Origin of the sequence: Citrobacter sp. Cpo015, assembly GCF_030333035.1 — a bacterium.
GTDB lineage: Bacteria > Pseudomonadota > Gammaproteobacteria > Enterobacterales > Enterobacteriaceae > Citrobacter > Citrobacter portucalensis.
In genome coordinates this window covers 576042-690987 of the sequence record NZ_JAOWGS010000019.1, presented here as the reverse complement: position 1 = coordinate 690987, position 114946 = coordinate 576042, and the positions used below count along the sequence as shown (strand labels likewise).

Annotated in this window: 121 protein-coding genes, 5 tRNA genes and 2 pseudogenes (1 of these 128 running past the window's edge); 49 read left to right on the top strand and 79 right to left on the bottom strand. The window is 52.3% G+C overall.

Going from position 1 to position 114946, the window contains the following annotated elements; genetic code table 11:
• Nucleotides 1-76 precede the first annotated feature (76 nt).
• Nucleotides 77-832, top strand: coding sequence for a zinc ABC transporter ATP-binding protein ZnuC (gene znuC, locus OGY67_RS03410; protein ID WP_286573467.1), 756 nt, complete (start codon nt 77-79; stop codon nt 830-832).
• Nucleotides 829-1614, top strand: a complete 786-nt coding sequence (znuB, locus tag OGY67_RS03405) for a zinc ABC transporter permease subunit ZnuB (protein ID WP_003034874.1) — start codon at nt 829-831, stop codon at nt 1612-1614. The genes znuC and znuB overlap by 4 nt, the downstream gene beginning before the upstream one ends.
• 78 nt (nt 1615-1692) lie before the next feature.
• Here znuB and ruvB read toward each other — a convergent pair whose 3' ends face one another.
• From ruvB to aspS, 6 genes are all read right to left on the bottom strand, one after another.
• Nucleotides 1693-2703, bottom strand: coding sequence for a Holliday junction branch migration DNA helicase RuvB (gene ruvB, locus OGY67_RS03400; protein WP_003034872.1), 1011 nt, complete (start codon nt 2701-2703; stop codon nt 1693-1695).
• 8 nt (nt 2704-2711) lie between these two features.
• Complete coding sequence (ruvA, locus tag OGY67_RS03395) at nt 2712-3323, bottom strand: Holliday junction branch migration protein RuvA (protein ID WP_079934735.1); 612 nt, start codon at nt 3321-3323, stop codon at nt 2712-2714.
• 80 nt (nt 3324-3403) lie between these two features.
• The gene (gene ruvC / locus OGY67_RS03390; protein ID WP_003034867.1) at nt 3404-3925 is read right to left on the bottom strand and encodes a crossover junction endodeoxyribonuclease RuvC; all 522 of its coding nucleotides are present in this window, start codon (nt 3923-3925) and stop codon (nt 3404-3406) included.
• Nucleotides 3926-3959: 34 nt separating this feature from the next.
• Nucleotides 3960-4703 carry a YebC/PmpR family DNA-binding transcriptional regulator gene (locus OGY67_RS03385; RefSeq protein WP_003833836.1) on the bottom strand — a complete coding sequence of 248 codons (744 nt, stop codon included), beginning with the start codon at nt 4701-4703 and terminating at the stop codon, nt 3960-3962.
• A 28-nt stretch (nt 4704-4731) separates the two neighbouring features.
• The gene (nudB, locus tag OGY67_RS03380; protein ID WP_003034863.1) at nt 4732-5175 is read right to left on the bottom strand and encodes a dihydroneopterin triphosphate diphosphatase; all 444 of its coding nucleotides are present in this window, start codon (nt 5173-5175) and stop codon (nt 4732-4734) included.
• Between the two features lies 1 nt (nt 5176).
• On the bottom strand, nt 5177-6949 hold the full coding sequence (gene aspS, locus OGY67_RS03375) for an aspartate--tRNA ligase (protein ID WP_286573465.1): 1773 nt from the start codon (nt 6947-6949) through the stop codon (nt 5177-5179).
• A 287-nt stretch (nt 6950-7236) separates the two neighbouring features.
• On the opposite strand from aspS, the gene OGY67_RS03370 reads away from it, so the two are divergent.
• From OGY67_RS03370 to cmoB, 5 genes are read left to right on the top strand one after another with little or no spacing between them, the layout of a single operon-like run.
• The gene (locus OGY67_RS03370) at nt 7237-7803 is read left to right on the top strand and encodes a hydrolase (protein WP_286573464.1); all 567 of its coding nucleotides are present in this window, start codon (nt 7237-7239) and stop codon (nt 7801-7803) included.
• Nucleotides 7800-8618 (top strand): DUF72 domain-containing protein, encoded by an 819-nt coding sequence (locus OGY67_RS03365; protein WP_286573462.1) that lies wholly within the window; start codon nt 7800-7802, stop codon nt 8616-8618. Before OGY67_RS03370 ends, OGY67_RS03365 begins: the two co-directional genes overlap by 4 nt.
• A gap of 52 nt (nt 8619-8670) precedes the next feature.
• Nucleotides 8671-9066 (top strand): MAPEG family protein, encoded by a 396-nt coding sequence (locus OGY67_RS03360; protein ID WP_003833847.1) that lies wholly within the window; start codon nt 8671-8673, stop codon nt 9064-9066.
• A 40-nt stretch (nt 9067-9106) separates the two neighbouring features.
• Nucleotides 9107-9850 (top strand): carboxy-S-adenosyl-L-methionine synthase CmoA, encoded by a 744-nt coding sequence (gene cmoA / locus OGY67_RS03355; RefSeq protein WP_008785057.1) that lies wholly within the window; start codon nt 9107-9109, stop codon nt 9848-9850.
• Nucleotides 9847-10815, top strand: a complete 969-nt coding sequence (gene cmoB / locus OGY67_RS03350; RefSeq protein WP_003833851.1) for a tRNA 5-methoxyuridine(34)/uridine 5-oxyacetic acid(34) synthase CmoB — start codon at nt 9847-9849, stop codon at nt 10813-10815. Before cmoA ends, cmoB begins: the two co-directional genes overlap by 4 nt.
• A gap of 250 nt (nt 10816-11065) precedes the next feature.
• Here cmoB and cutC read toward each other — a convergent pair whose 3' ends face one another.
• Together cutC and OGY67_RS03340 are read right to left on the bottom strand one after the other, a co-directional pair.
• Entirely contained in the window at nt 11066-11812 is a 747-nt protein-coding gene (cutC, locus tag OGY67_RS03345) for a copper homeostasis protein CutC (RefSeq protein WP_286573459.1), read from the bottom strand.
• A 2-nt stretch (nt 11813-11814) separates the two neighbouring features.
• On the bottom strand, nt 11815-12381 hold the full coding sequence (locus tag OGY67_RS03340; RefSeq protein ID WP_003833855.1) for a VOC family protein: 567 nt from the start codon (nt 12379-12381) through the stop codon (nt 11815-11817).
• A gap of 238 nt (nt 12382-12619) precedes the next feature.
• On the opposite strand from OGY67_RS03340, the gene argS reads away from it, so the two are divergent.
• The 4 genes and pseudogenes from argS to mrdA2 all read left to right on the top strand — a co-directional run bounded on the left by argS (nt 12620) and on the right by mrdA2 (nt 21435).
• Complete coding sequence (argS, locus tag OGY67_RS03335; protein WP_286573457.1) at nt 12620-14353, top strand: arginine--tRNA ligase; 1734 nt, start codon at nt 12620-12622, stop codon at nt 14351-14353.
• A gap of 163 nt (nt 14354-14516) precedes the next feature.
• Nucleotides 14517-18569, top strand: coding sequence for an RHS repeat-associated core domain-containing protein (locus tag OGY67_RS03330; RefSeq protein ID WP_286573455.1), 4053 nt, complete (start codon nt 14517-14519; stop codon nt 18567-18569).
• A gap of 415 nt (nt 18570-18984) precedes the next feature.
• Nucleotides 18985-19263, top strand: a pseudogene (locus OGY67_RS03325) (RHS repeat-associated core domain-containing protein); the annotation flags it as partial.
• Nucleotides 19264-19497: 234 nt separating this feature from the next.
• Nucleotides 19498-21435: a peptidoglycan DD-transpeptidase MrdA2 gene (gene mrdA2 / locus OGY67_RS03320; protein WP_286573453.1), complete on the top strand. Its 1938-nt coding sequence runs from the start codon at nt 19498-19500 to the stop codon at nt 21433-21435.
• On the opposite strand, the gene bglB is transcribed toward mrdA2, so the two are convergent.
• The 10 genes from bglB to tar all read right to left on the bottom strand — a co-directional run bounded on the left by bglB (nt 21407) and on the right by tar (nt 32926).
• Nucleotides 21407-22546, bottom strand: a complete 1140-nt coding sequence (gene bglB / locus OGY67_RS03315; RefSeq protein ID WP_286573451.1) for a beta-galactosidase BglB — start codon at nt 22544-22546, stop codon at nt 21407-21409. The two genes, mrdA2 and bglB, sit on opposite strands and share 29 nt — an antisense overlap.
• 306 nt (nt 22547-22852) lie before the next feature.
• Nucleotides 22853-23245: a flagellar protein FlhE gene (flhE, locus tag OGY67_RS03310; protein ID WP_003833862.1), complete on the bottom strand. Its 393-nt coding sequence runs from the start codon at nt 23243-23245 to the stop codon at nt 22853-22855.
• A complete protein-coding gene (gene flhA / locus OGY67_RS03305; protein WP_003833865.1) occupies nt 23245-25323 on the bottom strand; it encodes a flagellar biosynthesis protein FlhA in 2079 nt (692 codons plus the stop codon). Before flhA ends, flhE begins: the two co-directional genes overlap by 1 nt.
• Complete coding sequence (gene flhB / locus OGY67_RS03300; protein WP_286573449.1) at nt 25316-26467, bottom strand: flagellar biosynthesis protein FlhB; 1152 nt, start codon at nt 26465-26467, stop codon at nt 25316-25318. The genes flhA and flhB overlap by 8 nt, the downstream gene beginning before the upstream one ends.
• 158 nt (nt 26468-26625) lie before the next feature.
• Nucleotides 26626-27270 (bottom strand): protein phosphatase CheZ, encoded by a 645-nt coding sequence (gene cheZ, locus OGY67_RS03295; RefSeq protein ID WP_003034659.1) that lies wholly within the window; start codon nt 27268-27270, stop codon nt 26626-26628.
• A 10-nt stretch (nt 27271-27280) separates the two neighbouring features.
• A complete protein-coding gene (cheY, locus tag OGY67_RS03290) occupies nt 27281-27670 on the bottom strand; it encodes a chemotaxis response regulator CheY (RefSeq protein WP_003034656.1) in 390 nt (129 codons plus the stop codon).
• Nucleotides 27671-27687: 17 nt separating this feature from the next.
• Entirely contained in the window at nt 27688-28737 is a 1050-nt protein-coding gene (locus OGY67_RS03285; protein ID WP_003833872.1) for a protein-glutamate methylesterase/protein-glutamine glutaminase, read from the bottom strand.
• Nucleotides 28734-29606 (bottom strand): protein-glutamate O-methyltransferase CheR, encoded by an 873-nt coding sequence (gene cheR / locus OGY67_RS03280; RefSeq protein ID WP_032943796.1) that lies wholly within the window; start codon nt 29604-29606, stop codon nt 28734-28736. Before cheR ends, OGY67_RS03285 begins: the two co-directional genes overlap by 4 nt.
• A 19-nt stretch (nt 29607-29625) precedes the next feature.
• Entirely contained in the window at nt 29626-31227 is a 1602-nt protein-coding gene (gene tap / locus OGY67_RS03275; protein WP_071446161.1) for a methyl-accepting chemotaxis protein IV, read from the bottom strand.
• A 43-nt stretch (nt 31228-31270) separates the two neighbouring features.
• Nucleotides 31271-32926, bottom strand: a complete 1656-nt coding sequence (tar, locus tag OGY67_RS03270) for a methyl-accepting chemotaxis protein II (RefSeq protein WP_003833879.1) — start codon at nt 32924-32926, stop codon at nt 31271-31273.
• Nucleotides 32927-33332: 406 nt separating this feature from the next.
• On the opposite strand from tar, the gene OGY67_RS03265 reads away from it, so the two are divergent.
• The gene (locus OGY67_RS03265) at nt 33333-34592 is read left to right on the top strand and encodes a dicarboxylate/amino acid:cation symporter (RefSeq protein WP_003833882.1); all 1260 of its coding nucleotides are present in this window, start codon (nt 33333-33335) and stop codon (nt 34590-34592) included.
• A 76-nt stretch (nt 34593-34668) separates the two neighbouring features.
• Here OGY67_RS03265 and cheW read toward each other — a convergent pair whose 3' ends face one another.
• The 6 genes from cheW to flhD all read right to left on the bottom strand — a co-directional run bounded on the left by cheW (nt 34669) and on the right by flhD (nt 40094).
• Complete coding sequence (gene cheW, locus OGY67_RS03260; protein WP_003034638.1) at nt 34669-35172, bottom strand: chemotaxis protein CheW; 504 nt, start codon at nt 35170-35172, stop codon at nt 34669-34671.
• 20 nt (nt 35173-35192) lie between these two features.
• Nucleotides 35193-37229, bottom strand: coding sequence for a chemotaxis protein CheA (gene cheA, locus OGY67_RS03255; RefSeq protein WP_020996632.1), 2037 nt, complete (start codon nt 37227-37229; stop codon nt 35193-35195).
• 4 nt (nt 37230-37233) lie between these two features.
• Nucleotides 37234-38163 (bottom strand): flagellar motor protein MotB, encoded by a 930-nt coding sequence (gene motB, locus OGY67_RS03250; RefSeq protein ID WP_003034631.1) that lies wholly within the window; start codon nt 38161-38163, stop codon nt 37234-37236.
• Nucleotides 38160-39047, bottom strand: a complete 888-nt coding sequence (gene motA / locus OGY67_RS03245) for a flagellar motor stator protein MotA (protein ID WP_003034628.1) — start codon at nt 39045-39047, stop codon at nt 38160-38162. The genes motB and motA overlap by 4 nt, the downstream gene beginning before the upstream one ends.
• Nucleotides 39048-39171: 124 nt before the next feature.
• Nucleotides 39172-39756 carry a flagellar transcriptional regulator FlhC gene (flhC, locus tag OGY67_RS03240; protein WP_206120863.1) on the bottom strand — a complete coding sequence of 195 codons (585 nt, stop codon included), beginning with the start codon at nt 39754-39756 and terminating at the stop codon, nt 39172-39174.
• Complete coding sequence (gene flhD, locus OGY67_RS03235) at nt 39753-40094, bottom strand: flagellar transcriptional regulator FlhD (protein WP_003034622.1); 342 nt, start codon at nt 40092-40094, stop codon at nt 39753-39755. The genes flhC and flhD overlap by 4 nt, the downstream gene beginning before the upstream one ends.
• Before the next feature lie 793 nt (nt 40095-40887).
• Between flhD and uspC the strand changes: the two genes are divergently transcribed.
• Nucleotides 40888-41316, top strand: a complete 429-nt coding sequence (gene uspC / locus OGY67_RS03230; RefSeq protein WP_008785072.1) for a universal stress protein UspC — start codon at nt 40888-40890, stop codon at nt 41314-41316.
• Between the two features lie 17 nt (nt 41317-41333).
• Here uspC and otsA read toward each other — a convergent pair whose 3' ends face one another.
• The 6 genes from otsA to OGY67_RS03200 form a co-directional block, all read right to left on the bottom strand.
• Nucleotides 41334-42755 carry an alpha,alpha-trehalose-phosphate synthase gene (gene otsA / locus OGY67_RS03225; protein ID WP_032943805.1) on the bottom strand — a complete coding sequence of 474 codons (1422 nt, stop codon included), beginning with the start codon at nt 42753-42755 and terminating at the stop codon, nt 41334-41336.
• Entirely contained in the window at nt 42730-43533 is an 804-nt protein-coding gene (gene otsB / locus OGY67_RS03220; protein ID WP_008785074.1) for a trehalose-phosphatase, read from the bottom strand. The genes otsA and otsB overlap by 26 nt, the downstream gene beginning before the upstream one ends.
• Before the next feature lie 175 nt (nt 43534-43708).
• Nucleotides 43709-44695, bottom strand: coding sequence for an L-arabinose ABC transporter permease AraH (gene araH / locus OGY67_RS03215; RefSeq protein ID WP_008785075.1), 987 nt, complete (start codon nt 44693-44695; stop codon nt 43709-43711).
• Nucleotides 44696-44709: 14 nt separating this feature from the next.
• On the bottom strand, nt 44710-46224 hold the full coding sequence (gene araG, locus OGY67_RS03210; protein ID WP_003839135.1) for an arabinose ABC transporter ATP-binding protein AraG: 1515 nt from the start codon (nt 46222-46224) through the stop codon (nt 44710-44712).
• Between the two features lie 132 nt (nt 46225-46356).
• Complete coding sequence (locus OGY67_RS03205) at nt 46357-47346, bottom strand: arabinose ABC transporter substrate-binding protein (protein ID WP_060683681.1); 990 nt, start codon at nt 47344-47346, stop codon at nt 46357-46359.
• 318 nt (nt 47347-47664) lie between these two features.
• Entirely contained in the window at nt 47665-48222 is a 558-nt protein-coding gene (locus OGY67_RS03200; RefSeq protein WP_048235190.1) for a DJ-1/PfpI family protein, read from the bottom strand.
• A gap of 555 nt (nt 48223-48777) precedes the next feature.
• On the opposite strand from OGY67_RS03200, the gene OGY67_RS03195 reads away from it, so the two are divergent.
• Nucleotides 48778-49281, top strand: coding sequence for a non-heme ferritin-like protein (locus tag OGY67_RS03195; protein WP_003034597.1), 504 nt, complete (start codon nt 48778-48780; stop codon nt 49279-49281).
• Nucleotides 49282-49420: 139 nt separating this feature from the next.
• Here OGY67_RS03195 and OGY67_RS03190 read toward each other — a convergent pair whose 3' ends face one another.
• On the bottom strand, nt 49421-49672 hold the full coding sequence (locus tag OGY67_RS03190; protein WP_003034595.1) for a DUF2766 family protein: 252 nt from the start codon (nt 49670-49672) through the stop codon (nt 49421-49423).
• A 129-nt stretch (nt 49673-49801) separates the two neighbouring features.
• Between OGY67_RS03190 and OGY67_RS03185 the strand changes: the two genes are divergently transcribed.
• A complete protein-coding gene (locus tag OGY67_RS03185) occupies nt 49802-51223 on the top strand; it encodes an MFS transporter (protein ID WP_286573443.1) in 1422 nt (473 codons plus the stop codon).
• Between the two features lie 33 nt (nt 51224-51256).
• Here the strand turns inward: OGY67_RS03185 and OGY67_RS03180 are convergent, their stop codons facing one another.
• The gene (locus OGY67_RS03180; RefSeq protein ID WP_003034591.1) at nt 51257-51895 is read right to left on the bottom strand and encodes an RpiB/LacA/LacB family sugar-phosphate isomerase; all 639 of its coding nucleotides are present in this window, start codon (nt 51893-51895) and stop codon (nt 51257-51259) included.
• A gap of 267 nt (nt 51896-52162) precedes the next feature.
• Here OGY67_RS03180 and yecR point away from each other — a divergent pair, with 267 nt between their 5' ends.
• Together yecR and ftnA are read left to right on the top strand one after the other, a co-directional pair.
• Entirely contained in the window at nt 52163-52498 is a 336-nt protein-coding gene (gene yecR / locus OGY67_RS03175) for a YecR family lipoprotein (protein ID WP_008785081.1), read from the top strand.
• A gap of 194 nt (nt 52499-52692) precedes the next feature.
• The gene (ftnA, locus tag OGY67_RS03170) at nt 52693-53190 is read left to right on the top strand and encodes a non-heme ferritin (RefSeq protein WP_003034588.1); all 498 of its coding nucleotides are present in this window, start codon (nt 52693-52695) and stop codon (nt 53188-53190) included.
• 45 nt (nt 53191-53235) lie between these two features.
• On the opposite strand, the gene OGY67_RS03165 is transcribed toward ftnA, so the two are convergent.
• On the bottom strand, nt 53236-53475 hold the full coding sequence (locus tag OGY67_RS03165; RefSeq protein ID WP_167820046.1) for a YecH family metal-binding protein: 240 nt from the start codon (nt 53473-53475) through the stop codon (nt 53236-53238).
• A gap of 225 nt (nt 53476-53700) precedes the next feature.
• On the opposite strand from OGY67_RS03165, the gene tyrP reads away from it, so the two are divergent.
• Nucleotides 53701-54912 carry a tyrosine transporter TyrP gene (gene tyrP, locus OGY67_RS03160; protein ID WP_003833907.1) on the top strand — a complete coding sequence of 404 codons (1212 nt, stop codon included), beginning with the start codon at nt 53701-53703 and terminating at the stop codon, nt 54910-54912.
• 26 nt (nt 54913-54938) lie between these two features.
• On the opposite strand, the gene OGY67_RS03155 is transcribed toward tyrP, so the two are convergent.
• The 6 genes from OGY67_RS03155 to OGY67_RS03130 all read right to left on the bottom strand — a co-directional run bounded on the left by OGY67_RS03155 (nt 54939) and on the right by OGY67_RS03130 (nt 58950).
• On the bottom strand, nt 54939-55604 hold the full coding sequence (locus OGY67_RS03155) for a YecA/YgfB family protein (RefSeq protein ID WP_003034581.1): 666 nt from the start codon (nt 55602-55604) through the stop codon (nt 54939-54941).
• 209 nt (nt 55605-55813) lie between these two features.
• On the bottom strand, nt 55814-56095 hold the full coding sequence (locus tag OGY67_RS03150) for a heavy-metal-associated domain-containing protein (protein WP_003833910.1): 282 nt from the start codon (nt 56093-56095) through the stop codon (nt 55814-55816).
• Nucleotides 56092-56448: a mercuric transporter MerT family protein gene (locus tag OGY67_RS03145; protein WP_167820047.1), complete on the bottom strand. Its 357-nt coding sequence runs from the start codon at nt 56446-56448 to the stop codon at nt 56092-56094. Before OGY67_RS03145 ends, OGY67_RS03150 begins: the two co-directional genes overlap by 4 nt.
• A complete protein-coding gene (locus OGY67_RS03140) occupies nt 56426-57568 on the bottom strand; it encodes a transglutaminase-like domain-containing protein (protein WP_167820048.1) in 1143 nt (380 codons plus the stop codon). The genes OGY67_RS03145 and OGY67_RS03140 overlap by 23 nt, the downstream gene beginning before the upstream one ends.
• A gap of 208 nt (nt 57569-57776) precedes the next feature.
• Nucleotides 57777-58247, bottom strand: coding sequence for an SRPBCC family protein (locus OGY67_RS03135; RefSeq protein ID WP_286573439.1), 471 nt, complete (start codon nt 58245-58247; stop codon nt 57777-57779).
• Between the two features lie 13 nt (nt 58248-58260).
• Complete coding sequence (locus OGY67_RS03130; RefSeq protein ID WP_286573437.1) at nt 58261-58950, bottom strand: LolA family protein; 690 nt, start codon at nt 58948-58950, stop codon at nt 58261-58263.
• 204 nt (nt 58951-59154) lie between these two features.
• Here OGY67_RS03130 and OGY67_RS23690 point away from each other — a divergent pair, with 204 nt between their 5' ends.
• Nucleotides 59155-59499: a hypothetical protein gene (locus OGY67_RS23690; RefSeq protein ID WP_048235186.1), complete on the top strand. Its 345-nt coding sequence runs from the start codon at nt 59155-59157 to the stop codon at nt 59497-59499.
• Between the two features lie 156 nt (nt 59500-59655).
• Here the strand turns inward: OGY67_RS23690 and OGY67_RS03120 are convergent.
• The 6 genes from OGY67_RS03120 to uvrY form a co-directional block, all read right to left on the bottom strand.
• Nucleotides 59656-59742 (bottom strand) — tRNA-Leu (locus OGY67_RS03120).
• Between the two features lie 12 nt (nt 59743-59754).
• Nucleotides 59755-59828, bottom strand: a tRNA-Cys gene (locus OGY67_RS03115).
• A 51-nt stretch (nt 59829-59879) separates the two neighbouring features.
• A tRNA-Gly gene (locus tag OGY67_RS03110) sits at nt 59880-59955 on the bottom strand.
• Between the two features lie 151 nt (nt 59956-60106).
• A complete protein-coding gene (gene pgsA / locus OGY67_RS03105; protein WP_003030490.1) occupies nt 60107-60655 on the bottom strand; it encodes a CDP-diacylglycerol--glycerol-3-phosphate 3-phosphatidyltransferase in 549 nt (182 codons plus the stop codon).
• Between the two features lie 55 nt (nt 60656-60710).
• Nucleotides 60711-62540: an excinuclease ABC subunit UvrC gene (gene uvrC / locus OGY67_RS03100; protein WP_079934683.1), complete on the bottom strand. Its 1830-nt coding sequence runs from the start codon at nt 62538-62540 to the stop codon at nt 60711-60713.
• Complete coding sequence (uvrY, locus tag OGY67_RS03095; protein WP_167820052.1) at nt 62537-63193, bottom strand: UvrY/SirA/GacA family response regulator transcription factor; 657 nt, start codon at nt 63191-63193, stop codon at nt 62537-62539. Before uvrY ends, uvrC begins: the two co-directional genes overlap by 4 nt.
• 296 nt (nt 63194-63489) lie before the next feature.
• On the opposite strand from uvrY, the gene OGY67_RS23755 reads away from it, so the two are divergent.
• Both OGY67_RS23755 and OGY67_RS03090 read left to right on the top strand, forming a co-directional pair.
• A complete protein-coding gene (locus OGY67_RS23755; protein ID WP_418219448.1) occupies nt 63490-63633 on the top strand; it encodes a hypothetical protein in 144 nt (47 codons plus the stop codon).
• Nucleotides 63634-63652: 19 nt separating this feature from the next.
• Nucleotides 63653-63877 carry a DUF2594 family protein gene (locus OGY67_RS03090; RefSeq protein WP_003030482.1) on the top strand — a complete coding sequence of 75 codons (225 nt, stop codon included), beginning with the start codon at nt 63653-63655 and terminating at the stop codon, nt 63875-63877.
• 66 nt (nt 63878-63943) lie between these two features.
• Here OGY67_RS03090 and sdiA read toward each other — a convergent pair whose 3' ends face one another.
• From sdiA to OGY67_RS03050, 8 genes are all read right to left on the bottom strand, one after another.
• A complete protein-coding gene (gene sdiA / locus OGY67_RS03085) occupies nt 63944-64666 on the bottom strand; it encodes a quorum-sensing transcriptional regulator SdiA (protein ID WP_008785095.1) in 723 nt (240 codons plus the stop codon).
• 230 nt (nt 64667-64896) lie between these two features.
• Nucleotides 64897-65649 carry an L-cystine ABC transporter ATP-binding protein TcyN gene (gene tcyN / locus OGY67_RS03080; protein ID WP_003030477.1) on the bottom strand — a complete coding sequence of 251 codons (753 nt, stop codon included), beginning with the start codon at nt 65647-65649 and terminating at the stop codon, nt 64897-64899.
• Nucleotides 65646-66314 carry a cystine ABC transporter permease gene (gene tcyL, locus OGY67_RS03075; RefSeq protein ID WP_003030474.1) on the bottom strand — a complete coding sequence of 223 codons (669 nt, stop codon included), beginning with the start codon at nt 66312-66314 and terminating at the stop codon, nt 65646-65648. The genes tcyN and tcyL overlap by 4 nt, the downstream gene beginning before the upstream one ends.
• Nucleotides 66315-66335: 21 nt before the next feature.
• Nucleotides 66336-67322: a D-cysteine desulfhydrase gene (gene dcyD, locus OGY67_RS03070; RefSeq protein ID WP_118262559.1), complete on the bottom strand. Its 987-nt coding sequence runs from the start codon at nt 67320-67322 to the stop codon at nt 66336-66338.
• 107 nt (nt 67323-67429) lie between these two features.
• A complete protein-coding gene (gene tcyJ / locus OGY67_RS03065) occupies nt 67430-68230 on the bottom strand; it encodes a cystine ABC transporter substrate-binding protein (RefSeq protein ID WP_003030469.1) in 801 nt (266 codons plus the stop codon).
• A gap of 100 nt (nt 68231-68330) precedes the next feature.
• On the bottom strand, nt 68331-68882 hold the full coding sequence (gene fliZ, locus OGY67_RS03060) for a flagella biosynthesis regulatory protein FliZ (RefSeq protein WP_003030467.1): 552 nt from the start codon (nt 68880-68882) through the stop codon (nt 68331-68333).
• 57 nt (nt 68883-68939) lie between these two features.
• Nucleotides 68940-69659 carry an RNA polymerase sigma factor FliA gene (fliA, locus tag OGY67_RS03055; protein ID WP_016153479.1) on the bottom strand — a complete coding sequence of 240 codons (720 nt, stop codon included), beginning with the start codon at nt 69657-69659 and terminating at the stop codon, nt 68940-68942.
• A 162-nt stretch (nt 69660-69821) separates the two neighbouring features.
• Entirely contained in the window at nt 69822-71111 is a 1290-nt protein-coding gene (locus OGY67_RS03050) for a FliC/FljB family flagellin (RefSeq protein ID WP_167820053.1), read from the bottom strand.
• 255 nt (nt 71112-71366) lie between these two features.
• Between OGY67_RS03050 and fliD the strand changes: the two genes are divergently transcribed.
• The 4 genes from fliD (at nt 71367) to amyA (ending at nt 75117) form a co-directional block, all read left to right on the top strand.
• On the top strand, nt 71367-72767 hold the full coding sequence (gene fliD / locus OGY67_RS03045; protein WP_167820054.1) for a flagellar filament capping protein FliD: 1401 nt from the start codon (nt 71367-71369) through the stop codon (nt 72765-72767).
• Nucleotides 72768-72782: 15 nt separating this feature from the next.
• On the top strand, nt 72783-73190 hold the full coding sequence (gene fliS, locus OGY67_RS03040; RefSeq protein WP_032943829.1) for a flagellar export chaperone FliS: 408 nt from the start codon (nt 72783-72785) through the stop codon (nt 73188-73190).
• Nucleotides 73190-73561 carry a flagella biosynthesis regulatory protein FliT gene (gene fliT, locus OGY67_RS03035; protein ID WP_008785101.1) on the top strand — a complete coding sequence of 124 codons (372 nt, stop codon included), beginning with the start codon at nt 73190-73192 and terminating at the stop codon, nt 73559-73561. Before fliS ends, fliT begins: the two co-directional genes overlap by 1 nt.
• Nucleotides 73562-73629: 68 nt before the next feature.
• Nucleotides 73630-75117 carry an alpha-amylase gene (amyA, locus tag OGY67_RS03030; protein WP_167820055.1) on the top strand — a complete coding sequence of 496 codons (1488 nt, stop codon included), beginning with the start codon at nt 73630-73632 and terminating at the stop codon, nt 75115-75117.
• A 40-nt stretch (nt 75118-75157) separates the two neighbouring features.
• Here the strand turns inward: amyA and yedD are convergent, their stop codons facing one another.
• Nucleotides 75158-75571, bottom strand: a complete 414-nt coding sequence (yedD, locus tag OGY67_RS03025) for a lipoprotein YedD (protein ID WP_167820204.1) — start codon at nt 75569-75571, stop codon at nt 75158-75160.
• A gap of 185 nt (nt 75572-75756) precedes the next feature.
• Between yedD and yedE the strand changes: the two genes are divergently transcribed.
• The gene (yedE, locus tag OGY67_RS03020; RefSeq protein ID WP_048235181.1) at nt 75757-76962 is read left to right on the top strand and encodes a selenium metabolism membrane protein YedE/FdhT; all 1206 of its coding nucleotides are present in this window, start codon (nt 75757-75759) and stop codon (nt 76960-76962) included.
• Nucleotides 76959-77192 (top strand): sulfurtransferase-like selenium metabolism protein YedF, encoded by a 234-nt coding sequence (gene yedF / locus OGY67_RS03015; RefSeq protein ID WP_000790504.1) that lies wholly within the window; start codon nt 76959-76961, stop codon nt 77190-77192. The genes yedE and yedF overlap by 4 nt, the downstream gene beginning before the upstream one ends.
• A 54-nt stretch (nt 77193-77246) precedes the next feature.
• Here the strand turns inward: yedF and fliE are convergent, their stop codons facing one another.
• Nucleotides 77247-77561 (bottom strand): flagellar hook-basal body complex protein FliE, encoded by a 315-nt coding sequence (gene fliE, locus OGY67_RS03010; RefSeq protein WP_167820056.1) that lies wholly within the window; start codon nt 77559-77561, stop codon nt 77247-77249.
• 216 nt (nt 77562-77777) lie between these two features.
• Here fliE and fliF point away from each other — a divergent pair, with 216 nt between their 5' ends.
• The 14 genes and pseudogenes from fliF (at nt 77778) to rcsA (ending at nt 89278) form a co-directional block, all read left to right on the top strand.
• Complete coding sequence (gene fliF / locus OGY67_RS03005; protein WP_286573426.1) at nt 77778-79451, top strand: flagellar basal-body MS-ring/collar protein FliF; 1674 nt, start codon at nt 77778-77780, stop codon at nt 79449-79451.
• Entirely contained in the window at nt 79444-80442 is a 999-nt protein-coding gene (gene fliG, locus OGY67_RS03000; RefSeq protein ID WP_003030443.1) for a flagellar motor switch protein FliG, read from the top strand. The genes fliF and fliG overlap by 8 nt, the downstream gene beginning before the upstream one ends.
• Nucleotides 80435-81142, top strand: coding sequence for a flagellar assembly protein FliH (gene fliH / locus OGY67_RS02995; protein WP_003834049.1), 708 nt, complete (start codon nt 80435-80437; stop codon nt 81140-81142). The genes fliG and fliH overlap by 8 nt, the downstream gene beginning before the upstream one ends.
• On the top strand, nt 81142-82512 hold the full coding sequence (gene fliI, locus OGY67_RS02990) for a flagellar protein export ATPase FliI (protein WP_003030440.1): 1371 nt from the start codon (nt 81142-81144) through the stop codon (nt 82510-82512). Before fliH ends, fliI begins: the two co-directional genes overlap by 1 nt.
• A 21-nt stretch (nt 82513-82533) precedes the next feature.
• Nucleotides 82534-82977 (top strand): flagellar export protein FliJ, encoded by a 444-nt coding sequence (gene fliJ / locus OGY67_RS02985; protein WP_003834052.1) that lies wholly within the window; start codon nt 82534-82536, stop codon nt 82975-82977.
• Nucleotides 82974-84188 (top strand): flagellar hook length control protein FliK, encoded by a 1215-nt coding sequence (gene fliK / locus OGY67_RS02980; RefSeq protein ID WP_286573423.1) that lies wholly within the window; start codon nt 82974-82976, stop codon nt 84186-84188. Before fliJ ends, fliK begins: the two co-directional genes overlap by 4 nt.
• A 104-nt stretch (nt 84189-84292) precedes the next feature.
• Entirely contained in the window at nt 84293-84760 is a 468-nt protein-coding gene (gene fliL / locus OGY67_RS02975) for a flagellar basal body-associated protein FliL (protein ID WP_003834054.1), read from the top strand.
• A gap of 4 nt (nt 84761-84764) precedes the next feature.
• Nucleotides 84765-85769 (top strand): flagellar motor switch protein FliM, encoded by a 1005-nt coding sequence (gene fliM / locus OGY67_RS02970; RefSeq protein ID WP_003030434.1) that lies wholly within the window; start codon nt 84765-84767, stop codon nt 85767-85769.
• Nucleotides 85766-86179, top strand: coding sequence for a flagellar motor switch protein FliN (fliN, locus tag OGY67_RS02965; RefSeq protein ID WP_003030433.1), 414 nt, complete (start codon nt 85766-85768; stop codon nt 86177-86179). The genes fliM and fliN overlap by 4 nt, the downstream gene beginning before the upstream one ends.
• Nucleotides 86179-86556 carry a flagellar biosynthetic protein FliO gene (gene fliO / locus OGY67_RS02960; protein ID WP_103014243.1) on the top strand — a complete coding sequence of 126 codons (378 nt, stop codon included), beginning with the start codon at nt 86179-86181 and terminating at the stop codon, nt 86554-86556. Before fliN ends, fliO begins: the two co-directional genes overlap by 1 nt.
• On the top strand, nt 86556-87293 hold the full coding sequence (gene fliP, locus OGY67_RS02955; RefSeq protein WP_003834056.1) for a flagellar type III secretion system pore protein FliP: 738 nt from the start codon (nt 86556-86558) through the stop codon (nt 87291-87293). The genes fliO and fliP overlap by 1 nt, the downstream gene beginning before the upstream one ends.
• 9 nt (nt 87294-87302) lie before the next feature.
• Nucleotides 87303-87572, top strand: coding sequence for a flagellar biosynthesis protein FliQ (gene fliQ, locus OGY67_RS02950; RefSeq protein WP_008785117.1), 270 nt, complete (start codon nt 87303-87305; stop codon nt 87570-87572).
• Between the two features lie 8 nt (nt 87573-87580).
• Nucleotides 87581-88421 (top strand): annotated as a pseudogene (fliR, locus tag OGY67_RS02945) (flagellar biosynthetic protein FliR).
• 233 nt (nt 88422-88654) lie between these two features.
• Nucleotides 88655-89278 carry a transcriptional regulator RcsA gene (gene rcsA / locus OGY67_RS02940; protein WP_003030421.1) on the top strand — a complete coding sequence of 208 codons (624 nt, stop codon included), beginning with the start codon at nt 88655-88657 and terminating at the stop codon, nt 89276-89278.
• A 54-nt stretch (nt 89279-89332) separates the two neighbouring features.
• On the opposite strand, the gene dsrB is transcribed toward rcsA, so the two are convergent.
• On the bottom strand, nt 89333-89521 hold the full coding sequence (dsrB, locus tag OGY67_RS02935) for a protein DsrB (protein WP_003030419.1): 189 nt from the start codon (nt 89519-89521) through the stop codon (nt 89333-89335).
• Nucleotides 89522-89684: 163 nt separating this feature from the next.
• On the opposite strand from dsrB, the gene yodD reads away from it, so the two are divergent.
• On the top strand, nt 89685-89912 hold the full coding sequence (yodD, locus tag OGY67_RS02930) for a YodD family peroxide/acid resistance protein (RefSeq protein WP_003030417.1): 228 nt from the start codon (nt 89685-89687) through the stop codon (nt 89910-89912).
• A gap of 206 nt (nt 89913-90118) precedes the next feature.
• On the opposite strand, the gene OGY67_RS02925 is transcribed toward yodD, so the two are convergent.
• Both OGY67_RS02925 and OGY67_RS02920 read right to left on the bottom strand, forming a co-directional pair.
• The gene (locus OGY67_RS02925; RefSeq protein ID WP_003834060.1) at nt 90119-90304 is read right to left on the bottom strand and encodes a YodC family protein; all 186 of its coding nucleotides are present in this window, start codon (nt 90302-90304) and stop codon (nt 90119-90121) included.
• 77 nt (nt 90305-90381) lie between these two features.
• Nucleotides 90382-91293: a DUF808 domain-containing protein gene (locus tag OGY67_RS02920; protein WP_286573418.1), complete on the bottom strand. Its 912-nt coding sequence runs from the start codon at nt 91291-91293 to the stop codon at nt 90382-90384.
• A gap of 178 nt (nt 91294-91471) precedes the next feature.
• Here OGY67_RS02920 and yedA point away from each other — a divergent pair, with 178 nt between their 5' ends.
• A complete protein-coding gene (gene yedA / locus OGY67_RS02915; RefSeq protein ID WP_286573416.1) occupies nt 91472-92392 on the top strand; it encodes a drug/metabolite exporter YedA in 921 nt (306 codons plus the stop codon).
• On the opposite strand, the gene OGY67_RS02910 is transcribed toward yedA, so the two are convergent.
• From OGY67_RS02910 to OGY67_RS02900, 3 genes are all read right to left on the bottom strand, one after another.
• Entirely contained in the window at nt 92384-92851 is a 468-nt protein-coding gene (locus OGY67_RS02910; protein ID WP_003839067.1) for a very short patch repair endonuclease, read from the bottom strand. The two genes, yedA and OGY67_RS02910, sit on opposite strands and share 9 nt — an antisense overlap.
• Nucleotides 92832-94262: a DNA cytosine methyltransferase gene (locus OGY67_RS02905; RefSeq protein WP_462561812.1), complete on the bottom strand. Its 1431-nt coding sequence runs from the start codon at nt 94260-94262 to the stop codon at nt 92832-92834. Before OGY67_RS02905 ends, OGY67_RS02910 begins: the two co-directional genes overlap by 20 nt.
• Nucleotides 94263-94338: 76 nt before the next feature.
• Nucleotides 94339-95031, bottom strand: coding sequence for a phosphohydrolase (locus OGY67_RS02900; protein ID WP_286573415.1), 693 nt, complete (start codon nt 95029-95031; stop codon nt 94339-94341).
• A gap of 441 nt (nt 95032-95472) precedes the next feature.
• On the opposite strand from OGY67_RS02900, the gene ompC reads away from it, so the two are divergent.
• Entirely contained in the window at nt 95473-96672 is a 1200-nt protein-coding gene (gene ompC / locus OGY67_RS02895; RefSeq protein WP_286573413.1) for a porin OmpC, read from the top strand.
• A 169-nt stretch (nt 96673-96841) separates the two neighbouring features.
• On the opposite strand, the gene OGY67_RS02890 is transcribed toward ompC, so the two are convergent.
• Nucleotides 96842-96931, bottom strand: a tRNA-Ser gene (locus OGY67_RS02890).
• 93 nt (nt 96932-97024) lie between these two features.
• Here OGY67_RS02890 and mtfA point away from each other — a divergent pair.
• The 5 genes from mtfA to OGY67_RS02865 all read left to right on the top strand — a co-directional run bounded on the left by mtfA (nt 97025) and on the right by OGY67_RS02865 (nt 101661).
• A complete protein-coding gene (gene mtfA, locus OGY67_RS02885) occupies nt 97025-97789 on the top strand; it encodes a DgsA anti-repressor MtfA (RefSeq protein WP_032943883.1) in 765 nt (254 codons plus the stop codon).
• 132 nt (nt 97790-97921) lie between these two features.
• Nucleotides 97922-97997 (top strand) — tRNA-Asn (locus tag OGY67_RS02880).
• Nucleotides 97998-98257: 260 nt separating this feature from the next.
• The gene (locus OGY67_RS02875; RefSeq protein WP_003834073.1) at nt 98258-99295 is read left to right on the top strand and encodes an extracellular solute-binding protein; all 1038 of its coding nucleotides are present in this window, start codon (nt 98258-98260) and stop codon (nt 99293-99295) included.
• Nucleotides 99279-100967 (top strand): ABC transporter permease, encoded by a 1689-nt coding sequence (locus OGY67_RS02870; protein WP_286573412.1) that lies wholly within the window; start codon nt 99279-99281, stop codon nt 100965-100967. The genes OGY67_RS02875 and OGY67_RS02870 overlap by 17 nt, the downstream gene beginning before the upstream one ends.
• Nucleotides 100968-100977: 10 nt before the next feature.
• On the top strand, nt 100978-101661 hold the full coding sequence (locus OGY67_RS02865; protein WP_032669186.1) for an ABC transporter ATP-binding protein: 684 nt from the start codon (nt 100978-100980) through the stop codon (nt 101659-101661).
• Nucleotides 101662-101685: 24 nt separating this feature from the next.
• Here OGY67_RS02865 and ldtA read toward each other — a convergent pair whose 3' ends face one another.
• The 17 genes from ldtA to OGY67_RS02780 form a co-directional block, all read right to left on the bottom strand.
• Nucleotides 101686-102615: a L,D-transpeptidase gene (gene ldtA / locus OGY67_RS02860; protein WP_032943886.1), complete on the bottom strand. Its 930-nt coding sequence runs from the start codon at nt 102613-102615 to the stop codon at nt 101686-101688.
• Nucleotides 102616-102742: 127 nt separating this feature from the next.
• A complete protein-coding gene (gene cobT / locus OGY67_RS02855) occupies nt 102743-103807 on the bottom strand; it encodes a nicotinate-nucleotide--dimethylbenzimidazole phosphoribosyltransferase (RefSeq protein WP_048216014.1) in 1065 nt (354 codons plus the stop codon).
• Between the two features lie 24 nt (nt 103808-103831).
• Nucleotides 103832-104575 (bottom strand): adenosylcobinamide-GDP ribazoletransferase, encoded by a 744-nt coding sequence (gene cobS, locus OGY67_RS02850; RefSeq protein ID WP_003834082.1) that lies wholly within the window; start codon nt 104573-104575, stop codon nt 103832-103834.
• On the bottom strand, nt 104572-105117 hold the full coding sequence (gene cobU / locus OGY67_RS02845) for a bifunctional adenosylcobinamide kinase/adenosylcobinamide-phosphate guanylyltransferase (RefSeq protein ID WP_048216012.1): 546 nt from the start codon (nt 105115-105117) through the stop codon (nt 104572-104574). The genes cobS and cobU overlap by 4 nt, the downstream gene beginning before the upstream one ends.
• Nucleotides 105114-106634 (bottom strand): cobyric acid synthase, encoded by a 1521-nt coding sequence (locus OGY67_RS02840; protein WP_286573408.1) that lies wholly within the window; start codon nt 106632-106634, stop codon nt 105114-105116. Before OGY67_RS02840 ends, cobU begins: the two co-directional genes overlap by 4 nt.
• A complete protein-coding gene (locus OGY67_RS02835; RefSeq protein WP_003839037.1) occupies nt 106631-107446 on the bottom strand; it encodes an energy-coupling factor ABC transporter ATP-binding protein in 816 nt (271 codons plus the stop codon). The genes OGY67_RS02840 and OGY67_RS02835 overlap by 4 nt, the downstream gene beginning before the upstream one ends.
• Before the next feature lie 8 nt (nt 107447-107454).
• Nucleotides 107455-108132 (bottom strand): energy-coupling factor ABC transporter transmembrane protein, encoded by a 678-nt coding sequence (locus OGY67_RS02830; protein WP_008785133.1) that lies wholly within the window; start codon nt 108130-108132, stop codon nt 107455-107457.
• Nucleotides 108119-108400, bottom strand: coding sequence for an energy-coupling factor ABC transporter substrate-binding protein (locus tag OGY67_RS02825; protein ID WP_003030289.1), 282 nt, complete (start codon nt 108398-108400; stop codon nt 108119-108121). Before OGY67_RS02825 ends, OGY67_RS02830 begins: the two co-directional genes overlap by 14 nt.
• A gap of 2 nt (nt 108401-108402) precedes the next feature.
• Complete coding sequence (gene cbiM / locus OGY67_RS02820; protein ID WP_003834098.1) at nt 108403-109140, bottom strand: cobalt ECF transporter S component CbiM; 738 nt, start codon at nt 109138-109140, stop codon at nt 108403-108405.
• Nucleotides 109137-109850 (bottom strand): cobalt-factor II C(20)-methyltransferase, encoded by a 714-nt coding sequence (locus OGY67_RS02815; protein WP_003834099.1) that lies wholly within the window; start codon nt 109848-109850, stop codon nt 109137-109139. Before OGY67_RS02815 ends, cbiM begins: the two co-directional genes overlap by 4 nt.
• Complete coding sequence (cbiK, locus tag OGY67_RS02810; protein ID WP_008785135.1) at nt 109847-110641, bottom strand: sirohydrochlorin cobaltochelatase; 795 nt, start codon at nt 110639-110641, stop codon at nt 109847-109849. The genes OGY67_RS02815 and cbiK overlap by 4 nt, the downstream gene beginning before the upstream one ends.
• 10 nt (nt 110642-110651) lie before the next feature.
• On the bottom strand, nt 110652-111437 hold the full coding sequence (locus tag OGY67_RS02805) for a cobalt-precorrin-6A reductase (RefSeq protein ID WP_048216008.1): 786 nt from the start codon (nt 111435-111437) through the stop codon (nt 110652-110654).
• Nucleotides 111434-112159 (bottom strand): precorrin-3B C(17)-methyltransferase, encoded by a 726-nt coding sequence (locus OGY67_RS02800; RefSeq protein WP_003030278.1) that lies wholly within the window; start codon nt 112157-112159, stop codon nt 111434-111436. Before OGY67_RS02800 ends, OGY67_RS02805 begins: the two co-directional genes overlap by 4 nt.
• Nucleotides 112159-113214, bottom strand: a complete 1056-nt coding sequence (cbiG, locus tag OGY67_RS02795) for a cobalt-precorrin 5A hydrolase (protein WP_003834107.1) — start codon at nt 113212-113214, stop codon at nt 112159-112161. The genes OGY67_RS02800 and cbiG overlap by 1 nt, the downstream gene beginning before the upstream one ends.
• Nucleotides 113195-113968: a cobalt-precorrin-4 methyltransferase gene (locus OGY67_RS02790; RefSeq protein WP_003030275.1), complete on the bottom strand. Its 774-nt coding sequence runs from the start codon at nt 113966-113968 to the stop codon at nt 113195-113197. The genes cbiG and OGY67_RS02790 overlap by 20 nt, the downstream gene beginning before the upstream one ends.
• Complete coding sequence (locus OGY67_RS02785) at nt 113961-114530, bottom strand: decarboxylating cobalt-precorrin-6B (C(15))-methyltransferase (RefSeq protein WP_008785138.1); 570 nt, start codon at nt 114528-114530, stop codon at nt 113961-113963. Before OGY67_RS02785 ends, OGY67_RS02790 begins: the two co-directional genes overlap by 8 nt.
• A protein-coding gene (locus OGY67_RS02780; RefSeq protein ID WP_008785139.1) for a cobalt-precorrin-7 (C(5))-methyltransferase crosses the window boundary here: on the bottom strand, nt 114520-114946 show its 3' portion. The gene runs 179 nt beyond the window's last position; the window shows 427 of its 606 coding nt (coding positions 180-606); its start codon lies beyond the right edge, outside the window; the stop codon is at nt 114520-114522. Before OGY67_RS02780 ends, OGY67_RS02785 begins: the two co-directional genes overlap by 11 nt.

Genomic DNA, 114946 nt, shown 5'->3' with positions numbered 1-114946 from the left:
TGCGACCAATCATCGTAATGAATGTAAGAAATGTGATATTATAACATTCTATAACTTCTGCAAGACTAAAATTGATATGACGACTTTGGTTTCACTGGAAAATGTCTCGGTCTCTTATGGTCAACGCCGCGTCCTGTCTGACGTATCGCTTGAACTTCGACCCGGTAAAATTTTAACGCTTCTCGGCCCAAATGGTGCCGGGAAGTCTACGCTGGTGCGCGTTGTATTAGGGCTGGTAGCGGCTGATGAGGGAGTAATCAAGCGTAATGGTCAATTGCGGATTGGCTATGTACCGCAAAAACTGTACCTCGATACTACGCTGCCACTGACGGTAAGTCGGTTTATGCGCTTACGTCCCGGCACCAAAAAAGAGGATATCCTTCCGGCACTGAAGCGCGTTCAGGCCGGGCATCTGATGGATGCGCCGATGCAAAAGCTCTCTGGCGGGGAAACGCAACGCGTCCTGTTGGCCTGTGCTTTATTGAATAAACCTCAGCTACTGGTGCTCGATGAACCAACCCAGGGCGTGGATGTCAATGGGCAGGTCGCACTGTACGACCTTATAGACCAGTTGCGACGTGAACTGGATTGCGCCGTACTGATGGTTTCCCATGACCTGCATCTGGTGATGGCCAAAACCGATGAGGTACTGTGCCTGAACCATCATATTTGCTGTTCCGGTGCGCCGGAAGTGGTTTCTATGCACCCGGAATTCATCTCAATGTTCGGGCAACGCGGCGCCGAACAACTCGGAATTTACCGTCATAATCACAATCACCGCCACGATTTACAGGGTCGTATCGTCTTACGCCGGGGAAATGGTCACTCATGATTGAATTGTTATTACCCGGTTGGTTAGCCGGGATCATGCTGGCCTGTGCCGCTGGCCCACTCGGCTCGTTTGTAGTCTGGCGTCGAATGTCTTATTTCGGTGATACGCTGGCCCACGCTTCGCTGCTGGGAGTCGCCTTTGGCCTGCTGCTGGATGTAAACCCTTTCTATGCGGTTATCGCCGTCACCCTGTTGCTGGCTGGCGGTCTGGTATGGCTGGAGAAGCGCCCTCACCTTGCGATCGATACCTTGCTGGGTATTATGGCGCACAGCGCGTTGTCATTGGGGCTGGTTGTTGTCAGCCTGATGTCCAACATCCGTGTGGATCTGATGGCTTACCTGTTTGGTGATTTGCTCGCCGTGACGCCAGAAGATCTTATCTCCATCGCCATCGGCGTGGTTATTGTTCTGGCGATTCTGTTCTGGCAGTGGCGTAACCTGCTGTCGATGACCATCAGTCCGGATCTGGCATTTGTCGATGGCGTGAAGCTGCAACGCGTGAAGCTGCTGCTGATGCTGGTTACGGCGTTAACGATTGGCGTGGCGATGAAGTTTGTCGGGGCGCTGATTATCACCTCACTGCTTATCATCCCTGCGGCGACCGCCCGTCGCTTTGCCCGTACGCCGGAGCAGATGGCTGGGGTTGCCGTTGGAGTGGGAATGATAGCGGTTACAGGCGGGCTGACCTTCTCGGCCTTCTATGACACCCCGGCAGGTCCTTCCGTGGTGCTGTGCGCCGCGCTGCTGTTTATTTTCAGCATGATGAAAAAGCAAGCGAGCTAAGCATGCGTTGCCCGGTGGCGCTGCGCTTACCGGGCCTACAAAATCGCCCAGGCCTGATGAGCGTCGCGACATCAGGCATTAAGGCATCTGTGGCGGTGTAATGCCAAAATGGTTCCAGGCGCGCACGGTTGCCATACGTCCACGCGGCGTACGTTGTAGAAAACCTTGCTGAATCAGATACGGCTCCAGCACGTCCTCAATGGTTTCACGCTCTTCCCCAATCGCCGCTGCCAGGTTATCCAGTCCTACCGGTCCGCCAAAGAATTTATCGATAACCGCCAGCAGCAGCTTACGGTCCATATAATCGAATCCTTCCGCATCCACATTGAGCATATCCAGCGCCTGGGCGGCAATATCAGCCGAAATCGTGCCGTCATGCTTCACTTCAGCGAAATCGCGTACCCGGCGTAATAAACGGTTGGCGATACGCGGCGTACCGCGGGCGCGGCGTGCCACTTCCAGCGCGCCTTCATCGCTCATTTCCAGGCCCATAAAACGCGCACTGCGCCCAACAATGTGCTGCAGGTCTGCCACCTGATAGAACTCCAGGCGCTGCACAATACCAAAACGGTCACGCAGCGGAGACGTTAACGACCCGGCGCGCGTCGTCGCCCCGATTAGCGTGAACGGCGGCAGATCGATCTTAATCGAACGGGCAGCCGGCCCTTCACCAATCATGATATCCAGCTGATAATCTTCCATCGCCGGATACAGCACCTCTTCCACCACCGGTGACAGACGATGAATTTCATCGATAAACAGCACATCGTGAGGTTCAAGGTTGGTAAGCATCGCCGCCAGGTCACCCGCTTTTTCCAGTACCGGACCGGACGTGGTACGCAGATTAACGCCCATTTCATTGGCGACAATATTGGCAAGCGTAGTTTTACCAAGACCAGGAGGACCGAAAATCAGCAGGTGATCGAGAGCATCACCGCGCAGCTTCGCCGCCTGGATAAAAATCTCCATTTGCGAACGAACCTGAGGCTGGCCAATATACTCTTCCAGCAATTTTGGGCGAATCGCACGATCCACCAGATCTTCAGGGGTAGTGCTGACAGCCGAAATCAGGCGATCTGCTTCAATCATCCGTTACCTCACAATGCCGCGCGAAGCGCTTCACGAATCAGGGTTTCACTGCTGGCATCAGGGCGGGCAATTTTGCTCACCATGCGGCTGGCTTCCTGTGGTTTATAGCCCAACGCCACCAGCGCAGCAACCGCTTCCTGCTCGGCGTCGTCCGTTGTCGGGCTTGCCGGAGACGTCAGGACCAGATCCGCTGCAGGTGTAAAGAGATCACCATGCAAACCTTTAAAGCGGTCTTTCATTTCTACAATCAGGCGTTCTGCGGTTTTCTTACCAATACCCGGTAATTTCACCAGCGCGCCCAGCTCTTCGCGCTCAACGGCATTAACGAACTGCTGAGCAGACATACCGGAGAGGATCGCCAGCGCCAGCTTCGGCCCCACGCCATTGGTTTTGATTAACTCTTTAAACAGCGTGCGCTCTTGCTTGTTGTTAAAGCCATACAATAGCTGAGCATCTTCTCGCACCACAAAATGGGTGAACATAATCGCTTCTTGCCCGGCTTCCGGCAACTCGTAGAAACAGGTCATCGGCATATGCACTTCATAGCCTACCCCGCCCGTTTCCAGAAGGACCAGCGGGGGTTGTTTTTCAAGAATGATGCCTCTGAGTCTGCCTATCACGTGACGCTCCTGCGTTAAGGGCTAAAAGGTAATGCGCTATCATAAAAAAAGGCTGGATAGATATCCAGCCTCATTTGTCACTAACGTAACCGACCTCGCGCCAAATTCAGCCTCGACTCGCTCATTTGCATGGCGTTCTGACTGACATGGCAGTGGGTAATGGCAATCGCCAGCGCATCCGCGGCATCCGCTTGCGGATTCGCCGGGAGTTTTAGCAGCGTGCGTACCATATGCTGGACCTGGCTTTTTTCCGCGCTACCGATCCCCACCACGGTCTGTTTTACCTGGCGGGCCGCGTATTCAAAGACCGGTAGATCCTGATTGGTCGCCGCAACGATTGCCACGCCGCGAGCCTGTCCCAGCTTTAGCGCCGAGTCGGCGTTCTTCGCCATAAAAACCTGCTCAATGGCAAAATAGTCCGGCTGAAACTGGGTGATGATTTCCGTCACGCCCGCGTAAATCAACTTCAGACGTGACGGGAGATCGTCGACTTTGGTGCGAATGCAGCCGCTGCCGAGGTAGGTCAGTTGCCTGCCGACCTGACGAATAACGCCATAACCGGTGATGCGAGACCCCGGGTCAATGCCGAGAATAATAGACATCACGCATCTCCTGTTATTTTATGGCTTAACCACATCATTCTAAGGTGGCAGCAACCTCATCGGAGATTTCACCGTTGTGGTAAACTTCCTGCACGTCGTCGCAGTCTTCCAGCATATCGATCAGACGCATCAGCTTCGGCGCTGTTTCTGCATCCATATCCGCTTTGGTGGATGGGATCATAGACACTTCAGCTGCGTCCGCTTTCAGACCAGCCGCTTCCAGCGCGTCACGCACTTTGCCCATCTCTTCCCACGCGGTGTAAACGTCAATTGCGCCGTCGTCGAAGGTCACAACGTCTTCAGCACCTGCTTCCAGCGCCGCTTCCATGATGGCGTCTTCGTCGCCCTGTTCAAAGGAGATCACGCCTTTTTTGCTGAACAGGTAAGCCACGGAACCGTCGGTACCGAGGTTACCACCCGTTTTCGTGAACGCGTGACGCACTTCCGCAACGGTACGGTTACGGTTGTCAGACAGACATTCAATCATAACGGCTGTACCGCCAGGACCGTAACCTTCATAGATGATGGTTTCCATGTTGGAATCTTCATCACCACCCACACCGCGCGCGATTGCACGGTTCAGGGTGTCACGGGTCATGTTGTTAGCCAGCGCTTTATCAACCGCTGCACGCAGACGCGGGTTAGCATCCGGATCGCCGCCGCCCAGTTTAGCCGCCGTCACCAGCTCACGTATTATTTTGGTGAAAATTTTACCGCGTTTAGCATCCTGCGCTGCTTTACGGTGTCTGGTGTTGGCCCATTTACTATGACCTGCCATAAATAATATCTCCAAAAAGCGCGCCTTTTCAGGCGACGTTAATTACAAACTCTTCAATCGCCTGCCGGTTACTCCACGACTTGGTTAATTGGGCGGCTTCAACCGCATTAACCCAACGATAGGTCAGATGTTCGGTGAACACGATCTCTCGTTCTGAGGGAAGTGCCAGGCAAAACCAGGATTCAGTATTACGTTCAATTCCCGGTGCATAGCGATGACGTAAATGGCTAAAAATCTCAAACTCCACCGTGCGCTGACAGTCAATTAAGGTCAGTTGCTCAGATGCAACATCAATGGCGACCTCTTCCTTTACTTCGCGCATAGCGGCTTGCGACGCGGTTTCACCTTCTTCAAGGCTGCCGGTGACCGACTGCCAGAAATCAGGATCGTCGCGTCGCTGTAACATCAGCACTCTCCCGGTGTCCTTTGCATAAATCACGACTAACACCGAGACAGGCTGTTTATATGTCATATCAGTTATTCTCGGCCTTCTTAACAACCTGAATGCTCAGTTCCGCCAGCGCAGCTGCGTTGGCAAAGCTTGGCGCTTCAGTCATCAGACACGCTGCAGCCGTAGTTTTCGGGAAAGCAATAACGTCACGAATGTTGTCAGTACCGGTCAACAGCATAGTCAGACGGTCCAGACCAAACGCCAGGCCCGCATGCGGCGGTGTACCATATTTTAGCGCATCCAGCAGGAAGCCGAATTTCTCACGCTGTTCTTGCTCATTAATGCCCAGAATACCGAATACGGTTTGCTGCATGTCGCCGTTGTGAATACGCACGGAACCGCCGCCTACTTCGTAGCCGTTGATGACCATATCGTACGCGTTAGCAACCGCGTCTTCCGGTGCTGCTTTCAGCTCAGCGGCCGTCATATCTTTCGGCGCGGTGAACGGGTGGTGCATTGCGGTCAGGCCACCTTCACCATCGTCTTCAAACATTGGGAAGTCGATAACCCACAGCGGCGCCCATTTGGCTTCGTCGGTGATGTTCAGGTCTTTACCCAGTTTCAGACGCAGCGCGCCCATCGCGTCGGCAACCACTTTCTTGTTGTCGGCACCGAAGAAAATCATGTCGCCGTCTTGTGCACCGGTACGTGCCAGAATCGCTTCCACAATTTCTGCGTTCAGGAACTTAGCAACTGGGCTGGTAATACCTTCCAGACCTTTCGCACGTTCGGTGACTTTGATGTAAGCCAGGCCTTTCGCGCCGTAAATCTTGATAAAGTTACCGTAATCGTCGATCTGCTTACGGCTCAGCGCAGCACCGCCCGGTACACGCAGAGCAGCTACGCGGCCTTTCGCATCGTTTGCCGGACCAGAGAACACTGCGAACTCAACGTCTTTCACCAGATCGGCAACGTCAACCAGCTCCATCGGGTTACGCAGGTCTGGTTTATCGGAACCGTAACGACGCTCAGCTTCGGCAAAGGTCATGATCGGGAAATCACCCAGATCGACACCTTTCACTTCCAGCCACAGATTACGCACCAGCGCTTCCATCACTTCACGCACCTGCGCTGCGGTCATGAAGGAAGTCTCAACGTCGATCTGGGTAAATTCAGGCTGACGGTCAGCACGTAAGTCTTCATCACGGAAGCATTTAACGATCTGATAGTAGCGGTCAAAGCCAGACATCATCAGCAGCTGTTTAAACAACTGAGGTGATTGCGGCAGCGCGTAGAATTTACCTTTATGTACGCGAGAAGGTACCAGGTAATCGCGCGCGCCTTCCGGCGTCGCTTTGGTCAGCATCGGTGTTTCGATGTCGAGGAAGCCGTGGTCGTCCATAAAACGACGCACCAGACTGGTGATTTTGGCACGCGTTTTCAGGCGCTGCGCCATTTCAGGGCGACGCAGATCTAAATAGCGATACTTCAGTCGCGCTTCTTCGGTGTTGACGTGGTTAGAGTCCAACGGCAGCGAGTCTGAACGGTTGATGATGGTCAGATCGGAGGCCAGCACTTCAATTTCGCCCGTCGCCATATCGGCGTTGACGTTTTTCGCGTCACGCGCACGCACGGTGCCCGTAACCTGGATGCAGAACTCATTACGCAGTTCGGAGGCCAGCTTTAACGCGTCCGCACGGTCCGGATCGAAAAATACCTGCACGATACCTTCGCGGTCGCGCATATCGATAAAGATCAGGCTACCAAGATCACGACGACGGTTGACCCAACCACACAGAGTCACCTGCTGCCCCTCGTGGGACAGACGTAGCTGTCCGCAATATTCTGTACGCATGAGATATCCCTTAACTTTGCCGCAGGCGGATTGTCACCTGTCTCGCAGATGACGAAGTCGCAGCTTTAGCTGAATGTCACAACTGAATGAAAAAAGGCGGCTATTATACTGGAAATTCTGCCGCACGATAAGAGCCTACTGGGATAGACTCTCAGTCCGGTACTGACTGTACGCCTGTTTCCTGGACGGGCATTGCGTAATCTCACAAAAAATAACAAAAATTGTCGCCCCTTTCACACTGATTCGCGATTAAGGTGTAACGGAATTCTTTTATTACTGGAGTGACCATGCTGGAATTGAACGCTAAAACAACCGCCCTTGTCGTGATTGATTTACAGGAAGGGATCCTGCCTTTCGCTGGCGGCCCTCATACGGCACATGATGTGGTTACCCGCGCCGCGCAGTTGGCGGAAAAATTCCGTGCCCACGGTTCCCCGGTGGTAATGGTGCGAGTCGGCTGGTCTGACGATTACGCCGAAGCGCTGAAACAACCCGTAGATGCTCAGACTCCGGCAAAAGCGTTACCTGAAAACTGGTGGCATTACCCGGCTGCTTTGGGGAAATGCGCCAGCGATATCGAAGTGACTAAACGCCAGTGGGGAGCCTTCTATGGCACCGATCTGGAATTGCACCTGCGTCGCCGGGGCATCGATACCATCGTCCTGTGCGGCATTTCCACAAACATTGGCGTGGAGTCAACGGCGCGAAATGCGTGGGAGCTGGGTTTCAGTCTTATCATTGCAGAGGATGCCTGTAGCGCCGCCAGTACTGAGCAACACCAGGGCAGCATGACCCACATTTTCCCGCGCATTGCGCGCGTTCGCAGCGTGGAGGAGATTCTGCAAGCGCTATGATTTATATCGGTTTACCCCAGTGGTCGCATCCAAAATGGGTGCGTCTGGGGATCACCAGCCTTGAAGAGTATGCCCGCCACTTTAACTGCGTGGAGGGCAATACCACGCTGTATGCGCTGCCTAAATCCGATATTGTTGCCCGCTGGCAGGCACAGACCACCGATGCGTTTCGATTTTGTTTTAAATTTCCGGCGACCATTTCGCATCAGGCTGCGCTGCGTAATTGTGATGACCTGGTACAGGAATTTTTTACGCGCATGTCGCCGCTGGAATCGCGCATTGGACAATACTGGCTGCAATTACCTGCGACTTTTGGCCCACGCGATCTGCCTGCCCTGTGGCAGTTTCTCGATACGCTCCCGAAATCCTTTACCTACGGTGTGGAAGTTCGCCATCCAGACTTTTTTGCCAAAAGCGAAGCCGAGCAGCTATTTAATCGCGGTTTACACGAGCGTGGAGTAAACCGGGTGATTCTGGACAGCCGCCCGGTGCATGCCGCAATCCCGCATACTGAAGCAATACGTGACGCCCAACGCAAGAAACCGAAGGTTCCGGTGCATGCGGTAGTGACGGCAAACCATCCGATGGTACGCTTTATCGGTAGCGATAATATGGCACAAAACAGCGATCTTTTTGCCGTCTGGCTGACCAAGCTGTCGCTATGGCAACGCACCACGACGCCGTATCTGTTTTTGCATACGCCGGACATCGCGCAGGCCCCGGAGCTTGTTGATACGCTATGGGCAGATTTACGCAGCGCCCTGCCAGAGATCGGATCAGCACCCTCTATTCCACAGCAATCTTCTCTTTTCTGAAAATGCCACCTATCATAGTCAGTGCCAGCAGCCATTTTAAAAGGGAGTTTGTATGGTAAGCGCGCTTTATGCCGTATTGGGTGCGTTATTGTTAATAAAGTTCTCCTTTGACGTCGTTCGCCTGCGCATGCAATATCGCGTTGCCTATGGCGATGGAGGTTTTAGTGAACTGCAAAGCGCTATCCGCATTCACGGTAATGCGGTGGAATATATTCCCGTCGCGTTAGTGCTGCTGTTATTTATGGAAATGAACGGCGCAGAGACGTGGATGGTGCATATTTGCGGGCTGATGTTGATTGCCGGACGACTGATGCATTATTACGGATTCCACCACCGGCTCTTCCGCTGGCGCCGTTCAGGCATGAGCGCAACCTGGTGTTCGCTGTTGCTAATGGTGCTGGCGAATCTTTGGTATATGCCCTGGGAGTTGGTTTTCTCCCTGCATTAGCGCACAATACGCCACTTTATTTTTCCCGGATTTTTACGTTATGTCTCACCGCGACACGCTTTTTTCTGCGCCTATCGCCAGTCTGGGTGACTGGACCTTTGATGAACGGGTAGCTGAAGTCTTCCCGGATATGATCCAGCGTTCCGTTCCTGGCTATTCCAATATCATATCTATGATTGGCATGTTGGCCGAACGTTTCGTACAACCCAACACGCAGGTCTACGATCTGGGCTGTTCTCTGGGCGCGGCGACGCTCTCGGTGCGTCGCAATATTCATCACGAGAATTGCAAAATTATTGCCGTCGATAACTCCCCGGCGATGGTTGAGCGCTGCCGTCGTCATATTGATGCCTATAAGGCACCGACCCCGGTTGAGGTTGTCGAAGGCGATATTCGCAACATTACTATCGAAAACGCCTCGATGGTGGTGCTGAATTTTACCCTGCAATTCCTTGAGCCACCTGAGCGCCAGGCATTGTTGGATAAGATTTATCAAGGGTTGAATCCCGGCGGCGCGCTGGTGCTGTCTGAAAAATTCAGTTTCGAAGACGCTAACGTTGGCGAGCTGCTGTTCAACATGCACCACGACTTCAAACGGGCCAATGGCTACAGCGAACTGGAAATTAGTCAGAAACGCAGCATGCTGGAAAACGTGATGCTGACCGACTCGGTAGAAACGCACAAAGCGCGACTGCATCAGGCTGGCTTTGAGCACAGCGAATTGTGGTTCCAGTGCTTCAATTTTGGCTCTCTGGTGGCGTTGAAAGCTGAGGTTGGCGCATGATCGATTTTGGTAACTTTTATCAGTTGATTGCCAAAAATCATCTGTCCCATTGGCTGGAAACGCTTCCGGCGCAAATCGCTGCCTGGCAGCGCGATCAGCATGGTTTATTTAAACAATGGTCAAACGCCGTCGAGTTTCTGCCCGAGCTGACGCCGCATCGTCTGGATTTACTACACAGCGTTACCGCAGAAAGTAAAGAACCGCTCAGCGAAGGCCAGCTTAAACGTATCGACACCCTGATGCGTAACCTGATGCCATGGCGTAAAGGACCGTACTCGCTGTACGGCGTCAACATCGATACCGAATGGCGTTCCGACTGGAAGTGGGATCGCGTTCTGCCGCACTTGTCTGATCTCACCGGTCGTACCATTCTTGATGTCGGCTGTGGCAGTGGTTATCACATGTGGCGCATGATTGGCGCTGGAGCGCATCTGGCGGTTGGGATCGATCCTACGCAACTGTTTCTGTGCCAGTTTGAGGCGGTACGTAAACTGCTGGGCAATGACCAGCGTGCTCACCTACTGCCGCTGGGTATTGAGCAACTTCCAGCGCTAAACGCCTTTGACACTGTGTTCTCCATGGGCGTGCTTTATCACCGCCGATCGCCGCTGGAACATCTGTGGCAGTTGAAGGATCAGTTGGTTAAAGATGGCGAGCTGGTGCTGGAAACGCTGGTCGTCGAAGGTGATGAAAATACCGTACTGGTGCCGGGCGATCGCTACGCGCAAATGCGTAACGTCTACTTTATTCCATCTGCGTTGGCTTTAAAAAACTGGCTGGAAAAATGCGGTTTTGTTGATGTGCGCATCGCCGATGTCTGCGTCACCACCACCGAAGAGCAACGCCGCACCGAGTGGATGGTAACCGAGTCGCTGGCCGACTTCCTCGATCCGAACGACCACAGCAAAACGGTGGAAGGCTACCCCGCCCCATTACGTGCAGTATTGATTGCGCGTAAGCCGTAATAGATTGCCGAATGACCGTTACGTATAGCACCGTTTCTCCAAAATAGTTCAAGTTGCAGCAAGGCGGCAACGCAGCAAGGCGGCAACGCAGCAAATCCCCGGGAGCGTAGATAACTACGTGACCGGGGTGCGCGAGGCGGCCAACGCTGCCGCGGCTTGAAATATGAAGGAGAAAAAAAGGCCCCTGTTGAAATTGCAGGGGCCTGGTACGAGCAAGCATCATATTGGGCGACATGATGCAACGGTAAAATCAGCTGGCCTGATGGTGTGCAATGATTGCTTTCATTTCAGCAACCGCCGTCCCGTCTACCGCATAGCGCGAATACTCATCCGCCTGCGCATCCGAAGACATCGACAACCCCGAATTGCGATAACGCATTGGTGAAGCCAGCCATACTCCGGCAGAACTGTGGACTTCCTGCACTCCAGCATCAAGGAACAGGGACAAATTCGAGGCGCGAACCCCCGCTCCGGCCATAATGATTGGAGCACCGGGCTGCGCAATAAGTTCCATTATTTTTGTTAAACCTTGCGCCGCATCTGATTTTTGCCCTGAAGTGAGTACTCTGGCAATGCCCAAATCAGCTAATTTTTTAAGCGCATTGAGTGGGTTAGCACACATATCAAAGGCCCGATGAAAAGTGACTTGCAGCGAACCGGCGGCAATCATTATTTTCTCCATGCGCGGCATATCGACATTGCCATCCACATCTAAAATGCCGGTCACCAGCCCTGAGAATCCCAGTTCCCTGACCATCGCAATATCATCCAGCATTGCAGCAAATTCACCTTCGGTGTAGCAAAAGTCGCCTCCACGTGGGCGAATAATGGGATTGACGGAAATCGAAATGTGCTGGCGAACGGAACGCAAGACGCCCAGTGACGGCGTTAAGCCCCCTTCTTTGGGTGCCGAGCATAGTTCAATACGATCCGCGCCGTTTTGCTGCGCCGTGCGCGCGCACTCCATGCTGTAACAGCAGATTTCCAGTATAGCCATGCTCACTCCTGACGTTCGCTTGCCACAATGGTTTCAATCGACCACGGATGGAATTTTATCGTCACGCTACCATCGCTAACCGCCAGCGTCGGATTCGGTAAACGCTCACGCTCACCTTTTGGCGAGCTGGTTTTCACAAAAATGCCCGGTTGACTCAGACCGTGATCGGAAAGCAGCGCCAGCGCTCGCGCATTCAGCGTTTCCGCCTCTCCCGGCAGAACAATTTCAATATGTTCCCAGCCTTCATGTGGGTAGCGTTTTTCGCCCGGCCACGGCAGTTCGACGATGGAAAATTGCCAATGTTGCACACAAACCGGCTCATGCAGTTTAAAAAGACAAATAGGTCTGCCGTTAATGATGTTTTCTGACAACAATTCACCGCACTGTTCAAACCCACGACGCCAGCGCTCTGCGGTGGTATTTTGATGGCAACGCAAGGAAATGTGATCGGCTTCCAGGCCTGTGATATCCAGCCCAAGACGGGTAGAAAGTTCCGTTAATGCCTGCGTGAAATGCGGTAAATCTGCAGAAATATCCTGTAGTTCTGCAACGGTTTGCCAGTTCGCCATATTAAAAGCTCATATCCATGTTCAAAGTCGCTAATTTACTCTGTTGCGCTGCGCCATCCAACCGCTGTTTTCTCCGAACACATCATGAATAAATTTACGCCATTGCATTGTTTATATTTCAGGCTACTGGCGGTACACACAATGCTGACGGCAACGGGCATTTGCAGTATACTCCCGCCCTTAATTCTTAAACTGGTGCGGTGAATTTTAGGCCGCTTCATAAATGTAAGGTATTCCGGTGAATATTCAGGCTCTTCTCTCAGAAAAAGTCAGTCAGGCCATGATTGCTGCAGGCGCGCCTGCAGATTGCGAACCGCAGGTTCGTCAGTCAGCAAAAGTACAGTTCGGCGACTATCAAGCTAACGGCATGATGGCTGTCGCTAAAAAACTGGATATGGCGCCGCGACAACTGGCTGAGCAGGTGCTGACTCATCTGGATCTCAACGGGATTGCCAGCAAAGTTGAAATTGCAGGCCCGGGCTTTATCAATATTTTTCTCGATCCGGCATTTCTGGCGCAGCACGTTCAGCAGGCGCTGGCTTCCGATCGTCTGGGAGTAACTCAACCGACCAAACAAACCGTCGTGGTTGACTACTCCGCGCCTAACGTAGCGAAAGAGATGCACGTTGGTCACCTGCGTTCCACCATCATCGGTGACGCGGCGGTGCGTACGCTGGAGTTCCTCGGTCACAACGTTATTCGCGCTAACCACGTCGGCGACTGGGGTACTCAGTTCGGTATGCTCATCGCATGGCTGGAAAAACAGCAGCAGGAAAATGCCGGAGAGATGGCGCTGGCTGACCTGGAAGGTTTCTACCGTGATGCGAAAAAACATTACGACGAAGATGAAGCCTTCGCGGAACGCGCCCGTAGTTATGTCGTGAAACTGCAAGGCGGTGACGAATACTTCCGTGAGATGTGGCGCAAACTGGTCGACATTACCATGTCGCAGAACCAGTTAACCTACGATCGCCTCAACGTTACCCTGACCCGTGACGACGTCATGGGCGAAAGCCTGTACAACCCGATGCTACCTGGCATCGTCGCCGATCTGAAGGCGAAAGGCCTGGCTGTTGAAAGCGAAGGCGCTACCGTCGTATTCCTTGATGAGTATAAGAACAAGGAAGGCGAACCGATGGGCGTTATCATTCAGAAGAAAGATGGCGGCTATCTCTACACCACAACAGACATCGCCTGCGCCAAGTATCGTTACGAAACCCTGCATGCCGATCGCGTACTTTATTACATCGACTCCCGCCAGCATCAGCACTTAATGCAGGCCTGGACCATCGTACGTAAAGCCGGTTATGTGCCGGATTCAGTGCCGCTGGAACACCACATGTTCGGTATGATGCTGGGCAAAGACGGTAAACCGTTCAAAACCCGCGCGGGCGGCACAGTTAAACTGGCCGATCTGCTGGATGAAGCGCTGGAGCGCGCACGTCGTCTGGTCGCGGAGAAGAACCCGGACATGCCTGCCGACGAACTGGAAAAACTGGCAAATGCGGTCGGTATCGGCGCAGTGAAATATGCGGATCTGTCCAAAAACCGTACCACCGACTACATCTTCGACTGGGACAACATGCTGGCGTTCGAAGGTAACACCGCGCCATATATGCAGTACGCTTATACCCGCGTACTGTCCGTGTTCCGTAAAGCAGATATCGACGAAAGCGCGCTGGCAAATGCGCAGGTCGTTATCAGCGAAGATCGCGAGGCTCAACTGGCGGCGCGTCTGTTGCAGTTCGAAGAAACGTTGACCGTCGTTGCGCGTGAAGGTACACCACACGTGATGTGTGCTTACTTGTACGACGTTGCTGGTCTGTTCTCCGGCTTCTACGAGCACTGCCCTATTCTCAGCGCTGAAAACGAAGAGATTCGTAACAGCCGACTGAAGCTGGCACAGCTGACGGCGAAAACCCTGAAGCTGGGTCTGGATACACTGGGTATCGAAACCGTAGAACGTATGTAAGTTAGCTAACAATAAGACCTGAGTCTGTAATCAGGACTCAGGTCTTTTTAATTTCTGATCTAAACGATTTCTGAATATTCTCCCTATTCCCCAGATACCACTGAAACACATTCTCAAACAGGTGTAAGGTACAAATCCTGATGTTTTACAAAAGGATTTGGCGATGAGCGGTGGTAAACCGGCAGCCCGGATGGGCGACATGACGAAGTTCGGCGGCCCGATTGTCCAGGGTGCCATGGGCGTGATGATTGGCACCCCCACCGGCATCGCCTGCTCTGTCTGTCCCGGCGGCATCACCTCCGGTAACCCGGTCAACCCGCTACTCGGCGCCAAGGTCCTGCCCGGTGAAACTGATTTCACCCTGCCCGGCCCGCTGCCGTTTGTTCTCACCCGCGCCTACAGCAGTTACCGGACCCAAACCCCGGCACCGGCCGGCATCTTCGGCCCCGGCTGGAAAGCACCATTCGATATCCGCTTACAGATACGTGATGAGGAACTGATTCTCAACGACAACGGCGGGCGCAGCGTTCAATTTGAGCACCTGTTCCCCGGGGAAGTGGCCTTCAGCCGCAGCGAACGCTTCTGGCTCGCCCGTGGTGGCGTGGCGAAACTGCACGAGAGTCATCCCCTGCACCTGCTCTGGCAGGCGCTGCCGGAAGACACCCGCCTGAGCCCGCATCAGTACCTGACCACAAACAGTCCGCAGGGACCATGGTGGATTATCGGCTGGTCTGAACGGGTACCGGAGCCGGATGAGGTACTCCCCGCCCCGCTGCCGCCGTACCGGGTGCTGACCGGGCTGGTGGACAGTTTCGGGCGCAGACTCTCATATCACCGTGATGTCACCGGGCCGTTCAGCGGCCATATCACCGGTGTGACGGACGGCGCAGGCCGTCGCTTCCGGCTGGTGCTGAAGCAGATGAACACACTGCCCGTCACCCGCTACGGCCAGGATGACGGGGTCCGCCTCGGTGCCGTCTGGCTGACGCACGACCCGCTGTATCCGGACAACCTGCCGGCGTCCCCGCTGGTGCGCTATGACTATTCCCCGCGCGGGGAGCTGGCGACGGTGTATGACCGGGGCGGAGTGCAGGTTCGCCGCTTTGACTATGCCGCGGACACCCCCGGCAGGATGGTGGCACACCAGCACGCCGGACGCCCGCAGACCACCTACCGCTATGATGCAGCGGGCCGTGTGGTGGAGCAGCATAATCCGGCAGGCTTAAGCTACCGCTATGAATACGGGAAAAACGCCGTCACCATCACCGACAGCCTGCACCGCCGGGAAGTGCTGCACACCGCCGGTGAAGGTGGCCTGAAGCGGGTGGTGAAAAAGGAATACGCCGACGGCAGCGTGACCTGCAGTGAATACAACCCCGTGGGCTGGCTCACCGCACAGACAGATGCGGCAGGCCGGAAAACCGAATACCGGTACAGTATCGCGTCCGGTAACGTCACTGGAATTATCTCCCCTGACGGCCGGAAGACGGTGTTTTATTACAATGGCGAGCGTCAGCTGACCTCCGTCATCCACCCGGACGGCTTACGGGAGAAGCGCGAATATGATGAGCATGGCCGCCTGACGGCGCAGACTTCCCGCCAGGGAAACACCACCCGCTATGTTTATGCTGACCCGCACAGTGAATCCCCCTGCACCAGTGAAGATGCCACCGGCAGCAAAAAGCAGATGACATGGAGTCGCCACGGGCAGTTGCTGAGCGTCTCCGACTGCTCCGGGTATGAGACCCGCTATGACTATGACCGTTTCGGGCAGGTCACGGCCATTCATCAGGAAGACGGTCTCAGCCAGTATCGCGCTTACGATACCCGGGGCCGGCTTGTCAGCCAGAGAGATGCGGCAGGCCGCGAGACCCGCTATGAATACAGTGACGCCGGAGACCTGACGACAGTGATTGTCCCGGACAGCAGCCGCACGGAAACACAGTACGATGCGGGCGGCAGACCGGTCAGTATCACCGCAGGCGGCCTGACGCGGCAGATAACATACGATGCCGCCGGACGCGTGACACAGCTGACCAATGAGAACGGCAGCCACACCAGCTTCACGTATGACCTTCTCGACCGTCTGACGCAGCAGACCGGCTTTGACGGCCGTACGCAGCGCTATGGCTACAACACCGGCGGGCAGCTTGTCCGCAGCGAGGACGAAAGCCTGGTCACGCGGTGGCATTACGATGAATCTGACCGCCTGACGCATCGCACGGTGAACGGCGAACCGGCGGAACAGTGGCAGTACAACGAACGCGGCTGGCTGGCGGAAATCAGCCACCTCAGTGAAGGCCACCGCGTCGCCGTGCACTACGGCTATGATGAGAAAGGCCGGATGAGCCGCGAGCGGCAGGTGGTGCATCACCCGGAAACGGACGAACCGCTCTGGCAGCATGAGACCCGGCACGACTACAGAGACGCAGGCCTAGCGCACCGCATGACATCAGACAAACTGCCTGCCGTGGAGTGGCTGACTTACGGCTCCGGTTATCTGGCTGGAATGAAACTCGGCGACACCCCGCTTATCGACCTCACCCGCGACCGCCTGCACCGGGAGACACAGCGCCGTTTCGGCGAATATACGCTCACCACCGGCTACAGCGCGGCCGGACAGCTGCTGAGCCAGCACCTGAACAGTCCGCTTCTGAACCGCGACTACGGGTATGACGGGACCGGGCATCTGACCCGCATCAGCACCCCGCGCCAGACCCGGGAATACGACTACAGCCAGACCGGCAGGCTCACCGGCGTGCGCATGACTGCGGACGGTCTGGATATCCGCCTCCCTTACACCACCGACCCGGCGGGCAATCGTCTGCCGGACCCGGAATTTTATCCGGACAGCAGCAGAAAAGTATGGGCGGATAACCACATCACGGAGGATGCACAGTACCTGTACCGCTATGACCGTTACGGCAGGCTGACGGAGAAGACGGACCGTATCCCGGACGGGGCCATCCGCATGTACGATGAACGCACGCACCGCTACAGCTACGATAACCAGCACCGGCTGGTGCGCTACCTCCGCACGCAGTACGGCAAAAAGCAGGCGGAAGGACGGTACCTCTACGACCCGCTGGGCAGGCGTATCGGAAAGCAGATGTGGAAACGGGAGCGTGAACATCCGGACCATGACCAGATGGCGCTGTCGCACAGGCCGTACACCACCTGGTACGGCTGGGACGGCGACCGGCTGACCACCACGCAGACGGCGCAGACCCGCGTCCAGACGATTTACGAACCCGGCAGCTTCACGCCGCTCATCCGGGTGGAGACCGCCACGGAGGCGCTGGATGCCCTGCGCCGTCACCGGACGCTGGCGGAGAAACTCCGGCAGGAAGGCAGCGAGGATGGCGCTGGCGTGGTGTTCCCGCCGGCGCTGGTACAGATGCTGGACCGCCTGGAAGGAGAGCTGCGCGCCGGGGTTATCAGCGATGAAAACCGGCAGTGGCTGGCCGGGTGCGGCCTGACGCCGGAACAGATGGCGGCGCAGATGGAGCCGCTGCCGGTCCCGGAAAGGACGCTTCATCTGTACCACTGCGACCACCGGGGCCTGCCGCTGGCGCTGATACGCCAGGACGGTGCCATCAGCTGGCGCGCGGAGTATGACGAATGGGGCAACGTGCTGCGGGAGGATAATCCACATAATCTGCAACAGCTTATCCGCCTGCCGGGCCAGCAGTATGACGACGAATCCGGACTGCACTACAACCGCCACCGGTACTACAATCCGGGACTGGGGCGGTATATCACCCAGGACCCGATAGGGCTGATGGGGGGGTGGCATTTATATCAGTATTCTTTTAATCCAATTCAATTTATAGATCCACTAGGCTTGGCTCAAATTTGTACAAGACCCCTTAAAGGTTCGCGAGGTTTCAGGACAAATGGCATGACAGGTCTCGACCTTGGTATTTTCCATGCACACATATTCTTTGATGATGGTACTAATATCGGCTATGGTGGTGATAGTGGGGTATTTAGTGAACCTAAAACTAATGATTATACCTGTAACAAAGAAAAATATAACGATGAAATAATGAAAAAAGCAGTCGATATAGTCAAAAATGAACCAGATAACTTATTATTTCCGAAAGGAAGTAAACAATATGAAAATGATAACTATGGTTTTATAGTAAATAACTGTCAAGACTTTGTAAGTGATGTTCTGGATGAATACAACAACATAGAAAGTGCGAAACAATGAGCCGTTTTCTGGTAAGAATTTTTATCGTTGATATTTTTATATTATCAATTCAGGCTGCATTGCTACTTTACCATCCATTTCGCTCGCAAAAAAATGATGTAATATCTGATTTAATTATTCACTTAACGTTTACTATAAAAAATGATACTGTCTTATTTCTAAATCCGCCCTTATTAATTTTTTTATATTACGCACTATTTTTTTTAACAAATAAAACTGGTGGATTGATACTGAGATTATTCGTACCAGGGATTTTAAATTTCATTACTCTGTATTGTTTTTCTTGGATTGAAATGCTTCTGTTAATAACCAATGACGTTAGGGTATAGCAGTACGAATACAGTCACCTCCGTGAGGATGATTTTAGTTAAATGGACATGCCCCGTATTAGCACCTAGCGGGACAACTGGAGGAGTACCTACAGGATAGGAAAGTTCATCTATACCACTGCGACCACCGGGGCCTATCGCTGGCGTTGGTCAACGCGAAGGGGAAAGTGGACTGGTCGGCAGAATATGATGCTTGGAGTAATGTGCTGCGTGAGAATAATCCACACAATCTGACGCAGCTCATCCGTCTGCCGGGACTGCAGTATGACGACGAATCCGGACTACACTACAACCGTCACCGGTACTACAATCCGGGACAGGGACGGTATATCACCCAAGATCCGATTGGACTGGAGGGCGGATAGAACCTATGTTCATACCCGCTAAATCCTATTAAGAATTAAGGAAAATATGGTTTAGACGAAAAAATCATCTCCAACTACAATCCTTCGTAATGGGCTTTACAGATGATTACTTATCTACAATTGTAACAACCCACAAGGAATGACACATTTCCCTAGAGATATGGAACATCTTTTGCCTGTCATCCCGTCTAAGCCTCCGTATCATTAGGCGGCGAATTAATCGGGTACGGGTCAATGACATTCAGAGATTTTGAGGCGGAAGAAAAGCTCTTCCAGCGGCGTGTATTGGTGGCCTTTGGCCTGGTAGTCATCTGTTTTGGCATCCTGATTTACAATCTGTATAACTTACAAATCTGTCAGCACCAGTATTACACCACCCGGTCGAATGCAAACGACATCAAAATGCTGCCCGTCGCCCCAACGCGTGGCATGATTTACGATCGCAACGGCATCCCGCTGGTGCGCAACGTTACCTGGTACGATATTTCCGTTACGCCGTATAAAATCAGCGATATGAATGCGTTACTCCAGCAGCTCACGCCGATCGTTGACCTCACACCTGATGACATAGACCAGTTTCGCCATGAGCTGAAAGCCAGCAGCCGCTATCGTCCTGTGGTGCTAAAAAATGCGCTAACCGATGTCGAAATCGCCCGTTTTTCGGTAAACCAGTTTCATTTTAGCGGCGTCAACATCAATAGTTACGAAGACCGCCAGTATCCCTATGGCGCGGCGCTGGCGCATGTCCTGGGTTATGTTTCAAAAATCAATGACAACGACCTGAAAGCACTGGATCAAAAGGGTCTGGCGGAGAACTACGCCGCCGATCACAACATCGGTAAGCAAGGTATTGAGCGCTATTACGAAAACGAACTGCATGGAAAAACCGGTTATCAGGAGGTGGAAGTAGATAACCACGGACGCATCGTACGCCTGATCAAAGATGTGCCGCCCGTTGCCGGAAAAGATATCCATCTGACGCTGGATTTACATTTACAGCAATACATTGAGAGCCTGTTGGCTGGCCAGCGTGCCGCCGTTTTGGTTGAAGATCCACACGACGGTTCCGTACTGGCGATGGTCTCAAACCCCAGCTATGACCCTAATCCGTTTGTCAAAGGCATCAGCTATCAGGACTATAACAAACTACTCCAGGATAAAGATCTGCCATTAATCAACCGCGTCACGCAGGGATTGTATCCTCCCGCTTCAACGGTCAAACCGTATATGGCGATGTCGGCATTACTGAACGGGGTAATCACGCCGCAGACCAGTTTCTTCGGTGCCCCTACCTGGACGCTACCCGGCACCGAGCGACATTACCGTGACTGGAAAAAAACGGGCCACGGTATGCTGGATGTCACCAAAGCGATAGAAGAGTCTGCCGATACGTTCTTCTATCAGGTGGCGTATATGATGGGGATCGACCGGATTAACAGCATGCTCAGCCAGTTTGGTTACGGTAAACCGACCGGCATCGATCTTGATGAGGAGTATAATGGCCTGCTCCCGAGCCGCGAATGGAAGCAAAAAGTGCACAAAAAAGCCTGGTATCAGGGGGACACTATTTCAGTTGGCATCGGTCAGGGCTACTGGATTGCCACACCTATCCAGATGGTAAAAGCCATGGTCGCACTGATTAACAACGGCAAGGTTATCGTCCCTCACCTGCTGCTCGATGAAGAGAGCGGCAAAACCATCACGCCGTATCAGGCTCCAGAAGCACCGTCACAAATCGCCTCAGCCTCATCGCCCTACTGGGGACTGGTGCGTCAGGCGATGTTCGGCATGGCGAATGAACCAAATGGTACAGGTTATAAGTTCTTTCACACCGCGCCTTACGGCATTGCGGCAAAAAGCGGCACCTCGCAGGTCTTTAGCCTGAAAGAAAATCAGACCTACAATGCGAAGATGATCCCTGTCCGCTTGCGCGACCACGTGTTCTATACCGCATTTGCACCCTATAAGAACCCGAAGGTCGCGGTGGCGTTAATTCTGGAAAACGGCGGCAGCGATGGTGTCACCGCCGCGCCGGTTATGCGTCAAATCATGGATCATCTGTTTGCCCCGCAGGACAATACGGTACAAACAGTGACGACTGAACAATCAGGACAGATAGCGGTATCGCCATCGAATACCGATATCAAAAATACTTTCGCAAGTATTCGGTAAGGCACAGCATCGCCATCGCCTGTCCGTAAGGCATGGAGGTCCGAGGGATGTTGCGGTAGAAATCAAGATTGTGTCCCATCCCGGTACCAAACGAGGTGTGCAGCAGTTCACCTTCCGGTGAAATATGCTGCACAATGCCGCGAATGGCTTTTTCGGCTACCGGCGCATACTCTTGCCCAACATAGCGTTTACGTACTGCTTTGAGGATCCCATAGGCAAATCCGGCAGTTGCCGATGCTTCCAGATACGACTGCGGGTCGTCCAGCAAGGTATGCCACAACCCACTTTCATCCTGGCATTTCGCCAGCGCCGCGATTTGCGCGTTCAGGACCTGTACCAGATAGCGGTGAACAGCATTGTTTTCCGGTAAATCAAGTAATTCGAGGAAGTCCGGGATCACGATAGTTAACCAACTGTTGCCACGCGCCCAGCGGGCATTAGCAAAGTTATGATTTCCTTCATAGCTCCAGCCGTGGAACCACAGCCCCGTTTCTTTATCCATCAGGTTTTGCACGTGCAGCAGGAACTGATACGTTGCCTCTTCGATGTAGTCCGGGCGATTGAGTAGCTTGCCAATCATCGCCAGCGGTAAAACCGTCATCATCAGCGTGTCATCCCACATCTGTTGGTGGTTTTCTTCCGCCAGCGTGATGTGTTGCATACCACCAAATTCGGTACGCGGCATCTCATGCATTGCCCACTCAGCCCAGCTGTCGAGCCACGGCAGATACGCTGGATTACGCGTCTCTTCATAGCGATACGCCAACGTTAAAAATGGCGCCATGGTGTTCACGTTTTTGGTGGTTGCACCTTCAGCAAAACGATCGGCAAACCAGCTATCGATGATATCGCGCATCGTTTCATCGCCGGTTTGCAGATAGTACTGATACATCCCGTACAGGCCGACGCCGTGTGTCCACTCCCATCCCGCCCAGCCTTTAGTATCAATTACGCGTCCATCGTCCAGACGCAGCAAGAACTCGCCGGTTTCGTCATGAATATTGACCAGGTTATGCGTCACCTTTTTGATCAGCGTTTTTAATTCATCCCTGGCAATAAAATGTTCTGGCTGGCGCAATAACGGGCTATGTTTAACCGGGTAAACAATCATTTACTAAACCTCTGTCAATGTCGGATTCAATGCTGTGACCTGCCCCTGTTACGGCGCAGCAGCTTTTTTGGAGGCCCCGCAATCCTCGCTTTGACAATGGGCATCCTTATAGGGTCACAGTAAAAGCTAACAGGAAGTGAAACCTTTCTATTTCTGCCAGAAGGATTCGTGAAATGGCAACAATACAAAGAGTCCGGCAACGTACGTCACTTATTTTATAAAACGGCGTTTCTATTTAATTGAATGAGAGGCTGGAGTGTTGAAACAACCAGCAGTTTCAACTGCTGGTCTGAATGACGGAGGGTGTTAACGGTAGTTCACAATCACCTGATTGCTCTGAATGCGTAACGCGGGGATCAGGCGACCACCGCCGGGGACCTCCCAGACAAAATGCATCGGTTCAATGGCCGGAACGTTATTGAACCCGTTGGTGGTCCCACTTTGCCCGTCCAGCTCGACACAACGGGACTGAGAACATAAACGCACCCGCAAACCTGCGGGCGTGGGGCCATTCAGCTCATAGCGCCAGGCCACCAGCGTCATCAAGCCTGAGACCGGCTGGCTGGGAACCAAAGGATCAGACGAGGCTGACTGGCCACGGTGATTTAAGGTGATCCCCATGCCACTTGCCTGCCATGCCCCTTCTCCGGCGGCCTGCGCCACCAGAGGAAAAAACAACAACCACAGTAACTTACGCATTATTTACCTCCAATGGTCGCCGTCATGCGGATATGGCGGTTATCGGAAAGCTCCATATTCGATAACACCACCAACTGCGGGATGCTGCGGCGTAAAAACCGCGCCAGTAACGGACGTAACGCGTGATTAACCAGCAAGACCGGCGGCGCGCCCAACATTTCCTGCCGGGACAGCGCTTCCTGAGTCTGGGCCAGCAGTCGGTCTGCAAGCCCAGGCTCCAGACCGCCGCCCCCCTGCAGCGCTTGCAGCAGCAAACGCTCAAGCGGAGTATCAAGACCGATAACCTGAACCTCTTCATTACCCGGGAACCACTGCTGAGTGATGGCACGTCCTAACGCAACACGGACGACCGCGGTAAGCTCATGCGGATCGTTTTGCAACGGCGCATGTTCCGCCAGCGTTTCAAGAATGGTGCGCATATCGCGAATCGGTACTTTCTCATCCAGCAAGTTCTGCAGCACTTTATGCAGAGTGGTGAGCGTCACAACGCCCGGCACCAGATCTTCCGTCAGCTTTGGCATCTCCTGCGACACTCGATCCAGTAACTGCTGCGCTTCCTGACGGCCAAACAGCTCAGCGGCGAACTGTCCAATCAGATGGTTTAGATGTGTAGCAACAACAGTACTGGCTTCAACCACCGTAAAGCCCTGAATCTGCGCCTGTTCCTTCAATGCGCTTTCAATCCAGATAGCGTCCAGTCCGAACGCCGGATCGACCGTTTTCTCACCCGGCAGCGACCCGGCGGCAGTACCCGGGTTAATGGCCAGCCAGCGTCCCGGATAGGCGTCACCGCTGCCAATTTCTACCCCTTTCATCAAAATTCTATAGCGGGCCGGCTGCAGATCCATATTGTCTCGAATGTGTACCACCGGCGGCAGGAAGCCCATATCCTGGGCAAATTTCTTACGAATACTGCGAATTCGCCCCAGTAACTCGCCATCCTGCTGAAAATCCACCATTGGGATCAGGCGGTAACCAACCTCCATGCCCAGCGAATCTTCCAGCTGCACGTCGTTCCATGTGGCTTCCACCACGGAGTTGTTTTCCGGCATTTTCACCGGCTGCGGTTCATCTGGCGCTTTTTGCTCACGACCGCGCATCCACCATGCCAGAGCCAACAATGCGGCAGTAAACATCAGAAACACCAGGTTAGGCATGCCCGGAACCAGACCCAAAAGTCCAAGTACCGCCGCACTGAGCAACATGACGCTGGGGTTACTGAACAGTTGGGTCACCATCTGTTCGCCTACGTCCTGGTCGGTACTCACGCGGGTCACGATAACACCCGCCGCGGTAGAGATAACCAGCGCAGGAATTTGTGCCACCAGCCCGTCACCGATGGTCAGCAGGGTATAACTTTCCGCAGCGCTGCCCATGCTCATACCATGCTGCAACACCCCAACTAACAGACCGCCGACCACGTTGATTACCATGATCAAAATACCAGCGATGGCATCTCCACGGACGAATTTACTCGCACCGTCCATTGAGCCGTAAAAATCCGCTTCCTGGGTCACTTCCGAGCGTCGTTTTTTAGCTTCATCTTCGCCAATCAGACCGGCATTTAAATCTGCATCAATCGCCATCTGCTTGCCGGGCATACCATCCAGAACGAAGCGCGCGCCAACCTCGGCGATACGCCCTGCACCTTTGGTGATTACCATAAAGTTAATGATGACGAGAATCACGAAGACCACGATGCCGATCGCGAAGTTACCGCCCACCAGGAAGTGGCCGAAGGCTTCAACCACCTTCCCCGCCGCCGCCGCGCCAGTGTGTCCTTCCATCAAAATGATACGGGTAGACGCGACGTTCAGCGCCAGACGTAATAATGTGGTAAACAGCAAAATCGTCGGGAATGCGGCAAACTCCAGTGTACGCTGGGTGAACATCGCCACCAGCAGCACCATGATCGACAGCGCAATGTTAAATGTGAACAGCAAATCGAGGACGAAAGCCGGCAGCGGCAGCACCATCATCGACAGAATCAGCAGGATGAGGATCGGTCCGGCAAGTATTTGCCATTGCGTGGATTTCAGGTTGCTGGGCAGACGCAGCATCGCGACCAGATTAGCCATCAGTATTCTTCTCGTTCATAAAATCCAGTGCTTCTGGCACCGGAAGGTTTTCAGGTTGTGGTGGACGCTTGCCGCCAGCCAGACGCCAGCGTTTTAGCTGCCATACCCATGCCAGTACTTCGGCAACGGCGGCGTATAATTGCCCCGGTATTTGCTGACCAATCTCAGCATGGCGATAGAGCGCACGCGCCAGTGGCGGCGCTTCTAATGTCGGGACACGGTGCTCTGCGCCAATTTCACGAATGCGCAGCGCAACCAGCCCGGCCCCTTTCGCAACAACTTTCGGCGCACTCATTTTGTTCTCGTCATACTTCAACGCCACTGAGTAGTGCGTAGGGTTAGTGACAATAACGTCTGCTTTCGGCACATCTGCCATCATGCGACGCTGAGCGGCCGCGCGCTGCATTTGACGAATTTTGCCCTTAACGTGCGGGTCACCTTCGCTTTGCTTAAATTCATCGCGGATATCCTGACGCGACATACGTAGCTTTTTCACATGGCTATAGATCTGGAAAAAGACGTCGAACCCCACCATCGGAATAACGCCAAGTACCACCAGTAGTGCACACATACCGACTAAATCCAGGGCGTTGCCCATCGCCGTAATCGGTGACTCCGCCATCAGACGCATCATCGCTGGCCAGTTATGCCAGAGATAAAATCCGGCCACGCTTCCCACTAACGTGGACTTCAGTATCGCTTTGAGCAGTTCTGCGCCGGTTTGCGCGGAAAACATGCGCTTAATGCCCGGCAGCGGATTCAGCTTAGAGAATTTGGGTTGCAGGGATTTACCGCTGAAAATCAAGCCGCCAAGCATCACCGGGGAAATTAAAGCCACCAGAACGACGCCGGTAATCAACGGCAACAGCGCAATCATCGCGTCTTTAATCAGCAGGATGATTTGGCTGAGGATCAGATTCGGGTCGTTGACCATACTGTGGTCAAAACGTAATCCGGCCGACAGCATGCCAGCCAGCCTACGGGCAAGCGACTCCCCACCAATCCAGGTAATGCACACACCCACCAGCAAAATAAGCAGTGAGGTTAGCTCTTTGGATCGGGGGATCTGCCCTTCTTCCCGCGCTTTTTCAAGTCGGTGGGGTGTGGGGGCTTCTGTTTTGTCGTCGTCGCTTTCTTCTGCCACGCATCAGACCCTGGATAGAGATATAGGCGAGAATGATGCCAGAACAGCTATCCAGCAATGGGAAGAGTAAGCGGTAAAAATGACGGGATTTATGGCTTTAAGCAGAATTGCGCGTAAGCCGGATGAGAGGCCCACGCCTCACATCCGGCAAATACGCATCAGAACCCGAGGCTATCCAGCAGGTCGTCAACCTGATCCTGACTTGCCACTACGCCGGCTTTCGAGGCGTCAACCTGCGGGCCGTTAAGCAAGCTTTCGTTTTCACGTTTTGGACGTGCGCCCTGTTCCGGAATGTTTTCCAACAGAACCATCAGCAGCTGACGTTCAATCTCCTGGATAACATCCATCATGCGCTTGATGACCTGACCGGTGAGATCCTGGAAATCCTGCGCCATCATGATGTCCAGCAACTGGGCATTGGTAAAGCTGGTATGTCCAGGCACATCACCAAGGAACTGACGGGTATCGGTGACCAGTTCACGAGCATCGGACAGTTCGATCGGATTTTCGAACCATTCATCCCAGCGTTTAGTCAGGTCTTTGGCCCCTTTTTCCATCGCGTCCTGATGCGGCTGCGAGGCTTCTACGCTGTTTAGCGCACGCTCCGCCGCCTGCGCGGTCATCTGTACAACGTAATCGAGACGATCGCGGGCATCAGGAATCGCTTCTGCCGCTTCGGCAATGGCCTGATCCAGCCCCAGTTCACGCAGGCTGTCGCGCAGCATTCGGGTCAAACTGCCGATGCGCGCGATGATGTCCCCTGCAGAGTGTTCGTCAGCAGGTTTAATTTGTGGTTGCATCATCATCACACCCTCACATGCCCAGTTTCTCAAAGATTTTATTCAGTTTTTCTTCCAGCGTCGCCGCCGTGAACGGTTTCACGACATAGCCACTGGCACCTGCCTGTGCTGCCGCAATGATGTTCTCTTTTTTCGCTTCTGCCGTGACCATCAGCACCGGCAGAGAAGCCATCCCGCCATCGGCACGGATGGTTTTCAGCAGTTCCAGTCCATCCATGTTCGGCATGTTCCAGTCAGAAATAACAAAACCGAATCCCCCAGCCTGCAGCTTGTTCAGCGCATCCACGCCGTCTTCAGCCTCTTCAACATTGTTGAATCCCAGCTCTTTAAGCAGGTTACGCACGATGCGACGCATGGTGGAAAAGTCATCCACAACCAAAAACTTAAGCTCTTTATCCGCCATAAAAATAAACTCCTGATTCAAATACGTATTGCCTGTCCGGCACTAATTTTCACCAGCATTTGCTGGCTCACCTGGCTAAGATCGACCACTTCGCTTACGCCACCCATATTGATGGCCTCGCGCGGCATGCCGAACACCACACAACTTGCTTCGTTTTGCGCAATGGTCCAGGCTCCCGCCTGATTCATCGCTAACATTCCGGCTGCGCCATCGTTGCCCATACCGGTCAGGATCACCCCGACGGCATTGCGCCCCGCATGTTTCGCCACCGAATGGAACAGCACATCCACTGAGGGCCGATGCCGATTAACCGGCGGACCGTCATGAATTTTGATTTGATAGTTCGCGCCGCTGCGTGCCAGTTCCATATGCTTGTCGCCCGGCGCGATATACGCATGCCCCGGGAGTACGCGCTCTCCGTCTTCTGCCTCTTTCACGGTTATCTGGCACAGTTTGTTCAGACGTTCGGCGAACGAACGGGTAAACCCTGGTGGCATATGCTGGGTAATAAGAATACCGGGGCTTGAAAGCGGCAATGGCTGGAGTACATGGCGAATTGCCTCTGTTCCTCCGGTTGACGCCCCAATCACCAGCAGCTTTTCCGAACTGAGTAACGGCCCTGCTTTCAAGGTCGTCGGTGCCGCCATGGGCTTATGGGCCGCCAGTTTTGCGCGCGATGCGGTGCGGATCTTTTCAGCAATCATCTCGCTATACGCCAGCATCCCTTCGCGGATCCCCAGTTGCGGTTTGGTGACAAAATCAATCGCCCCCAGTTCCAAGGCCCGCAGCGTGACCTCTGAACCTTTGCCGGTCAGTGAAGAAACCATCACCACAGGCATTGGACGCAGGCGCATCAACTTCTCCAGGAAGTCGAGGCCGTCCATGCGCGGCATTTCCACGTCCAGCGTCAGGACGTCGGGATTGTATTTTTTGATTAAATCCCGGGCGACCAACGGATCCGGCGCCGTCGCCACCATTTCCATATCACTGTGGCTGTTAATAATTTCGGTCATGATTTGACGCATCAATGCAGAATCATCTACCGACAACACCCTGATTTTACTCATGCTTTATCCTTACCTGGCGCATGCGCATACACGGTCTGTCCACGCAGGCTAAACTCGCGCACAAGGTTGCTAAAGTTTTCTGAATGACCTGCAAACAGCAGCCCGTCAGGTTTAAGAAGTGGAACAAAACGGTGCAAAATGTCCTGTTGTGTCGTTTTATCGAAATAGATCATCACGTTACGACAAAATATGGCATCAAAAGGGCCAGGCACGTTGTACTGCTTATCCAGTAAGTTCACGCTGGAAAATTCAACATGACCTGCCAGTTCCTGCCTAACGCGTACCAGTCCTTCATGCGGCCCGGTGCCGCGCATGAAATAACGCTGCAACTGCTGGGGTGACAGCGTCTTTAGCTCATCGAGGCGGTAAATGCCGTTTCTGGCCTTTTCCAGTACTTCGGTATCAATGTCGCTGGCAAAAACGCGCCAGCGGCCCGGTGCCATACCTAAGGTATCGGCAAGCGTAATCGCAATGCTGTAGGGTTCTTCTCCGGTTGACGCCGCCGCGCTCCAGACGCGGTATTCACCGCTGCGCCGACGAGCGTGATCTGACAGCACCGGAAAATGATGCCCTTCGCGAAAAAACGCGGTCAGGTTGGTAGTCAGGGAGTTAATAAAAGCCTGCCACTCAGCACTGTTCTGGTTAGCTTCCAGCATGCTGAGATAGCGACCAAAGTCATCCAGCCCCAGGGTACGCAGTCGACGAACCAGGCGGTTATAAACCATGTCCCGCTTATGGTCGGCCAGTACGATCCCCGCACGCTGGTAGATTAATTGACATATCCGACGAAAATGCGCGTCAGACAGCGCGAGGCGCTGTGTCATCTGTAACAATAATGACGTTTGCCCGGAGGGCAGAGATGATGTCATAGCGCCTTCTCAATCACATTCAGGATACAACGGGCGCAACCTGAGGCTGCGCCAACTCTTGTTTTGCTACGGTTTGCTCTTCAAGTTTAAAAAATGCGACACAAGCAGAAAGATGATCGGCCTGCGTGGCAAGTTGTCCGGCGGCGGATGCGGCTTCTTCCACCAGACCGGCGTTTTGCTGCGTCACGGAGTCCATCTGGCTGACGGCCTGCGCCACCTGCTCAATGCCTCTGCGCTGTTCATCGGATGCCGAGGCAATCTCGCCCATGATGTCGTTAACCCGGGTCACCGAACTGACTATTTCCGTCATAGTGCGCGACGCCATATCCACCAGCTGCGAGCCCTGATGCACCCGGGTGACAGATTCTTCAATCAGTCCCTTAATTTCTTTCGCCGCCTGTGCGCTACGGCTTGCCAGATTGCGCACCTCACCAGCGACGACGGCAAAACCACGCCCTTGCTCCCCCGCCCTGGCGGCCTCTACCGCTGCATTCAACGCCAGGATATTGGTCTGGAAGGCAATGCTGTCAATCACGCCGATGATGTCGCCGATTTTCTGCGAGCTGGCAGAAATCTCATGCATGGTGCTGGCGACCCGGGACGTCTGCTCGCCACCTTTATGCGCTGTGTCTGCCGCACTTTTGGCGATTCCTGACGCCTGGCGCGCATTATCAGCGTTCTGGCCGACGGTGGCGGTCAGTTGCTCCATGCTGGCCGCCGTTTGCGCCAGAGCGGCCGCTTGCTGTTCGGTTCGCGAAGATAAATCGTTATTGCCCATCGCAATTTCTGAAATACCGCTATGCATGGCTGAGCTGCCCTGACGAACGTCACTGACCGTTTCGCGTAACGCCTTTTGCATCTTCTGCAGGCTGGCAAAAATGGCCGAGATCTCATTGCGCCCATAAACCGCTACCGGTCGTGCCAGGTTCCCCGCGGCAATACTGTCGAAATGGCTGCCAATAATCGCCAGCGGCTGAACGATCATCTTGCGCGACCAGAACAGCGCACCGCTGGTGAGCAGTGCCGCCAGTACCACCATGGTGGCGAAAATCACCCCCGACATATGGTAATTACGCTGACTCTGCTCCCCCGCCGTTTGTAACACGCTGTCGATGTTGCTCTGCCACGCATTCACATTCGCATCAAAAGCATCCTGAGCCGCCTGCACCGGCGCGGTCAGAAAATCTGACAACTGATTATTTTCAAGCCAGGTGGCCTGATGCGCGAGAGCGCTGTGCCACTGGCTGAAACTATTCTCCGTTGCGCCAAACAGCGCCTTCCCTTGCTCCGTCGAATCCGACGTCGCCATAAAGCGTTTAAACATCAACTCAGACTGCGCCAGGCTATCGCGCGCGAGGGTCATCAGCGTTTTGATGTCCTCTGGCGGATAGCTCAGGGCGGTCAGCGTCCCTGCCTTATTAAGGGCCGTACTGGCCTGTAATAACACAGCGCGGGTTTGGGCCAGCGCAGCGCGTTGCTGATTACTCCGTTCGACCTGATTCAGGTTCTGAAAACCGTCCCGAAATGCCCAGAAGGACAAGCCATTACTGCCAATCTGCAAAACACCGCAGAGGATTAAAATCAAAAACAGCGTGGTCGAAATTCGAATACGATTAAACATCAACGCTCCCATCGGGCGGCACTGGCCGCGGTTTAACTATCAGTCAAAATGTTTCCCAATTCGTATCTTGTTCAATGCTCTGGCGCGGATAGGATGCGCTCGGGGCTGCTGGTAATCGTGTATCGCGTGGTTTTGTCGAGGCCGGACGTGACGCAAGACGGAAAGTCGATACCGACTGCGTTAAGCGACTGGCCTGTTCTTCAAGAGCGGCCGCTGCGGCAGCTGACTCCTGTACCAAAGAGGCGTTCTGCTGCGTAACGCGATCCATTTCAGAGACCGCGAGCGCAACCTGATCAATCCCCCGGCTTTGCTCGTCAGATGCCGAGGCAATCTCGCCCATAATGTCTGTCACCCGCGTCACGGCATTGACGATATCGTTCATTGTTTCGCCGGCGCTTTCTACCAGTACGGAACCGGTATCAACCCGGGAAACGGAATCTTCAATCAATGCCTTAATCTCTTTCGCCGCCTGCGCACTGCGACTTGCCAGATTACGCACTTCACCCGCTACCACGGCAAAGCCGCGGCCTTGCTCACCGGCACGTGCTGCTTCAACTGCCGCGTTCAGTGCGAGAATATTGGTCTGAAAGGCAATGCCATCGATGACGCTGATGATGTCGGCGATTTTCTTCGAGCTATCGGCGATTTCGTGCATGGTGTTCACCACGCTATCAACCACTTTGCCGCCATGCTGCGCGGTATCGGACGCGCTTTTCGCCAGTTGCGAGGCCTGACGCGCGTTGTCCGCGTTTTGCTTCACGGTTGCGGTCAGCTGTTCCATGCTGGCTGCGGTCTCTTCCAGTGCAGACGCCTGCTGTTCCGTACGAGATGAAAGGTCAGTGTTTCCGCTGGCAATTTCGCTGGTACCGGAATAAATCGCATCAGAGCCTTCACGCACCAGAGTGACGGTTTCCGTCAGCGAGCGCTGCATATGATCAACCGTACTGGCCAGCTCGCCGATTTCGTTACGGCCACTTACGGCGAGAGTTGCGGTCAGGTTACCGCTGGCGATTTCCCGGATATGGGCAATGACACGGGACAGAGGATTAAGCAAGGTATGACGGATGCCATACCAGACCACCACCAGAATCAGCACCAGCACCACGGCCAGCACGCCAAGCTGCCATTGGGCGAAATGGTAATCCCGCGCGCTTTGATCAAATGCCTGGACGTAAAGCTTTTCGCTAACGCTGGCGTACTTGCCCAGCGCCTCGCCGAGCGCGTTTTGCATTCCCTGCGTAGGCTGCGCGAAGTAGGCGTCCATATTGCCGCTTTCCAGAAACTGAACCAGTTCTGCCAGGGCCGCATGGTACTGCTGATATTTTTCCTCAACGTTGCCGCTGGCTTCTGCCATTTCCGGCAACGGTGTGATGTTTTTAAATTTTGCGTAATGCGTTTCAGCCTGCGCCAGCGATGCTTTCGCATTCTTCAGCAGATCGTTTTTGGCGCTGCTTTGCTGGTTAGATGCATCCATCATCATGCGCGCAGAAGAACGGCTTAAATTGATTCGTGTCTGCAGCATCAGATCCCATGTTGAGGTGAGTTCACTTTGCTGCTGTCGAAGATCGTTAGAAATAACAAAACTTTGCTGATTCTGCTGCAATGAAGAAAACAACAGACCACCGGAAACAAGCTGTAGCAGTGCGAAAACCCCCAGCACCATCATCAGCATTGTGACAACGCGGATACGGTTAAACATAAGGCACCTTCCTGAAAACGAGTTATCAACGTTATCGGCACTCGCTGAGATAACTTTACGTTTGCGAAAAGGAAATCCTGAAGGGATGTGAAGCCTGGCGAGGGGAAGATAAAACGGGTGTGCAGCAACCACAAATCATTCACATAAAAACACCATAATTATCATGTAAATAACATTTATTTTCATCGGTGAGCACGGTCAGAATGGCCGAAATACGCATTTTTATGTGATTGAGATCACACATACGCATCGTAAATACCACAACAAAATGGATAAAAAATTAAAAAAAGTTGTATCCGTTTACGCTTTAATCCAATTTATATGATGAATATCTCGTTACCACTTAATAAGTATAAAAAATGAGTAACCGATCAATAAATGTTAAATCCTTACTGAGGGCTTTTTAGTGGCAAATGCAAACAAACTCACGTTGTTTATCGTGATCTTCATGCTGGCGGGGATCCTGTCGGGTGCGGTGATCCACTCTTATGCCTCCCCCGGCGTTGTGACCGCCTGGGCCGATAACATTACGCTTCTTACCGACATCTTTTTACGCCTGATTAAAATGGTGATCGCGCCTTTAGTATTCAGCACCCTGACCGTTGGTATTATGCGCCTGGGAGAAACGTCCACCATCGGTCGCGTGGGCGGCAAAGCGATGATCTGGTTTATCAGCTCTTCTATATTGTCTATCCTAGTCGGTCTGTTTGTGGTTTCCCTTGAGCAACCCGGCAGCGGGCTGAACCTGGCGATCCCGCTGGAAGCCACCGACACCGGCCTGGCCGTAGGCGGCATGAGCCTGAAAGGTTTTCTGACGCATACCATTCCAACCAGCATCGCTGAAGCGATGGCTAACAATGAGATCCTGCAAATTGTGGTGTTCTCAATGTTCTTCGGTATTGGTGGCGCATCCCTTGGTGAGAAATTCAACGCCCCACTGGTTGCGGCGCTGGATGTGGTTTCCCATATTATGCTCAAAGTGACCGGCTACGTGATGTACGTTGCACCGCTGGCTATTTTTGCCGCCATCTCTTCCGTCATCTCCACCCAGGGGCTGGGGATCCTGCTTAACTATGCGTCGTTTATCGGCGGCTACTATGTGGCGATTTTGCTGACCTGCCTGGTTCTGCTGGCTGTGGGTTATGTCATGCTGAAAAAAGAGGTATTTCGCCTGGTGAGCATGCTGAAAGACCCGGTTTTGGTCGCATTCACCACCAGCAGCTCTGAGGCCGCTTATCCGAAAACGCTGGAGCAATTAACTAAATTTGGCTGCTCACCCAACATCGTGTCATTCGTGCTGCCTATCGGTTATTCGTTTAACCTGGTCGGTTCCATGGTCTATTGTTCATTTGCCTCCATGTTTATCGCGCAGGCCTATAACATCCACCTCTCCTTCGCAGAAATCACCGTCCTGATGCTGACGCTGATGCTGGCGTCCAAAGGGATTGCCGGTGTGCCGCGTTCAGCACTGGTAGTGCTGGCTGCAACCATCCCGAGCTTTAACATTCCGGTCGCCGGGATCCTGTTACTGATGGGAATTGACCACTTCCTAGATATGGGACGTTCAGCAATCAACGTATTAGGTAACGGGATTGCAACGGCGATGCTGGCGCAGGATGAAGGTTTACTGGAAGAAGAACCGGAGCTGGTTGAGCGGGAAGCGTAAGAGGGAAATCTGCCGGATGCGCTACGCTAATCCGGCCTGCAACAGCAATCATTGTAGGCCGGATGAGTTATGGCGATTATGCGACGTGGGAAGCGGCAATATCCAGCAGCGCCATTTCTTCGCTGTTCAGCAGTTTCTCAATGTTGACCAGAATCAGCATCCGGTCACCCAGCGCACCCAATCCCGTCAAATATTCCGTCGACAGCGTGACCGCAAACTCCGGTGCCGGACGGATTTGATCCGTTGTCAGCGACAGCACATCCGAGACGCCATCTACCACAATTCCAACCACCCGCTGACCCAGATTAAGCACAATCACCACGGTGTTTTCGTTGTAATCCACATCGCTCTGGCTAAATTTCACGCGCAGGTCGACGATAGGCACAATCACACCACGTAGGTTTGTGACGCCTTTGATAAACGCAGGCGTGTTAGCGATGCGCGTCACCTGATCATAACCACGGATTTCCTGCACTTTCAGGATATCGATACCGTACTCTTCATCCCCCAGCGTAAACACGAGGAATTCCTGACCTGACGGTTCGCCGGCCAGTTTAGTTACATTACTCATACCGGTCATATTATTCCCTTCTCACTCAATCAGGCGGCTGTGATCGCCACACGTTGTTCGCGGTTTAACCCCTGCAATGCAGAGACATCGACAATCAGCGCGACGCTGCCGTCGCCGAGGATCGTTGCAGCAGAAATACCTGGCACTTTGCGGTAGTTGCTTTCCAGGTTTTTGACCACTACCTGGTGTTGGCCAATTAACTGATCGACCAGCAGCGCATAGCGACGCCCTGCACTTTGTAAAATGACCACAATGCCCTGAGTCGCTTCAGTTTTAGCGCCTTCAACCTCAAAGACTTTCCACAACTCAACCAGTGGTAAATATTCGCCACGCACTTCCAGAACGCGCTCTCCTCCGGCCAGCGGATGGAGATCTTCTTCGCGCGGTTGCAGCGATTCCATAACGGCATTCAGTGGCAGAATGAAGACCTCATCGGCCACACGCACGGACATCCCGTCGAGGATCGCCAGCGTCAGCGGCAGCAGAATGCGAATAGTGGTCCCCTGTCCCTGTTTAGACTGGATCTCAACATGGCCGCCCATCTCCTGGATATTTCGCTTCACCACATCCATACCCACGCCGCGTCCGGAAACATCCGTCACCTGTTCGGCGGTCGAAAAGCCTGGAGCGAAGATCAACATACCCACTTCGTCATCACTCATGTTTTCGTGGATCGGCATGCCCTGAGAGACAGCTTTAGCCAGGATACGTTCGCGGTTCAGGCCAGCGCCATCATCGGTCACTTCAATACAAATATTCCCGCCCTGATGCTCTGCGGAAAGCGTCAGATTGCCGATTGGGCTTTTGCCGGATTCAAGGCGTTTTTCCGGCAATTCGATACCATGGTCGAGGCTGTTACGCACCAGGTGCGTCAACGGATCGATGATGCGTTCAATCAGGCTCTTATCGAGTTCGGTTGAACTACCTACCTGCGTCAGCTCAACCTGTTTACCCAGCTTACCGGCCAGATCGCGCACCAGACGAGGGAAACGGCTGAACACGTACTCCATTGGCATCATACGAATCGACATCACCGACTCTTGCAAATCTCGGGCGTTACGTTGTAACTGACCCATACTGGTGATGAGATCGCCATGATTGACAGGATCCAGTTCGTTAGAGCGCTGGGCCAGCATCGACTGGGTGATCACCAACTCGCCAACCAGGTTAATAAGCTGATCAACCTTTTCTACCGCTACGCGGATACTGGTCGACTCGCTGGCGCGGGCGGGTTTTTCACGTTCCGCGCGGCTATGTGGTGCTTCACTGGCGGTAGCTTTCACCGCAGGTGCCACAGCAACCGGCTGCGGCTTAGTGACAACAGCCACCTCTTCAGCTTCAGCTGCCACAGGCGCTGCGCTGACGGTTTCGAATTCAATTTGGTCCGCTTCAATGACAAAGCAAAGCACCGCGATGATGTCATCTTCTGCGAGGTTGCCATCAAGCGTTGCTGATAACGTGTCGCTTCCTTTTACCACATCGGTTAAGGTCGCCAGATTCCCCAGTTCCTCTTCCAGTAAATCCACTTCGCTGGCTTTCAGGCGCGAGAGAGTAATGCGTTTTTTGCTCTCTTCACTGGCGGGTTCAGGCTTTGCAACCGCCTCTTCCTGCATCGCGGCGCTGTCAACAACGCTAAGTTTTGCTGAGTTGACAACTGCCGGTGCGGTTTCACCTTTCGCTTCGAGCGCTAACTGCCGTAACGCCTGGCAGATGTACTCAAAACTGTCGGCATCAGGCTCCACTGAGCTTTTATAGGCGTCGAGCTGTTCCTGCATAATATCTTTCGTTTCCAAAAACAGGTTGATAATGTCGGCATTGAGCTGCATCTCGCCACGCCGCGCTTCATCCAGCAGGTTTTCCATCAGATGGGTCGTTTCCTGCAAAATGGTAAAGCCGAAGGTGCCCGCCCCGCCTTTAATCGAGTGCGCTGCACGAAAAATGGCATTCAGCTGTTCGGAATCCGGGGCTTCAGGAACCAAATCAAGCAGGTGTTGCTCCATATCAGCCAACAGTTCGTCAGCTTCATCAAAAAATGTCTGATAAAAATCGCTAATATCCATGCTCACGCTATCACCTCGGATTGGCTGGTGGCGATGTGGGAACGCTTACCGGCGGGAGTTCCGCTGGCCGTTGTAAGACACTTACCGGCTCATTCTGGCTTTCAGCGTTTTCATGCAAAATGGCCTCTTCTGCCTGCTTATTGAGAACCAGCAGGCTAATACGGCGGTTGATAGCGTCTTCAGGACCGCGATCGCTCAGACGCATCGTGGCGGCCATACCTACCACACGTAATACTTTTCCATCATCCAGACCGCCGCTAACCAGCTCGCGACGCGATGCATTTGCGCGATCGGCAGACAATTCCCAGTTGCTGTACCCTTTCTCACCATTCGCGTAAGGGTAATCATCCGTGTGACCGGAAAGGCTGATCCGGTTAGGGATCCCGTTGAGCACTGGAGCAATCGCGCGCAGGATATCGCGCATGTAGGGCTCAACTTCAGCGCTACCGGTCTTAAACATCGGTCGATTCTGACTGTCGATAATCTGTATCCGCAGCCCTTCCTGAACCAAATCAATCTTTAAATGCGGACGCAGCGCTCGCAGTTTGGGATCGGATTCAATCAGTTGATCGAGATCGCCGCGAAGTTTGCTCAAGCGGCTCTGTTCCATACGTTTTCTCAGGTCATCAATATTCGGCTGCTTGTTCACCTCGCCCTGCTGCTGGGTGTAATCATCCCCGCCGCCTGGAATCGGGCTTTGGCTATTCGAAATACGATTTCCCCCGGTCACTGCGGTGGCCAACGGTGTACGGAAATATTCGGCAATCTGGATCAATTCTTTAGGGCTGGAAATAGAAATGAGCCACATCACCAGAAAGAAGGCCATCATTGCGGTCATAAAATCGGCGTAGGCGATTTTCCACGAGCCGTGCGCCCCACCACCGTGATTCTTATGTTTGCGTCGCTTTACAACGATAATGGGATGGGCCTGATTTTTCATGCGTCCTCGGTCGTCTGTTGCGCAGTTGGATTTCTCACCGCACGAACATGTTCTTCCAGTTCGATAAACGAAGGACGTTCGCTGGAGTACAGTGTCTTACGACCAAATTCAACGGCAATCGGCGGCGCGTAACCATTCAGATTGGAGAGCAGCGTTATCTTCACGCACTGCATCATTTTGGTTGTTTCAGCGCTTTTCTGTCGCAGAACGCTGGCAAGCGGAGAAATAAATCCATAGGCCAGCAAAATACCGAGGAATGTTCCCACCATCGCATGCGCAATCAACGCACCCAGCTCTGCTGCCGGGCGATCGGCAGAAGCCAGCGCATGCACAACACCCATAACGGCCGCGACGATCCCGAATGCCGGTAGCGAGTCGCCAACCATCGCCAGGCTATTCGCCGGAACTTCGGCTTCGCTCTCATGAGTCTCAATTTCTTCGTCCATCAGCGCTTCAATCTCAAACGTATTCATGTTGCCGCTGATGATCAGTCGCAGATAATCGACAATAAAATCAAGCATTACCGCATCCGCAAGAATGCGCGGATAGCTGGCGAAGATTTCACTTTCTTTTGGGTTTTCGATGTCGCGCTCAAGCGAGAACATGCCCTGTTGACGTGACTTGGCCATCAGGCGATACAAGAGCGCCAGCAGATCCATATACATCGCTTTGGTGTATTTCGAACGACGGAAAAGCAACGGGATCGCTTTCATCGTCCCTTTGATGGCTTTCCCGTTATTGCCGACGATGAATGCCCCAATACCCGCACCACCGATAATCACCAGCTCAGCCGGTTGATAGAGTGCCCCAAGGTGTCCGCCGGTCATCATGTAACCGCCGAAAACTGTACCAATAACAACCAGGTAACCTAATAAGATAAGCACGACATCATCCTTTCGCAATTGACTATGACAGGATGCGCAGTCGGGCAATTAACGTAAGGTCAGGACAAAAAAAAGCAGCGGTAATCGCTTACCGCTGCTGGAGTGTTCATCCACACCGTATCAGTTAAACAGCCTGTTCGATCTGTTCATCCAGCAGTTGTGGAATAATATCGGCAGCATTCTGGGAAAGTTTACGTCTTTTTACGGCCCGTGATGGCGGTTGGCATAAACTACAGGCAAAGCTGCCTGCGGGTTGGTGTGCGTGGGTGATAAAATTCCCACCGCAGCAATTGCATTGGGACAACTCCAGCAATCCGCTGTCGACAAATCGCACCAGCGTCCACGCGCGGGTTAACGCCAACAATGGCCCTTCTTCAGACTGCGGACACTGCTCAAGATATAACCGATACGCCTTGATCACGGCATCCACGCCGCTACAGAGACCCGTTTTGAGCAGGAATTGCCATGCATTGCAAAACATCGACGCATGAATATTTTGTTCCCACGTCATAAACCAGTCGGTGGAAAACGGGAGCATCCCTTTTGGCGGAGGACTACCGCGTAATTCTTTGTACAGCTTGATTAATCGACCACGGCTTAATTGCGTTTCGCTTTCCAGCATTTGCAAACGGGCGCCCAATGTGATTAATTCCATTGCTAACTGGATATCACGCGCTTCCTGAACAATGCTTTTTTCGCTCATCATCAAGCCCTTTTCTTACGTGCTGCATCATCGATGTCGCTTAACAGGCGTGTTGAAAGCATGATACCAGTATGAATTTGCTGAAGATCGTCAACGCGGGAGTCTTGCGTCAGGCGAGTAACAGTCTGGTGATCGTCGAAACGGAAATGACATACCAGTTGGTTTGTTTCGGCCAGTTTGACCATTTGAGGAAGTGTTAATGTTGCCAACGTGTCCGCCATTTCCTCGCTGATACCAAGGCGAAACATCGCAGATGCTTTGTCCTGAACGATCAAACGCTGTGCAAGCAATAAATATGACAAATTGATGTCATAGATGTGTTTCAGCAACTCGGATGTATGCATTATTTGCATCCATAATAACCAACATTGTTTTCATGCGGTAAAACCGCACCCCGTGATGTCGCCGGGAAGGCCCGGTAAAAAAAAGCAAAAGGTCAAATACATAGCAGCGTGACGACACTTACGCGTTGTCTAAACATTCCCTTTTAAGAAGGCAGCGTCCCTTACAAGCTCACATCAATTCTTACAAATGTCTAAGATTTTTCCTAATTCGACGCAACTCTACCCGCCGTCAGTTACACATACAACGGAGGTATGCTGCGAATTTAAAGAATATGTGATCAAGATCACATAAACCAGCCAAACACTTAACATAAATCCATCAGCGCAGCTTTTACTTTGCTTATTTTTTAATCCGCAATCATCTATTTCAATTCCTGATGTACGAATATTCTTGCAATAAAACCGAATAGTATTTTGTTCACATCCGTTAATATCACGCCGTGAAATAGCGAGCTGGATCACATATTTAACTCAAAAAACTTTTTTAATTAAATTCTTTAGAAACAATAAGTTAAATATTTAGAGTGATTAATTAATACCGCGATGTGACGACCTTGCAAATGTTAATATATGTTTAATTTTTATTAACACATTGTTTTCATTAGCAGTGGGTTTCACTTAAGTAACCTGAACATATCTGCAACTAATATGAATAGATTATTCTATTTATAAGAATAATTAATGAATAATCATGATGACATTCACACTATCGAGGCGGGAAACGTTGCAGTATGGGGTAAGCTGAGTAAAGCTGAAAAGCCCTCTCATAATTCTTGAAAAAAAGGAGCGAGTTATGAGCTATTCGCACATTCTTGTTGCTGTTGCCGCCACCCCTGAAAGTCAGCAGTTGTTAGACAAGGCGGTTTCTATCGCTCGCCCTGTCAACGCCCGAATTAGCCTGATTACACTGGTCTCAGACCCCGAACTGTATAACCAGTTTGCTGCCCCCATGCTGGAAGACCTGCGTGAAGTGATGCAAGAAGAGACTCAGGATTTTATCGACAAACTTAGCAAAGAAGCAGAATACCCCATTGAACATACCTTTATTACCTATGGGGCTCTGAATGAACATATCCTGGATGTATGCCGCAAACACGCCGTTGATCTGGTCATTTACGGCAACCATAACCACAGTTTTTTTTCGCGCGCATCCTGTTCAGCGAAAAGCGTGATTCATACCAGCCAGGTGGACGTTCTTCTGGTTCCGCTAGCTGGAGATTAATCCACAGTGCCACGACTTCATGCGAGTTTAGAACAGGAAGAGATATTGTCTGGCAGTTGGCATTGACTCCGACGCGGCGTGACCGTTTTAAGATCGCAAATGAACGTCGCCTGCCAGTTGTCGATATCGTTTTTAACGATAGTCTCAAGCATTTCAGCGTGGCGCGAGATACGTTCGGTAAGTGGCATCGTCAGCGCCTGGTTTAATGCGCCTGCCACTTCATCCCGGTCATAAGGATTAACAATAAGGGCGGAGGTTAGCTCGTTCGCCGCCCCGGCAAATTGCGATAAAACCAGCACGCCAGGGTTAGCAGGATCCTGTGCGGCCACAAACTCTTTCGCCACCAGGTTCATACCATCGCGCAACGGGGTCACCAACCCTACATCAGAGTAGCGGAAGATCTTCATCAGCAATTTACGATCAAAATACTGGTTCAGATAGTAAAGCGGCGTCCAGCCCAGTTGCCCATATTTGCCGTTGATTCGCCCTGCCTCTGTTTCCAGTTGGTGGCGAATATCCTGATAGGCCTGCACCTCTTCACGCGAGGTCGGTGCTATCTGCGTATAGCGAATTTTACCGTGGTGCTGCGGATAATGTTCCAGTAAGGCCTCATAGGCCTGAAAGCGCTCCGGCAAGCCTTTGGAGTAATCCAGACGCTCCACGGAGAAAATATTCTGCACATTTTTAAGCTCCGCTTTTAGCTGTGCCAGTTTTGGCGGCAGCGGACCGGACGCCTGTCGTGCAATCTCATCCGGTTCAATACCGATGGGATAAACCTGAGTACGAAACGCTTTTCCCCATGCCAGGTGCTGCTTATCTTTATGCGTGGTCACCCGAGTCTGGGCTGCGAGACAGTCCAGAAAAGCCTGGCGATCGTTTTCGGTCTGGAAACCAAGCAAATCAAAATCACACATTTGCTCAAGTAGCGCCAGATGCGGCGGGAGCGCATTAAAAATTTCCGGCGTCGGAAAAGGAATATGCAGGAAAAAACCGATGCGATTACGCACGCCACGCTTACGTAACTCGCAGGCAAACGGCAACAGATGGTAATCATGAACCCAAATAATGTCGTCATCGCCAAGCAACGGCAGAAGTTTATCTACCAGTAAGGCATTAACCCGTTGGTAGCCTTCCCAGGCAGAGCGCTGAAACTGAACTAAATCCAGTCGATAGTGAAACGCGGGCCATAAAACCGCATTTGAAAACTGGCAGTAATACTCTTCGTAATCTTGCTCACTCAAATTAAACGAGGCCCAGGTGATATTGCCACGGGTGACCTTTTTTAACGGTTTATCCTCATTACCTGTATCACCACTCCAGCCAAACCATAAACCACCAGCAGCTTTTAACGCGCCCAGTACACCGACCGCGAGCCCACCCGCGCTCCCTTTGTCATCTGGTGAGGCGATACGATTAGATACTACGACTAAACGACTCATAGCCACCTCTTCTGTTATTCGTTGCTTTCGGTTCTTGCTGCGAAGAGTTATTTTTCTCCAGCCAGTGCCAGACATCCCTGACACCATCCAGACGCCATGTTGCCTGCGTCGGCCCGCTCCCTACCTTTACAGAAATACCGCCAGCGCGGTTAACTACAGCAAACCCTGTTTCATCTGTCAGATCATCACCGAAAAACACAGGGATCCGGCCAGCAAAAGGCGCTTCCTGCATAAATGCAGCTATCGCGTCGCCTTTATTACTGCCCTTAGGCTTTATTTCCACGACACATTTTCCGTGCTGCAGAGCAAGCTGCGGCCATTTGCGCGTGATGCGTTCAGCCAGGGTAACCAGCGCCGCTTCGTGTTCGGGTGCCTGGCGATAATGCAACGCGAAGGCCATGCCTTTGGTTTCAAGTGTTGCCCCCGGTAACATCACCAACGCTGCGTGTAATAACGCCCCGGCTTCACGTTCGATACCTTCAGGCAGGTTTACTATGTGCGTTTGACCATTGATGTCACGGCGTTCTGCCCCATGTACTCCGGCAAGCGGAAAACGAAACGGAGTAGTGAGTGCGTCAAGCTCAACCATTGAGCGCCCTGAAATCAATGCCAGCGCATCCGCATTCTGCGTCGCTAACTGATGTAGACATTGCAGGATTGTCTTAGGGACAACGACCTGGTCGGGAAAAGGTTTAATCTCAGCAAGTGTCCCATCGAGATCAAAAAAGTAAGCACAGTTTGCAGATTGTTCAGGGGGTAAAGTCAGTGATGCTGTCACCCGGTTATCCTCCTCATCATGGTCAGAACGCCACGCGGATCGCGGCGTATAGATGATGTATGACGGATATAAGTATAGACAGTGTGACCATGCTCGCCATTTGAAAAAACAATCGCCAGCCGGGTAGCGGCTGGCGACGGGCAGAAGCTAGACTAAAAAGTTGGGGTTTAAATCATCAAACGGTACGCTTCGCTTTTTGCTTATAACGGTCGAAGATCACCGCCGCCAGCAGGATGAGGCCACGAACCACATACTGCGCGAACGGAGAGATATTCAGCAGGTTCATCGCATTCTCAACCGTCCCCAGGATCAAGACCCCGGCCACCACATATGAGATTTTTCCGATGCCGCCTTTAAGCGAAACGCCCCCTAACACGCAGGCTGAAATCACGATCAACTCATAACCGATTGAGGTCATTGGCTGGCCGCTGGTCATACGCGATGCTAGGATAATCCCGGCAATGGCGGATACCAGACCGGAAAGAATAAAGATAATAATCTTGGTACGAACAACCGGAACCCCAGCCAGGCGCGCCGCCTCTTCATTGCCCCCAATGGCCAGCGTATTACGCCCAAACGTGGTTTTGTTCAGCAGTAAGCCAAAGACAATGAAACAAACGACCGTGATCCAAATAGGCGCCGGCAGACCAAACCAGTTAGCATAGCCGAGTGTGAAGAAACGCTCGTCTTCAATCCCGACTGCCTTACCGTCGGAGATAATATAGGCCAGACCACGTACAATCTGCATTGTCGCAAGAGTAGTGATCAGGGCGTTAATTTTTAACCGCGCAATCACGAACCCATTCACCAGACCACACAGAATACCGAGCAACAGCCCGGCAGCCACACCAATCCACAGACTTTCGGTCATGTTAATGACTACGGCAGTGGTAACACCAGCACAGGCAATTACAGACGCGACAGACAGGTCGAAATCACCGGATGCCAGGCAAAACAGCATCCCGCAGGCAACCATACCCGACATTGATACCGCCAGCCCTAACCCCTTCATGTTGATGAAAGTCGCAAAGTTTGGCACAAAGAGGGAACAAACTAGGAACAGCACGGCGAACACCACCAGCATGCCGTATTGGTCCCAAATGCGGCCCAGATTTAGCGCCGACTTCGTTGCGCCAGAACCCGATGTAGAAACGGAAGACATCATACTCTCCTTATTCAGGCTACAGCCTGGCTGACTTTAGGCATAGCAAGGCTCAACGCCTGGCGCTCATCCGCCTGTTCATGAAGTAACTCACCGGCAATTTCGCCTTCTCTCATCACCACTATACGGTCGGCGACACCGAGCACTTCTGGCAGGTCACTGGAAGCAAACAACACGGCCACACCGCGCGCTGCGAGGGCATAAATCACGTTGTAAATTTCATGTTTGGCGCCCACATCAATGCCGCGTGTAGGCTCATCCAACAAAATCACTTTCATCTCTTCCGATAACCAACGACCGAGAATAGCCTTCTGTTGATTACCGCCGGAGAGGTTCATGATCAGTTGCTCTGCACCCGGCGTTTTGATGTTGAGTGAACGAATATGGTGATCGGCATTGGTCTCTTCCCAGCCGTTGTTGATCACGCATCCCCCCAGAACATGCTTACGCCGTGCACTAATGTTGATGTTGTTGCGCACTGAATGGACCGGAATGATCCCTTCAGCTTTGCGATCCTCCGGGCACAGCATCATCCCCGCTTCAATGGCATGGCTTGGTTTACGGATATCGATAGGCTGTTCATCAATAAAAACCTGGCCCGCCGTGATACGCGTACCGCCGAACAGCCCTTTCATTAATTCGCTACGTCCGGCCCCCACCAGGCCAAACAGCCCGACAATTTCACCGCTTCGCACGGATAAGCTGATTGGCGTACGCACGCCTGGAGCTTTGACTTCATGCAGCCGCAGACGCTCTGTGCCATACGGTCTGGATTTCCAGCCATAGATATCCCCGAGGTCGCGCCCGACCATCGCCTGCACCAGCGCATCGTGATCGACCTGCTGCATGTCCGTGAACGTTTTGACGTAATGACCATCTTTAAACACGGTGATGGCATCGCTGAGAGCAAAAATCTCCTCCATACGGTGCGAAACGTACAGAATGATGCGTCCTTCGTTGCGCAGCTCACGGATGACGCGAAACAGATTCTCAATCTCGCGAGCCGACAGGGAGCTGGTTGGTTCATCAAAGGCGATAATTTTGGCGTTTCGCGCCAGCGCTTTTGCAATCTCCACCATCTGCCACTGGCCAATGGAGAGGTATTTCAGTGGGGTATCGGGATCGATATCCATCCCCAGATGCTTCAACTGGATTCCTGCTTCATAGTTCAGCAGCGAGCGGTTCACAATCCCGCCTTTGTGCGGTAACTGCCCTAAGTAAATATTCTCGGCAACGGTCATTTCCGGGACGAGATGCAGTTCCTGATAAATAATGGCGACACCGGCGTTGAGTGCGGCAGTGGTATCCGCGAACGAAACTTCCTGTCCGCGGATCGTCAGAGATCCCGTTGTTGGCGCATAGTTACCGCTGAGAATTTTTAAGAGTGTTGATTTCCCGGCGCCATTTTCGCCCATCAGCGCATGCACCTGTCCGGCATAGCAGTCGAAACTGATATCCGTCAGCGCCTTAACGCCCGGGAACGTTTTGCCAATGCCGCGAAATGAGAGATACGGGGTAGACTGTTGCATAACGTCTCCGTGAGTCAGGATTTTACCGGCCAGGAAAACCGCCGGACGTAGGCCCGGTAAGCACAGCGCCACCGGGCATTGCGCCGGAAGGCGGCTTCGCCTAATCCGGCCTACAACATCGCAGCACTTCTGTTACTTACCGCCTAAGCCTTTCTTCGCCAGCTCTTCTTTGAAGTTATCGCGGGTAATCAGCACCACATCTGTCACTTCAGTGAATGCCGGTGGCTCTGCACCTTTCGTTACCCAGTTGTAGAGCATTTCACTGGATTTGTAGCCGTGCACGTCCGGGCTTGGCAGCAGTGAACCGTAGAACCCGGTCGCTTCGCCTTTGGAAAGTTCGCTCACCGCGTCAACGCCGTTGATCCCGATACCAATCACGTTTGGTGCTTTGAAGCCCTGCCCCTCGGTCGCACGTACGCCACCCAGCACGGTGTTGTCGTTCATGCCGACAATCAGCCAGTTTTTGACTTCAGGATGCTGAACCAGCATGGAGTTGGCGGCGTCAAATGCGCCGGGGATGTCATTCGATTTTGTTGGGACCTGGTAAATCTGTTTTTCCGGGAAGCCTGCGGCTTTAAGCGCTTCCATTGAACCAGAAGTACGACGACGTGCGGTATCCAGTTCGTTGGCGGTAATGGCCATTACGGCGGTGGATTTCACATCCCAACCGCGTTTTTGCATCTCCTTGTACAGCTCCTGGCCCTGGCGCTCACCAATTTTGGTTGCCGCCATCATCACCAGTGGCACGGTATCCATTGGCTTACCTTTGGCGTTGGCAAACTGGTCGTCGACGGCAATGACTTTCATATCGTAGCCACGCGCCTTAGCCATAATGGCTGGCCCCAGTTTTGGGTCTGGCGTACAAATCACAAACCCTTTTGCTCCACTTGCAGCCAGGCTGTCGATGGCGTTAAGGGTTTTCTCACCATCCGGAACGGCAATTTTAATCACCTCAAAACCAAGGTCTTTACCGGCTTTATCGGCAAATTTCCATTCAGTCTGGAACCACGGTTCTTCCGGCTGTTTGACCAGGAAACCGAGCTTCATAGATTCAGCGATAGCGGATTGTGACATAACGGCAGCCAGACCGATGGCAGCCAGCGCTTTAGTGAATTTGTGCATGGTTAACTCCAGCTTTAACGTTCTTTTATGTAGGGTAAAATCAGACGATTTTTTGTAATTCGGACGTAAAACAAGGCATTACCTTTTATTGATAAGATCAATGCCAGTGCTGAGAGTATTTTTAGCGGGAAATTGATTCTCCATAAGAGAGCGGCATCACACCACAGAATTACAGTAATTGCGTACATAAATTCAGCGGGAAATGACATAAAAAAACGCGGTTTTGTCGACGGGAAAAAAGAGGGGTAGCAGATTAGTCCATAACATCAGCCAACGAATCCTTGTTCCCGAATACCGATGCATTCGGGAGCACAATGATTACCATCTGTAATAAATGTGGTCAGCGTGATCGCGAACCGGAATGTCATCTTCCAGCAGACGCGCTGAAAGCGTGAAAGCAAAATCGAAAATATGCCCTAACCCTTTGCCGCTAATAAGGTTGCCATCTTCAACAACCGGCGCATCAATATATTCTCCATCCGCGACGTTTTGCCACAGATCTCCCGAACACACGTAGCGACGCCCCTTCAGCAGGCCGTTGCCGCCCAGCACGCGCGCCGCCGCAGAACACACCGGGCAAATGAGTTTTCCCGCCTCGTCATGGCGAGCGATAAACTGGATGACAGCCTCACTGGCGGCAAGGTTAACGCTGCCCTGCGGCCCGCCGGGTAACACAACGGCATCATAAAGATCCGTCTGACGCGCAGCCAGCGTGCTGTCCGTCACCATCGGCACGTCATGGTAGCTCACCACCGCACGGGACTCGGCGCAGGCCAGTGTTTCAACTTCGATCTGCAGGCGGCGCAGAATATCAATGGTAACAATGGCTTCCGCCTCTTCAAAACCAGGTGCCAGTAGCACGGCAACCTTTTTCATACACACTCCTCGATTTTCCCAAATACACCAAACAATAAATGTCGAATCATTCAGGCGCTTAACTTTATTAATTTCCACAAAACTGATCTGGCGCAAAAAAAATTAGCCAGCAGATAGCGTTCACCGACGCGGGTCAATGGTGAAATTTCTTCATCCGAAGACCAGATAATCATCTGGCGACAGACAATACCTGATTGTGAAATTCAATTTCGTGATATGAAACATCATTTCATTATCAATATTTCACTTTAATGCTATAAATATCAATCTGTTATATTCACAGCATTTATATGCACAAGCGGAAAAATCACTAATATTGCTATGACAATATGTAAAAAATCATAAATACGCAGATTTAAGGATTTTCTTATGTCGGGACTGGAGTTATGCTGAATCTCGATCGGGAGCGAATATAATTCGTGATCACTAAAGGACCGGCGGAACGGATTTATTCTGCTAACAGTTTTAATTGTACGTAGAGGTGACGTGTAGCGGCAGCCCGTTGCACTGACGTTAGTAACGTACATCCCCCTTTCTGGAAATAAGGATATTGATATGGCTGCAGTTGGAATTGTTCATAAACTCAACACACAAATGAACCTCGAGTTCTACGCATCGAATCTTTACCTGCATCTCAGTGAATGGTGCTACGAACACAGCCTGACTGGCACCGCAACCTTTCTACGCACCCAGGCGCAAGGTAACGTGACTCAAATGATGCGTATGTTTAATTTTATGAAAAGTGCCGGGGCTAACCCTATCGTCAAGGCTATCGATGTTCCGGGTGATGAACTAACTTCCCTTGAAGAACTGTTTCAGAAAACGCTGGATGAATACCAACAGCGTTACAGCAAGCTATCACGCTTAACCAATGAAGCAGAAGCCTTGAATGATGCAACAACCATTGATTTTCTTCACGATCTGGAAAAAGAGCAGCAGCAGGATGGCGTGCTGTTACAGACGATTCTTGATGAAGTCCGCAGCGCTAAACGTGCGGGACTGTGCATGGCGCAAACCGATAAGCACCTGCTGAACGTCGTGAACTATCAACATCACTAATCTTCAATTTTCATCGTGTTAATGCCGGATAACGATGCGACGCACCTTATCCGGCCGGTGCTTAATTTTCTCTACGCTCACGCCTCTCATTCTGCGAGGCGCAAAAAAACCTTTCTAAAACCTGAAACAACGGTTTATTTTAGTGAGATTCATTCTGCGGCGTGAATTTCAACTCGATCAAGGCAACCGCTTTTTGTATTGCGCGCATAGTGACCGGATCGGCACCTGCAGGATGGCTGGAAAAGTCGATGCTTTTCAGCTGGCTGGACATTTTCTCCCGAACTTCAACTGGGGCAATAACATCAAGAACATCCAGAATCTGCTTGATAACCAGCTGACAGGCAACAACGTCCGAGAGCAGTTCCTGATCGGCATTCAGTGTTTGGGACATAGTGAGCTCCTTATAGAAAGGTCGTCATAGTACCCATTCAACGAACGAAACGATAGCCGCGCATGCCTTCCGAATGCGCTGAAAATAAAAATAGTTCCAGTCAGTTTCTTTTGAGATGGCAAGCACAACATGAGTGAACATTTAGCGGTTGAGAACAAACGCGGTCTATCCCCGGCTGCATTACTTGTTGCCGGGGCTTTCTTTATGGAGTTTATTGACGGCACGGTGATTGCCACCGCACTGCCCGACATGGCGAAAAGTTTTGGCGTGCAGGCAGTTGACCTGAACATAGGTATCAGCGCCTATCTGATCACCCTCGCGGTACTGATCCCCGCCAGCGGGTGGATTGCGGATCGCTTCGGCGCCCGAAAGGTGTTTACCCTTGCACTGGCGATATATACTCTCGCCTCGGTTTTATGCGGTTTGTCCGAAAGCCTTGAGAGCTTTGTCGCCATGCGAATCTTACAGGGCGTAGGTGGCGCGCTAATGGTTCCGGTTGGTCGACTCGCGGTATTACGAACCACGCCTAAACATCAGTTGATCACCGCTATTGCGACCCTGACCTGGCCCGCGTTAGTCGCGCCCATCATTGGCCCTCCCCTTGGCGGATTCATTACCAGCTATGCCAACTGGCGCTGGATCTTCTTCATTAATGTACCGCTCGGAATACTGGCGATTGCGCTGGCGCTACGTTTTATCCCGGATATTCATGACGACGAGCGCCGCCCATTTGATATAACAGGATTTATCGCAACCTCTGTTGCGATGGTGAGCCTGGTGTATGCCATGGAGTTACTGGGAACCCAACAGCCTCAGGGCTGGCTGACCGCCGGACTTTTGGCGCTAGGAACATTGACCTTTCTGTTTGCCCTGCATCATTTTCGTCGCACCGCCTGGCCAATGATTCGCCTTGATGCCATGAACGTCCCTACTTTTCGCGTCACCATGTATGGCGGATCGCTGTTTCGTGCCTCTATCAGCGCCGTGCCGTTTCTGCTGCCGTTAATGTTTCAGGTAGGTTTTGGCATGAACGCTTTTCACGCGGGTTCGCTGGTGCTGGCGGTATTTGTCGGCAATCTGACGATTAAACCTGCCACCACACCGTTGATACGCTGGCTGGGCTTTAAGAAACTGCTGTTGATTAACGGTGCGCTTAACGTTCTGGCGTTGCTGGCCTGTGCATTAATTACGCCGCAGACCCCCGTGTGGGTTAGTTTGCTGGTGTTGTATCTGGGCGGAGTGTTCCGCTCAATTCAGTTTACCGGCGTCAGCACGCTTGCCTTCGCGGACGTCCCCGCTGCACAAATGAGCTACGCTAATACGCTGTTCAGTACGGCGACACAATTAGCAGTGGGATTGGGCATTTCTTTAGCCGCTATTGGCATCCGCATTGGTGATGTGGTCAGCGAAAGGCTGGCATTGGGCAATATTCCGGGGATCAGTTTCCGGCTGGCCTTTGTCGCTATTGCCATTATTTGTCTGGTAGGTATGGTGGATACGCTGCGGCTCACCCGTGATGCAGGAAGCGCAGTATCGAACAGGAACAGGTAGCCCGGAGGGTGAACACCGCCGGGCCAACAGGATTTAGCCAATCACCTCGCGTACAAACGCTTCGATTGCTTTGTCCTGGCAGTTTTCAAAGAAGCACTGCTGGAAGCGCGGGCCTGATACAGCGGTTTTCACCAGTTCAGGATCGATCGCGCGCAGCGTGTCCAGATAATTTTCTTTTACCACAGCCGCTTTCACCTGATTCAGAATACCGGCGTTACGCACCTGCGGCTCTTTACGCTCCGGTGGGTAGCCTTCACCGTTACGCCCGGTGAACGCTTTTTCAAACATATAGCGCACATTCAGCTCAGCACCCCAGCCAAAACCTTTGGCGAATGCCAGAGAAAGCGCGTTGCCGTTGTTGATCTGAGAGAACAAGAACGCATCTGCAGGATCAAGGCAATAGCCACACACCACACCCGGATGGATATTCAGTGACATCATTGCCCCCTGGCCCGTACCGCAACCTGTAACAACAAAGTCTACAGCTTTGGAATTAAGCAGGATGCTGGCCATAATGCCTAAATGGATGTAGGTCAGATGATGATCATTTTCGTCGCTCATCCCAACGTTATAGACCGGAAAACCTTTCTCATCCGCAACGGCCTTAAGCTCGTTATGGATGATGGCGTTTTTGCTTGCCTGGCTGTTTTCCATCATCAATGCAATTTTCATTCTGTACTCTCCTGAATGCGCTGCGGTAGCCCGCTGAAAGTCATAACATTCAGCCACATTACTATTTTGCAATCGCACTTTCAAATTTAATGAAATTTAGTTTTAAAAAACAAAGTTGCGCTCACATTCCTGTCTGAACAGTTCAGAATTACCTCAAACAAATGACCTCGTTGTGATTAATCGCAGGTGATCTTCGGGCTATTCAAGCCATTGATGAGGGTCTCTGTATGCCATGATAGTGTATCTTCGAACTTTCAGAGCGATCTCATGAAGACTTTTATCCTGGCGCTTTTGCCGCTCATGCTGACAGGATGCACAATTACAAAACAGGCACAGGTCAGCGAAGCCAGCGCCATCACTGGTGTGGTTCGCCTGACTTATAATCAGGCCATGTTACAAACAGCACGTACCGATGACTACGTTACCCAAGGGACAGCCACCAAAGAGTGTCAGCGCCTGGGCTATGCCAGCGCAGAAGCGTTTGGTCAGCCGGTGTCAACCTGTAGCGTGTATGCAGGCTCTCTGTGCTTAAATACCAAAATTACACTCGCCTGGCAGTGTCATGGTGTCGCGGTGCCCCAATCGCCTTCTTTCAATTATTAATATTTCCGACCAGCTCATTTTTGCTGGTCTTTTACCACTTTATTATTTATATCCTCCGTTTAATATCGTTAATGCGTTTTATTCCCATTCGCATTTTTAATAAATAAATTTATTATTTTACCTTTTGCAAATAATTAAATAACAAATTATAGTGGCGCCACGTCAATATATAATAACGTTTGTGGAGCAGAACCATGCTGAAAACAGAAATGATCGACCAACTGAATGAGCAAATGAATCTTGAATTATATTCATCTCTGCTCTACCAACAGATGAGCGCGTGGTGCAGCTATCACAGCTTCGAAGGTGCTGCCGCGTTTTTGCGCCGTCACGCCCAGGAAGAGATGACGCACATGCAGCGTCTGTTCGACTACCTGACCGATACCGGCAGCTTGCCGCGTATTAATACCGTTTCTTCACCCTTTGCTGAATATGCTTCTCTGGATGAACTGTTCCGTGTTACTTACGAACACGAGCAGCTAATCACCCAGAAAATTAATGAGCTGGCACACGCGGCAATGACCCACCAGGATTATCCAACCTTTAATTTCCTGCAATGGTATGTTGCCGAGCAGCATGAAGAAGAGAAATTATTTAAATCTGTTATTGATAAGCTGTCGCTGGCAGGAAAAAGCGGCGAAGGTCTTTATTTCATCGATAAAGAACTGGCTACGCTTGATACACAGAATTAATATTTTAGGGTAATGAAGGCAACCCGCCATCATTACCCCTTGAAATCAGTGACGGCAGATCTTGCTTTCGTGCGTAGAGAAGCCGTCTTCTTTTGCAATAAACTTTCCCTTCGCCGCTAAAAACGCCACCAACTCGCCTGCCGTCATATCCGCCGCAGAACAAGTGTGAAAACGCGCCTGCTCGCCGAAACGTGCCGTAATCGCCGCTTCAAGGCTGGCATTTGAATACTGCTTACCAGATTCAATCATCATGTTAAGCACTTCGTGACCGTGAATAGATTCCATATTACCTCCTTAATAAAGTCCGTAGCCTAATGTGAACCGCACATCGTCGCTTTGCGCTAACGCAGGTTTATCAGCAGATAAATGTCATTTGTTATACATCTTAATGGTCAAAACATCGTAAACATTAATGTACAGTCATTGTAACGGTGATTTGACGAAAATAGCGTTTTGCCTTAATCTGCGCCGCAGATATAACCATTGATTATCTCTGGGACAGAGGAAAGCGTGAAAAACAGAACCCTGGGTAGTATTTTTATCGTGGCGGGAACCACGATTGGTGCCGGTATGTTGGCAATGCCGCTGGCTGCGGCAGGCGTGGGGTTTAGCGTCACGCTGGTATTGTTAGTCAGTCTTTGGGCGTTGATGTGCTACACCGCGCTGTTGCTGCTTGAAGTGTATCAACATGTCCCGGCAGACACAGGGCTGGGTACGCTGGCAAAACGTTATCTTGGTCGTTACGGACAATGGGTAACGGGCTTTAGCATGATGTTTTTAATGTATGCTCTGACGGCGGCGTACATCAGTGGTGCAGGTGAACTGCTGGCCTCCAGCATCAGCGACTGGACCGGAACAAATATTTCCCCGACAACAGGCGTACTGCTGTTCACCTTTGTTGCCGGTGGCGTGGTTTGTGTTGGGACCTCGCTGGTCGATCTGTTCAACCGTCTGCTATTCAGTGCCAAGATAATCTTCCTGGTGGCGATGCTGGCTCTGTTAATGCCGCATATTCATAAAGTGAACCTGCTTACGCTGCCGCTGCAACAGGGGTTGGCGCTCTCCGCAATCCCGGTCATCTTCACCTCGTTCGGTTTTCACGGCAGTGTTCCCAGTATCGTCAGCTATATGAACGGTAACATCCGTAAACTGCGTTGGGTGTTTATTACGGGTAGCGCTATTCCTCTGGTCGCCTATATCTTCTGGCAACTGGCGACGCTTGGTAGCATTAACTCGACAACGTTCATGGGGCTATTAGCCAACCACGCAGGCTTAAACGGCTTATTGCAGGCATTGCGTGAAGTCGTGGCTTCGCCGCACGTCGAACTGGCGGTGCATCTGTTCGCCGACCTCGCGCTGGCAACCTCTTTCCTCGGCGTTGCATTGGGATTATTTGACTACCTGGCCGACCTCTTCCAGCGCCGCAATACCGTAGCGGGAAGAATGCAAACCGGCGCGGTGACATTCCTGCCGCCGCTGGCATTCGCGCTGTTCTATCCGCGTGGTTTTGTCATGGCATTAGGGTATGCGGGCGTTGCCCTGGCGGTGCTGGCGCTGCTCATTCCCTCGATGCTGGCCTGGCAGAGCAGAAAACATAATCCGCAGGCCAACTACCGCGTAGCAGGCGGTGCTCCGGCGCTGGCGCTGGTATTTTTGTGCGGCATTGTGGTGATAGCAGTACAGTTTTCTATTGCAGCAGGATTACTACCAGAAGTGGGTTAAAACAAAGGGGCTTTCGCCCCTTTCTGTTAATGCAAACAGCACTGCTTATATTTCTTTCCGCTGCCACATGGGCAAGGGTCATTGCGCCCTACTTTGGCATCCACTTTCACCGGTACTTTGACCGGCGTTTCCTGAGGATGCGCCATCCAGTAAGCATGCAGGTCCAGCGCTGCCAGGCGGATGGCATCGACGCTCTCTTCAAACGCTTCCGGCGTTAGTTTCTCAACCACCGCAAAGTTCTCTTCCGTGCCGTGCAGCGCAATAGCTTCAAGTGCTGGTTTTAACGTGTCCGGTAACGCGGACCAGTCTGACAGTGCGACGCCGCGCATATAACCAAAGCACCACTCTTCAACGATGGTCAGTTCATGCTCGTCAATTTCACGCAAACCAAATAACGGCTCAAACTGCTCAGGATATTCATCCAGACGATCGGCCGTATCCGCCATATGTTGAAACGCCAGGTTCATGAAACGCGTCATTTCTTTTTCGGAGGACCAGCGAGGGACATACTGCGCGCCGCCCCAAATTGCGACCAGCCACTGCTCTGGTTCAATTTCATACGGTGAACTCAGCACCGCTGTCAGCAAACCATCCAGTTCTGACACATCCAGAATAGCCTTGTCTGTATTGTACTTAGTCAGTACATCATCCAGCCATTCCAGTTCGCTCTCGTTTAATGGTCCCGTTTTCATAACGCTTTTCCTTAGTCAAAAAATCTTGCCTGTGATCATCCTACATGGCTGGAGGGATAACAGATACAAATGGGCATATGCGGCATACAGCTGCCGCCTGTTCAGGTTAACAGGAAACGAGGGGAATTCCGGAAGTTAACGCACAAAAGAGAACACTAAGCCGCCGGGCATCATACCGGGAAAACACAATAAAACCACCCGTAGGTGGTTTACTGTTGTTCAATACGATTGAGCGTTGCGGTATAGCCCGTTTTCGCTACCGCGTTAAGTAACGTATCGGTTGGGAAACCTTCTGGCACAATCGCTTCTGCTTGTCGGGTTTTTAGGGAGGATTTTGCTTTAATCACACCGTCGGTTTCACGTAGCGCCTGATTGACCGAAATAACGCACAGCGAGCAGGTCATATTTTGTATATCCAGCACCACTTTTTGATTGGCCGCCTGAGCCCACAGCGGCAGCAACAAGCATGCAACTAATGTGAAGATTTTCATTCAAATACCTCATAAAACCAGGCAACGAGCGTTGGATAAAATAGCACCGGCAAAATCAACGCCAGCGCGCACCAGTAGAGAACGCGCGCTTGCTTCAACGTTAACCATCCGGAGCACCACAGCCGCATGGAAAAATAGAGCCGCCAGAAGACGCGCAGTAATAAGCCCAATGACACCAGCATCAGGGGAATTCGCAAAAACTCAAACTGGGTGAAAACAGCAAAGCTCGCCGCCGAAATACCAAACAACAGATAGAGCAGCGGTCCAACGCAGCATAAGCCCGCGGTGACGGCAGCCGCAGCGGCCGTCAACAGGGTGAGTCCCGCCCCTTTAGCGTTGTTCTGTGGCGACATAGCTGTACGAGAACGCTTTAGGATCATAGAAATTGATCGGGTCACCATCGACTTCAGCGTAAGGATAGCCAAAGTTGTTCATGGCTCCCTGCTCCGTTGCTGGATACAGCTCGAAATCACGCCCGTAGTTAAATCCAACCCAGTTCATTTCCCAGTTACCAAACAGGTAAGTGTTTACCGCCTGGACATCGGCGTCCTGATGCGATTTTTTCTCTGCCAGACGCATTTTGGTCACATCAGCAGGATCGCACGGTAACCAGCCGTAACCGGCCAGATAGAATTCGGCGCGGCAATGTTGTCCGCCGCTCACATCGGCGACGCCTGCACTGTCTGCTTTGCCAAAAGCGCTTTTCGAGTAACGTTCGAGTTTATTGGCTTTGCCCAGACGGATGCCAAACAGTTCGCGTGCCGGAATACCGCTGGCCCGTGCCAGAGCAACAAAAACGGAGCTCATGTCGGTGCATTTTCCTTTGAGCTTACCGCTTTTTAAGATCTCCGCCACATCCCCCGTGCCGCAGCCGATAACGTCGTTATCGCGCTCCATATGGCTACTCACCCACTCGTAAATCAGGCGTGCTTTTTTCAGCGGATCCTGCTCATTACCGGTAATTTTACGTGCGGTTTCCAGAACCAGCCCATCAACTGGGGTATGTGTCGTCGGCAGCAGGTACGGTTTTACATCCAGCGGATAAATAATCTGCTCCGGCGCTTGCCAGGTTTTCAGCGCGTCCTGCTTCAGCGGCTCCCAGTCGGCGGTTTCAATGTCGATATCAACGTTAATCAACAGTTCGCCCTGCGAGTCAGGCCAGGTGGCGAACAGCGTTTTCGCGCCATAAGTATTATTAGTGGTAACGTACGCATGCTTGTAGTTTCCGCTAAAGGCAAGCGCCGTCATTTGTTGAAACGCGGTATCTACCGGAAGCGGGATCCACAGTTTTACCACGCCGCTCGATCCCTTAGGAGGGTTAAGTTTATACGTCTGGGATAACACAAAGCGCCGACGCGCGACTGGTGCAACGGATGGCTCAGCGGCGTGAACCGTCTGGCTAATAACCGCAGGACCGACTAAACCGGCGGCGGAAAGGAGAACGCTATTTTTGAGAAATTGTCGACGTTGCATTGCTGTCTGTCCATGTTGTAAGAGTTGGGCTACGGCTAAAAAGGCAAAAACCGTATGCGATCATCACAGCAGACAGACGCTGACATAAAAAGGTGAGCCGATGGAGGTTATTCATCAATAACAGACCTGTTAACTGTGAATGAAATAAGAAACTGCGCGACAGATAGTAAGCCATAGGCAGGCAAAAAGTACAGCCGTGAGAGCGAGTTCAGAATATATAAACATTCGTTGCCAGCTTACGGGCTAACCCTCTGGCCCCTTCGCGCATAACCATATCGTGATTCCAGCGAAAAACAGGTGCCGCCAGTGGGGCAAGATAATTCATCCAGCGGATCGTGGTACGCACATTCCAGTCATATCTGACGATAGTCTCTGTGCCATTGGCAGAAAAAGACCACACGCCTCGCCCTTCAACCGCCCCGCTGGCTTGCCCCTCAAGCAGCGAGCAGGGCAGAATATTCAACACGTTGATGTCAAAGGTTAAGCGATAAGGAAGCGCTCCTTTCCAGGTATAACGATGTAGCGCCCCAATGCCCTGTATATCACCTTTTTTAATCTCAACAATGCGTTCCAGACTTTCCCACCATTCCGGCCACTGATCGGGATGAGAAAAAACATCCCATACTTCCTGAATTGAAGCCTCAACCCGCCAGACGGTGGAAAACTGATAGTTAGCCATAATACAGACTCCCTCAAGGCGAGAAGAAATTGGCGGGAAAATGGATGTTAATGACCATAGCATCCAGAAGCACGGTTTCTAATCGCTGCCCATTTGGCGCATAGCTGATCACTTTGGCAGGGAGTCCATGATAATTATCCAGCCAGACGTCATAACGATGTACTCCATCAACCGCCATTGTTCCTGGCCCAACCACAGATACGTGCATTGTCGCCCGTCCTGCAAGGTTTTCCTTACCAACTGTGGTCGTTGTCCCTTCGCGTTGCAGATGACGAATATTGCCCAACAACACGCCGATATCAGAGCGATCCACCCGATGACCGCGCTCATCCTGGATCAATGAATTAGTAGGCGACAGGAGCAAAATGGGCAATGTACCCACACCAAATGGCCATAACGTCACTTTACCGCTGACGGGATTAAAGATAAGCGCCGCACCTGAATGCGGTTGGGTAAAATCCATCCGCACATACCCAGGCTTTTGAAAGCTATAGCGAATAATTTTGCTTTCATCGGATGGCGACGAGGAGCGCATCATAACCTGATAAGACGTCAGGTTATTAAATGACTGTTGAGAAAATGCGATGGGATCCGTAGCCCTGGCATTCTGCGAAAAGATATCCTCTTTTTCCACCGAATATGCTGCACCACTAAGGGTAAGCAATGCTGCAAACATAACTATCGGAAAAGATGAAATGTTCATAGCAGCCCCCTGAATCAGCACTGTCTGCCAACAGAAGTAATCATCTGTTGGCTGTTTTTATTATAGTTCTTAACTGCGCGGCACTACTCTTCCGGACTTTTAAACACAGTATGGATAGCAGGTTTAAATTATTGGTTTTCTTTTCAGTTAAGATGACAACATAAAGCTATACTTTAATAGCCATGCTTTTTATAGGTATTAATCATGAAACTGCCATCGGTATTTTCATGCGCCGTTCTCATATTACTGCTGCTGGCGTCATCGTCTGCCACAGCCAGCGCGTTACAAAACCAGGCTGTTAGAGAGCAAGAGTTGAGCGAGGCACTTCGAGCTGGTAATGGCGTGATCATCATTGGCGGGACGGATGATTTCGCTTTCACGTTCAGGGCACGAAACCGAATCCACAGACAGCTGGCGATACAGGATGGCTTTGGCGATCCCATCCTGATGAATGGTTTCCAGGACCACAACTATAATCCCGCCCGCGATGGGTTTATCAACAACCCTGCCCGAGGGGGCTTTATGTTTAACGCGCCGATTCGGCGATAGATTGATTAGCAATAGTGAGTATATAGAGGGCAGTTTACGTTTCTGGCAGGTTGCTTGACGCAAGGTATCTATGCTTGTAAAAAAAAAGCACAAAAAAACCACCCGTAGGTGGTTTCACGACACTGCTTATTGCTTTGATTATTCTGTTCTTTCCCATGGTACCCGGAGTGGGACTTGAACCCACACAGCGCGAACGCCGAGGGATTTTAAATCCCTTGTGTCTACCGATTCCACCATCCGGGCTCGGGAAAAAATTGGAGGCGCGTTCCGGAGTCGAACCGGACTAGACGGATTTGCAATCCGCTACATAACCGCTTTGCTAACGCGCCGAAATCTTCTGGCTTTACAGCCGACATCCGCTATTGCCGATGTCTTAAATTTGGAGCGGGAAACGAGACTCGAACTCGCGACCCCGACCTTGGCAAGGTCGTGCTCTACCAACTGAGCTATTCCCGCATCACCAAGTAACTTTGTTAATCACTTGATTTTGTTATCGTCTGGCAATCAGTGCCGCCGTTCGATGCGTTGCATTCTACTTACCTGACGCAATGAGTCAACGATATTTTTCACCACTGACGATCGTTTGCTGAAATTTGCGTCGAAACGATCACTGATCAAGCAAATCTCCACGTGCAGCGCTCAAATACTGGAACATTGACCACAAAGTCAGTATCGCGGCGACGAAGAAAAGTGCGATCCCAGCATACTCTACCCAGATATTTGGACGCCACAGCAGCCAGGCCAGTGCAGCCATTTGCGAAGTGGTTTTCACTTTACCGATCCAGGATACGGCTACGCTGCTGCGTTTACCCAGTTCGGCCATCCATTCACGCAGTGCAGAGATGATAATTTCACGCGCAATCATTGTTGCGGCAGGAAGCGTCACCCACCAGCTGTGGTAATGCTCTGTCACCAGGACCATCGCGATTGCCACCAGCACTTTATCAGCGACCGGATCGAGGAAGGCGCCAAAACGCGTGCTTTGGTTCCAGCGGCGCGCCAGAAAACCGTCAAACCAGTCAGTGACCGCTGCGATACAGAAGATCAGCGCACAAACAAAGGGAGCCCAGGTGAATGGCAGGTAAAAAGCCAATACAAAGAATGGGATCAGGATGACGCGAAACAGCGTGAGCAACGTAGGGATATTAAATTGCATATGACGGATAACTATCTGTTGTCAGTGAAATTACCCCTATGTTGCTACAGAGGGCCTAATGTTTCAACGAGTAGAAGATCTTTTCTGCCAGAGCTTGCGAAATACCCGGCACTTTTGCAATTTCTTCGATACTTGCGTTACGAAGGCCTTGCAAACCTCCCATATATTTCAACAACATCTGGCGACGCTTTGGCCCGACACCTTCGATGGTCTCAAGCGTGCTGGTGCTTTTCACTTTCGCCCGCTTTTTACGATGCCCGCTAATCGCATGATCGTGAGATTCATCGCGGATATGCTGGATAACGTGCAATGCAGGCGAATCCGGCGGCAGGCTAAAGCCCTCACCTTCCGGCTCAAAGAACAGCGTTTCCAGGCCTGCTTTACGATCGGCCCCTTTTGCCACCCCCAGCAAGAGTGGGTGCTGTTTGTCCCAGGGAACATCCAGCTCAGCAAAAACGGCTTTCGCCTGCCCTAACTGACCTTTACCGCCGTCGATCAATATGACGTCCGGAATCTTACTTTCTTCAATCGCCTTACCATAACGCCGACGCAAAACCTGATTCATCGCCGCATAATCATCACCCGGCGTAATGCCGGTAATGTTGTAGCGGCGATACTCTGCGCGCAGCGGGCCATTGGCATCAAAGACCACGCAGGAGGCTACCGTCTGCTCACCCATCGTATGGCTGATGTCGAAGCATTCCATACGCTTCACCGCAGGTAACTTCAATACCGATGCCAGCGCCGTCAGACGTTGCGTAATCGTCGACTGCTGAGAAAGTTTTGTGGTGAGCGCCACTGCCGCGTTGGTCCGCGCCAGCTTGAGATAACGTGCGCGATCTCCTCGCGGTTTCGTCTGCACGTTAATCTTCCTGCCGGCCAGTTCAGACAGAGAGTCTGCCAGCAGGGTTTTATCGCTAAGATTAAAATCGAGCAGGATCTCCCCGGGTAAGGTACGCATCTGGCTCCCCTGCAGATAAAACTGCCCGACAAAGGTTTCGACGACCTCGCCGAGTTCCGTGCCACCGGGTACTTTCGGGAAATAGCTGCGGCTGCCCAGCACTTTACCCTGGCGAATAAACAGAACATGCACACAGGCCATACCTGCGTCAAACGCCACGCCAATGACGTCCAGATCGTCTCCGGTATTAGAGACAAACTGTTTTTCTGTCACGCGACGTACGGCCTGAATTTGGTCACGAATGCGCGCAGCCTCTTCAAATTCGAGATTTTGGCTGGCCTTTTCCATGCGGGCGATCAGCTGCGTTAATACCTGATCGTCTTTTCCGGACAGGAACAGACGAACATACTCGACCTGCTGCGCATACTCTTCCTCACTCACCAGACCCGCGACACACGGACCAAGACAGCGGCCAATCTGATATTGCAGACAAGGCCGAGAACGGTTGCGATAAACGCTGTTTTCGCACTGGCGGATAGGGAATATTTTCTGCAACAGCGCCAGCGTTTCACGCACCGCATAACCGTTCGGGAACGGTCCAAAGTACTCGCCTTTGGCATGCTTTGCCCCGCGATGCATCGCCAGACGCGGGTGCGTATCACCGCTAAGGAATATAAAAGGGTAGGATTTATCATCGCGCAGCAATACGTTATAGCGCGGCTGATACAGTTTGATGTAGTTGTGCTCAAGCAATAACGCTTCGGTTTCAGTGTGCGTTACCGTGACATCAATCTGCTGGATTTGCGCGACCAGCGCTTCGGTCTTGCGTGACGCAAGATTACTACGGAAGTAGCTGGAAAGCCTTTTTTTCAGGTCTTTCGCTTTCCCGACATAGATAACCGTCCCGGCGGTATCATACATACGATAGACGCCGGGCTGACTGGTCACGGTTTTCAGGAACGCTTTGGCATCAAACTCGGTCACTGGCTTGTTAATGTCTCCGCATTACACAGGCCATGGCGAATTGCCAGGTGAGTCAGCTCTACATCGCCGTGAATGTTTAATTTACTGAACATTCGATAGCGATAGCTGTTCACCGTTTTAGGACTAAGATTCAGTTGCTCTGAGATCTCATTGACCTTCTGACCTTTGGTGATCATCAGCATAATCTGCAACTCGCGTTCAGACAAACTGGCAAACGGGGTTTCCGTTTTCTCAGGCTCAATCTGGCTGAGCGCCATTTGCTGAGCGATATCGGAGGCAATATAACGCTGCCCGGAAAAAACCGAACGAATGGCACTCACTACTTCCTGGGGGGCGGCGCCTTTGCTGAGATACCCTGCGGCCCCTGCCTGCATAACTTTTGCAGGTAATGGGTTTTCGGTGTGTACCGTCAGCATGATCACTTTAATGTCTGCCGCGGAACGCGCAATTTTGCGGGTTGCTTCCAGACCGCCAATACCGGGCATATTCATATCCATCAGCACAACGTCAACGGAATTTGAGCGGCACCATTTTACCGCATCTTCACCGCAGCACGCTTCGCCGACAACTTTTATGCCTTTTATATCTTCCAGAATGCGTCGTATCCCTGCGCGCACCAGTTCGTGGTCATCAACAAGAAAAACGTTGATCAAAGGAATATCTCCAGAATAGGGATAACGCTACCGATAGTTAATCGGCCCTATGTTAACGGGTTTTATCTCAACTTTGAAATGTAAAAAACGCCCGACTTTCGATTTTGCTCTCGTTTTTGGAAATTAGATTGTACGACGAGTGGAAACTTTCAGTCCTGACAGCCTTCTGCCACGGTTATATCTGCATAGCTGTTTCAGAATAGTGACAAAAAATTCATATTCCCCCGCTGAATGCAAAATAGGCAGTCAAAGTTGTAACAATAATTAACGAGGAAAATACTCGAAATAAACAACATGTGGAGAAAATATATGCACTGCAACATGTTGTTTATTTTAATGTCCACAACATTGGTCCGCGCAAAAAACAACCACAGATATTTTTAGCCTCGCTTATGGTATACTCCGCCGCCTTAAGATTTGACATCGCACTTTTTCATTGAAACATAACGAGGAAAATAAATGAGTACGCCTGACTTTTCCACTGCTGAGAATAACCAGGAACTGGCCAATGAAGTCACCTGCCTGAAAGCCATGTTAACGCTGATGCTGCAGGCAATGGGTCAAGCCGATGCAGGCCGCGTGATTCTTAAAATGGAAAAACAGCTCGCGCTGATTGAAGATCAATCACAGGCGGCGGTATTTTCCAACACGGTTAAGCAAATTAAACAAGCTTACCGCCAGTAAAAAGAAACCGGCTGATAGCAATGCTCTCAGCCGGTTTTGCGTCTGACACTCAGAACGATAATTTACTCAGATAAGCCCGGTTGCCGCGGCATAACAGGCTATCTGCGTTTTGTTTGGTGCATTGAATTTCTTTTGCATATTCTTCTGGTGGAAGTTTACGGTATTTTCAGAAATAGACAGAATGATGGCGATCTCTGAAGAGGTCTTCCCCTCCGCCGTCCATTTCAATATTTCCTTTTCCCGCTTGCTAAAGCGCATTTCTGGCGCCATAACCATGTCATCTTCCAGCCGCGTCAGTACAGACAGGCTTTCCCGTACCAGAAGCTGCATCCTGAGCTCCACTTCATCGCTCGCAAGGCGACTGTTACGGATACTTGCACGCGATACCGATAAAAAACCCAACGCCCGATTAGGCAACATTAAGCATTGCGTCATCCCTTTGCGTAAACCGTGATTGCGTGCGGCGTCCCACAAAGGTTGCGCATCGCGAAACAGAGTATCGTTCCAGGGTAAATGCCCCTGACTGAAGTTTTCAGGTTTCAGCACCGGATCAATGGCGAAATAATTTTCGGACTGATAATGCGCCACCCATGCTTTGGGATAGGTCGTATGAAGAGACGTTTTAGGTCGGGTAAAAGGTACCGGATGACGAACACAGAGCGCGTAAAAATCGAACTCTAAGTGCTGCGTCTGTTGTTGTAATTCCGTATAGACATCCTCTGCCGTCGCCATTTCCTGAAAGCGTAACAGCATGCTCCGTCGCCAGGTGAAGAAATCATGATCCTGCATACTAAGTGGTAATGCCCCTGAGATTGATAATCATCCAAACATATGAAACAAGCTAACACATAAATGTATTTTATATATGCAAATTATCGGACAAATGAAGAATTACTTGAGTATTACTCAGCAGTGGAAGGAAGTAACAGATTCAAGCATTAATAATAAAGCAATAATTATAAATAGTTATGCGAACAGCACTCGCCAGAAACAATTCCGACGAGTGCTATATGCACTATTTATTGCATCAAAAACTTCTCAAGAAACTGGCGGGTACGCGGCTGCTGCGGATGCGTGAATAAGGATTTTGCGGGTCCCTGCTCCACTATCCGTCCTTGATCCATAAATATCGCTCTATCGGCAACATCGCGAGCAAAGCTCATTTCATGCGTCACAATTACCATGGTGCGTTTTTCCTGCGCCAGTTGGCGGATGGTATTAAGTACCTCGCCAACCAGCTCCGGATCGAGCGCGGAGGTCGGTTCATCAAAAAGAATAACCTCAGGTCGCATCGCCAGCGCTCGGGCAATCGCTACGCGCTGCTGCTGTCCGCCCGATAAACGCCGCGGATAGCTGGTTTCTTTGCCCGCCAACCCGACTTTCGCCAGCAATTCACGCGCACGAGCTGTCGCTTCAGCTTTTGGTTCACCTTTGACTATCACCGGCCCTTCAATAATGTTTTCCAGCACCGTCCGATGCGGGAACAAATTAAAGTTCTGGAACACAAAACCGACGTGCTGACGTAACTGACGAATCAGGCCTTTCTGCTGGGTCAACGAACGCGCGGTATCAATGGTAATCTCACCCACTTTAATGGTGCCCGCCTCCGGTTGCTCCAGCAAATTAATGCTACGCAGCAGCGTGGTTTTACCCGATCCGCTCGGCCCGATAATCGCTACTACTTCACCAGGTTTGACGTCAAGATCGATCCCATGCAGCACCGTTTGCCCATGAAACTTTTTGACCAGGTTTCTGACTTCGATAGCACTCATTTCGGCTCTCTCTCCTGGCGGTTCAGTTGTTCTTCAAAATAGTTTTGCAGCGCAGAAAGCACCGTCGCCATCACCCAGTAAATCAACGAGGCCGCCAGATACATCGTAAAGACTTCCAGCGTACGCGAGGTAATCAGCTGCGCCTGACGGAACAGTTCCGGTACCTGAATAGTGGCGGCCAAAGAGGTATCTTTCACCAGACTGATAAAGCTGTTGCTCAGCGGCGGCAACGCAACGCGCGCAGCCTGCGGCAGGATTGCCCGGCGCATGGTCTGCCAGCGCGTCATACCAATACTGGCGCCTGCCTCCCACTGCCCTTTATCGATGGAAGAGATTGCCGCACGCAGGGTTTCCGCAGCGTAGGCCGCCGTATTCAGCGACAAGCCAATCATCGCCGCCGGGATGGGATCAAGCTCAATACCAAACTGCGGCAGACCGTAATAGATCATAAACAGCTGGGCAATTAGCGGTGTTCCACGAAAAATAGAGATATAAAAACGCGCCAGCCAGCGCACAGGCAACAGCGGCGACAGACGCATCAACGCCAGGATAAACCCCAGCACGAGGCCAAAAAACATCCCGCCGATACTCAGTTGCAGCGTAAAAACCGCGCCTTTGAGCAGATACGGCAGAGAATCAATTACCAGTTGGATACTTTCATGCATTAGCGTTTTTCGACCTGGTTGTTACACGTGAGGATGGTAGGCAAACAGTGCAGGTGCCCCACCGGTATGAATAAAGAGGATTGGGCCTTCGTCTTTGAAGCGTTTCTGGCTGATACCGTCAATCAAACCCGCCATCGCCTTACCGGTATACACCGGATCCAACAAAATGCCTTCCAGGCGCGCCAGCAGTTTTACCGCCTCCATGCCCTCTTCGTTTGGCGTACCGTAGCCCGGCGCAAAATAATCATCCCATAACAGGATATCCGCCGAGGCCGTCAGTTCCAGTTCGCGGGCAATATCCTGCTGCAACGTTACAACTTTGGGCTTTTGATCGGCAACGCTGCGCGAGACGGTCACGCCGATCAGCTCGACGTCTGGCATCAGTTGTTCCAGGCCCACGGCCAGCCCGGCGTGCGTTCCCGCGCTGCCCGATGCCACCACAACGGAAGAAAGCGCAACGGCCCCTTCACACTGCTGGGCAATTTCCAGCGCGCTTTCTACATAACCCAATGCGCCCAACGCGTTGGAACCCCCTACGGGGATCACATACGGGCGGAACCCCTGCGCTTCAATGCGCGTCGCCAGTTCCTGAAGTTGCGCATTCGGGTCGGTCAGCGCATCGCACATTTCGATCTGCGTATTAAACAGGTCCAGAAGCAGACGGTTGCCATTGGTGAGATAGTTTTCCGCAGTAGTGCCAATCGGATTTTCCAACAGCGCCACGCAGTGCAGGCCAAGCTTAGCCGCTACCGCCGCCGTCTGGCGAACGTGGTTAGACTGAATCGCACCTGCGGTTATCAGCGTATCAGCGCCTTCACGCAGTGCGTCTGCGGCCAGGAATTCCAGCTTACGCAGCTTATTGCCACCCATGGCCATCGGCGTGACGTCATCGCGTTTGATGAAAATATCGCGCCCAAGGTGGTCGGAGAAGCGTGGAAGATATTCGAGCGGCGTTGGCGCGCCAATAAATTCCAGACGTGGAAAGCGCGTTAAGTTATGCAGCGGCATACAGCCTCCGGTATTCGTTGTTGTGATGTTCTTTTTATTATGCACGCTCAGGCGCAATGAAATAAAAAAAGGCGCTGTTAAAGGCGCCTTTTTTCATCGGATGCCGATTATTTCGTCACATCCGCTCCAAACCATTTTTCAGACAGAGCTTTCAGCGTACCGTCTTTCTGCATTTCAGCAATGGCCGCATCAACCGCTTTCAGCAGATCTTCATTGCCTTTGCGCAGCGCCACGCCGGACTCCTGGCGGGAGAATGCTTCACCGGTCACAGCCAGCGTATCCTTGGTTTTCTTGACCAGATCCAGCGCTGCCAGACGGTCAACCAAAATGGCGTCGATACGGCCTACACGCAGATCCTGGTATTTGGTCGGGTCATCATCATAGGTACGAATATCCACGCCCTGCACGTTCTGGCGCAGCCACTCTTCATAGTTGGTGCCCAGACCAACGCCGACTTTTTTACCTTTCAGATCGGCAGCGGTCTTAATAACGCCTTCATTACCTTTCTTCACCAGCGCCTGAATACCAGAAACCGTATACGGGGTAGAGAAATCGTATTTTTTCTTACGTTCGTCAGAGATGGTCACCTGGTTGATGACCACGTCAATGCGCTTGGAATCAAGAGAGGCCAGCATACCGTCCCACTTGGTCGGCTTCAGGTTAGCTTTCACCCCAAGGTGCTTGGCCAGTTCCTCAGCAAACTCCACTTCGAAACCGGTCAGCTTGCCGTCATCGCCCTGAAAACTAAACGGGGGATAGGTCCCTTCCAGGCCCACCAGCAGCGTGCCGCGCTCTTTAACTTTATTTAACAGACCTTCATCTGCATAAGTCTTTACGCTCATTCCAGCGACAAGTGCAACAGCCATTACACCCATCAGAGCCTGACGTCCCAGAAGTGCTAATTTCATAGTTACCCCGAATATTGTCATTAGTGACTATCATTTATGACTACAGTGTAAAGCGTTTACTGTGTTCCACAAACACGACTCTGTTACACCTTATTCGTTTTTAATATATATCAGAACTGGCTGTCCAGGAGGATTTCTGCATATGTCCCATATGGGTATGGGCTTTGAACTGCTCATACTTACGTAAGGCGATGCGGTAATTGTTGGTGCTGGTTTCCGGCAGCCACGGGGCAAGGTTTTCGTCGAGGAACCCTTCCTGCAGCAGGTCATGAGAGATATTTTGTTCGGTCAGGTGATTCCCGAGGCGACGCAGGCGGACAACGTATTCACGTACCGTGCCGTGACTCATTTCGGTCTGCTCAAATAAAAATTGTTTAAAACCAATGATGTCGAAAAAGTCGCTCTGCTCTTTGCAATGCAAATCACCGCAAAAACGACACAGTGCCACCCACTCTTTTTTCTCCTGCTCCCACTCGGCTTCATCCAACAAAGTGTCCAGGCGGGCGATGGCGATTTTATTCACAATTTGCCCGCGACGAACCAGCGTGATCCGGTCGAGCAACTTAAAGCAATGGGCGCAATGCGTCTGGCTGTGTTTGAAATCTTTGAGGTAGCGGCTTAGAGGCCGTCTTTTTGATTGCTGCACCGTCATGAGAACTCCTGGTAGTCAATTCGTAATGCGGCATTGTTCAGGGGTAATGATGTACCCCTATAGCTTACCCAGCTTGGTGCGTAGACGTTTGATGGCCTGACTGTGCAACTGGCTGACCCGCGACTCCCCGACTTCCAGTACCGCGCCAATCTCTTTCAGATTCAGCTCTTCCTGGTAGTACAGCGTTAACACCAGCTTTTCTCGCTCCGGCAACGCCTCGATCGCGTCCATCACGCGCTGGCGGAGGTTACCCTCAAGAAGCTGTTGTAACGGGTTTTCCTGCTGATGTTCTTCCGTCACCAGCTCAATACTATCGCCATGCTCTTCCCGCCACTCGTCATAAGAGAAGAGCTGGCTGTTGTTGGTATCGAGCAACATCTGACGATACTCTTGCACAGGAATAGCCAGACGCTCCGCCACTTCGGTTTCCGTCGCGTTGCGCCCTAATTCCTGCTCCAGTTGTCCCATCGCCTGAGCCACTTCGCGAGCATTGCGCCGAACGCTACGCGGCACCCAATCCCGGCTACGTAGTTCGTCCAGCATTGCTCCACGAATACGCTGCACTGCGTAAGTGGTAAATGCCGTTCCTTGCAAAGCGTCATATCGGTCAACGGCATTCAATAACCCGATGCCGCCCGCTTGTAGCAGGTCATCCAGTTCTACGCTCGCCGGCAAACGCACCTGAAGGCGCAATGCTTCGTGACGCACCAACGGTACATAACGCTGCCACAGCGAGTGTTTATCCATTACACCTTCAGCGGTATACAGTGAATTCACGATAAACAGCCCTGCGTTAAATGAGTTATCGGCATGATTATCCGTTTCTGCAGGGGTTTTAATCGGGTGAATAGTGGGTGAAATGGGGGGTTATTTAGGGGTTACGGGTAAAGCTAAATATAAAAAACCCCGCCGGAGCGGGGTTTGCGCGATAAGCGTAAATTAACGCAGCAGAGACAGAACGTTCTGCGTGGTCTGGTTAGCCTGCGCCAGTACAGAGGTCCCCGCTTGTTGCAGGATCTGCGCACGAGACATGTTAGACACTTCGGTCGCATAGTCGGAATCTTCGATACGGCTACGAGCAGAAGACAAGTTGTTCACGGTATTGCCCAGGTTGGTAATTGCAGATTCAAAACGGTTCTGAATCGCACCGAGGGAGCTACGGAACTGATCGACGTCAGACAGAGCCTTATCAATTTTCGCCAATGGATCCGTAGAACCTAATTTAACAGCCACACCACCAGTTAAAGCAGGCTTACCGTCAGCTTCGTTAATAGTGGTCGTAACATATGAGGAAACACCATTTGCATCTACAGATTTAAGAGCATAAGCATCATTGCCATTAGAATCTTTATATGAAACTAAAGATTTCCCGGCAGTTGCAACATCTGTAGTATCTACTTTCACATCTTTCCCAACTTTATCAACTGCAGTAAGGTCAGCTAATTTAACAGTAGATTCAGGGAGAGAACTATCGACTGTAACTGTTCCAGCTTTGTTATCCACTTTAGCTGCAAAATATTTTGGAGGCGTTGCAGTGCTATCAGCGGTAAGATAAAAATTCCCTGAACCATCTTTATACAGTTTGCTTTTCACATCATCAAAGGTAAGTTTCGTACCGCCTGAAGTATCTTTCATATCAGCAGCTTTTACAGCATGCTGAACGCTAACGGTAGCACCATTTGCAACACTTTTACCTGTTTTAGAGATATTAAGATCAGCTAATCCAAGTGTTGTGCTATCGATTTTTTTCAGATCGATAGTAATGGTTTCATTATCTTTTGCACCAACCTGAATGGTCAACTGACCGTCCTGGTTCAGAACTTTTTTACCGTTGAAGTCGGTCTGCTCGGAAACACGGTTGATTTCTGCCAGGCGCTGATTAATTTCGTCCTGGATAGAAGTAAGGTCAGATTCAGAGTTGGAGCCGTTCGCTGCCTGTACGGACAGTTCACGTACGCGCTGCAGGTTGTTGTTGATTTCAGACAGCGCGCCTTCAGTAGTCTGGGCAACAGAGATGCCGTCATTGGCGTTACGGGAAGCCTGAGTCAGGCCTTTGATGTTAGCAGTGAAACGGTTTGCAATCGCCTGACCAGCAGCATCGTCTTTCGCGCTGTTGATACGCAGACCGGAGGACAGACGCTCGATAGCAGAGCCCAGAGCGGACTGAGATTTGTTCAGGTTATTTTGGGTCAACAGCGACAGGCTGTTTGTATTGATGACTTGTGCCATGATCTTTTCCTTATCAATTACAACTCGATGTTATTGGGCTGTTGCCCACGGTTTCTGACCGTAACCCATGTATCGGCACCTTAAATTCGAACTTTAGAAAATTTTTACTTTCCGCTCTCTTTTTTCTTAGTCCGTGAAATACCCTCTTTATGCACCACTATTCCGCGCATTATTTTGGCAAAACTATCATTAAACTTTGCGCGCAGATTGCCGATAACCCGCTTAACAATTGTTTGCAATCACAAGGAATCGGGCATGGCTTCATTTACATCATTAGGCGTAGGCTCAGGCTTACCACTGGACACGTTGCTAAACAACCTGACTATCGCTGAGAAAAAACGTTTAAATCCAATTACTCAGCAACAGACCGATAATACCGCCCGCCTGACGGCCTACGGTACGCTTAAGAGTGCGCTGGAAAAATTCCAGACGGCCAATACCGCGTTAAATAAACCGGAACTGTTCAGAAGCAGCAATGTGACCAGCAGTACTGAAGACCTGAAAGTGACCACCGAAGCCGGCGCGGCACCGGGTATTTATACCATCAGCGTCACGCAGCTGGCCCAGGCGCAGTCTCTGAGCACCTCATCGGTTGCTTCAAACAAAGAGGCTCTGGGTGATGGTTCTGGTACTCGTACTATTAAAATTGAACAACCGGGCCGTAAAGAGCCGCTGGAGATCAAACTCTCGCAAGATAAGACCACGCTGGATGATATCAGTAAGGCGATTAACGATACCGATAGCGGCATCTCCGCCAGCATCGTGAAGGTAAAAGATGGCGAGTTCAAACTGGTGCTGACCGCAGCAGAAGGTATGGACAGCAAAATGACCATCTCTGTTGACGGCGACAGCAAGCTGAACGATATGCTGGCCTACGACAGTACAACCGGCACCGGAAAAATGACTGAGTTGGTTAAAGCGCAAAACTCCAAGCTCACGATGAACGGTATCGATATTGAACGTCAGAGCAACAAAGTCACCGATGCCCCGCAGGGCGTCACGCTGGAACTGACCAAAAAAGTCACCGACGCGCGTATCACCGTTACGAAAAGCAATGAGAAAGCTACGGAAGCGATTAAAGGCTGGGTGGATGCCTATAACTCACTGATCGATACCTTTAATACGTTGACCAAATATAAAGCCGTAGACGCAGGTGCGGAAGGTCAGGACAAAGACAACGGCGCCCTCGTCGGTGATAGCGTAGTGCGTACCATTCAGACCGGTATTCGCGCGCAGTTTGCCAACTCCGGTAGCGAAGGTGCCTTTAAGACCCTGAATGAAATCGGCATCAAACAAGATGGCAAAACCGGCAAGATGACCATCGATGACACCAAACTGAAAAAAGCGCTGGACGAAAACACCGCCTCAGTTCGCGAACTGCTGGCAGGCGACGGCAAAGAAACCGGCATCACCACCAAAATTGCGGCTGAAGTAAAAAGCTATCTCGCTGATGACGGCATTATTGATAACGCGCAAGACAGCATTAACGCCACGCTGAAAAAACTGACCAAACAATATCTGTCAGTTAGTGCCAGCATTGATGACATGGTTGCGCGCTATACGGCGCAGTTTACCCAGCTCGATAGCATGATGAGCAAGCTGAATAACACCAGTACCTATCTGGGCCAACAATTTACAGCGATGAATAAATCCTGATAACACGAGGTAAGTATGTATACCGCGAGCGGTACCAAAGCCTATGCACAGGTCAGCGTGGAAAGCGCCGTAATGAGCGCCAGCCCACATCAGCTGATTGAAATGTTGTTTGACGGCGCGAACAGCGCCCTGGTGCGCGCTCGCCTGTTTATGCAACAGGGTGATATCGTCGCCAAAGGTGAGGCCTTAAGCAAAGCCATTAACATTATCGACAATGGTCTGAAAGCAGGCCTGGATCAGGAAACTGGCGGTGAAATCGCCACCAACCTGTCCTCGCTGTATGACTATATGATCCGCCGTTTACTGCAAGCTAACTTGCGTAATGATTGTCAGGCCATTGAAGAAGTCGAAGAGTTACTCGGCAACATTGCAGATGCCTGGAAACAGATTTCACCGAAAGCGTCGTCCCAGGAGTCTCGTTAATGACCTCAGCCGTGGAGTTTATCAACCGTTGGCAGCGCATCGCGCTACTCAGTCACTCGCTGCTGGAACTGGCGCAGCGCGGTGAATGGGACCTTTTACTGGAACAGGAAGTTACCTATCTGCAAAGTATTGAAGTGGTCATGGAAGAGCAAACTCCACCGGGCATTACGCGAAGTATTCAGGACTTAGTGGCCGGGTATATTAAACAGACGCTGGATAACGAACAATTACTTAAAACGTTGTTGCAGCAGCGTCTGGATGAACTCAGCAATCTCATCGGTCAGTCGACACGCCAAAAGACGCTCAATAACGCCTATGGTCGTCTTTCCGGTATGCTGCTGGTACCCGACGCCCCCACCTCGCCACAATAATTTCCCGTCTCGTCTGAATTATCTTCCATACTCCAGAGGTCGGCCAAACGACTTCTGGAGCACGGAAGATGAAAAATCCCACGTTATTGCAGTACTTCCACTGGTATTACCCTGATGGCGGTCAACTCTGGCCCGAGCTTGCCGAACGCGCAGGCGGACTCAATGATATCGGCATCAATATGGTATGGCTGCCCCCCGCTTATAAAGGCGCGTCCGGCGGCTATTCCGTTGGCTATGACTCGTACGATCTGTTTGACCTAGGCGAATTCGACCAAAAGGGAACCGTCGCCACCAAATACGGCGATAAAAACCAGCTGCTGGCGGCGATTGACGCACTTAAGCACAATGATATTGCCGTACTGCTGGACGTGGTGGTTAACCACAAAATGGGCGCTGATGAGAAAGAAAAGATCCGCGTCCAGCGCGTTAACGCCGAGGATCGCACGCAAATAGATGATGAGATTGTCGAGTGCGAAGGCTGGACGCGCTATACCTTCCCTGCCCGCGCTGGCCAGTATTCGCAATTCATTTGGGACTTTAAATGCTTCAGCGGCATTGACCATATCGAGAACCCAACCGAAGACGGGATTTTTAAAATCGTTAACGATTACACCGGAGAAGGCTGGAACGATCAGGTCGATGATGAGTTGGGTAATTTTGATTATCTGATGGGCGAAAACATTGATTTTCGCAATCACGCGGTGACTGAGGAGCTCAAATACTGGGCGCGTTGGGTAATGGAGCAAACCCAGTGTGACGGTTTTCGTTTAGATGCGGTGAAACATATTCCGGCATGGTTTTACAAAGAGTGGATTGAGCACGTGCAGGAGGTTGCACCCAAGCCGCTGTTTATTGTGGCGGAATACTGGTCCCATGAAGTCGATAAACTGCAAACCTACATTAATCAGGTGGAGGGGAAAACCATGCTGTTCGACGCCCCTTTGCAGATGAAATTCCACGAGGCCTCCCGTCAGGGCCGCGATTACGACATGAGCCAGATTTTCACCGACACTCTGGTGGAGGCCGATCCTTTTCATGCCGTCACGCTGGTCGCCAATCACGACACCCAACCCTTGCAGGCACTCGAAGCCCCCGTCGAGCCGTGGTTTAAGCCGCTGGCCTATGCGCTGATCCTGTTACGCGAAAACGGCGTACCGTCGGTGTTTTACCCTGACCTCTACGGAGCGCATTACGAAGACACCGGCGGCGATGGCGAAATCTATCCTATCGACATGCCGATCATTGAACAACTTGATGAACTGATCCTCGCGCGCCAGCGCTTCGCGCACGGGGTACAGACGCTCTTTTTCGATCATCCTAACTGTATCGCTTTTAGCCGCAGCGGCACGGACGAGGATCCCGGCTGTGTGGTGGTGCTGTCAAACGGTGATGACGGGGAAAAGACCATCAATCTCGGTGCCAATTATGGCAATAAAACCTGGCGGGACTATCTGGGAAATCGTGAAGAAAGCGTGGTCACCGATGAAAACGGCGAAGCGACGTTTTTCTGTAACGGCGGGAGCGTCAGCGTGTGGGTGATTGAAGACGTGTTGTAATGTTCAACCCCGGTGGCCGCTGGCTACCGGGGCGTACGGTTTATGGCAGCGGTGTGGCCAGCGGCGTTTTCTTTAACGCGTCAGCACATTCCTGCGTCGGGCGATCCACCCGTTGCAGCGTCATACCGTCATATTCCAGCGTATTGCCTTCGCGCTCGATCTCGTACAGCTCGCGTTTCACCGTCACGTTGGTGAGCTCACCAGAGAGCATCGTCAGTTTCCCTGGCAGCGCGATCACCCGCTGCCACTGGCGACAATCCAGCGTATCGCCCTCTTTCGTTATCACCAGGCTGGCAATCGCTTCCGGACTCACCAGACTGCGTTGCGGACCTTTTGACTGCCAGTATCCTTCCAGACCGGCTGGCGCTGGCGTTTTCACCACGTCGTTATAATTTTCTACTTCGGCGCATCCGGTAAGCGCCAGAAATACACCAACGATTGCTAATTTTTTCATCATTCATCCTGCATGCGAAGAAAATGGGATTGTGGCATTAAAGGCCTGATGTCGCCAGCCTTTCGGCAGCGTTGAGAAAGATTGATCCAGACGGTGTTACCTCTTATTACTCATAGTCAAAAATTCTGAACGGTGTAGTATCCACACTTCTTGTTACATACCTTCTGAGTTCAGAGGCACAACGCATGTCATGGCAACACTTCAAACAGGCCTGGTTAATTAAATTTTGGGCCCCCGCCCCTGCGGTCATCGCAGCGGGTATTCTCTCCACTTACTATTTCGGCATTACGGGAACCTTCTGGGCCGTTACCGGTGAATTCACCCGCTGGGGTGGTCAAATCCTGCAACTGTTTGGTGTGCACGCCGAAGAGTGGGGATACTACAAGCTGATCCATCTCGAAGGCTCTCCGTTGACCCGCATCGACGGCATGATGATCCTCGGTATGTTCGGCGGCTGTTTTGCTGCCGCACTGTGGGCCAACAACGTCAAGTTACGCATGCCACGCAGTCGGGTGCGCATTATGCAGGCGATAGTCGGCGGGGCAATCGCCGGATTCGGCGCACGGCTGGCAATGGGCTGTAACCTGGCCGCATTCTTCACCGGCATTCCGCAGTTCTCGCTACACGCCTGGTTTTTTGCGCTGGCCACGGCCATTGGCTCCTGGTTTGGTGCACGCTTTACCCTGCTGCCAATGTTTCGTATTCCGGTCAAAATGCAGAAAGTCTCCGCCGCTTCGCCGTTAACGCAAAAGCCGGATCAGGCCCGTCGCCGTTTCCGCCTGGGCATGCTGGTGTTTATCGGCATGATCGGCTGGGCGCTACTCACGGCGATGGATAAACCCAAGCTCGGTCTGGCGATGCTGTTCGGCGTTGGGTTCGGACTGCTGATTGAACGGGCGCAAATCTGCTTCACCTCCGCCTTCCGCGACCTGTGGATTTCCGGTCGCACCCATATGGCAAAAGCGATTATCTTCGGGATGGCAGTCAGCGCCATCGGTATCTTTAGCTATGTGCAACTGGGCGTCGAGCCTAAAATCATGTGGGCGGGTCCGAATGCGGTGATCGGCGGCTTGCTGTTTGGCTTTGGCATCGTTTTAGCGGGCGGATGTGAAACCGGCTGGATGTATCGCGCCGTCGAAGGCCAGGTGCATTACTGGTGGGTTGGTCTGGGCAACGTTATTGGCTCGACCATTCTGGCCTACTACTGGGATGATTTTGCTCCCGCGCTTGCCACCAACTGGGACAAAGTGAATCTGCTCAACACCTTCGGTCCGCTCGGCGGTCTGCTGGTGACCTATCTGCTGTTGTTTGCCGCGCTGATGCTGATTATCGGCTGGGAAAAACGTTTCTTCCGTCGCGCAGGGCTGACGCCTGCCAAGGAGTCTGTATGAAAAATATCGTGCCTGATTATCGCCTCGATATGGTCGGCGAACCGTGTCCATATCCGGCTGTAGCCACGCTGGAAGCGATGCCGCAATTGAAGAAAGGTGAAATTCTGGAAGTGGTGAGCGATTGCCCGCAGTCAATCAACAATATACCACTGGATGCGCGTAATCACGGCTATACGGTGCTGGATATTCAGCAGGATGGTCCAACGATCCGCTATTTGATTCAGAAGTAACTGGTTGCCGGATGGCACTGCGCTTATCCGGCAAACATTATCTGCACGTTGTCCCTACACCTGCATCGACATCACTTCCTGATACGCCGACACCAGTTTATTACGCACCTGAATACCCATCTGCATCGATACCGACGCCTTTTGCATATCGGTCATCACATCGTTTAACGCAATACCCGGCTCACCCAGGGTAAATTTCTCAGCCTGCGCACGGGACGCGGTTTGCACATCGCTGATTCTGTCTAACGCCGCATGCAGTTGTCCGGCAAAACTCACGGTCGGTTGTGGCTGCATATCCTGCATTTTTGCTGACATCGCCGTGGCCTGTAACTGGCTGATGACCCCTTCAATCCCCTGTATTGCCGACATTCTGATCCCCTGGATGATTTTTTACGTAGCTGAGATTACCAGTTAGTCAATAAGATAAAGGCGTTAAATAACGATAAAAAACCACGGTTTTTAACGCATAGAAAAATTCGAAACCGCAAATAATGAGACCGTCAATTTTTCGAGTTTGCTGACCCGGGAGTGAGTCTTGTTCCACTTTGCAAAAAACGCCGTCCACGATAAGCCACGAGGTGCGAGATGAGTGCGACAGCATCGACTGCAACCCAGCTTAAACCTCTCGAGTGGTTAAACCGCCTGCGCGCGAATCCCAGAATTCCTTTGATTGTGGCGGGAGCCGCTGCCGTCGCTATCATCGTGGCGATGGTCCTGTGGGCCAAAGCGCCTGACTATCGCACGCTGTTCAGCAATCTTTCCGATCAGGATGGTGGCGCGATTGTCACCCAACTGACGCAGATGAACGTTCCCTATCGTTTTACAGAGGGAAGCGGTGCTATCGAAGTTCCTGCCGATAAAGTCCACGAACTGCGCTTACGTCTGGCGCAGCAAGGCCTGCCGAAAGGCGGCGCCGTTGGTTTTGAACTGCTGGATCAGGAAAAGTTTGGTATCAGCCAGTTTAGCGAGCAGGTCAACTACCAGCGTGCGCTGGAAGGTGAATTAGCCCGTACCATTGAAACGCTGGGACCGGTAAAACGCGCCCGCGTGCATTTGGCAATGCCGAAACCGTCGCTATTTGTGCGTGAGCAAAAAGCGCCTTCAGCCTCCGTGACCGTTAACCTTGAACCGGGTCGTGCACTGGATGAAGGTCAGATAAGTGCAGTTACGCATCTGGTTTCCAGCGCTGTCGCCGGGTTACCGCCGGGCAACGTTACGCTGGTCGACCAGGCAGGTCATCTGTTAACTCAGTCGAACACCAGCAGCCGCGATCTTAACGATGCGCAGTTGAAATACGCCAGCGATGTCGAAGGCCGCGTTCAACGTCGTATCGAATCGATCCTGTCGCCGATTGTCGGCAACGGTAACGTACATGCGCAGGTCACCGCACAGCTGGATTTTGCTAATAAAGAGCAAACCGAAGAACAGTACCGTCCAAACGGTGATGATTCCCAGGCCGTGCTGCGTTCACGCCAGTTAAACGTCAGCGAGCAGATCGGAAGCGGAGCGCCAGGCGGCGTACCGGGCGCATTGTCTAATCAGCCAGCACCGGCGAATACCGCGCCAATCGCCAACCCACCGGCTAATCAGCAAAATGCGCAAACCACGCAGACGGCAAATAACAGCAATAATGCCGGTCCACGCAGTACGCAGCGCAATGAAACCAGCAACTATGAAGTCGACCGTACCATTCGCCACACCAAAATGAACGTCGGCGATGTGCAGCGTCTATCGGTGGCTGTGGTGGTCAACTATAAAACGTTGCCGGACGGCAAACCACTGCCGTTAACCGCCGATCAGATGAAACAGATTGAGGACCTGGCCCGCGAAGCGATGGGCTTCTCCGATAAACGTGGCGATACCCTGAACGTGGTGAACTCTCCGTTCACGGCGACCGACGATTCCATTGGCGAGCTGCCGTTCTGGAAACAGCCGTTCTTTATTGATCAGTTGATGACCGCAGGCCGTTGGTTACTGGTTCTGCTAGTTGCCTGGATCCTGTGGCGCAAAGCTGTTCGCCCGCAGTTGGTTCGCCGCAGCGAAGAAGCAAAAGCGGTACAAGAACAAACGCGTATCCGTCAGGAAACCGAAGAAGCGGTAGAAGTTCGCCTCAGCAAAGACGAGCAGACCCAGCAGCGTCGTACGAATCAGCGTCTGGGTGCAGAAGTGATGAGCCAGCGTATTCGTGAAATGTCAGATAACGATCCGCGCGTCGTGGCGCTGGTCATTCGCCAGTGGATGAGTAACGATCATGAGTAATGCCCTTACCGGTACCGATAAAAGCGTCATCCTGCTGATGACCATTGGCGAAGATCGCGCTGCTGAGGTGTTTAAACACCTTTCCACGCGCGAAGTTCAGGCGCTGAGTACAGCGATGGCGAACGTACGCCAGATCTCCAACAAACAGTTGACGGAAGTGCTGGCCGAGTTTGAGCAGGAAGCAGAACAGTTTGCCGCGCTGAATATCAACGCCAACGAATATCTGCGCTCGGTGCTGGTGAAAGCGCTGGGCGAGGAACGCGCCTCCAGCCTGCTGGAAGATATTCTGGAAACCCGCGATACCACCAGCGGCATTGAAACGCTCAACTTTATGGAGCCGCAAAGCGCCGCCGACCTTATCCGCGACGAGCATCCGCAGATTATCGCCACCATTCTGGTGCACCTCAAACGGGGCCAGGCCGCCGATATTCTGGCGCTGTTCGACGAGCGTTTACGTCACGACGTGATGCTGCGTATCGCCACCTTCGGCGGCGTACAGCCTGCCGCGCTGGCAGAACTGACCGAGGTACTGAACGGTCTGCTCGATGGCCAGAACCTCAAGCGCAGCAAAATGGGCGGCGTGAGAACGGCGGCAGAAATTATCAACCTGATGAAAACCCAGCAGGAAGAAGCGGTTATCACCGCCGTACGCGAGTTCGACGGCGAACTGGCGCAGAAAATTATCGACGAGATGTTCCTGTTCGAAAACCTGGTGGACGTCGACGATCGCAGTATCCAGCGTCTGCTGCAGGAAGTGGATTCCGAATCGCTGCTGATTGCGCTGAAAGGTGCCGAACAGCCGCTACGCGAGAAGTTCCTGCGCAACATGTCGCAACGTGCTGCCGATATTCTGCGCGACGACCTTGCCAACCGCGGTCCGGTGCGCTTGTCGCAGGTGGAAAACGAACAGAAAGCGATTCTGCTTATTGTGCGTCGTCTGGCGGAAACCGGCGAGATGGTGATCGGCAGCGGCGAGGATACCTATGTCTAACGAACTGCCGTGGAAAGTCTGGACTCCGGACGATCTCGCCCCACCGATGGCAGAGTTCGTGCTGGCCGACCACAGCGAAACGCCGCTGTCCGAAGAGACGGAAGAACCCGAGCTTTCGGCAGAGCAACAGCTTGAACAACAGCTCGCACAGCTGCAAATGCAGGCCCATGAGCAAGGGTATAACGCGGGGCTGGCGGAAGGTCGACAAAAGGGTCATGAACAAGGCTATCAGGAAGGTCTGAGCCAGGGGCTGGAGCAAGGCCAGAACCAGGCGCGTGCGCAGCATGCGCCGATTCATGCCCGTATGCAGCAACTGGTGAGCGAGTTTCAGAATACGCTGGACGCACTGGACAGCGTCATTGCCTCGCGCCTGATGCAAATGGCGCTGGAAGCTGCGCGTCAGGTGATTGGTCAGACGCCTATCGTGGATAACGCTGCGCTGATTAAGCAGATCCAACAGTTATTGCAACAGGAACCGCTGTTTAGTGGTAAACCGCAGCTGCGCGTACATCCGGACGATCTCCAGCGTGTGGAGGAGATGCTCGGTGCCACTCTCAGCCTGCACGGCTGGCGGCTGCGCGGCGATCCCACGCTGCATCACGGCGGTTGTAAAGTCTCAGCCGACGAAGGCGATCTGGATGCCAGCGTCGCCACACGCTGGCAAGAACTCTGCCGTCTGGCAGCGCCGGGAGTCGTGTAATGACCACTCGCCTGACTCGCTGGCTCAATACGCTGGACAACTTCGAAGAGAAAATGTCGCTGCTGCCTGCGGTGCGTCGTTACGGTCGTCTGACCCGCGCAACCGGGCTGGTGCTGGAAGCCACGGGGTTACAGCTGCCGCTGGGTGCCACCTGCGTCATTGAACGCCAGGATGGCAACGAAACCCAGGAAGTCGAAAGTGAAGTCGTGGGCTTTAACGGTCAACGTCTGTTTCTGATGCCGCTCGAAGAGGTCGAAGGCGTTCTGCCCGGCGCGCGCGTATACGCGAAGAACATTGCCGGAGAAGGTCTGCAAAGCGGGAAGCAATTACCGCTTGGCCCTGCTCTGCTGGGGCGTGTGCTGGACGGCAGCGGCAAACCGCTCGACGGACTGCCCGCCCCGGATACCACCGAAACCGGCGCGCTGATTACACCGCCGTTTAACCCGCTGCAACGTACCGCAATTGAACACGTCCTGGATACCGGTGTACGCCCCATCAACGCGTTGTTAACCGTAGGTCGCGGCCAGCGTATGGGGCTTTTCGCAGGTTCCGGCGTCGGTAAAAGCGTCCTGCTCGGCATGATGGCGCGTTATACCCAGGCCGACGTCATCGTCGTGGGCCTGATTGGCGAGCGTGGCCGCGAAGTTAAAGATTTTATTGAAAATATTCTCGGCGCTGACGGTCGCGCACGCTCGGTAGTGATTGCCGCTCCGGCGGACGTCTCGCCGCTGTTACGTATGCAAGGCGCGGCCTACGCCACGCGTATCGCCGAAGATTTCCGCGATCGTGGACAGCACGTATTGCTGATTATGGATTCCCTCACCCGCTATGCGATGGCGCAACGTGAGATAGCCCTGGCGATCGGCGAGCCACCGGCAACCAAAGGTTATCCACCGTCAGTATTCGCCAAATTACCGGCGCTGGTTGAACGTGCCGGAAACGGTATTCACGGCGGCGGTTCAGTCACCGCGTTTTATACGGTACTGACCGAGGGTGACGACCAGCAGGACCCGATTGCCGATTCCGCGCGCGCAATTCTGGACGGCCACATTGTGCTGTCACGTCATCTGGCCGAGGCGGGTCACTATCCGGCCATCGATATCGAAGCCTCAATCAGCCGCGCCATGACCGCGCTCATTAGTGAAAAACACTACGCACGGGTGCGCAACTTTAAACAGCTGCTGTCCAGCTTCCAGCGTAACCGCGATCTGGTTAGCGTGGGGGCGTATGCCAAAGGCAGCGATCCAATGCTGGATAAAGCCATCGCCTTATGGCCACAGCTGGAAGCGTTTTTACAGCAAGGCATCTTTGAACGGGCTGACTGGGAAGATTCTCTACAAGCTTTAGAACTGATTTTCCCTGGTGTGTGATTAAGCAGGAGAGCATAGGTCATGGCACAACATGGTGCGTTAGCAACACTGAAAGACCTGGCTGAAAAAGAGGTAGATGACGCCGCTGTCTTATTAGGAGAGATGCGTCGTGGCTGTCAGCAGGCGGAAGAACAGTTAAAAATGCTGATCGATTATCAGCATGAGTATCGCAACAATCTGAATACCGATATGGGCCAGGGTATTACCAGCAATCGCTGGATTAACTACCAGCAATTTATTCAGACGCTGGAAAAAGCGATTGAACAACACCGCCAACAGCTCAATCAGTGGACGCAAAAAGTGGACATGGCTTTGAACAGTTGGCGCGACAAAAAACAACGATTACAGGCGTGGCAGACGTTGCAGGACAGACAAACCTCGGCGGCGTTACTGGCCGAAAACCGTCTGGATCAGAAAAAAATGGATGAATTTGCTCAGCGCGCAGCTATGAGGAAACCCGAATGATTACTTTACCCCAACTGATTACCACCGACACCGACGTAGCCGCAGGTCTTCAGTCAGGCAAAGCGGTAGATTCACCCGAGGATTTTTTAGCGCTGCTGGCTGGCGCATTAGGTGCGGGCGACGCGCAGGGTAAAGACGCTCCGCTGTCGCTTGCCGACTTACAGGCGGCCAGCAGTAAGCTGCAGAAAGGATTACTGCAAAAAAATGGCGATGCCGCACAGTCGGTCAAATTAACCGATCTGTTGGCGCAACAGGAGCTACAAACCGAGTCTTCTCTTGCCGACATGACAGACGCTCAGCAACTGTTGTCTGCTCTCACACCTTCACTGAAAGCTAATGCCCTGACGACGCTGGGCAAAGTTGCTCAGCAGGACGAAAAAAACACCACGCTGAGTGATGACGATCTCGCCAACCTGAGCGCATTGTTCGCCATGCTACCAGGACAACCGCTGGCTACGCCTGCCGTCGACAGCGCACCAGCCCCGGTTGATGCCACGCTTTCGGCGTTGTCACGTGGCGCTGCACACGGCGCGACGACTGATAATGCAGACGAATTACTGCCGGGTGATGCCAAAAAAGGCAAAGCGGATGTCACAATTGCTGGCGGTGGTGCTAATCAGGCAAACAATCCAGCACTAACCCCGCTGACGGCGGCGGCGAACGCCAGAGCTGAAATCGATAGCACCCCGTCACCGACCAGCATTGGCATGACTGCGGCCCCGCTAAGTGGTCCACAGACACACGCACAACCGTTACCGACGGCCGCGCCGGTGTTAAGCGCTCCGTTAGGTAGCCATGAATGGCAGCAATCGCTGAGCCAGCACGTCACATTGTTCACGCGCCAGGGCCAGCAAAGCGCAGAGCTGCGTCTGCATCCGCAGGACCTGGGTCAGGTACATATTTCCCTCAAGCTGGACGATAACCTCGCGCAGCTGCAGATGGTATCACCGCACAGTCACGTGCGCGCCGCACTGGAAGCCGCATTACCGATGCTGCGTACGCAGTTGGCTGAAAGCGGCATTCAACTGGGGCAAAGCAACATCAGCAGTGAAAGCTTCGCTGGCCATCAGCAGTCTTCCGGGCAGCAACAGCAGGCTGGTCGCGCTCAAGGACAAGACATTTTTGCCGCTGAAGATGACGCAATACTGGCAACCCCAGCCTCGCTGCAAGCCGCTGCCCGCGGCGATGGCGCAGTAGACATCTTCGCCTAACGCCAGAGGTAGCATGATTATCCGCGTCTTTTCCACGCTTTGTCGTGGACAGGACACGGGATAATCAGCCCATAAGCTGTACCGAAACAGGAAGCCCGTATCTGATGACTGACTCCGCGATTAACAAAAAAAGTAAACGCGCTATTTGGATCCCTCTGCTGGTATTAATTACCCTCGCCGCCTGCGCAACTGCGGGTTATAGCTACTGGCGCATGCAGCAGCAGCCGTCCGCCAGCGTCAAAGCGGAACCGCCTCCACCGCCAGCCCCGGTATTCTTTGCGTTGGATACCTTTACCGTCAATCTGGGTGATGCAGATCGTGTGCTGTATATCGGTATCACGCTGCGCATGAAAGATGAGGCGACACGTTCACGTCTTAACGAATATCTGCCGGAAGTGCGCAGCCGCTTGCTACTGCTGTTCTCTCGTCAGAATGCAGCCACACTCGCCACCGAGGAAGGTAAGCAACAGCTGATTACCGCCATCAAAGAGACGCTGGCGACTCCGCTCGTTGTTGGGCAGCCGAAACAGGTTGTCACCGACGTTCTTTATACAGCTTTTATTCTGCGGTAAAGACATGGGCGACAGTATTCTTTCTCAGGCTGAAATCGACGCATTGCTCAACGGCGATAGCGAAACCAAAGACGAACCCATTTCAGGTATCGCAAAAGAAAGCGATATTCGTCCTTATGATCCCAACACTCAGCGTCGCGTGGTACGTGAGCGTTTACAGGCGCTGGAGATCATTAACGAACGCTTTGCGCGCCAGTTCCGTATGGGGTTATTTAACCTGTTGCGCCGTAGCCCGGATATTACCGTGGGTGCGATCCGTATCCAGCCATACCATGAATTTGCGCGCAACTTACCGGTTCCGACCAACCTGAACTTAATCCACCTGAAGCCGCTGCGCGGTACGGGTCTGGTGGTGTTCTCACCGAGTCTGGTATTTATCGCCGTAGACAACCTGTTTGGCGGTGACGGTCGTTTCCCGACGAAAGTCGAAGGTCGCGAATTTACGCACACGGAACAGCGCGTTATCAACCGCATGTTGAAGTTGGCGCTGGAAAGCTACAGCGACGCATGGAAGGCCATCAACCCGCTGGAAGTGGAATACGTCCGTTCTGAGATGCAGGTGAAATTTACCAATATCACTACCTCTCCGAACGACATCGTGGTGAATACCCCGTTCCACGTTGAAATTGGCAACCTGACCGGTGAATTTAACATCTGTCTGCCATTCAGCATGATTGAACCGTTGCGTGAGCTGCTGGTGAATCCGCCGCTGGAAAACTCACGTAATGAAGATCAGAACTGGCGCAATAATCTGGTGCGTCAGGTTCAGCATTCTGAGCTGGAGCTGGTGGCAAACTTTGCCGATATCCCGCTGCGGCTATCCCAGATTTTAAAACTGAAACCCGGCGATGTACTGCCGATTGAAAAACCCGACCGCATTATTGCTCATGTGGACGGCGTGCCTGTGCTGACCAGCCAGTATGGCACCGTAAACGGTCAGTATGCGTTACGCGTAGAACATCTGATAAACCCGATTTTGAATTCGCTGAATGAGGAACAGCCCAAATGAGTGATATGAATAATCCGTCCGATGAGAACACTGGCGCATTGGACGATCTGTGGGCTGACGCGTTAAACGAGCAAAAAACCACGCCCACCAAAAGTGCGGCCGATGCGGTATTCCAGCAGTTAGGTGGCGGCGACGTCAGCGGTGCTTTGCAGGACATCGACCTGATCATGGACATTCCGGTCAAGCTGACCGTCGAACTGGGCCGTACCCGCATGACCATCAAAGAGCTGCTGCGTCTGACGCAGGGTTCGGTTGTCGCACTGGATGGTCTGGCAGGCGAACCGCTGGATATTCTGATCAACGGTTATCTGATTGCCCAGGGCGAAGTCGTCGTAGTTGCGGACAAATACGGTGTGCGTATCACTGACATTATCACCCCGTCTGAACGTATGCGCCGTCTGAGCCGTTAATCATGAATACCCAGGCTACCGTTTCTCAACCCGCCGCCGTTCCCGGCTCACCGCTGGTGCAGGTAAGCGGCGCGCTGCTCGGGATCATCGTCTTGATCCTGGCGGCGGCCTGGGTCATTAAACGTCTGGGGTTTGCCCCTAAAAGTGCCGGTACGCGCGGGCTAAAAGTTACGGCCAGCACCTCACTGGGTCCACGTGAGCGCGTGGTGATTGTCGAGGTCGAAGATGCCCGTCTGGTACTAGGCGTCACAGCCTCGCAGATTAACGTCCTGCACACCCTGCCCCCGGCACCTGCCGATGCAGAAGAAAAAACGGCCTCCCCTGCGGATTTCCAGGCCATGATGAAGAGTTTGCTGAAGCGTCCTGGGAGATCCTGATGCGCCGTTTGTTATCCCTTACGCTGGCAGGCTTGTGGCTTTTCAGCCCCGTTGCCCTCGCCCAACTCCCGGGTCTGGTCAGTCAGCCTTTGCCGGGCGGCGGACAAAACTGGACGTTACCCGTGCAGACGCTGGTGTTCATCACCTCGCTGACGTTCCTGCCTGCAATTTTGCTGATGATGACCAGCTTCACCCGCATCATCATCGTTTTTGGTCTACTGCGAAATGCGCTGGGTACCCCCTCAGCACCACCTAACCAGGTGCTCCTGGGCCTGGCGCTCTTTTTGACCTTTTTCATCATGTCGCCGGTGATCGATAAAATCTACGTTGACGCATACCAACCGTTCAGCGAAGAGAAGATCTCCATGCAGGAAGCCATGGAGAAAGGCGCCCAGCCGCTGCGTGAGTTTATGTTGCGCCAGACCCGTGAAGCCGATCTGGCACTCTTCGCACGCTTAGCAAACAGCGGTCCGTTACAGGGACCAGAAGCCGTGCCGATGCGAATTTTGCTGCCCGCTTATGTCACCAGTGAGCTGAAAACAGCATTCCAGATAGGCTTTACCATTTTTATTCCGTTTCTGATTATCGACCTGGTGATCGCCAGCGTGTTGATGGCGCTCGGGATGATGATGGTCCCGCCCGCCACAATCGCGTTGCCGTTCAAGCTGATGCTGTTTGTGTTGGTAGACGGTTGGCAGCTACTTGTCGGCTCGCTGGCACAAAGCTTTTACAGTTAGAGGCGCGAAATGACTCCTGAATCGGTCATGATGATGGGCACAGAGGCGATGAAAGTCGCTCTGGCCCTTGCTGCGCCTTTGCTGTTGGTCGCTCTCATCACGGGTCTTATCATCAGTATTCTGCAGGCGGCGACCCAGATTAACGAAATGACGCTGTCCTTCATCCCCAAAATTGTCGCGGTGTTTATTGCCATTATTGTTGCTGGCCCGTGGATGCTTAACCTGCTGCTCGACTACGTGCGTACGCTGTTCAGCAATATCCCCTATATCATCGGGTAGACAACGTTATGTTGCAGGTGTCCAGCATTGAGTGGCTCCACTGGCTGAATTTATACTTCTGGCCTTTGTTGCGCATACTGGCGCTCATCTCAACGGCCCCCATCCTCAGTGAACGAGCCATCCCCAAACGGGTAAAGCTGGGGCTAGGGTTGATGATTACCGTCGTTATCGCCCCATCGATTCCCGCCGTTGACGTCCCCATCTTTTCTGTTGGCGCGCTTTGGCAGGCAATGCAACAAATCCTGATCGGTATCGCATTAGGCTTCACCATGCAGTTTGCGTTTGCCGCAGTACGTACCGCCGGGGAATTAATTGGCCTGCAAATGGGCCTTTCCTTCGCGACGTTCTTCGATCCCGGTAGCCGTCTGAATATGCCGGTTCTGGCACGACTGATCGACATGCTCGCCATGCTGCTGTTCCTCACCTTTAACGGCCATTTATGGCTGATTTCGCTGCTGATAGATACTTTTCATACTCTGCCCATCGGCGGCAATCCGGTGAACAGCAATGCGTTTCTTGCACTGGCACGGGCGGGTAGCCTGATTTTCCTCAACGGGCTAATGCTGGCCCTGCCGGTAATGACGCTACTGCTCACGCTAAACCTCGCACTTGGTTTGTTAAATCGCATGGCACCACAGCTGTCGGTTTTCGTCATCGGCTTTCCTCTCACTCTGACCGTAGGTATTTCACTAATGGCGGCGCTAATGCCATTAATTGCGCCATTCTGCGAACGATTATTCAGTGAAATTTTTAATTTACTGGCCGATATCGTCAGCGAAATGCCTGGAAAATAATAACCCTTATTTTTTATCCTGTTTTACTAAGGATTGTCCTAAATTTAAAAAGTGACAACATCCACCAGGATATCTCTGTCGCGGCTTATTTGTTTTTGCCTCACTCACATAATGCAACATTCACTTTACTTTAAGATGTTTCCTGGCAAATTATACGCAACTTTACGGGATAGTAAATTCGCCTGAAAAACAGCGAAAGCGTCATCTTGGGTCGTTATTATTCCGTTTAGTTGTGATGAAATAATCAGGTAAGGGGAATTATCGTTACGCATTGAGTGAGGGTATGCCATGTCAACGATTATTATGGATTTATGCAGTTACACCCGACTAGGGTTAACCGGATATCTGGTAAGTCGGGGAGTGAAAAAAAGGGAAATCAACAACATTTCCAACGTTGATGAACTCAGTCTCGCCTGTGTCTCTCAACAACCCGCTGTGGTGTTTATTAATGAGGACTGCTTTATCCACGATCCTGCTAATAGCCAGCAAATAAAGCAAATCATTAATCAGCATCCCAGCACATTATTTATTGTGTTTATGGCAATTGCCAACGTGCATTTTGATGAATATCTACTCGTCAGAAAAAATTTATTGATTAGTTCTAAATCAATTAAACCTGACTCACTGGATAAACTACTTGGCGATATTCTGAAAAAGGAAGTAGATATTGCTATTGATGTGAATCTGCCGACATTATCATTAAGTCGAACCGAATCCAGCATGCTGCGTATGTGGATGGAGGGTCAGGGAACAATACAGATATCAGATCAAATGAATATCAAAGCCAAGACGGTGTCATCCCATAAGGGGAATATAAAACGAAAGATTAAAACGCATAATAAGCAAGTTATCTATCACGTTGTAAGGCTTACGGATAACGTCACCAATGGTATCTTTGTGAATATGCGCTAAGACGTTCTGACTGGTGGCGACCCCACCAGTCAGAATCAAACAGCGGAACTCATGTCACTCCACTTTTTCCACAAAGATACCATCCTGATGACCTGATTCATTAAAGAACCAGATACCGAGCGGGTAGTCTTCCAGCGAAACCAGGTACATAGTGCCTTCGCTAAACTCTTCGATTGCCAGTACCACGCCCGGTCGACGAGGACCGCCGTCCGTTTTGACTGTGACCCGATCATTCACCTTCATAGTTTTCCTCCTGTGGCTTTGTGCCAGTGTAGAACAAATTCCTTTTTCTGGCAGCGCTGTGCACGCGCGATTGCGGGTTTTATCGACGGTCTATACTTAAGTTGTGCGTATCTGATGTTTGGGTACGCTCCCCCGGTATCCTTAACGGTTGAGAGGTATGAGGATGAAAACCGCGAAAGAGTACAGCGATACGGCCAAACGTGAAGTCAGCGTCGATGTCGACGCGCTGCTAAAGGCAATCAACGAAATCTGCGAGAGTGAAATTCATCGCAGCCAGGATGACCCGGAGCGCGTCAGCGTTGACGGGCGTGATTACCATACATGGCATGAACTGGCCGATGCGTTCGAGCTTGATATCCATGATTTTAGCGTGTCGGAGATCAATCGCTGACTGAGGGCGAAAAAAATCCCGGCCCTTATCGGGTCGGGATCAAGCTTGCTTATGCAAGAAGCACTTGTAAATTCGTTACACCAGAAAATCTGATGTGAACCAAACCTTATCTGCAATTTTTTTGCCTGACAAGTAAATAATTCTCACCGGAATGATAAATATAACTAATGGGTGAGAGATCACCAGGTTACGGTCGAGCCAAATGTTCAGGCATCCTGGGAGAGCTGTCTTCGCTCGCCAGGCACCACCAGTTCATCTTCACGGAATGCTTCCCGTTTAACGCCAAAGCCGTCGTACCAGCGACACTCCACCATTCCGCTGGCATACCCGGTAACGATCATACGTGGGCCACCCTCTTTGGAGGTGACTTCCTCACTGACAGAAAAGACCATACCTGCCTCCTGTATCAAGAGAAACCTTTACACCTTAGATGACAAGGAGGCGTTTTGCGTAATCAGTCCTGTAACAATTAGTGCGAAATTCCGCGCACTCTGGCGACAGCTTTTACCAGCAGAACGACAATCCCACCGATGATAAAGCCGAGCACCAGGTTAAGCAGGGTCGGAAGCATTAGCGAAATCAATGTACTTTGCTGCTGAGCAAAATTTTCAATCGCATGATGCAGCGGCGATATTCCGTGTACCACAATGCCGCCTCCCACTAAAAACATCGCCAGTGTGCCGACCACAGAAAGTGTTTTCATAAGCCAGGGGGCAACCACCAGTAACCCTTTGCCCAACGACTGGGCAAGCAGGCTACGCTTTTCTGCCAACCAGTACCCAATGTCGTCAAGCTTAACGATAATCCCGACCAGGCCATACACGCCCACGGTCACCACTAACGCGATACCTGATAGCACCAACACCTGATTCAGCAAGGGTGCGTCCGCTACAATACCCAGCGTAATTGCGACAATCTCGGCAGACAAAATGAAGTCGGTACGTATTGCCCCTTTGATTTTATCTTTCTCAAAGGTGAGTGGATCCTGTGCGGCCAGAGCAGCCAGACGCTGTTGACGCTCTTCCGGGCTTTCTTTGTGCTTACGCGCCTCCAGGGTATGCAGAACCTTTTCCACCCCTTCAAAACAGAGAAACGCCCCGCCTACCATTAATAAGGGGGTGATCGCCCAGGGAATAAATGCGCTTATCAATAGCGCCAACGGCACCAGAATAACTTTGTTAACAAACGACCCTTTCGCCACGCTCCAGACCACCGGGAGTTCGCGGTTCGCCCGCACGCCCGATACCTGCTGCGCATTAAGCGACAGATCATCCCCCAGCACGCCCGCGGTTTTTTTCGCGGCCAGTTTTCCCATCACTGAGATATCATCCAGTAGCGTAGCGATATCATCGAGTAAGGTCAGTAAGCTACTTCCTGCCAAAATTTTCACCCTCAATATTATTTTTTTGCAGTCATAAGTATGAAGTAAAACACGCCATGCTGAAACTGACCTTTCTGGTCAACAAGTTTTTAACATCAACACGTAATTATAAATCTCGCCAGTAAGATAGTTTTGACGTTTACTATGTTGCACCTTTTTATTTCCACCGTGAGGGATTATGCGTTTCAGGCAATTGTTACCGCTTTTCAGTGCGCTATTCGCGCTGTACATCATTTGGGGTTCCACGTACTTCGTTATTCGCATTGGCGTTGAAAGCTGGCCGCCGTTAATGATGGCAGCCGTACGTTTTCTCTCCGCGGGAATTTTATTAACAAGTTTCTTACTTATTCGTGGGCATAAGCTGCCCCCCTTACGCCTAATCCTGAACGCCGCGTTAATTGGTATCCTGCTGCTGGCTGTGGGTAATGGTCTGGTCACCGTCGCAGAACACCAAAATGTCCCTTCCGGTATTGCCGCCGTGGTGGTCGCCACCGTCCCGTTATTTACGCTGTGTTTTAGCTACTTTTTTGGCATCAAAACGCGCAAGCTGGAATGGTTGGGGATAGCGATTGGGCTAGCAGGGATCATCATGCTGAACAGCGGGGGCAATTTAAGTGGCAATCCGTGGGGCGCTATTTTAATCCTGATCGGTTCAATAAGCTGGGCGTTTGGCTCGGTATACGGTTCACGCATTACGCTACCCGTTGGCATGATGGCCGGAGCCATTGAAATGTTAGCCGCCGGTATTGTGCTGATGTGCGCATCGCTACTCTCCGGGGAAAAACTGACCACCATGCCAACATTTTCAGGCTTTATGGCTGTGGCTTACCTGGCCCTGTTTGGCTCCATTATTGCCATTAATGCGTATATGTTCCTGATCCGCAATGTCAGCCCGGCGCTAGCCACCAGCTATGCTTACGTCAATCCGGTTGTTGCCGTGCTGTTAGGTACCGGTCTGGGGGGTGAAAGACTGGCCCCTATCGAATGGCTGGCGCTCGGCGTGATCGTGTTTGCTGTGGTGCTGGTAACGTTGGGGAAATACCTGTTCCCTGTTAAAGCGGATGCCGTTGCTACCCCGTCGGAAAAAACGTTACAGTAAATGAATACCGAGTGTGTCGATCTGCGCGGTGTCGCCACCGCCGCAGATCCACTCGATGACACGTTCAGATAACGCTTCATCGTCCAGCTTTTCGCGACCACGCAGGGCGCACTCCCAGACAATCAGTACGCGCCAGCCCAGAGCCTGCAACTTTTCACAATCCCGCGCATCGCGCTGGACATTTTTGCCTATTTTTTCCAGCCAGAATTCCGTTCGTGTCGCGGGGACTTTAAACAAATAGCAATCGTGGTGGTGCCAGAAACAGCCGTGAGTAAAAATCACACAATGATAATCATCCACCACAAAATCGGGGCGACCGGGTAACGTCGCATCCTGCACGCGAAACGTTACCCCCTGCTCTGTCAGCACGCTGGCAAGGCGTTTTTCAATTGCGGTATCGCGGGTAGCTATCGCCCGCATATTTTTACTGCGTGTTGCTTTATCGTGAACGTCTGCCACGCTGGTTCTCTTTCTCGCGAATAGCAACTGCCTGCCTGATTTTCGGCTCCAGCAGCCTGGCCACCGCCGCAAATGCCGGAACGACCACCGAATTACCAAACTGGCGATAAGCCTGAGTATCTGACACAGGGATCCTGAACTGATAGCCCCGCGGAGATTCAAACCCCATCAGACGCGCGCACTCTCTGGGCGTAAGTCTGCGTGGGCGGTGTCGCTGATTCTGCGGATCGTCAAAATCTTTTTCACCCAGCGCCATATCCCAGCCACGGTCAATCAGGATCTCCGCCCCATCTTTATAATAACGCGCAGATAATGTGCGCGTTACGCTATCAGGGTTACCGGGATACACCATGCCATAGCCAAATCCATTGCCCCGCGCCTGATGCTTTTTCGCATAGCGATAGAGGTATTTCCACAGCACCGGCGTCAGTATATATTTCGCATCGACGGTCGGCTCAAGCAGTTCCGCAAGCGTAGTACGCCGCTGCGGATAACGCGTGACAATATCCCGCAGCGTGAAGTCTGATTTCAAATTCAGATCGCGTCGGAAGCCGACAAGCACGATACGTTCGCGATGCTGAGGCAAAAAATGTTGCCCATCGATAATTTTCGGATCGTCCGGACCGTTATCCGCCGCATCCGCCACGTCATAACCCAGTTCGTCCAGCGTTTGCATAATGATGCGAAACGTTTTGCCCTGATCGTGACTCTTCAGGTTTTTGACGTTTTCGAGCACAAATATGGCTGGCCGACGCGCATCGATAATGCGCACTACATCAAAAAAAAGTGTGCCTTGCGTATCACAGGCGAAACCATGTGCCCGCCCTAACGCGTTTTTCTTTGATACACCAGCCAGAGAAAATGGCTGACATGGGAATCCGGCTAACAGCACGTCATGTTCAGGAACATGCTGGCGAATATGTTCTGCCGCCTGCTGGTCACTCACCCCATCGTGATGGCTGAGTGTGATATCACGAATATCTTCATTAAAGTTGTGCTGGAGCGGATCGCAGTAGTTGTTCGCTTTATAGGTGCGCACCGCATGCTTGTTCCACTCACTGGTAAACACGCACTGCCCGCCAATCGCTTCAAAGCCGCGACGAATACCGCCAATGCCAGCAAAAAGATCGATAAAGCGAAAGGCATAATGCGGATGATGCGCAGGTGGTTTCGGCAACAAAGTATTCAGATGAATGAGCTCGCGGTCGCTGAGGCGATGCCATGTTTCATTAGCAACCACTCGTTTAAAAATGGCCGGGCTCCAGCGGTTCTCGCCAACGCCATTCAGATGAGCAACCAGTGTTTTCACGTCATATATTTCAAGCAACTTAGCCAACATCACCTGCACGTCGGTCTCGTTTTCATCTGTCATCGGGTTCATGGAGCCTGCTACTGAAAAATTATCCTGCATACATTTAACCGGCAGAAATGGATAACCGACAGATTAACATAAATTAGCACGGTTGACGTTTCAGCCGTATTGGCGACTAGCGCGCTTTAAAGGGTTGAATCGCGTCAAGATCCAGCATTTCGTATTCTCCTTTTAGCTCCGCACTCAGCTTCGCCATATACGTCAGTAAAAAATCCGCATTATGTTGTGCCAAATGCCTCCCTTGTTCGGTTTGCATCGTCAACGGCAACGTCAATAACTTGGTCTGGAAGTGATCGAGCGCGTACTGTTTATCGTCAAGGCTACGCTTTCGGGCAAACGGATCTTCCGCATCAAACAGCGCAACCCCTAACGCCCCTGAAACGGCAAATACGCGCGCTAAACCAATTGCACCCAGCGCCTCAAGCCGGTCTGCATCCTGCACGATTTTCGCTTCAAGGGTTTCTGGCGCGATTTTGGCGCTAAAACTGTGCGCCTCAATGGCATGACACACTGCCGATAACCGCTGTTGTGGAAAATCCGGAAAATCGCGTATCAAAACACGACGTGTTTCCTTGGCTGCCAGTACCGACGAACAATGACGCTCAGGATGGTTCTTTGGCAGACTGACGAGATCGTGGAAGTAGCACGCGGTCAACACCACCAGCCAGTCTACGGTTGCATCTGTACTCAGCTTTTGTGCCGTTATCCACACACGTCGAAAGTGAAAGATGTCATGTGCAGCATCTTGTCCAGAATGGTTATCAGCTAACCAGGCTTCAAATCGCGACTGCCAGTCGTGCAGTTTCATGCTATCTCCCTTTGTAGAAAGAAAATCACCTTAGCAATAATTTTCATTGCAGACCACTGCCCGCCCCATTACATAATCATCTTTTATTATTGCACTAAAAATAAAATCCACATGAATTTATAAATCCCACCACGCCAATATCGAAAAATAATTTATATGAATATTAAAAACAAACATCTAAAACAAATAAAATACATATAACAAATAAATAGATAAAAACATATAACTAACTGATTAAAAACAATTCACATGGCAAATACCAATGTAATTAACACACACTCATAATTATATAAAGATGCAAAAGAAACATTTTGAAAAATTTTAAATACATTTGTTACATGTTATATTTTAAATTAAATGAACTTCATAGATAGTATCCAAATGTAGTCACTCGGATAGTACTACATATTCATTTTAATTATCATGCAAAGGGAATACATAATGAAAAGAAAAGTATTGGCACTGCTTCTCCCTGCTTTATTAGCTGCAGGCGCAGCAAATGCGGCTGAAATCTATAATAAGAACGGCAATAAACTGGATCTGTACGGTAAAGTCGATGGTCTGCGTTATTTCTCTGATAACCCTGGCGATGATGGCGATCAGACCTATGCCCGTCTGGGTTTTAAGGGCGAAACACAAATTAACGATATGCTGACTGGTTATGGTCAGTGGGAATACAACATCCAGGCTAACGGTACCGAAGGTGAAGGCGCAAATTCCTGGACTCGTCTGGCCTTTGCCGGTTTAGGCTTTGGTGAGAACGGTACCTTCGACTACGGTCGTAACTACGGCGTGGTCTACGACGTAGAAGCCTGGACCGATATGCTGCCGGAATTTGGCGGTGACTCCTACACCCAGACCGACGTGTATATGACCGGTCGTACCAACGGCGTAGCCACCTACCGTAATAAAGGTTTCTTTGGTCAAGTTGATGGCCTGAACTTCGCGCTGCAATACCAGGGTAATAATGAAAGTGCAGGAGCAGGCGAAGGTACTGGTAACGGTGAGAACCGTAAATTGTCTAGAGAGAACGGCGACGGTTTCGGTCTGTCAACCTCCTATGACTTCGACTTCGGTTTAAGCCTCGGCGCAGCATACTCCAGCTCTGACCGTTCAAATAACCAAGTTGCTAAAGGTTATCAGGATGGAATTAATCATCGCAGCACCTATGCAGGTGGTGAGACAGCAGATGCCTGGACTATTGGTGCGAAGTATGACGCTAACAACGTGTACCTGGCTGCTATGTACGCAGAAACCCGTAACATGACATCATACGGTAGCGGCTCATATAAGAATGCTGCTGGCGAAGATGTAGCGAAAGGCGGTATTGCCAACAAAACACAGAACTTTGAAGTTGTTGCGCAGTACCAGTTCGACTTCGGTCTGCGCCCTTCCGTCGCTTACCTGCAATCTAAAGGTAGCGATTTAGGTGGTCAGGAAGTCAGTCGTGGTAACTGGCGTTATGTCGACAAAGACCTGGTCAAATATGTTGATGTGGGTGTGACTTACTACTTCAACAAAAACATGTCCACCTATGTCGATTATAAAATCAACCTGCTGGATGAAGACGACAGCTTCTATGAAAGCAATGGTATCGCAACTGACGACATCGTTGCCGTTGGTTTAGTCTACCAGTTCTAATTGACGCAAAAATAAGCAAGCCCGCTTCATATGAAGCGGGCTTTTTATTTATACGAAACGTATTTTTTTACCACGCGGGCATTACAACGATAAACTTGTGAGGATACTCAAAGAAAAAAACATCCATGAGAACTGTCGTTGAAAGCGAGGCGTGCAAGTGCTTGAATAGTGGCGGAGAGAGGGGGATTTGAACCCCCGGTAGAGTTGCCCCTACTCCGGTTTTCGAGACCGGTCCATTCAGCCGCTCTGGCATCTCTCCGTTTTGGCGGTTGCCATGATGCCAGGTAATTTGGCATTTTAACAGACCCCGTTCCGTCAATTTCGTTCAAGTGACGAGTTTGCGAGCAAAACGATGATTAAGTGGCCCTGGAAAGAGCAAGAAACAACCCGGAGTGACGACTGGCCGTGGGACGACGCCCTGGCTATTCCTCTTCTGGTGAATCTCACCGAGCAAGAACAAGCCAGGCTTATCGCCCTGGCCGAGCGCTTTTTACAGCAAAAAAGATTGGTAGCGCTTCAGGGGTTTGAACTTGATCCACTAAAAAGTGCGCGCATTGCGCTGCTTTTCTGTTTGCCTGTTCTGGAATTGGGGATCGAGTGGCTCGACGGGTTTCATGAAGTTCTCATCTACCCTGCCCCGTTTGTCGTGGACGATGAATGGGAAGACGATATTGGGCTGGTACATAATCAACGTGTTGTACAGTCCGGGCAAAGCTGGCAGCAAGGTCCAATAATCCTCAACTGGCTCGACATTCAGGATTCTTTTGATGCCTCCGGCTTTAATCTGATCATCCATGAAGTGGCGCATAAGCTTGATATGCGTAATGGCGACCGCGCCAGCGGTATTCCGGCGATCCCTCTGCGAGATATTGCCAGTTGGGAGCACGACCTGCATGCCGCAATGAATAACATTCAGGATGAAATTGATCTGGTCGGTGAAACCGCGTGCAGTATAGATGCCTACGCAGCGACCGATCCTGCCGAATGCTTTGCCGTTCTATCGGAATATTTCTTCAGTGCCCCTGAATTATTTGCACCACGTTTTCCGGCATTATGGCAACGTTTCATTCAGTTTTACCGCCAGAACCCCATGGAGCGGTTACGCGATACCCGCTAAGGTGGCCATTGTCGCTCACCAAATGTGCATTAACGCTGAATTTGAAGATTAATTAACCAATTGAAATGACGCGCTAATTTTACTGTTGACACCTCATGATGAGGTCAGTAATATGCGCCTCGTTCACACGATTCCTCTGTAGTTCAGTCGGTAGAACGGCGGACTGTTAATCCGTATGTCACTGGTTCGAGTCCAGTCAGAGGAGCCATATTTAAGAAGCCTGCTTAGGAAACTAAGCAGGCTTTTTGCTTTTCAGGTCGCTATAAAATCCCTCTCATAAGCCCCCTGCCTGCTCTGCACCGCTGTTACATGCCGCATCACAACGTTGATTAAAGTTATGTAAATGTAAATCGTTTAAACTTTGCAATTATTGTAAGTGCTAGTGATTATCATTTATTGTACGCGAGCCAAAGGAACGAGCCCCCTGCTCGGTTCACTGTACGTTCCAATTACTCTGGGATATAAACGATGAATTCTCTGCCTCGCGCCGGACTGCGCCGTATCACCCTTGCCTCTGCCCTGGTCTTCTCTGTTAGCCTACCGGCTTTCGCTCAGGAAACGTTAACGCTCTATACCACCCGTGAACCGGGTCTGATCCAGCCTTTGCTTGATAGCTGGACCAAAACCAGCGGCATCAAAGTCAGTACGGTCTATATCAAGGACGGTATGCTCGAGCGCGTTAAAGCTGAAGGTAAAAATTCACCTGCTGACCTGCTGATGACCGTTGATGCCGGTAACCTCATTGATTTAGTGGAAGCGGGTGTAACTCAGCCAGTAGAGTCAGAAGCACTGAAAACCGCTATTCCGGCTAATCTGCGCGGCGCAGACAATCAGTGGTTTGCGCTGTCGATGCGTGCCCGCGTGCTGTATGCCGAGAAGTCACTGCCAATCGATAACTGGCATTACGAACAACTCGCCAGCCCTGAGTACAAAGGTAAAGTTTGTATTCGTTCCGGACAGCACCCGTATAACACAGCGCTGATCGCCGCAATGATTGCTCATCACGGTGAAGCAAAGACCGAAGAATGGCTGCGCGGTGTGAAAGCTAACCTGGCGCGTAAAGCTACCGGTGGCGACCGCGATGTAGCTCGCGATATTCTCGGTGGCATTTGCGATATTGGTCTCGCCAACTCCTATTACGTCGGCCATATGAAAAACGCCAAAGAAGGCAGTGATGCACGTCAGTGGGGCGATGCGATTAAAGTCGTTAAACCCACCTTTGAAAATGGCGGTACACACGTCAATATCAGTGGCGCAGCTGTAGCCCGCTATGCACCAAATAAAGCCGATGCCGTTAAGCTGATGGAATATCTGGTTTCCGCACCTGCCCAGCAGCAGTATGCGAAAGCGAACTTCGAATACCCGGTACTGAAAGGCGTGACGCTTGATCCGGTTATTAGCGCAACCATTGGTGAAATCGACGTCGATAAAACGCCGTTAACCGAAATCGTTAAATATCGTAAACAAGCTAGTCTGCTGGTAGATAAAGTTGGATTCGATCAATAAACCTCTGCAGTTTCCGACGTTACGCGGCCTGGTTTCCGGGCCGCAGTCATTATTAACGCCGCTACATCTTGGCGCGCTGTGCGTAGCGCTTGGCGTTCTGACACCCATCATTGCGCTGATTTGTCAGGCTACCCAGGCCGATTTATCTCACTGGGATAATCTCCTGACGTATGTACTGCCTGCCGCACTAAAAAATACCGTGCTGTTATTAGCCGGTGTCGCGATGATGGTCGGCGTGATTGGCGTAGGCAGCGCATGGGCGGTAACGGCATGGGATTTTCCTGGACGTAAAATACTAAGCTGGGCGTTACTGTTGCCGCTGGCAATGCCGACCTACATTGTGGCCTTTGCGTGGCTCGATCTGCTGCATCCGATTGGCCCACTGCAAACCTTTATCCGTTTTTTATTGGGTTTTGACAGCCCAAGACAGTTCCGACTGCCTGATTTACGCTCACTTTCCGGCGCAATCATCCTGCTCGGATTAGTGCTGTACCCATACGTGTATCTGACAACCCGCGCCATGTTTATTAGCCAACCGGCTCATTTACTGGAAGCCGCACGCACGCTGGGATGCAGCGCAACCGGAACCTTCTTTCGTGTTGCTTTGCCCATGGCTCGTCCGGCGTTGGCCGTTGGGATCAGTCTGGCACTGCTGGAAACGCTCAATGATATTGGCGCATCGGAGTTCCTCGGTGTACAGACGTTAACCGTTACCGTGTACACCACATGGATCTCGCGGTCTGATTTATCTGCCGCGGCACAAATTGCCTGCATGATGCTGATGTTTATATTCCTTATTCTGACGCTGGAATTTTATGGTCGCAGAAAACAAGGATTCAGCAGCCGCAGCCTACGGGAAATTCAACCAACGCGCGTGCAGGGCTGGCGTGGTTGGCTGCTCGGTGGCGTTATTTCACTGCCGGTTGTGCTGGGTTTTCTGGCTCCGGTACTGTTTTTAATGTGGGAAAGCGCCAAACGTATAGGTGATGAGAACCCCCTTTCCTCTTCGTTACTGTCAGCATTGCAAAATACGCTATCGCTGGCAGCGGGAACTACGCTAGTGGTGGTTTGCGTCAGTATGCTGGTGGCCTGGAGCGCGCGTCATAGCGCCGCAGACAATGCCATGCCGGGATTTCGTCGCGGCGTGATGCGTCTGGCCTCTTTAGGCTATGCGGTTCCCGGCACAATTCTGGCGATTGGCTTTTTACCCCCCGCCATGGCTGTCGACCGCTGGCTGGCCGATTTACTGGATGTTCGCGGCCTGCCGCTGATGTCCGCCGGGATCCTGCTGGTAATTTGTTGTGCCATGCGATTCCAGGCGATTGCCATTGGCGCGCTGGATTCTGGTCTGGGCCGCATTCCACCTTCGCTGGAACAGGCGTCTCGTCTGTTGGGTGAGAATGGTGCGGGGACGTTTGCACGAGTCCATTTTCCCCTGCTGCGCCCAGCGTTAGTCAGCAGTGCCCTGCTGGTTTTTGCTGATGCCATGAAAGAGCTGCCAACAACGTTGCTTCTGCGCCCGGTCAATTTTGAAACGCTGGCAACGTTGCTGTATGCGGAAGCCGCCCGTGGAACCTATGAAGAAGGTGCTATCGCCGCGCTAATGATTGTTTTAGCTGGCACGCTACCGGTTATTTTGTTGGTGCGTCACCAAATGACTCGCCGTGGTTAAGAGAGCAACAATGTCAGAAATTGCATTACGACTCCAGGATGTACACGTTGCTTATGGCAACAGCCAGCAATCGGTACTGAGCGGATTTTCAATGTCGGTACGTAAAGGTGAAATTGCCTGTCTGCTGGGCGCTTCAGGCTGCGGAAAAACCACGGTGCTACGCGCAGTAGCCGGATTTGAACGCCTGCAAAACGGAGAGATCTATGTGTCACAGCGACGTGTTGCCGGTCCCGGCGTTCATCTGCCACCGGAAAAACGTCATGTCGGCATGGTCTTCCAGGAATATGCGTTATTCCCCCATCTGACCGCGCAGCAAAATGTGGCCTTTGGATTGCGTCGCATGCCGCGTGAGGAACAACAGGCCAGAGTGACTGAGCTGTTGAAAATGGTGGAGTTACACAGCCATGCCAACCGATATCCGCATGAGCTTTCCGGCGGGCAACAACAGCGTATCGCCCTTGCGCGCGCGTTGGCGCCACATCCGGAAATCCTGTTGCTCGATGAACCCTTCTCCAGCCTGGATAAGCGCACGCGTGAGCGTCTTGGCAACGAGGTACGGGATATTTTGCGCGCCGCCGGGCAAACGGCGCTGTTGGTTACCCACAGTGAACACGAAGCCCAGCTAATGGCTGACCATATTGGCGTGGTAAAAATGGGGCAGTATCAAATTAAAAAAGCGACCCATCCGACCTGAAGGTAAACAGGGTCGCCCTGAAAATTAATAATGCTTCTGTACCAGGCTGATGTTCACCGGCATACCGGAACGTCTTTCCAGCGCCTGGCTCCCGCGGCTCACATCCACGTCATTCCCGCTGATAAAGGTGCGCAAAGCGGGAGTGACTGGCAAAGGCACCTTTCTGTCAGACTCGTATTCCGAACGGTTTCGTGACAGCGGCTCATGTACTTCCACCCAGCGACTACCGTCCGGCTCTTCGCTGTATTTCACCGGTCGGTCAATTAATTGTACACGCGTCCCTACAGGCACCGTATCAAACAGGTACTTGATGTCGTCATTCCGCAAACGGATGCACCCCTGACTTACCCGCAGACCAATACCGAAATTGGCATTTGTCCCGTGAATGGCATAAAGCCTGCCGATATAAATTGCATACAGGCCCATCGGATTTTCTGGTCCGGCAGGAACAAATGCCGGCAAGCTTTCCCCGCGAGCGGCGTATTCACGTCGGGTATTTGGCGTCGGCGTCCAGCTTGGTGCTTCCTGCTTACGTTCTACCGCTGTCACCCAGTTACGCGGCGTTTCTCTACCCGCCTGACCAATGCCAATGGGTAAAACCTCAACCGTATTGCTGCCAGCAGGATAATAGTAAAGCCGCATCTCGGCGACGTTGATGACAATCCCCTCACGCACGGTATCCGGAAGTATCAGTTGCTGCGGCACAAGCAGCGTTGAACCCGATTTAGGCAGAAAAACATCGACGCCCGGATTGGCTTCAAGCATATTGCTCAACCCCTGCCCGTACTGAGCGGCAAATGCCTCCAGCGGCTTGGTGTTTCCTGGTGGAACCGTAATAGTCAAAGTGCTACCCACCAGGCGACTACCCTCTGGCGGCAGCGGATAACTCACCGCCTGCGCTCCCTGACTCGCAAGCAGCATAATGAGTGAACAAAGCAGTTTTACACGACGCATCTTTTTCCTTTCCTTCGTCGCAACAGATATCCGTTAAGTATAGCTTTTATTATCTGTTTTAGTGGGTTACGACATATTTGCGCATAAAAAAACCTCGCCATCAGGCGAGGTTCAGGTTGAACGGTAACTACGCTTCCTTACCATCTGGAAGCACGATGTTACTGGCGGCGAGCTGCCCCATATTTTTATACATCGCACAGGCAGCTTCAACAATCGGCATTGCCAACGCGGCCCCGCTACCTTCGCCCAAACGCATCCCCATATTCAGATAAGGATCCAATTCAAGATGCGCCAGCGCGGTGCGGGCGCCCTTCTCAGCGGAGAAGTGTGACGGGATCAAGTAGGGTTTAATCTGCGGCGCAATCTGGCTGGCCGCCAGAGCAGCAGAATACGAAAGAAAACCATCCAGCACGACCGGCAGGCCACAGGAGGCCGCCCCCAGCATCACCCCCGCCATACCGACAAGATCAAACCCGCCAACCTTAGCCAGCACATCGACACCGTCATGGCGATCCGGTTGATTGACGGCAATTGCCCGGCGCACAACGTCTACCTTATTCCCCACCCGAGAAAGAGGAAGGTTAGCGCCAATACCCACGACTTCCTCAGCATCACTGCCGGTCAGCACGCTGACAATGGCCGCCGCAGGTGTAGTATTTGCCATACCAAGCTCCCCGACGCCAAACAGCGTTACACCGTCTTTTGCCAGCTCATGGGTATAGCGGATGACTTCCAGCAACAGCTCCTCGGCCTGCGAACGGCTCATTGCCGGGCCTTCGGCTATATTGCCGCAACCGCGTGCCACACGCATATTCACCACACCGGGAATAGGTTCAGCATCAATCCCAACATCTATCACATGAACCTTCGCCCCAGCCTGAGCGGCCAGGACGCAGACGCCGGTCGTTCCACGCGTCATATTGGCAGCCTGTATAGCCGTGACAACTTTAGGCGAAACGGCAACCCCTTCATCCCACACGCCGTGATCGGCGCACATCACCAGCATCGCTTTGCCGTTCACATGCGGCACACCCTTCAGGCCAGGCATCCCGGCCAATTGTACGGCGAGAGATTCGAGTCGCCCTAAACTTCCCGGCGGCTTAAGCAAGCCGTCAATATGCTGCTGTGCACGCAGCATCGCGGCACTGTCGGGTGATGGGATCGTGCGGAGTAAAGAGGTTAAAGTCTGCATAAGGGTTCCAGTATGTGGGCTGACTCAGAGCAGAGCCAGCAAGAAAATCAACTCGCCAAGTTCAATGGCAGCGCCCAGCGTATCGCCGGTTTGCCCACCCAACGTGCGTTTTAATAACTGCCCAAGAATAAAAATCGCCACTATTGTGACAACCAGCGCTGCCACGCCGCGCATGCCGGGAAGTAGCACGGCGGCAAGGATCGCCGCTAATCCCAACGTAACGCAGGTTTGACGCCCGGTGACTTTGCCAATAAAAACGTTGCCCAGTCCTTCTTCGCGGGCATAGCGATGCCGATACATCAGCAACACCGCCGTTCCTCGCCCGGCAACACATGCCGCTGCCAGCGCGGCCAGCATTGGCGTGCCACGCAAAGCCAGTTCACTCACCACCAGTACCTTCGCCAGTAAAACGAAAATTAACGCCAGTCCACCGTGGGTGCCCAGACGACTGTCGCGCATGATTTCCAGCATCCGCTCGCGTCGGCGCGCCGAAAAAATGCCGTCACAGGTATCCGCCAGACCATCCAGATGAAATCCCCCGGTCAGCAATGCCAGTGTCAGCACCGCAAAAAGGGCCGCCAACGGAATACCGCACCAGGGCTGGAGCGCCATAAAGACCAGCCCCGTCAGCCCTCCCAACACGACGCCAATCAGGGGAAACATTACAATACCGCGGGAATAGTGCTCGAAATCCAGTCCTTGCGACCAGCGAGCAGGAACGGGCAAGCGACTGATAAAAGAGAGCATTGCCCAGAACAACTTACTCATTTAATTTTGACTCCAATTCCTGATACCACCAGCCAGACCTCATCAGCTGCCGCCGCCAGTCGCTGGTTCACGCGTCCTGCAATATCACGAAAATGCCGCGCCAGACGGTTCTCCGGCACAATCCCCATTCCCACTTCGTTAGTGACCAACACGATCTTTGCCGGGCAGCGCTGACAGGCTGCGATCAGCGAACGGATTTCACCTTCGATAGACTGCTCCATCGCCGCGTAATCCCAGCTGTCCGGATCGCTTTCACCGCCCAGCGCAAACAGCAAGTTGGTCACCATCGTGGTGATGCATTCCAGCAGAATAGCTTCCTGAGGATCGTTCGTGTCCGTGATCAGTTCATCAAGATGTTGCCAACGTTCGGCTGTCCGCCAGTGCGCAGGACGCCCATCGCGATGATGCTGAATTCGCGCAGCCATCTCCTCATCAAAAATCTGCGAAGTCGCAATATACAAAACGTTTGGGGAATCAGCGATCAGCGCTTCCGCATGCCGACTCTTACCGCTTCGCGCGCCGCCAGTAACCAGAATCATCATACTGGCTCCCGGTGTTGCTGCATGATGGTATAAATTTTTTCAATATCGATGTGTTGCCGCATCGCATCCGCCAGCAGATCAAACTGCTGCGATTTATATTGCGCGTAATGGAAGGTGGAATCCAGCGGAGCTAACCCTTTACGTTCTCGCAGGCCATTGACCAACGCACGGGTGAAATCATCGCTGTCGAAAAGACCGTGAAGATAGGTGCCGAACGCCAGACCATCCGGAGTGACCGCGCCGTCAACAACGTTGCCGCCGTCTTTGTGCAACGTCATCACCGACTGGCGTTCATCGGTTAATGCTGTTTCGCCCATATGAATTTCATAACCGCGAACGGATAACCCCGCCGTGCCGGCCAGCCAGTCAGGCAGCGATGAAGACATTTGTCCCTCAACCAGGGTCGTGGTTTTGTGCTGGGCAAAATGGGTGACTGTATTGAGTAAGCCCAGACCCGGCAGCGTACCGAGGCCCGACTCTACTTCATCAATGATGGTGTCGCCGAGCATTTGATAGCCGCCACAAATCCCAACCACCGGTACGTTATTACGATGTAATTGCACGACGCCATGCGCCATCCCGCTTTCACGCAGCCATACCAGATCGCCAAGGGTATTTTTGCTGCCCGGCAAAATCACCAGATCGGCCCCCGCCAGCTCTTCAGGCTGGCGAACATAGCGCACGCGCACATCCGGCTGCGCAGCAAGCGCATTGAAATCAGTAAAGTTAGAAATGTGCGGTATTTGAACAACGGCGATGTCGATGTCGCGTTTGTCAGTGCGCAAATACTTGCCCTTTTGCAGCGCAACGCCGTCTTCATCTTCCAGATCAACATCCAGCCATGGCATCACGCCCAGCACAGGAACGCCGGTCAGCGCTTCAATTTGCTCGATACCGGAGTGCAGCAGCGTCACATCACCGCGAAACTTGTTGATGATCACCCCTTTTACCCGCGCGCGCTCGTGATCGTGCAACAGCGCCAGCGTGCCGTAAATGGAGGCGAACACCCCGCCACGATCGATATCCGCCACCAAAACGACAGGGCACTGCGCCATCTCGGCCATACCCATATTGACGATATCGCGATCGCGCAGGTTAATCTCTGCCGGGCTCCCCGCTCCCTCCAGCACCAGCACATCGAACTCCTGCGCCAGGCTGTTATAAACTGACAGGATCTGTTCCCGCAGACGTGGCTTGTACTCGTGGTAACTCACCGCGTCCATATCGGTTGCCACTTTACCCATCAGCACTACCTGCGCTTTTCGATCGCTGGTCGGTTTAAGCAACACCGGGTTCATACGCACATCTGGCGTAATGCCTGCGGCTTCGGCCTGAAAAATTTGCGCGCGGCCCATTTCTTTTCCCTCTGGCGTAATGCCAGAGTTCAGCGCCATGTTCTGCGATTTGAACGGCGCGGTATGCAGTCCATCCTGATAAAAAATACGACACAGCCCGGCGACCAATACGCTTTTACCCACATCAGATGCCGTTCCCTGCAACATTATTGCCTGCGTCATGACGCCTCCTTCAGTGCGTTCTCTCGCATACAGCTAAAAAATTCAGCCTCTGTTTTACACAGCGGGAAGCCCAACTCTGTATGCAGCTTCACCAGCCAGGGCTGAGTTAATCCCGCTTGTTCAATAAGATCCGTACGGGCGAAAACGTCGCCTGGCGTGCCGTGCGTGAGTACTTCGCCCCGGCGTAAAACGTACACCGCATCGCTGACTTCATAGATAAGATCGATATCATGGCTGGAAATTACGACGTGGTTTCCTTGCGCAACGATGCGTTTGATTATCTCAATCATCTGCGTGCGGCCTGACGGGTCGAGGCCCGCAGTAGGTTCATCCAGCAGCAGATACTGCGCCTGCAACACCAACGCCCCGGCAATTGCTACACGTTTTTTTTGCCCATGGCTTAAACACTGAATGGGCTGATGGCGAAAATGCTGGGCGTCGACCAGCGTAAGCGCATCTTCCACGCGCCGAGCGATTTCAGCTTCATCCACCCCAAGATTGCGCAGGCTAAAGGCGATATCGCTGTCGATATCGGTATAAAAGATTTGCTGGTCGGGATCCTGAAATACCGTTGCCACCTGTTGACGCAGCGCCAGCAGGCCGCGCTTGCTGTAATCCAGCGGTTTGCCCTGCCACATCACCGCGCCTTGCTGTGGGCGCAGTAAACCACTCAGGTTCATGAACAGCGTAGATTTCCCGCAGCCATTAGCGCCTACCAGTCCGGTGACGGCATGCGTCGAAAAATCAAGCGTTAGCCCTTTGAGGATCGGGTCATCCTGATAGCGAAACCAAAGCGCTGAGGTGGCAAGCATACTTTTCCTTACAGGTGAAAATCACCCTGATACAGTTTGATATCCAGTGTGGTGGTCATTTGCTGGTAGCGGATCAACACGCGGGTGAACAGCAATCCCACCAGCATTGCCAGAGAGCGGTAGCCCAACGGCAAGCTACGATAACCAAAACGCAGCGTTTGTGCGCGATGAATAGCCAGCGCCTCGTCTAACAGGATAAAAATAAACCGCCAGGTCAGCAGGATCTGCTCAGTTAGCAGGCGAGGAACGTGCGCGCGTTTGAGTAAGATAATTAATTGCGGAAACGGCAGATTCAGTACCAGCCAGAAGGTTGCCGCCAACGCGGCAAGGCTGCGCCAGAAGGTTTCATTGGCGGTTACCACACCTGGTGCACTGATCCCCAACCAGTAACTTCCCACAGGTATGCTGGCCAACAGCGTCTGTGGATCGCGGCTGATGCTAAACAAAATGGTCACCACGCCAACCGTGAGAAAACCAAACGGCAATGCCATCCAACGACACCAGCGCCAGAAGGAAATACGCAGCAGCCAGCAGCTCAGCGCGGCAATAAGTAAAAGCTCAATACCCTGCCCCAATGGGGGCAGAGTAAACGCCAGAATCATCATCACCAGCCAGAGCAGAAATTTCCGCACCGGCGAGACATGAACCCAACGGCTTTGATAGCTAAGCCTGTCAAGCCCGGTCATCACGGCGTTGCCTGCCCTTGGTGTAACCCAGGATATAGAAAATCACGGCTGCGCCAAGCGATCCCTGGAGCGTAAACAGCAGACTTTCAATTTCACCGCTTGCGGGTTCATACAACGGTTGGAACCAGGGCTCATAATGCGGGGCAATAGCCTGAATCTGGCTTTCCGCCTCACCATCTGACCCGCCGTACTCCCCACCGTGGTTGATAAAGAACGGCAGGATCACCAGCGCCACTACCATGCCCAATATAATCAGCGTCTTTTTCATCGTTAATGCCCTTGTGCGGTTATCAACTGGCGTTTGGTTAGCTGATCGTAAATCAGCACGGTAAGTAACCCTTCCGCAATCGCAATTGGGATCTGCGTCAGGCAGAAAATCCCCATGAACTTAATGATTGAGCCGGTAGCGCCAGCAGAGGGATCCGGGAACGCAACGCCCAACTGTACAGAAGTCACAAAATAGGTGACGAGATCCGCCAGCATTGCACACAGGAAGACGCAGACATCACGACGCAATCCGGCGCGGCAGGCCATTTTCCACACCATGTAACCCACTACCGGGCCAATTACCGCCATCGACATGCCGTTCGCGCCGAGCGTAGTCAAACCACCGTGTGCCAGCAGCAGAGCCTGGAACAGCAGGACAATCGCCCCAAGGATGGCTACCACGCCCGGTCCAAACAGGATAACCGCCAGGCCTACACCGGTAGGATGTGAGCAGCTTCCGGTAACGGAAGGAATTTTCAGCGCCGACAGCACAAAAATAAAAGCGCCACACAGGGCCAGCAAAACCTTCTGGTGGTTATCCTCCTGCACAATTTGACGCAGACGTACCAGCCCGTACCACAGGCAGGGTAAAAACAGCAGCCACCAGGCCAGCGCCCACATCGGCGGCAAGAAACCTTCCATAATGTGCATAGCGAACGCTTGTTCAGGAACAATCATCAGTAATAGCGCCGCAGCCAACCCGCTGAAAGACAGCTGTTTTAGCTGTTGTTCAAGCTTCATTGTGCATACTCCCACTGTTTATTGACCAGAATGGTCGAGAAATAAGGCAGCGGCTGATCGTCGCTCACCTCATCGAGATGACGCCAGCACTGTTCACCTGGCAGCGTGGCTTCAGACATCATTAATGCACAGTCCAACAAACCTTCTTGTTGTAGCAGCGCTTTGATACGTGCAAAACGACCGTACACTTTCATCAACACCAGACTGTCATGCTGTTTTAACGCTTGCTGGATTTCCGCTTCCGGCGCGGTACAGGAGACCACCGCCAGTGACTGTTGCTCCATAGCGAGCGGCGTTTTGGAACGCGCGGCAATCGCGGCGAAAGACGTGACGCCAGGAACGATTTCCAGCCAGTCAGGACAACCAATACGCTGAAGTAAAAAGACCCAGGTGCTGAACAGCATCGCATCGCCGAGAGTGATAAACCCCACCTGCTTACCGGCCTCGACTTCCTGAACCAGCGCGGCAGCAACTTCATCCCAGACGGCCTCTTTTTCAGCGCTATCGGCACTCATAGGAAAATGGCAGCAGCGGACTTCGGTCTGTTCACCGATATACTCACGTACAATCGACAATGCCAGACTGTCGCCGCCTTTACGCCCGGCAGGCGCATAGAGAATATCCAGCGCGCCCAGCGTGCGTGCGGCACGCACGGTAATCAAGTCGGAAGCACCTGGCCCGGTGCTCAGTGCATACAGTTTTCCGCTCATGCTGCTTCCTCCAGCGCCACATTAAGCGCCTGCTGTAAATGTGCCACGAACATGGCGCGAACCGCCGGGTTCTCACCCAGACCACTAAGCCACGGCGTAGCCGGTATCCCTGCTGCATTGAACAACGTTTTCCAGGAATCATCTTCGTCGGAGGCCATATCGTTGATGGCATGGTCGCCAGCGACTAACATCAGCGGCATCAGATGCACCGCCGTCACCCCTTCCTGAGATAAACTTTCAATCAGCACATCCACTTCCGGATAGCTTTCCACCGCCCCAACCCGCGCCGGAAAGCGCTGCGCCGTCATCATGTGGTCGAGACAGGCATAGGCGGCAAAAGCATGGTGGCTGGCACCGTGTCCCATAAAGACCACTTTTTCACTTTCGCCAAGCGCCGGCATCTGCTGTTGCAGCGCCAGCATCAACTGTGCGTAATCTTCATGGCTGCTCAGCAGCGGTACACCCAGCGTCAGGCGTGAAAACAGCGGACGCATACTTTGCACTTCGCGGACAATTTTTTCGTATTCGTCACCATTAATAATGTGCAGCGACTGAATAGCCACATCCTGATACCCCTGCTCCGCCAGTTTTTGCAGCGCCTGTAGCGGCGTGTCGATTTCAATACCGTCTCGCTGCTTGAGCTTGCGGATTATCATCCCGGAGGTAAACGCCCGGAACAGGTCGCGGTCAGGGCAGCTAGCTGCGAGATCGCGCTCACAGGCCACAATATTTTTCTCGCAGGTGTCGTGATAGCTGGTGCCAAAGCTGACCACCAGAAGCGCCTTTTTCATCTCAAACTCCTTAAGCAGTGGCCAGCCAGCGCGTTAAACGCGCCCCAAAGGCGGCCTGACTTTCCAGTAACTCTTCTCCCGTCACCAACGGTGCCGGACGTGTAATCACGATGCAGGGGATTCCGGCATCCAGACAGGGTTGAACCTTTTCCTGATAACCACCTTCAGCGCCAGATGCTTTGGTGATCACCACATCAGCCTGGCACTGGCGATAAAACGCAGCGTTGAACTCGGCGCTAAACGGTCCGCACAGTGCGAAGATTTCACCGACGCCAAATCCCAGATCCGCGCATTGCTGAATGACCTCAGGAACAGGCAGAACGCGCGCCAGCAGCGTTTTTTCAGGCAACCCTTCGCGCCAGATGGCCAGATCTTTACTGCCGGTCGTCAGCAGCACACGATCGCCGAAGCGTCGCGCCACCTCACAGGCTTGCGGAATGCTTTGTACGGTGTACAGGTGCGGGTGAGTTAAACCACTCAACTGCTCAGGGCGCTGGTAGCGGCTCAGCAGTACGCCCGCCGCTTCGCAGGCGCTCATGATGTTGCGGCTCACCACCTCGGCGTACGGATGCGAGGCATCGATCACCCAGCGCGTCCGATTTTCCTGTAGCCAGGCAATCATTTGTTCGCGCTCCAGACGCCCGCAGCGCACCTGGCCTTTGATGTCTCCCGCCAGTTGTTTCCCTGTTGGGGTTGCAACTGACAGGGTATAGGCCACGTTTGCCGCATCCAGTTGCTGGCACAGCATGCGCGCATCGCTCGTACCGCCCATGACCAGCACATCACCGTAATTCACAGCACATAACCTCGTGGTGTGATCATCAGGCCGTCCTGAACATAGGTTGTTTTGTTACCCACGATCACAAGGCTGGTCATATCAACCGGTTCGAAATCCATTTCACCGAGCGTGGTTAACCATTTTTCCTGCTTTTTACGTCCGGCAGACTTCACAATACCCACCGGCGTTTGTGCGCTTTTGCTGGCGGAAAGCAGTTCAAATGCGCGCGCCAGATGACCTTCGCGACCCCGACTGCGCGGGTTGTAGAAACAGATAACAAAGTCTGCCTCACCGGCGGCAACGATGCGTTTTTCGATAACCGGCCATGGCGTTAACAGATCGCTTAAGCTGATGTGGCAGAAGTCGTGCATCAGCGGCGCGCCCAGCAAAGAGGCCGCGGCAATACTAGCGGTCATGCCAGGTATTAGCCTGACCTCAACATCCAGCTTTTGCTTGCTGACCAGTTCGAGCACCAGCCCGGCCATACCGTAAATCCCCGCGTCACCGCTACTGATCAGCGCCACGTTGTGACCCGCCTGTGCCAGTTCGATCGCCGCCTGGCAGCGTTCAATCTCTTTGCACATTCCGGTTTTGATCACCTGCTTGTCACCCGTGAACGCTTTTACCAGATGGGTGTAGGTTTTATAGCCAACGATGATTTCCGCTGCCTGCAGTGCTTCAACGGCTTCCATGGTCATCATTGCCTGCGAGCCAGGGCCAATTCCAATTACGCTTAACATCAGTGTGAAACTCCCAAAGTGATAGTGACGCCCTGTTCTCGCAGGGTCTCGCCTAACAGTTTTCCGTGGCTCAACAGCCAGGCTGCAGGACCGGAAACGCTTCCTGTACCCACCGTTTTGCGAACAAACGATGAGGCTGGAAAACGGTGCTCATGCTCACGCAGCGCGTCAGCAGTAAAGGTTTCGAAAGGAACGCGGCAGCACGAAGCCAGTTGGATAAGTCCCTGTTCATCTTTTTTCAGCGTGATGCTGCCAATCGCTTTTAGCGCCAACGGATCGAGCTGTTGAGCTTCAAGTTGCCGGGCAAGCAGCGCAGCCAGCAGAGGGAACGGCGTATCACGGCGACAGCCAATTCCGGCCACAACCCGCTGTGGCACCAACTTCCAGTGCGGAACAGGCAGGTCAGGTAAATTGGTGCGTAAGGTGATGCACACCAACGCATCCAGTTCAGGGAGCTGGTTGAGATCGGTAACCGTGATAAACCCGCGCCGGTCGCAATGGCTGACATCCTGCGTCAGTTCGTCATCCCACCACAAACCAACCCGCTTATTGCTGACCAGCATCTGGTTCACGATCTTCACCGCCGAACGGAAATCACTCATCCGGGCATTCAGTTGAAATGCCAGCGTATCCAGTGCCGCCATATCGTTCACATCCGTCGCGGTAGTGATAACCGGGTCAGCGCCCAACATGCCCGCCAGATAACGCGCCAACGCATTGGCACCGCCCGCGTGGCCGGAGAGCAGGCTGATGACATGCTGGGCACGTTCATCAATGACCACCACCGCCGGATCGCAGAATTTGTCATTGACCAGCGGGGCCAGTACGCGCACCGCAATGCCGGTCGCACCGATAAAAATCAGCGCCGAGTAATTCGTAAACGCTTCGCGGGCGGTATTCGCAAAGCCGTTTTCAAAGGGAATAAACCCCTCCTCCAGCAGCTTTTCACTGGTAAAACAGGTAACCGGCAGCATGGCTGCCAGACGTTTCGCCAGCACAACGCCGCCAGGAGTCAGGCAAAAAAGCGCAATTGACTCAGGCTTTACGGTATTCATGGCTAAAGTCCGCCGCATAGAGTTTGGAGTAGTGATACTCCGAGCCCAGGAAATTACCGACCAGAATAAGGGCCGTTTTACGGATGCCCGCATCGCGAACCTTGTCGCCAATATCCGCCAGGGTCCCGCGCACGGTCTGGCTTTCCGGCCAGGTCGCTTTATAGATCACCGCCACGGGCGTGGTCGCCGGATAGCCGCCTTCAATCAGACGCTCAGCCACCCGATGAATGCGCTGGACGGAAAGATAAATCGCCATTGATGTCTGGTGGCTGGCAAAAGACTCCAGCTGTTCACGCTCTGGTACCGGGGTGCGGCCTTCCAGGCGCGTAATGATCAGGCTCTGTGAAACTTCAGGTACGGTGTACTCCACGCCCAGCTCCGCCGCCGCGCCGAGGAACGCGCTGACGCCGGGGACCACCTGCCAGTCAATCCCGCGTTTGGTCAGCTCCTCACCCTGCTCGCGTACGGAACCGTACAACGAGACATCACCGGTTTGCAGGCGCACAACGGTCTTGCCCGCTTTCACTCCGGCTTCCATCAGATCAAGGATCTGCTCCAGATGCAGTTCAGCACTGTCGTGACATTCAGCACCGGCAGGGCAATACTCCAGCAATTCAGTGTTAATCAGCGATCCGGCGTAGATAACAACCTGCGCCTGCTGCAGCAACCGGTAACCTTTGAGGGTAATCAGCTCGCGATCGCCAGGACCTGCGCCAACAAACCACACGCTACGGGGATCAAAAATCTCAGACATGGTTTCCTTCCTTCTGACAGGCGATAACAAATACGGGGTTATTCGGTTTAAAATAGTGACCATTGCCAAGCGTGGTAAGCGAGGAAACCTGTAGCTGCAGGCAATCCACTCCCTGTACGCCAAGATGATCCAGATGTGCCAGCGCGGTGTTGAGGTTTTCCTGGAGGATAAACGTCATCACCAAACGCCCTGCGGGATGCAATTGGCGCATCGACCAGTCAATCAGTTCGGTCAGATGGCCGCCGCTGCCGCCCATAAAAATGGCATCGGCTTTTTCAGCGATGGTCATGGGAGCAACGCCCGGAAAAATATCGATATTTGCGCAGGCAAAATGCTGGCGGTTTTCATCCAGCAACCTGAGTGCCGCCGGGTTACGTTCGATGGCCGTTACACGTAATCCGGGATATTGCAACGCCGCCTCTATCGACACGCTGCCGGTTCCGGCACCAATATCAATCAGGTGACTGGCGCGGTGTAATTCAAGTTTTGAGAGGGCAAGTGCGCGTACCGCTTCTTTGGTCATCGGCACTTTCTCTCCACGCAGAAACAGCTCATCTTTCATCAAGGATCACCACTGCATTCATGTCATAGTCAGCGTTAACTTCACGCACAGGCAGGAAATGGATCTGTTCGTTTTCCATCGCCAGGTTTTCGCCAATCACCATCCAGCGATGCCCCTTGCCTCGTGCAATGAGCTGCTGCGCGATTTCACGCGGGCCACACAGCGCATCAGTCACCATCGCCACCTTGTTATGTCGCGCCAGCTCATCAAAACAGACGCTGCGGCCATGGCTACTGGTCAGCCACATATCGTTCATATCAATACCGGACTGCGCGCACAGGTACTGCACCGCACTAATGCCGGGAATAATCCGCACATTCTCAATACCAAAATGCGCCACCATGCGCGTCCCGATGCCGTAAAACAGGGGATCGCCAGACGCCAGTACCACAACGTGCTTCTCCTGGTGCGCGCTA

Coding starts and splice junctions, on each gene's coding strand:
- cbiM (WP_003834098.1), bottom strand. CDS start 109,140: ATGAAGCTTGAACAACAGCTAAAACAGCTGTCTTTCAGCGGGTTGGCT.
- OGY67_RS02825 (WP_003030289.1), bottom strand. CDS start 108,400: ATGAAAAAGACGCTGATTATATTGGGCATGGTAGTGGCGCTGGTGATC.
- amyA (WP_167820055.1), top strand. CDS start 73,630: ATGAAAAATCCCACGTTATTGCAGTACTTCCACTGGTATTACCCTGAT.
- yedD (WP_167820204.1), bottom strand. CDS start 75,571: ATGAAAAAATTAGCAATCGTTGGTGTATTTCTGGCGCTTACCGGATGC.
- OGY67_RS03150 (WP_003833910.1), bottom strand. CDS start 56,095: ATGAAAATCTTCACATTAGTTGCATGCTTGTTGCTGCCGCTGTGGGCT.
- OGY67_RS02875 (WP_003834073.1), top strand. CDS start 98,258: ATGAATTCTCTGCCTCGCGCCGGACTGCGCCGTATCACCCTTGCCTCT.
- ftnA (WP_003034588.1), top strand. CDS start 52,693: ATGCTGAAAACAGAAATGATCGACCAACTGAATGAGCAAATGAATCTT.
- znuB (WP_003034874.1), top strand. CDS start 829: ATGATTGAATTGTTATTACCCGGTTGGTTAGCCGGGATCATGCTGGCC.
- OGY67_RS02865 (WP_032669186.1), top strand. CDS start 100,978: ATGTCAGAAATTGCATTACGACTCCAGGATGTACACGTTGCTTATGGC.
- cmoB (WP_003833851.1), top strand. CDS start 9,847: ATGATCGATTTTGGTAACTTTTATCAGTTGATTGCCAAAAATCATCTG.
- OGY67_RS03185 (WP_286573443.1), top strand. CDS start 49,802: ATGAGTGAACATTTAGCGGTTGAGAACAAACGCGGTCTATCCCCGGCT.
- flhD (WP_003034622.1), bottom strand. CDS start 40,094: ATGCATACATCCGAGTTGCTGAAACACATCTATGACATCAATTTGTCA.
- OGY67_RS03090 (WP_003030482.1), top strand. CDS start 63,653: ATGAGTACGCCTGACTTTTCCACTGCTGAGAATAACCAGGAACTGGCC.
- OGY67_RS02900 (WP_286573415.1), bottom strand. CDS start 95,031: ATGAAACTGCACGACTGGCAGTCGCGATTTGAAGCCTGGTTAGCTGAT.
- yedA (WP_286573416.1), top strand. CDS start 91,472: ATGCGTTTCAGGCAATTGTTACCGCTTTTCAGTGCGCTATTCGCGCTG.
- OGY67_RS02815 (WP_003834099.1), bottom strand. CDS start 109,850: ATGAGCGGAAAACTGTATGCACTGAGCACCGGGCCAGGTGCTTCCGAC.
- OGY67_RS03190 (WP_003034595.1), bottom strand. CDS start 49,672: ATGTCCCAAACACTGAATGCCGATCAGGAACTGCTCTCGGACGTTGTT.
- fliZ (WP_003030467.1), bottom strand. CDS start 68,882: ATGACGGTGCAGCAATCAAAAAGACGGCCTCTAAGCCGCTACCTCAAA.
- OGY67_RS03370 (WP_286573464.1), top strand. CDS start 7,237: ATGCTGGAATTGAACGCTAAAACAACCGCCCTTGTCGTGATTGATTTA.
- tcyJ (WP_003030469.1), bottom strand. CDS start 68,230: ATGAAATTAGCACTTCTGGGACGTCAGGCTCTGATGGGTGTAATGGCT.
- ruvC (WP_003034867.1), bottom strand. CDS start 3,925: ATGTCTATTATTCTCGGCATTGACCCGGGGTCTCGCATCACCGGTTAT.
- OGY67_RS03205 (WP_060683681.1), bottom strand. CDS start 47,346: ATGCACAAATTCACTAAAGCGCTGGCTGCCATCGGTCTGGCTGCCGTT.
- cmoA (WP_008785057.1), top strand. CDS start 9,107: ATGTCTCACCGCGACACGCTTTTTTCTGCGCCTATCGCCAGTCTGGGT.
- pgsA (WP_003030490.1), bottom strand. CDS start 60,655: ATGCAATTTAATATCCCTACGTTGCTCACGCTGTTTCGCGTCATCCTG.
- OGY67_RS02840 (WP_286573408.1), bottom strand. CDS start 106,634: ATGACGCAGGCAATAATGTTGCAGGGAACGGCATCTGATGTGGGTAAA.
- fliE (WP_167820056.1), bottom strand. CDS start 77,561: ATGTCGGCAATACAGGGGATTGAAGGGGTCATCAGCCAGTTACAGGCC.
- dsrB (WP_003030419.1), bottom strand. CDS start 89,521: ATGAAGGTGAATGATCGGGTCACAGTCAAAACGGACGGCGGTCCTCGT.
- fliS (WP_032943829.1), top strand. CDS start 72,783: ATGTATACCGCGAGCGGTACCAAAGCCTATGCACAGGTCAGCGTGGAA.
- OGY67_RS02800 (WP_003030278.1), bottom strand. CDS start 112,159: ATGTTAAGCGTAATTGGAATTGGCCCTGGCTCGCAGGCAATGATGACC.
- araG (WP_003839135.1), bottom strand. CDS start 46,224: ATGCAACAGTCTACCCCGTATCTCTCATTTCGCGGCATTGGCAAAACG.
- uspC (WP_008785072.1), top strand. CDS start 40,888: ATGAGCTATTCGCACATTCTTGTTGCTGTTGCCGCCACCCCTGAAAGT.
- rcsA (WP_003030421.1), top strand. CDS start 88,655: ATGTCAACGATTATTATGGATTTATGCAGTTACACCCGACTAGGGTTA.
- OGY67_RS03330 (WP_286573455.1), top strand. CDS start 14,517: ATGAGCGGTGGTAAACCGGCAGCCCGGATGGGCGACATGACGAAGTTC.
- ompC (WP_286573413.1), top strand. CDS start 95,473: ATGAAAAGAAAAGTATTGGCACTGCTTCTCCCTGCTTTATTAGCTGCA.
- OGY67_RS03130 (WP_286573437.1), bottom strand. CDS start 58,950: ATGAACATTTCATCTTTTCCGATAGTTATGTTTGCAGCATTGCTTACC.
- ldtA (WP_032943886.1), bottom strand. CDS start 102,615: ATGCGTCGTGTAAAACTGCTTTGTTCACTCATTATGCTGCTTGCGAGT.
- aspS (WP_286573465.1), bottom strand. CDS start 6,949: ATGCGTACAGAATATTGCGGACAGCTACGTCTGTCCCACGAGGGGCAG.
- OGY67_RS03365 (WP_286573462.1), top strand. CDS start 7,800: ATGATTTATATCGGTTTACCCCAGTGGTCGCATCCAAAATGGGTGCGT.
- OGY67_RS03285 (WP_003833872.1), bottom strand. CDS start 28,737: ATGAGTAAAATCAGGGTGTTGTCGGTAGATGATTCTGCATTGATGCGT.
- OGY67_RS03200 (WP_048235190.1), bottom strand. CDS start 48,222: ATGAAAAAGGTTGCCGTGCTACTGGCACCTGGTTTTGAAGAGGCGGAA.
- dcyD (WP_118262559.1), bottom strand. CDS start 67,322: ATGCCGCTGCATAACTTAACGCGCTTTCCACGTCTGGAATTTATTGGC.
- OGY67_RS03340 (WP_003833855.1), bottom strand. CDS start 12,381: ATGGCGAACTGGCAAACCGTTGCAGAACTACAGGATATTTCTGCAGAT.
- fliP (WP_003834056.1), top strand. CDS start 86,556: ATGCGCCGTTTGTTATCCCTTACGCTGGCAGGCTTGTGGCTTTTCAGC.
- fliI (WP_003030440.1), top strand. CDS start 81,142: ATGACCACTCGCCTGACTCGCTGGCTCAATACGCTGGACAACTTCGAA.
- araH (WP_008785075.1), bottom strand. CDS start 44,695: ATGTCTTCCGTTTCTACATCGGGTTCTGGCGCAACGAAGTCGGCGCTA.
- nudB (WP_003034863.1), bottom strand. CDS start 5,175: ATGACATATAAACAGCCTGTCTCGGTGTTAGTCGTGATTTATGCAAAG.
- OGY67_RS02830 (WP_008785133.1), bottom strand. CDS start 108,132: ATGACCGGGCTTGACAGGCTTAGCTATCAAAGCCGTTGGGTTCATGTC.
- tap (WP_071446161.1), bottom strand. CDS start 31,227: ATGTTTAATCGTATTCGAATTTCGACCACGCTGTTTTTGATTTTAATC.
- otsA (WP_032943805.1), bottom strand. CDS start 42,755: ATGAGTCGTTTAGTCGTAGTATCTAATCGTATCGCCTCACCAGATGAC.
- yodD (WP_003030417.1), top strand. CDS start 89,685: ATGAAAACCGCGAAAGAGTACAGCGATACGGCCAAACGTGAAGTCAGC.
- fliJ (WP_003834052.1), top strand. CDS start 82,534: ATGGCACAACATGGTGCGTTAGCAACACTGAAAGACCTGGCTGAAAAA.
- fliL (WP_003834054.1), top strand. CDS start 84,293: ATGACTGACTCCGCGATTAACAAAAAAAGTAAACGCGCTATTTGGATC.
- cheZ (WP_003034659.1), bottom strand. CDS start 27,270: ATGATGCAACCACAAATTAAACCTGCTGACGAACACTCTGCAGGGGAC.
- cbiG (WP_003834107.1), bottom strand. CDS start 113,214: ATGAATACCGTAAAGCCTGAGTCAATTGCGCTTTTTTGCCTGACTCCT.
- tcyN (WP_003030477.1), bottom strand. CDS start 65,649: ATGAGTGCTATCGAAGTCAGAAACCTGGTCAAAAAGTTTCATGGGCAA.
- tcyL (WP_003030474.1), bottom strand. CDS start 66,314: ATGCATGAAAGTATCCAACTGGTAATTGATTCTCTGCCGTATCTGCTC.
- mtfA (WP_032943883.1), top strand. CDS start 97,025: ATGATTAAGTGGCCCTGGAAAGAGCAAGAAACAACCCGGAGTGACGAC.
- bglB (WP_286573451.1), bottom strand. CDS start 22,546: ATGATTGTTTACCCGGTTAAACATAGCCCGTTATTGCGCCAGCCAGAA.
- cutC (WP_286573459.1), bottom strand. CDS start 11,812: ATGGCTATACTGGAAATCTGCTGTTACAGCATGGAGTGCGCGCGCACG.
- OGY67_RS02835 (WP_003839037.1), bottom strand. CDS start 107,446: ATGCTTGCCACCTCAGCGCTTTGGTTTCGCTATCAGGATGACCCGATC.
- cheY (WP_003034656.1), bottom strand. CDS start 27,670: ATGGCGGATAAAGAGCTTAAGTTTTTGGTTGTGGATGACTTTTCCACC.
- fliM (WP_003030434.1), top strand. CDS start 84,765: ATGGGCGACAGTATTCTTTCTCAGGCTGAAATCGACGCATTGCTCAAC.
- cheR (WP_032943796.1), bottom strand. CDS start 29,606: ATGACATCATCTCTGCCCTCCGGGCAAACGTCATTATTGTTACAGATG.
- OGY67_RS03140 (WP_167820048.1), bottom strand. CDS start 57,568: ATGCAACGTCGACAATTTCTCAAAAATAGCGTTCTCCTTTCCGCCGCC.
- fliN (WP_003030433.1), top strand. CDS start 85,766: ATGAGTGATATGAATAATCCGTCCGATGAGAACACTGGCGCATTGGAC.
- OGY67_RS03195 (WP_003034597.1), top strand. CDS start 48,778: ATGGCTGCAGTTGGAATTGTTCATAAACTCAACACACAAATGAACCTC.
- cobU (WP_048216012.1), bottom strand. CDS start 105,117: ATGATGATTCTGGTTACTGGCGGCGCGCGAAGCGGTAAGAGTCGGCAT.
- sdiA (WP_008785095.1), bottom strand. CDS start 64,666: ATGCAGGATCATGATTTCTTCACCTGGCGACGGAGCATGCTGTTACGC.
- flhE (WP_003833862.1), bottom strand. CDS start 23,245: ATGCGTAAGTTACTGTGGTTGTTGTTTTTTCCTCTGGTGGCGCAGGCC.
- OGY67_RS23690 (WP_048235186.1), top strand. CDS start 59,155: ATGAAACTGCCATCGGTATTTTCATGCGCCGTTCTCATATTACTGCTG.
- fliT (WP_008785101.1), top strand. CDS start 73,190: ATGACCTCAGCCGTGGAGTTTATCAACCGTTGGCAGCGCATCGCGCTA.
- fliD (WP_167820054.1), top strand. CDS start 71,367: ATGGCTTCATTTACATCATTAGGCGTAGGCTCAGGCTTACCACTGGAC.
- fliF (WP_286573426.1), top strand. CDS start 77,778: ATGAGTGCGACAGCATCGACTGCAACCCAGCTTAAACCTCTCGAGTGG.
- OGY67_RS03135 (WP_286573439.1), bottom strand. CDS start 58,247: ATGGCTAACTATCAGTTTTCCACCGTCTGGCGGGTTGAGGCTTCAATT.
- znuC (WP_286573467.1), top strand. CDS start 77: ATGACGACTTTGGTTTCACTGGAAAATGTCTCGGTCTCTTATGGTCAA.
- OGY67_RS03050 (WP_167820053.1), bottom strand. CDS start 71,111: ATGGCACAAGTCATCAATACAAACAGCCTGTCGCTGTTGACCCAAAAT.
- OGY67_RS03180 (WP_003034591.1), bottom strand. CDS start 51,895: ATGAAAATTGCATTGATGATGGAAAACAGCCAGGCAAGCAAAAACGCC.
- OGY67_RS02905 (WP_462561812.1), bottom strand. CDS start 94,262: ATGCAGGATAATTTTTCAGTAGCAGGCTCCATGAACCCGATGACAGAT.
- motB (WP_003034631.1), bottom strand. CDS start 38,163: ATGAAAAATCAGGCCCATCCCATTATCGTTGTAAAGCGACGCAAACAT.
- fliK (WP_286573423.1), top strand. CDS start 82,974: ATGATTACTTTACCCCAACTGATTACCACCGACACCGACGTAGCCGCA.
- OGY67_RS02790 (WP_003030275.1), bottom strand. CDS start 113,968: ATGTCTGAGATTTTTGATCCCCGTAGCGTGTGGTTTGTTGGCGCAGGT.
- cbiK (WP_008785135.1), bottom strand. CDS start 110,641: ATGAAAAAGGCGCTTCTGGTGGTCAGCTTTGGCACCAGCTATCACGAC.
- fliG (WP_003030443.1), top strand. CDS start 79,444: ATGAGTAATGCCCTTACCGGTACCGATAAAAGCGTCATCCTGCTGATG.
- OGY67_RS03155 (WP_003034581.1), bottom strand. CDS start 55,604: ATGAAAACGGGACCATTAAACGAGAGCGAACTGGAATGGCTGGATGAT.
- OGY67_RS03145 (WP_167820047.1), bottom strand. CDS start 56,448: ATGTCGCCACAGAACAACGCTAAAGGGGCGGGACTCACCCTGTTGACG.
- yedF (WP_000790504.1), top strand. CDS start 76,959: ATGAAAAATATCGTGCCTGATTATCGCCTCGATATGGTCGGCGAACCG.
- yedE (WP_048235181.1), top strand. CDS start 75,757: ATGTCATGGCAACACTTCAAACAGGCCTGGTTAATTAAATTTTGGGCC.
- OGY67_RS03165 (WP_167820046.1), bottom strand. CDS start 53,475: ATGGAATCTATTCACGGTCACGAAGTGCTTAACATGATGATTGAATCT.
- ruvB (WP_003034872.1), bottom strand. CDS start 2,703: ATGATTGAAGCAGATCGCCTGATTTCGGCTGTCAGCACTACCCCTGAA.
- OGY67_RS03385 (WP_003833836.1), bottom strand. CDS start 4,703: ATGGCAGGTCATAGTAAATGGGCCAACACCAGACACCGTAAAGCAGCG.
- flhA (WP_003833865.1), bottom strand. CDS start 25,323: ATGGCTAATCTGGTCGCGATGCTGCGTCTGCCCAGCAACCTGAAATCC.
- OGY67_RS02925 (WP_003834060.1), bottom strand. CDS start 90,304: ATGGTCTTTTCTGTCAGTGAGGAAGTCACCTCCAAAGAGGGTGGCCCA.
- tar (WP_003833879.1), bottom strand. CDS start 32,926: ATGTTTAACCGTATCCGCGTTGTCACAATGCTGATGATGGTGCTGGGG.
- OGY67_RS02785 (WP_008785138.1), bottom strand. CDS start 114,530: ATGAAAGATGAGCTGTTTCTGCGTGGAGAGAAAGTGCCGATGACCAAA.
- mrdA2 (WP_286573453.1), top strand. CDS start 19,498: ATGACATTCAGAGATTTTGAGGCGGAAGAAAAGCTCTTCCAGCGGCGT.
- cobT (WP_048216014.1), bottom strand. CDS start 103,807: ATGCAGACTTTAACCTCTTTACTCCGCACGATCCCATCACCCGACAGT.
- fliH (WP_003834049.1), top strand. CDS start 80,435: ATGTCTAACGAACTGCCGTGGAAAGTCTGGACTCCGGACGATCTCGCC.
- yecR (WP_008785081.1), top strand. CDS start 52,163: ATGAAGACTTTTATCCTGGCGCTTTTGCCGCTCATGCTGACAGGATGC.
- fliQ (WP_008785117.1), top strand. CDS start 87,303: ATGACTCCTGAATCGGTCATGATGATGGGCACAGAGGCGATGAAAGTC.
- OGY67_RS03360 (WP_003833847.1), top strand. CDS start 8,671: ATGGTAAGCGCGCTTTATGCCGTATTGGGTGCGTTATTGTTAATAAAG.
- cobS (WP_003834082.1), bottom strand. CDS start 104,575: ATGAGTAAGTTGTTCTGGGCAATGCTCTCTTTTATCAGTCGCTTGCCC.
- cheW (WP_003034638.1), bottom strand. CDS start 35,172: ATGACCGGTATGAGTAATGTAACTAAACTGGCCGGCGAACCGTCAGGT.